This window comes from Myxococcales bacterium, assembly GCA_016717005.1.
Classification (GTDB): domain Bacteria; phylum Myxococcota_A; class Polyangia; order Haliangiales; family Haliangiaceae; genus UBA2376.
Genome location: JADJUF010000023.1, coordinates 1 through 112,800, shown reverse-complemented (window position 1 = coordinate 112,800; position 112,800 = coordinate 1). Strand labels below are relative to the sequence as shown.

The 112,800-nt window shown below is 74.9% G+C and carries 105 protein-coding genes and 3 pseudogenes (1 of these 108 only partly in view); 41 read left to right on the top strand and 67 right to left on the bottom strand.

The genetic code is table 11. The features are described from left to right. Positions 1-2,199, bottom strand: the 5' portion of a protein-coding gene (locus IPL61_20735) for a DUF839 domain-containing protein (protein ID MBK9033658.1). The gene continues 123 nt to the left of window position 1, outside the view; the window shows 2,199 of its 2,322 coding nt (coding positions 1-2,199); its start codon is at positions 2,197-2,199; its stop codon lies off the left edge, out of view. 213 nt (positions 2,200-2,412) lie between these two features. Between IPL61_20735 and IPL61_20730 the strand changes: the two genes are divergently transcribed. Next, positions 2,413-2,727: a hypothetical protein gene (locus IPL61_20730; GenBank protein MBK9033657.1), complete on the top strand. Its 315-nt coding sequence runs from the start codon at positions 2,413-2,415 to the stop codon at positions 2,725-2,727. Positions 2,728-2,997: 270 nt separating this feature from the next. Here IPL61_20730 and IPL61_20725 read toward each other — a convergent pair whose 3' ends face one another. Both IPL61_20725 and IPL61_20720 read right to left on the bottom strand, forming a co-directional pair. After that, positions 2,998-3,537: an inorganic diphosphatase gene (locus tag IPL61_20725; GenBank protein MBK9033656.1), complete on the bottom strand. Its 540-nt coding sequence runs from the start codon at positions 3,535-3,537 to the stop codon at positions 2,998-3,000. A 20-nt stretch (positions 3,538-3,557) separates the two neighbouring features. Then, a complete protein-coding gene (locus IPL61_20720; protein ID MBK9033655.1) occupies positions 3,558-4,190 on the bottom strand; it encodes a methyltransferase domain-containing protein in 633 nt (210 codons plus the stop codon). Between the two features lie 64 nt (positions 4,191-4,254). Between IPL61_20720 and IPL61_20715 the strand changes: the two genes are divergently transcribed. Together IPL61_20715 and IPL61_20710 are read left to right on the top strand one after the other, a co-directional pair. Beyond that, positions 4,255-4,425, top strand: coding sequence for a hypothetical protein (locus tag IPL61_20715; protein ID MBK9033654.1), 171 nt, complete (start codon positions 4,255-4,257; stop codon positions 4,423-4,425). Beyond that, a complete protein-coding gene (locus tag IPL61_20710) occupies positions 4,425-5,087 on the top strand; it encodes a sterol desaturase family protein (protein MBK9033653.1) in 663 nt (220 codons plus the stop codon). Before IPL61_20715 ends, IPL61_20710 begins: the two co-directional genes overlap by 1 nt. Here IPL61_20710 and IPL61_20705 read toward each other — a convergent pair. Then, positions 5,026-5,772, bottom strand: a complete 747-nt coding sequence (locus IPL61_20705) for a queuosine precursor transporter (GenBank protein ID MBK9033652.1) — start codon at positions 5,770-5,772, stop codon at positions 5,026-5,028. The two genes, IPL61_20710 and IPL61_20705, sit on opposite strands and share 62 nt — an antisense overlap. A gap of 79 nt (positions 5,773-5,851) precedes the next feature. Here IPL61_20705 and IPL61_20700 point away from each other — a divergent pair, with 79 nt between their 5' ends. Further along, on the top strand, positions 5,852-6,694 hold the full coding sequence (locus IPL61_20700; protein ID MBK9033651.1) for a DUF3105 domain-containing protein: 843 nt from the start codon (positions 5,852-5,854) through the stop codon (positions 6,692-6,694). A 246-nt stretch (positions 6,695-6,940) separates the two neighbouring features. On the opposite strand, the gene IPL61_20695 is transcribed toward IPL61_20700, so the two are convergent. After that, on the bottom strand, positions 6,941-7,645 hold the full coding sequence (locus IPL61_20695) for an SOS response-associated peptidase (protein MBK9033650.1): 705 nt from the start codon (positions 7,643-7,645) through the stop codon (positions 6,941-6,943). Positions 7,646-7,780: 135 nt separating this feature from the next. Between IPL61_20695 and IPL61_20690 the strand changes: the two genes are divergently transcribed. Then, on the top strand, positions 7,781-8,527 hold the full coding sequence (locus IPL61_20690) for a hypothetical protein (GenBank protein ID MBK9033649.1): 747 nt from the start codon (positions 7,781-7,783) through the stop codon (positions 8,525-8,527). Between the two features lie 83 nt (positions 8,528-8,610). Here the strand turns inward: IPL61_20690 and IPL61_20685 are convergent, their stop codons facing one another. After that, positions 8,611-9,393: a carbon-nitrogen hydrolase family protein gene (locus IPL61_20685; protein MBK9033648.1), complete on the bottom strand. Its 783-nt coding sequence runs from the start codon at positions 9,391-9,393 to the stop codon at positions 8,611-8,613. A gap of 703 nt (positions 9,394-10,096) precedes the next feature. Between IPL61_20685 and recA the strand changes: the two genes are divergently transcribed. The 3 genes from recA to IPL61_20670 all read left to right on the top strand — a co-directional run bounded on the left by recA (position 10,097) and on the right by IPL61_20670 (position 12,279). After that, a complete protein-coding gene (gene recA, locus IPL61_20680) occupies positions 10,097-11,122 on the top strand; it encodes a recombinase RecA (GenBank protein ID MBK9033647.1) in 1,026 nt (341 codons plus the stop codon). Further along, positions 11,109-11,486: a hypothetical protein gene (locus IPL61_20675; protein ID MBK9033646.1), complete on the top strand. Its 378-nt coding sequence runs from the start codon at positions 11,109-11,111 to the stop codon at positions 11,484-11,486. Before recA ends, IPL61_20675 begins: the two co-directional genes overlap by 14 nt. 205 nt (positions 11,487-11,691) lie before the next feature. After that, a complete protein-coding gene (locus IPL61_20670; protein ID MBK9033645.1) occupies positions 11,692-12,279 on the top strand; it encodes a Uma2 family endonuclease in 588 nt (195 codons plus the stop codon). Between the two features lie 4 nt (positions 12,280-12,283). On the opposite strand, the gene IPL61_20665 is transcribed toward IPL61_20670, so the two are convergent. Both IPL61_20665 and IPL61_20660 read right to left on the bottom strand, forming a co-directional pair. Beyond that, positions 12,284-13,054: a hypothetical protein gene (locus IPL61_20665; GenBank protein ID MBK9033644.1), complete on the bottom strand. Its 771-nt coding sequence runs from the start codon at positions 13,052-13,054 to the stop codon at positions 12,284-12,286. Positions 13,055-13,443: 389 nt separating this feature from the next. Next, the gene (locus IPL61_20660) at positions 13,444-13,857 is read right to left on the bottom strand and encodes a hypothetical protein (protein MBK9033643.1); all 414 of its coding nucleotides are present in this window, start codon (positions 13,855-13,857) and stop codon (positions 13,444-13,446) included. A 92-nt stretch (positions 13,858-13,949) separates the two neighbouring features. Here IPL61_20660 and IPL61_20655 point away from each other — a divergent pair, with 92 nt between their 5' ends. Continuing rightward, the gene (locus tag IPL61_20655; protein MBK9033642.1) at positions 13,950-14,543 is read left to right on the top strand and encodes a hypothetical protein; all 594 of its coding nucleotides are present in this window, start codon (positions 13,950-13,952) and stop codon (positions 14,541-14,543) included. Positions 14,544-14,606: 63 nt separating this feature from the next. After that, complete coding sequence (locus tag IPL61_20650; protein MBK9033641.1) at positions 14,607-15,212, top strand: 2OG-Fe(II) oxygenase; 606 nt, start codon at positions 14,607-14,609, stop codon at positions 15,210-15,212. Here IPL61_20650 and IPL61_20645 read toward each other — a convergent pair. Next, positions 15,190-15,597, bottom strand: coding sequence for a hypothetical protein (locus tag IPL61_20645; protein ID MBK9033640.1), 408 nt, complete (start codon positions 15,595-15,597; stop codon positions 15,190-15,192). The two genes, IPL61_20650 and IPL61_20645, sit on opposite strands and share 23 nt — an antisense overlap. Before the next feature lie 137 nt (positions 15,598-15,734). On the opposite strand from IPL61_20645, the gene IPL61_20640 reads away from it, so the two are divergent. After that, positions 15,735-17,159, top strand: coding sequence for a hypothetical protein (locus IPL61_20640; protein MBK9033639.1), 1,425 nt, complete (start codon positions 15,735-15,737; stop codon positions 17,157-17,159). 111 nt (positions 17,160-17,270) lie between these two features. Here IPL61_20640 and IPL61_20635 read toward each other — a convergent pair whose 3' ends face one another. Beyond that, positions 17,271-17,417, bottom strand: coding sequence for a hypothetical protein (locus IPL61_20635; protein MBK9033638.1), 147 nt, complete (start codon positions 17,415-17,417; stop codon positions 17,271-17,273). Here IPL61_20635 and IPL61_20630 point away from each other — a divergent pair. Next, a complete protein-coding gene (locus tag IPL61_20630) occupies positions 17,416-18,660 on the top strand; it encodes a beta-lactamase family protein (GenBank protein ID MBK9033637.1) in 1,245 nt (414 codons plus the stop codon). The two genes, IPL61_20635 and IPL61_20630, sit on opposite strands and share 2 nt — an antisense overlap. A 124-nt stretch (positions 18,661-18,784) precedes the next feature. Here the strand turns inward: IPL61_20630 and IPL61_20625 are convergent, their stop codons facing one another. From IPL61_20625 to IPL61_20590, 8 genes are all read right to left on the bottom strand, one after another. Beyond that, positions 18,785-19,489 carry a response regulator transcription factor gene (locus tag IPL61_20625; GenBank protein ID MBK9033636.1) on the bottom strand — a complete coding sequence of 235 codons (705 nt, stop codon included), beginning with the start codon at positions 19,487-19,489 and terminating at the stop codon, positions 18,785-18,787. Positions 19,490-19,533: 44 nt separating this feature from the next. Further along, a complete protein-coding gene (locus tag IPL61_20620) occupies positions 19,534-20,886 on the bottom strand; it encodes a hypothetical protein (protein MBK9033635.1) in 1,353 nt (450 codons plus the stop codon). A gap of 16 nt (positions 20,887-20,902) precedes the next feature. Next, positions 20,903-23,566 (bottom strand): TonB-dependent receptor, encoded by a 2,664-nt coding sequence (locus tag IPL61_20615; protein MBK9033634.1) that lies wholly within the window; start codon positions 23,564-23,566, stop codon positions 20,903-20,905. 653 nt (positions 23,567-24,219) lie between these two features. Further along, a complete protein-coding gene (locus IPL61_20610) occupies positions 24,220-24,663 on the bottom strand; it encodes a biopolymer transporter ExbD (GenBank protein ID MBK9033633.1) in 444 nt (147 codons plus the stop codon). Positions 24,664-24,666: 3 nt separating this feature from the next. Continuing rightward, complete coding sequence (locus tag IPL61_20605) at positions 24,667-25,050, bottom strand: biopolymer transporter ExbD (GenBank protein MBK9033632.1); 384 nt, start codon at positions 25,048-25,050, stop codon at positions 24,667-24,669. Between the two features lie 16 nt (positions 25,051-25,066). Continuing rightward, positions 25,067-25,816, bottom strand: coding sequence for a MotA/TolQ/ExbB proton channel family protein (locus IPL61_20600; GenBank protein ID MBK9033631.1), 750 nt, complete (start codon positions 25,814-25,816; stop codon positions 25,067-25,069). A 21-nt stretch (positions 25,817-25,837) separates the two neighbouring features. Beyond that, positions 25,838-26,581 (bottom strand): energy transducer TonB, encoded by a 744-nt coding sequence (locus tag IPL61_20595; protein ID MBK9033630.1) that lies wholly within the window; start codon positions 26,579-26,581, stop codon positions 25,838-25,840. Between the two features lie 225 nt (positions 26,582-26,806). Continuing rightward, complete coding sequence (locus tag IPL61_20590; protein ID MBK9033629.1) at positions 26,807-27,982, bottom strand: hypothetical protein; 1,176 nt, start codon at positions 27,980-27,982, stop codon at positions 26,807-26,809. Between the two features lie 72 nt (positions 27,983-28,054). Here IPL61_20590 and IPL61_20585 point away from each other — a divergent pair, with 72 nt between their 5' ends. Next, entirely contained in the window at positions 28,055-29,167 is a 1,113-nt protein-coding gene (locus IPL61_20585; GenBank protein MBK9033628.1) for a hypothetical protein, read from the top strand. Between the two features lie 31 nt (positions 29,168-29,198). Here IPL61_20585 and IPL61_20580 read toward each other — a convergent pair whose 3' ends face one another. Then, positions 29,199-30,197 (bottom strand): hypothetical protein, encoded by a 999-nt coding sequence (locus tag IPL61_20580; GenBank protein ID MBK9033627.1) that lies wholly within the window; start codon positions 30,195-30,197, stop codon positions 29,199-29,201. Between the two features lie 83 nt (positions 30,198-30,280). On the opposite strand from IPL61_20580, the gene IPL61_20575 reads away from it, so the two are divergent. Beyond that, a complete protein-coding gene (locus IPL61_20575) occupies positions 30,281-30,814 on the top strand; it encodes a non-canonical purine NTP pyrophosphatase (protein MBK9033626.1) in 534 nt (177 codons plus the stop codon). A gap of 16 nt (positions 30,815-30,830) precedes the next feature. Here the strand turns inward: IPL61_20575 and IPL61_20570 are convergent, their stop codons facing one another. Further along, the gene (locus tag IPL61_20570) at positions 30,831-31,352 is read right to left on the bottom strand and encodes a hypothetical protein (protein MBK9033625.1); all 522 of its coding nucleotides are present in this window, start codon (positions 31,350-31,352) and stop codon (positions 30,831-30,833) included. Positions 31,353-31,500: 148 nt separating this feature from the next. Between IPL61_20570 and serB the strand changes: the two genes are divergently transcribed. Then, positions 31,501-32,379: a phosphoserine phosphatase SerB gene (gene serB / locus IPL61_20565; GenBank protein MBK9033624.1), complete on the top strand. Its 879-nt coding sequence runs from the start codon at positions 31,501-31,503 to the stop codon at positions 32,377-32,379. A 54-nt stretch (positions 32,380-32,433) separates the two neighbouring features. On the opposite strand, the gene IPL61_20560 is transcribed toward serB, so the two are convergent. The 4 genes from IPL61_20560 to IPL61_20545 all read right to left on the bottom strand — a co-directional run bounded on the left by IPL61_20560 (position 32,434) and on the right by IPL61_20545 (position 35,535). Further along, a complete protein-coding gene (locus IPL61_20560) occupies positions 32,434-33,048 on the bottom strand; it encodes a hypothetical protein (protein MBK9033623.1) in 615 nt (204 codons plus the stop codon). 70 nt (positions 33,049-33,118) lie between these two features. Continuing rightward, the gene (locus IPL61_20555; protein ID MBK9033622.1) at positions 33,119-33,613 is read right to left on the bottom strand and encodes a PEGA domain-containing protein; all 495 of its coding nucleotides are present in this window, start codon (positions 33,611-33,613) and stop codon (positions 33,119-33,121) included. Positions 33,614-33,643: 30 nt separating this feature from the next. Continuing rightward, a complete protein-coding gene (locus IPL61_20550; GenBank protein ID MBK9033621.1) occupies positions 33,644-34,249 on the bottom strand; it encodes a hypothetical protein in 606 nt (201 codons plus the stop codon). 17 nt (positions 34,250-34,266) lie between these two features. Beyond that, the gene (locus IPL61_20545; GenBank protein ID MBK9033620.1) at positions 34,267-35,535 is read right to left on the bottom strand and encodes an ABC transporter permease; all 1,269 of its coding nucleotides are present in this window, start codon (positions 35,533-35,535) and stop codon (positions 34,267-34,269) included. Between the two features lie 171 nt (positions 35,536-35,706). Between IPL61_20545 and IPL61_20540 the strand changes: the two genes are divergently transcribed. Next, positions 35,707-36,549 carry a PhzF family phenazine biosynthesis protein gene (locus tag IPL61_20540; GenBank protein MBK9033619.1) on the top strand — a complete coding sequence of 281 codons (843 nt, stop codon included), beginning with the start codon at positions 35,707-35,709 and terminating at the stop codon, positions 36,547-36,549. 13 nt (positions 36,550-36,562) lie between these two features. Here the strand turns inward: IPL61_20540 and IPL61_20535 are convergent, their stop codons facing one another. The 4 genes from IPL61_20535 to IPL61_20520 all read right to left on the bottom strand — a co-directional run bounded on the left by IPL61_20535 (position 36,563) and on the right by IPL61_20520 (position 41,832). After that, a complete protein-coding gene (locus tag IPL61_20535; GenBank protein ID MBK9033618.1) occupies positions 36,563-37,543 on the bottom strand; it encodes an ATP-binding cassette domain-containing protein in 981 nt (326 codons plus the stop codon). After that, positions 37,540-38,526, bottom strand: a complete 987-nt coding sequence (locus tag IPL61_20530) for an aspartate carbamoyltransferase catalytic subunit (GenBank protein ID MBK9033617.1) — start codon at positions 38,524-38,526, stop codon at positions 37,540-37,542. Before IPL61_20530 ends, IPL61_20535 begins: the two co-directional genes overlap by 4 nt. Positions 38,527-38,696: 170 nt before the next feature. Next, positions 38,697-40,499 (bottom strand): peptidylprolyl isomerase, encoded by a 1,803-nt coding sequence (locus IPL61_20525; protein MBK9033616.1) that lies wholly within the window; start codon positions 40,497-40,499, stop codon positions 38,697-38,699. A 268-nt stretch (positions 40,500-40,767) separates the two neighbouring features. Next, positions 40,768-41,832 (bottom strand): lamin tail domain-containing protein, encoded by a 1,065-nt coding sequence (locus tag IPL61_20520; protein ID MBK9033615.1) that lies wholly within the window; start codon positions 41,830-41,832, stop codon positions 40,768-40,770. A 202-nt stretch (positions 41,833-42,034) separates the two neighbouring features. On the opposite strand from IPL61_20520, the gene IPL61_20515 reads away from it, so the two are divergent. Then, on the top strand, positions 42,035-42,712 hold the full coding sequence (locus IPL61_20515) for a hypothetical protein (protein ID MBK9033614.1): 678 nt from the start codon (positions 42,035-42,037) through the stop codon (positions 42,710-42,712). A gap of 36 nt (positions 42,713-42,748) precedes the next feature. Here IPL61_20515 and IPL61_20510 read toward each other — a convergent pair whose 3' ends face one another. Then, positions 42,749-43,249, bottom strand: a complete 501-nt coding sequence (locus tag IPL61_20510) for a hypothetical protein (GenBank protein ID MBK9033613.1) — start codon at positions 43,247-43,249, stop codon at positions 42,749-42,751. A 161-nt stretch (positions 43,250-43,410) separates the two neighbouring features. Here IPL61_20510 and IPL61_20505 point away from each other — a divergent pair, with 161 nt between their 5' ends. Continuing rightward, positions 43,411-45,273 (top strand): hypothetical protein, encoded by a 1,863-nt coding sequence (locus IPL61_20505; protein ID MBK9033612.1) that lies wholly within the window; start codon positions 43,411-43,413, stop codon positions 45,271-45,273. Here IPL61_20505 and IPL61_20500 read toward each other — a convergent pair. Continuing rightward, the gene (locus tag IPL61_20500) at positions 45,245-46,450 is read right to left on the bottom strand and encodes a hypothetical protein (protein ID MBK9033611.1); all 1,206 of its coding nucleotides are present in this window, start codon (positions 46,448-46,450) and stop codon (positions 45,245-45,247) included. The genes IPL61_20505 and IPL61_20500 overlap by 29 nt on opposite strands. A 33-nt stretch (positions 46,451-46,483) precedes the next feature. Continuing rightward, positions 46,484-46,978 carry a hypothetical protein gene (locus IPL61_20495; GenBank protein ID MBK9033610.1) on the bottom strand — a complete coding sequence of 165 codons (495 nt, stop codon included), beginning with the start codon at positions 46,976-46,978 and terminating at the stop codon, positions 46,484-46,486. 232 nt (positions 46,979-47,210) lie between these two features. Here IPL61_20495 and IPL61_20490 point away from each other — a divergent pair, with 232 nt between their 5' ends. Continuing rightward, positions 47,211-48,080 (top strand): serine/threonine protein kinase, encoded by an 870-nt coding sequence (locus IPL61_20490; protein MBK9033609.1) that lies wholly within the window; start codon positions 47,211-47,213, stop codon positions 48,078-48,080. A gap of 93 nt (positions 48,081-48,173) precedes the next feature. Here the strand turns inward: IPL61_20490 and IPL61_20485 are convergent, their stop codons facing one another. From IPL61_20485 to IPL61_20470, 4 genes are read right to left on the bottom strand one after another with little or no spacing between them, the layout of a single operon-like run. Next, positions 48,174-49,034: a class II aldolase/adducin family protein gene (locus IPL61_20485; GenBank protein MBK9033608.1), complete on the bottom strand. Its 861-nt coding sequence runs from the start codon at positions 49,032-49,034 to the stop codon at positions 48,174-48,176. Beyond that, positions 49,031-49,303, bottom strand: coding sequence for a EutN/CcmL family microcompartment protein (locus IPL61_20480; protein ID MBK9033607.1), 273 nt, complete (start codon positions 49,301-49,303; stop codon positions 49,031-49,033). The genes IPL61_20485 and IPL61_20480 overlap by 4 nt, the downstream gene beginning before the upstream one ends. Next, positions 49,300-49,695, bottom strand: a complete 396-nt coding sequence (locus tag IPL61_20475; protein ID MBK9033606.1) for a EutN/CcmL family microcompartment protein — start codon at positions 49,693-49,695, stop codon at positions 49,300-49,302. Before IPL61_20475 ends, IPL61_20480 begins: the two co-directional genes overlap by 4 nt. Before the next feature lie 34 nt (positions 49,696-49,729). Next, positions 49,730-50,665, bottom strand: coding sequence for an alpha/beta fold hydrolase (locus IPL61_20470; protein MBK9033605.1), 936 nt, complete (start codon positions 50,663-50,665; stop codon positions 49,730-49,732). A gap of 78 nt (positions 50,666-50,743) precedes the next feature. Between IPL61_20470 and IPL61_20465 the strand changes: the two genes are divergently transcribed. Next, a complete protein-coding gene (locus IPL61_20465) occupies positions 50,744-51,721 on the top strand; it encodes a LysR family transcriptional regulator (GenBank protein MBK9033604.1) in 978 nt (325 codons plus the stop codon). On the opposite strand, the gene IPL61_20460 is transcribed toward IPL61_20465, so the two are convergent. The 4 genes from IPL61_20460 to IPL61_20445 all read right to left on the bottom strand — a co-directional run bounded on the left by IPL61_20460 (position 51,714) and on the right by IPL61_20445 (position 61,796). Continuing rightward, on the bottom strand, positions 51,714-58,769 hold the full coding sequence (locus tag IPL61_20460; protein MBK9033603.1) for a tetratricopeptide repeat protein: 7,056 nt from the start codon (positions 58,767-58,769) through the stop codon (positions 51,714-51,716). The genes IPL61_20465 and IPL61_20460 overlap by 8 nt on opposite strands. Beyond that, the gene (locus IPL61_20455) at positions 58,684-59,982 is read right to left on the bottom strand and encodes a hypothetical protein (protein MBK9033602.1); all 1,299 of its coding nucleotides are present in this window, start codon (positions 59,980-59,982) and stop codon (positions 58,684-58,686) included. Before IPL61_20455 ends, IPL61_20460 begins: the two co-directional genes overlap by 86 nt. 152 nt (positions 59,983-60,134) lie before the next feature. Continuing rightward, entirely contained in the window at positions 60,135-61,052 is a 918-nt protein-coding gene (locus tag IPL61_20450) for an acyl-CoA desaturase (GenBank protein ID MBK9033601.1), read from the bottom strand. Between the two features lie 90 nt (positions 61,053-61,142). After that, positions 61,143-61,796 carry an HAD family hydrolase gene (locus tag IPL61_20445; GenBank protein ID MBK9033600.1) on the bottom strand — a complete coding sequence of 218 codons (654 nt, stop codon included), beginning with the start codon at positions 61,794-61,796 and terminating at the stop codon, positions 61,143-61,145. Between the two features lie 80 nt (positions 61,797-61,876). On the opposite strand from IPL61_20445, the gene IPL61_20440 reads away from it, so the two are divergent. Continuing rightward, on the top strand, positions 61,877-62,905 hold the full coding sequence (locus IPL61_20440) for an aldo/keto reductase (protein MBK9033599.1): 1,029 nt from the start codon (positions 61,877-61,879) through the stop codon (positions 62,903-62,905). After that, a complete protein-coding gene (locus IPL61_20435) occupies positions 62,899-63,570 on the top strand; it encodes an alpha/beta fold hydrolase (protein ID MBK9033598.1) in 672 nt (223 codons plus the stop codon). Before IPL61_20440 ends, IPL61_20435 begins: the two co-directional genes overlap by 7 nt. A gap of 35 nt (positions 63,571-63,605) precedes the next feature. Here IPL61_20435 and IPL61_20430 read toward each other — a convergent pair whose 3' ends face one another. Further along, on the bottom strand, positions 63,606-64,181 hold the full coding sequence (locus tag IPL61_20430) for a VOC family protein (protein MBK9033597.1): 576 nt from the start codon (positions 64,179-64,181) through the stop codon (positions 63,606-63,608). A 153-nt stretch (positions 64,182-64,334) separates the two neighbouring features. Between IPL61_20430 and IPL61_20425 the strand changes: the two genes are divergently transcribed. The 5 genes from IPL61_20425 to IPL61_20405 all read left to right on the top strand — a co-directional run bounded on the left by IPL61_20425 (position 64,335) and on the right by IPL61_20405 (position 68,988). Beyond that, positions 64,335-64,946, top strand: coding sequence for a sigma-70 family RNA polymerase sigma factor (locus tag IPL61_20425; protein ID MBK9033596.1), 612 nt, complete (start codon positions 64,335-64,337; stop codon positions 64,944-64,946). Then, complete coding sequence (locus IPL61_20420) at positions 64,939-66,204, top strand: FecR domain-containing protein (GenBank protein ID MBK9033595.1); 1,266 nt, start codon at positions 64,939-64,941, stop codon at positions 66,202-66,204. Before IPL61_20425 ends, IPL61_20420 begins: the two co-directional genes overlap by 8 nt. Before the next feature lie 525 nt (positions 66,205-66,729). Further along, entirely contained in the window at positions 66,730-67,173 is a 444-nt protein-coding gene (locus tag IPL61_20415; protein MBK9033594.1) for a hypothetical protein, read from the top strand. Continuing rightward, the gene (locus IPL61_20410) at positions 67,170-67,862 is read left to right on the top strand and encodes a hypothetical protein (protein ID MBK9033593.1); all 693 of its coding nucleotides are present in this window, start codon (positions 67,170-67,172) and stop codon (positions 67,860-67,862) included. Before IPL61_20415 ends, IPL61_20410 begins: the two co-directional genes overlap by 4 nt. 49 nt (positions 67,863-67,911) lie before the next feature. Further along, positions 67,912-68,988, top strand: coding sequence for a hypothetical protein (locus tag IPL61_20405; protein MBK9033592.1), 1,077 nt, complete (start codon positions 67,912-67,914; stop codon positions 68,986-68,988). 67 nt (positions 68,989-69,055) lie between these two features. Here IPL61_20405 and IPL61_20400 read toward each other — a convergent pair whose 3' ends face one another. Next, positions 69,056-69,652, bottom strand: a complete 597-nt coding sequence (locus tag IPL61_20400; protein MBK9033591.1) for a hypothetical protein — start codon at positions 69,650-69,652, stop codon at positions 69,056-69,058. Positions 69,653-69,753: 101 nt separating this feature from the next. Then, complete coding sequence (gene asnS / locus IPL61_20395; protein MBK9033590.1) at positions 69,754-71,151, bottom strand: asparagine--tRNA ligase; 1,398 nt, start codon at positions 71,149-71,151, stop codon at positions 69,754-69,756. 87 nt (positions 71,152-71,238) lie between these two features. Between asnS and IPL61_20390 the strand changes: the two genes are divergently transcribed. From IPL61_20390 to IPL61_20375, 4 genes are read left to right on the top strand one after another with little or no spacing between them, the layout of a single operon-like run. Continuing rightward, positions 71,239-73,359, top strand: a complete 2,121-nt coding sequence (locus IPL61_20390; GenBank protein ID MBK9033589.1) for a protein kinase — start codon at positions 71,239-71,241, stop codon at positions 73,357-73,359. A 37-nt stretch (positions 73,360-73,396) separates the two neighbouring features. Then, positions 73,397-74,821: a hypothetical protein gene (locus IPL61_20385; protein ID MBK9033588.1), complete on the top strand. Its 1,425-nt coding sequence runs from the start codon at positions 73,397-73,399 to the stop codon at positions 74,819-74,821. Beyond that, on the top strand, positions 74,818-76,008 hold the full coding sequence (locus tag IPL61_20380; protein ID MBK9033587.1) for an Hsp70 family protein: 1,191 nt from the start codon (positions 74,818-74,820) through the stop codon (positions 76,006-76,008). Before IPL61_20385 ends, IPL61_20380 begins: the two co-directional genes overlap by 4 nt. Next, positions 76,005-76,421 carry a thioredoxin family protein gene (locus tag IPL61_20375; protein MBK9033586.1) on the top strand — a complete coding sequence of 139 codons (417 nt, stop codon included), beginning with the start codon at positions 76,005-76,007 and terminating at the stop codon, positions 76,419-76,421. Before IPL61_20380 ends, IPL61_20375 begins: the two co-directional genes overlap by 4 nt. Before the next feature lie 9 nt (positions 76,422-76,430). Here the strand turns inward: IPL61_20375 and IPL61_20370 are convergent, their stop codons facing one another. From IPL61_20370 to IPL61_20350, 5 genes and pseudogenes are all read right to left on the bottom strand, one after another. After that, on the bottom strand, positions 76,431-77,597 hold the full coding sequence (locus IPL61_20370) for a CAP domain-containing protein (protein MBK9033585.1): 1,167 nt from the start codon (positions 77,595-77,597) through the stop codon (positions 76,431-76,433). Between the two features lie 59 nt (positions 77,598-77,656). Then, positions 77,657-78,697: an ROK family protein gene (locus IPL61_20365; protein ID MBK9033584.1), complete on the bottom strand. Its 1,041-nt coding sequence runs from the start codon at positions 78,695-78,697 to the stop codon at positions 77,657-77,659. Then, positions 78,616-79,985 (bottom strand): annotated as a pseudogene (locus IPL61_20360) (phosphomannomutase/phosphoglucomutase). The gene IPL61_20365 and the pseudogene IPL61_20360 overlap by 82 nt, the downstream one beginning before the upstream one ends. 12 nt (positions 79,986-79,997) lie before the next feature. After that, a complete protein-coding gene (locus IPL61_20355; protein MBK9033583.1) occupies positions 79,998-81,053 on the bottom strand; it encodes a mannose-1-phosphate guanylyltransferase in 1,056 nt (351 codons plus the stop codon). Between the two features lie 369 nt (positions 81,054-81,422). Next, complete coding sequence (locus IPL61_20350; GenBank protein ID MBK9033582.1) at positions 81,423-82,418, bottom strand: hypothetical protein; 996 nt, start codon at positions 82,416-82,418, stop codon at positions 81,423-81,425. Between the two features lie 225 nt (positions 82,419-82,643). Between IPL61_20350 and IPL61_20345 the strand changes: the two genes are divergently transcribed. Together IPL61_20345 and IPL61_20340 are read left to right on the top strand one after the other, a co-directional pair. Next, entirely contained in the window at positions 82,644-85,373 is a 2,730-nt protein-coding gene (locus IPL61_20345) for a carboxypeptidase regulatory-like domain-containing protein (protein ID MBK9033581.1), read from the top strand. 39 nt (positions 85,374-85,412) lie between these two features. After that, positions 85,413-85,763 carry a hypothetical protein gene (locus IPL61_20340; GenBank protein MBK9033580.1) on the top strand — a complete coding sequence of 117 codons (351 nt, stop codon included), beginning with the start codon at positions 85,413-85,415 and terminating at the stop codon, positions 85,761-85,763. Positions 85,764-85,812: 49 nt separating this feature from the next. Here the strand turns inward: IPL61_20340 and IPL61_20335 are convergent, their stop codons facing one another. The 3 genes from IPL61_20335 to IPL61_20325 form a co-directional block, all read right to left on the bottom strand. Then, positions 85,813-86,715 carry an enoyl-[acyl-carrier-protein] reductase gene (locus IPL61_20335; GenBank protein MBK9033579.1) on the bottom strand — a complete coding sequence of 301 codons (903 nt, stop codon included), beginning with the start codon at positions 86,713-86,715 and terminating at the stop codon, positions 85,813-85,815. A 49-nt stretch (positions 86,716-86,764) separates the two neighbouring features. Beyond that, positions 86,765-87,439, bottom strand: coding sequence for a hypothetical protein (locus IPL61_20330; protein MBK9033578.1), 675 nt, complete (start codon positions 87,437-87,439; stop codon positions 86,765-86,767). Between the two features lie 72 nt (positions 87,440-87,511). Then, positions 87,512-87,730, bottom strand: a complete 219-nt coding sequence (locus tag IPL61_20325) for a hypothetical protein (GenBank protein ID MBK9033577.1) — start codon at positions 87,728-87,730, stop codon at positions 87,512-87,514. Positions 87,731-88,096: 366 nt separating this feature from the next. Here IPL61_20325 and IPL61_20320 point away from each other — a divergent pair, with 366 nt between their 5' ends. Next, positions 88,097-88,774: a hypothetical protein gene (locus IPL61_20320; protein MBK9033576.1), complete on the top strand. Its 678-nt coding sequence runs from the start codon at positions 88,097-88,099 to the stop codon at positions 88,772-88,774. Between the two features lie 66 nt (positions 88,775-88,840). On the opposite strand, the gene bfr is transcribed toward IPL61_20320, so the two are convergent. Together bfr and IPL61_20310 are read right to left on the bottom strand one after the other, a co-directional pair. Beyond that, positions 88,841-89,308, bottom strand: a complete 468-nt coding sequence (gene bfr, locus IPL61_20315; GenBank protein MBK9033575.1) for a bacterioferritin — start codon at positions 89,306-89,308, stop codon at positions 88,841-88,843. Beyond that, positions 89,305-89,538 carry a (2Fe-2S)-binding protein gene (locus IPL61_20310; GenBank protein MBK9033574.1) on the bottom strand — a complete coding sequence of 78 codons (234 nt, stop codon included), beginning with the start codon at positions 89,536-89,538 and terminating at the stop codon, positions 89,305-89,307. The genes bfr and IPL61_20310 overlap by 4 nt, the downstream gene beginning before the upstream one ends. Positions 89,539-89,747: 209 nt before the next feature. Between IPL61_20310 and IPL61_20305 the strand changes: the two genes are divergently transcribed. Further along, the gene (locus tag IPL61_20305; protein ID MBK9033573.1) at positions 89,748-90,737 is read left to right on the top strand and encodes a hypothetical protein; all 990 of its coding nucleotides are present in this window, start codon (positions 89,748-89,750) and stop codon (positions 90,735-90,737) included. 85 nt (positions 90,738-90,822) lie between these two features. Further along, entirely contained in the window at positions 90,823-92,223 is a 1,401-nt protein-coding gene (locus IPL61_20300) for a phosphoenolpyruvate kinase (protein ID MBK9033572.1), read from the top strand. Positions 92,224-92,293: 70 nt separating this feature from the next. Here IPL61_20300 and IPL61_20295 read toward each other — a convergent pair whose 3' ends face one another. The 7 genes from IPL61_20295 to IPL61_20265 form a co-directional block, all read right to left on the bottom strand. Further along, entirely contained in the window at positions 92,294-92,893 is a 600-nt protein-coding gene (locus IPL61_20295; GenBank protein MBK9033571.1) for a hypothetical protein, read from the bottom strand. 50 nt (positions 92,894-92,943) lie between these two features. Further along, a complete protein-coding gene (locus IPL61_20290; protein ID MBK9033570.1) occupies positions 92,944-94,086 on the bottom strand; it encodes a hypothetical protein in 1,143 nt (380 codons plus the stop codon). After that, on the bottom strand, positions 94,083-94,403 hold the full coding sequence (locus IPL61_20285) for a hypothetical protein (protein ID MBK9033569.1): 321 nt from the start codon (positions 94,401-94,403) through the stop codon (positions 94,083-94,085). Before IPL61_20285 ends, IPL61_20290 begins: the two co-directional genes overlap by 4 nt. After that, positions 94,393-94,845: a hypothetical protein gene (locus IPL61_20280; GenBank protein MBK9033568.1), complete on the bottom strand. Its 453-nt coding sequence runs from the start codon at positions 94,843-94,845 to the stop codon at positions 94,393-94,395. Before IPL61_20280 ends, IPL61_20285 begins: the two co-directional genes overlap by 11 nt. Further along, positions 94,842-95,813, bottom strand: coding sequence for a hypothetical protein (locus IPL61_20275; protein MBK9033567.1), 972 nt, complete (start codon positions 95,811-95,813; stop codon positions 94,842-94,844). The genes IPL61_20280 and IPL61_20275 overlap by 4 nt, the downstream gene beginning before the upstream one ends. Continuing rightward, on the bottom strand, positions 95,810-97,642 hold the full coding sequence (locus IPL61_20270; protein MBK9033566.1) for a protein kinase: 1,833 nt from the start codon (positions 97,640-97,642) through the stop codon (positions 95,810-95,812). Before IPL61_20270 ends, IPL61_20275 begins: the two co-directional genes overlap by 4 nt. A 180-nt stretch (positions 97,643-97,822) precedes the next feature. Then, positions 97,823-98,554, bottom strand: coding sequence for a transposase (locus tag IPL61_20265; protein ID MBK9033565.1), 732 nt, complete (start codon positions 98,552-98,554; stop codon positions 97,823-97,825). A 115-nt stretch (positions 98,555-98,669) separates the two neighbouring features. Between IPL61_20265 and IPL61_20260 the strand changes: the two genes are divergently transcribed. The 3 genes from IPL61_20260 to IPL61_20250 all read left to right on the top strand — a co-directional run bounded on the left by IPL61_20260 (position 98,670) and on the right by IPL61_20250 (position 100,038). Continuing rightward, a complete protein-coding gene (locus IPL61_20260) occupies positions 98,670-99,005 on the top strand; it encodes a hypothetical protein (protein ID MBK9033564.1) in 336 nt (111 codons plus the stop codon). Between the two features lie 43 nt (positions 99,006-99,048). Continuing rightward, positions 99,049-99,693 carry a hypothetical protein gene (locus tag IPL61_20255; protein MBK9033563.1) on the top strand — a complete coding sequence of 215 codons (645 nt, stop codon included), beginning with the start codon at positions 99,049-99,051 and terminating at the stop codon, positions 99,691-99,693. A gap of 69 nt (positions 99,694-99,762) precedes the next feature. Beyond that, on the top strand, positions 99,763-100,038 hold the full coding sequence (locus IPL61_20250) for a transposase (protein ID MBK9033562.1): 276 nt from the start codon (positions 99,763-99,765) through the stop codon (positions 100,036-100,038). Between the two features lie 228 nt (positions 100,039-100,266). Here the strand turns inward: IPL61_20250 and uraH are convergent, their stop codons facing one another. Together uraH and alc are read right to left on the bottom strand one after the other, a co-directional pair. Further along, positions 100,267-100,599, bottom strand: a complete 333-nt coding sequence (uraH, locus tag IPL61_20245; protein MBK9033561.1) for a hydroxyisourate hydrolase — start codon at positions 100,597-100,599, stop codon at positions 100,267-100,269. Between the two features lie 74 nt (positions 100,600-100,673). Next, complete coding sequence (gene alc / locus IPL61_20240) at positions 100,674-102,137, bottom strand: allantoicase (GenBank protein MBK9033560.1); 1,464 nt, start codon at positions 102,135-102,137, stop codon at positions 100,674-100,676. 119 nt (positions 102,138-102,256) lie between these two features. Between alc and IPL61_20235 the strand changes: the two genes are divergently transcribed. Further along, a complete protein-coding gene (locus IPL61_20235) occupies positions 102,257-102,778 on the top strand; it encodes a hypothetical protein (protein MBK9033559.1) in 522 nt (173 codons plus the stop codon). A 106-nt stretch (positions 102,779-102,884) separates the two neighbouring features. Next, positions 102,885-103,418, top strand: coding sequence for a DUF4377 domain-containing protein (locus IPL61_20230; protein MBK9033558.1), 534 nt, complete (start codon positions 102,885-102,887; stop codon positions 103,416-103,418). A gap of 43 nt (positions 103,419-103,461) precedes the next feature. Here the strand turns inward: IPL61_20230 and IPL61_20225 are convergent, their stop codons facing one another. The 6 genes and pseudogenes from IPL61_20225 to IPL61_20200 form a co-directional block, all read right to left on the bottom strand. Then, complete coding sequence (locus IPL61_20225; protein MBK9033557.1) at positions 103,462-106,917, bottom strand: hypothetical protein; 3,456 nt, start codon at positions 106,915-106,917, stop codon at positions 103,462-103,464. A gap of 70 nt (positions 106,918-106,987) precedes the next feature. Beyond that, positions 106,988-108,335 (bottom strand): annotated as a pseudogene (gene allB / locus IPL61_20220) (allantoinase AllB). Beyond that, positions 108,332-109,528: a urate hydroxylase PuuD gene (locus IPL61_20215; GenBank protein ID MBK9033556.1), complete on the bottom strand. Its 1,197-nt coding sequence runs from the start codon at positions 109,526-109,528 to the stop codon at positions 108,332-108,334. The pseudogene allB and the gene IPL61_20215 overlap by 4 nt, the downstream one beginning before the upstream one ends. A gap of 24 nt (positions 109,529-109,552) precedes the next feature. Next, complete coding sequence (locus IPL61_20210) at positions 109,553-111,499, bottom strand: B12-binding domain-containing radical SAM protein (GenBank protein MBK9033555.1); 1,947 nt, start codon at positions 111,497-111,499, stop codon at positions 109,553-109,555. A gap of 273 nt (positions 111,500-111,772) precedes the next feature. Beyond that, positions 111,773-112,303 carry a DUF962 domain-containing protein gene (locus IPL61_20205; GenBank protein MBK9033554.1) on the bottom strand — a complete coding sequence of 177 codons (531 nt, stop codon included), beginning with the start codon at positions 112,301-112,303 and terminating at the stop codon, positions 111,773-111,775. Between the two features lie 121 nt (positions 112,304-112,424). After that, positions 112,425-112,583 (bottom strand): annotated as a pseudogene (locus tag IPL61_20200) (nitroreductase family protein). Positions 112,584-112,800: the final 217 nt, after the last annotated feature.

Genomic DNA, 112,800 nt, shown 5'->3' with positions numbered 1-112,800 from the left:
GCGGAACGCGCGGCCGAAGGTCGGCGTCGCGGTCGTCCGATGCGCGGGGTCGAGATCGAGGTAGTACAGCCCGTCGGCCGAGCGCCGCTGGCTGGTGCCGAAGTTGCCGTCGGTGCCGAACCACACCCCGCCGTCGCGGTCGATCACGATGTTGTCGGGGTTGGCCGCGTCCCACGGGCCGCCGCCGTCGGAGCCGGCGAACACCTGCCAGTAGCTGAAGGTCGCCGACGTCGCCGGCGCGCCGGGCGCGACCTCCTGGATCGCGAAGATGCCGCCGACCTTGTCGCCGCGGTTGGGCGAGTCGGCGGCGTGGGTCGCGGCCGGGAACACGCGCCCGGCCCCGTCGAGCGCGACCTGGCGATCGTGGTTGGTGAACGCGACGTACAGGCGCGGCGTGCCCGACAGATCGCGCGGGTTCCACTCGATGTCCTCGGGCCGGTTCAGCTCCATGACGCCGATCTTCAGCGCCGCGGTGAACAACGACTTGCGCAGGTCGGTGGCGGTGGCGTAGCCGCCCAGGCCGTTCCAGCTGGTGTCGGCCAGGGCCGCGCCGACCGTGCGGGTCGCGTCGCCCAAGGCGGCGGCGTTGGGCGCGAGGTCGGTCGAGGTCAGCGACAGCTCGATCCAGCGACCCGCGCCGGGCGCGGCCTCGGTCGGGGTCGCGCCCGACGCCAGGCGCCGCCCGTGCGCGTTGTCGAGGCCGGCGAAGTGCGCGACGTAGAGCGTGCCGTCGTCGAGCAGCGCCCGGGTCTGGGCCTTCGACATGCCGGCCGCGTAGGGCTGGCGCGACACGAACTTGAAGATCTGGCCGCCGCGGCGATCGTTGCCGGCGTAGAACACCACCGGCTGGCCGGGCACGAGCTTCCAGTCGGCGCCGACCGCGAAGGTCGCGTTCTCCCAGCTGGCGCGCCCGACGACGCCGAGCTTGCGGTGGCCGTCGCCCGCGGTGACCTTGCCGTAGTACTCGTCGGCGGCCAGGCCCGGGTCGATCTCGACCAGGAAGCCGGAGCCGTCGCGCGGGTGCGAGGCGTTGGCGTCGGGGCTGACGAAGTCGCCGGTGCTCGACGGCGCGGTCGTGTAGGTGATCGCCGCGCCGGGATCGAAGCCCTGGCCGGCGACGAAGCGCTGGCTCGAGGTCCACGCGGTCTCGAGGTCGCCGTAGCTCGACGCGACGTTCTCCTCGGCCGACAGGATCGTGCCCCACGGCGTCACCGCGCCCGAGCAGTTGCCCTGCATCCCGGCGACGACGTCCTCGGGCAGCGGCGCGCCGACGTCGTCGTGGTCGGCCGTGACGTCGAGGCCGGTGACCTTGACGAGCGTCGCGTCGGTCGCGTCGTAGCGCCGGGCCGACCGCGCGCGGTCGAGGCTCCAGGAGCCGGTCGCGGGGTCCTTGACGATGTGCATCCACGAACCGCCGACCTGCTTCTTGTACTCGTCGACGTACGCGATCAGATCCTGCGTCGACCAGGTGCTGGCCGTGGGCGCCCCGACGATCGCGCCCCAGTACGACAGGAAGCGCGCGAACACGAGGTGCTGACCGAGCGGCGCGGCCGAGGCCTTGGGCCGTGAGTTCGAGATGTACTCGTGGTTGACCCACAGCCACGCCGACGTGTCGCTGCCCTGCCAGTAGGGCGTGCCGGCGGCGGCCCAGCCGTCGCCGAGGTACGCGACGTAGTCGGCGTTGGCGCCGAACCGCGGCGTCACCGTCGCACCGGTCATGTTGTCCCAGGTCAGCGGGTCCATCCACTTGGCGACCACCTCGGGCACGAGGCCGCGGATCGCGCGGAGCGTGTCGGTCGAGGCCGCCGCCAGCGGGAACTCGAGATCGGCGGGCAGCGTCCCGTCCCCGGTGCGGCGCACCAGCGCCTTGACGTAGTCGGCGATGTTGGCGGCGCCGGTGTTCGCGGCGTCGCAGTAGCCGAGCGCGACCACCGCCGACAGCGGCGCCGCCGCCGGCACGCCCTCGATCGTCGTGGTCGAGGTGCCGCCGAGCGGACACGCCGGCCCGTTCATGCCGTCGGTGCCGGGCGTGCCGGGCGTGCCGGGCGTGCCGGGCGTGCCGGGCGTGCCGGGTGCGCCAGGCGTGCCGGGGGCGCCGGGCGTGCCGGGCGCGCCGGCGGGGCCCTCCTGGGAGTTGTCGCCACAACCGCCGGTCGAGGTGACCAGCGCCGCCATCATCAATACAGTTCCAGTTCGCATGGATGCTCCTTTGGTGCGCGCCACCATCGCCAGCGTCCGTGACCGCGCGATGCGCCGCGCGCAACGCTTCGGCCGCGCGCGTGTCGCGCCCACCGAGGCCGGTTCGATGTCATCGCCGCGTGACCAGCCCGAGCCTGACCCGCGACCGCGCCGCCACGCACGCGACGCTTGGTCACCTGGCGCCGGCCGGATCAACGACTACGTTGGCTGCGCATGGCCCAGATCGTCTACTGGCGGCGCGAGCTGCCACCCCTGTCACAGCAGATCGAGGGCGAGCACGAGGCGCTCGCGACCAGCGAGCAGGTCCACGCGTCGTGGGCCGACCGCGACGCCCTGTGGCACCGCTGCTACCTCAGCCTGGCCGCCGCGGCCGAGCGCCGGATCGCGCAGGAGGTGGTCCGGCTCGGCGGCAGCTGCGCGCACGTCGTCAGCGAGCAGGTCACGACCAAGCGCGACGACGCCAACGAGACGATGTGGCTGGTCGGGCTGTACCGGTTCGTGATGTACGTCGCCCCGCCCGCGCCGTGACCCGCGGCGTCCGCCGACGTGACCGGCACTGCGGGCCGTCGACCGGCCCGCGCCGTGGCCAGCGGCTGCGCGGCGTCAGCCCGCCCGCGCCGTGCCCGCGGCGTCCGCCGACGTGACCGGCACTGCGCGCCGTCGACCGGCCCGCGCCGTGGCCAGCGGCTGCGCGGCGTCAGCCCGCCCGCGCCGTGACCCGCGGCGTCCGCCCGACGTCCTGCCCGGCGCCAACCGGCCAGCGCCCTGCCCGGCGCCAGCGCCGCGCCGTGTCCGGCGTCAGCCCTTCTTCCACGCCGACCGGCCGCGGTACGCCGCCAGCGCCGCGCGCATGACGTCGAGCGCCTCGGCCCGGCTGTACGGGCGGTCGACCTCGGAGGTCTTGCCCTCGAGGATCTTGTAGTCGCGGAAGAACCGGTCGAGCTCGACCACGAGGTGCGGCGGCAGCTGCGACGCGTCGGTGTAGTGGTTGAACGCCGGGTCGTCGATCGCGACCGCGATGATCTTGTCGTCCTCGCCCTTGTCGTCGCGCATGCGCAGGCCGCCGATCGCGCGCGCCCGCACGATCGTCAGCGGCACCACCGGCTCCTGCATCAGCACGAGGATGTCGAGCGGGTCGCCGTCGTCGGCGTGCGACTGCGGGATGAAGCCGTAGTTCGCCGGGTAGTGCACCGACGAGTACAGCACGCGATCGAGCATGAGCATGCCGGTGGTCTTGTCGATCTCGTACTTGAGCTTGGAGCCCTTCGGGATCTCGATCACCCCCGGGACGAAGTCCTCGATCGCCGGCGGGACCATGATGTCGTGCAGGGGGTGCATGACCGAACTGTACCGCGGCGCTACGGCGCGACCGCGACGCCCTGGTAGGTGAACGACGTCAGCTGCCGGCCCTCGGGCGCGTGGCCGGTCTCGAGCGTCGTCAGCTCGAACCCGGCGGCCCGCAAGAGCGCGGCGATGTCGCGGTCGAGGTGGCAGTTGCCGCCGATCGTCCGCCACGCCGGGGTCAGGCGGCGCTGCCACTGCTGGGTGCCCGGCCGGTCCGAGCGGCCGTGCTCGACGAAGTAGAGCGGCGCGCCCGGGCGCAGCACCCGCCGGACCTCGGCCAGCGCCTGGGCCGGGTCGGCCACGCTGCACAGCGTGTACGACACCACCGCGCTGTCGAACCGGGCCGCGTCGAACGGCAGCCGCTCGGCCGCGGCCTCGACCAGCTCGACCGGGACCGGCGCGTCGGCGACCCGGGCGGCGGCCCGCGCCAGGAGCTTCACCGACGGATCGATCCCGACCAGCCGGGTCACGCGCGCCGGGTCGTAGAACGCCAGGTTCAGCCCCGAGCCGACGCCCAGCTCGAGCACCTCGCCCGCGGCCTGCGGCACCCAGCGCTTGCGCTCGGCCAGGATCGTCGTGCTGCGACACGCCTTCTCGACCAGCCACGGCAGCACGCGGTCATCCCAGGCTCGTCCGACGAAGCTCATGGCCGAGGTATGGCACGAGCGCGCCGGCTGGGAATGGCCCGCGCCGGTGGCGCGTTGGCGCAGGATGGCGAGTGACCCGGTCGAGCCCCCCGCGGGCCAGGCCCCCGAGCCCCCCAGCGCGATCGGCACCCTGCTGCGGGAGGCCATGCTGGCCGTCGTGGTCATGCTGGCCGTCGCGCTGATCCTCGTGGTCGGCGTCGGCGTCCTCGCTGGCTTCGGCGCGGACGACTACTGATGCGGCCGGCCACGTTCGTCGTGGCCTGGCTGGCGTGGCTGGCGCTGGGCACGCTGATCGGCCGCGGCCTCGAGGGCCGCGCGCCCTGGACCGGCGGCCTGGCCGGCGCGGCGCTGCTGCTCGGGGTCGACGCCGCGCTCATCCGGACGATCCACGCGCTGGTCCCGGTGGCGCCGGCGACCGGCGCGCTCCGCATCGTCGCGGCGGTGCTCGCGATCGAGCTCGCGCTCTACGCGGTCCACCGGGCCATGCACGCGAGCCCGTGGCTGTGGCGGTGGCACCGCCTGCACCACGCGCCGACGCCGCTGCGCTGGCACCGCGCCTGGCAGCTGCACCCGATCGACGCGGCGCTGTTCGCGCTGACGATCGCCGGCGCGACCTGGCTGGTCGGCGGCACGGTGTTCGCGGCCGCCGTGGTCGTCGCGCGCCGGCTGTGGACGGTCGTCCTCCACGCCGCCCGGCGCTGGCCCGCCAGCGCGGCCGATCGCTGGCTGGCGACGCCGGCGTTCCACCACCGCCACCACGACGAGGCCGCGCCCGCGGCCAACTTCGCCAGCACCCTGGCCGTGCTCGATCGCCTCGGCGGCACCTGGGCCCCGGCTACAGATCGCCCGAGGCGACCGACGCCGGCAGCGGCGCCACGTGCCAGACCCGCTCGATGAGCCCGTGCAGCGCGTAGATGATCGGCGTCACCAGCACCGCCACCGTCACCTTCACCACGTACGACGTGATGATGATCGTCGTGATCGTGTCGAACGACATCGGGCTGCGGTGCACGAACGGGAAGCCGGCGCCGTAGTCGAAGCCGAACGCGATCCAGACGATCAGCACCGTGTCGATCATCTGCGAGACCGCGGTCGAGCCGGTCGCGCGCAGCCACAGGAACCGATCGCCGGTCGCCCGCTTGACCAGGAAGAACACGCCGATGTCGACGTACTGCGCGGTCAGGAACGCGAACATCGACGCGATCTGGATCGTGACCGCGTTCATGAAGACGTTGTCGAACGCGAACGGCGTCATGTTCGACTTGCCCCAGTTGGGATCGGTGAAGGCCGGCGGGAACCACGCCGCCTGGTTGGCGAGCTGGATGATCAGCACGGTCAGGCCGATCATCGAGAAGCCCAGGAGCGTCACCCGGCGCGCGGTCTTGCGGCCGTAGAACTCGTTGATCAGGTCGGTGATGATGAAGGTCAGCGGGAACGGGATCTCGCCGACCGAGATGATCCAGTCGCGCCCGAACACGTGCACCTCGGTCAGCTTGCCGCCGATCAGGTTGCCGACGATCAGGCAGGTCAGGAACACCCCGACCAGCGTCATGAACATGGTCATCCGAGCGTCGAGCTTCATGCCGGGCGACTATCGCACGGGCCGGTCGCGCGGCGGGCAGGCCCCCGGGCGCGAGCGCGCGCTTGACTCGGACCGTCGGGTGGTCGAGCCTCCGGCGATGGCCTTCCGGACCTTGCTCGTCGGGATCGCGGGCGCCGCGGCGTGCGCGCTCGGAGCGTGCGGCGACAACCTGCACGAGCGCGCCGACGACCTCGACGCCGCCGGGGCCGACGCGACGGTGATCGACGGCGCGGCCATCGACGCCACGGCCGGCGACGCCACCGACGACGGGCCCGCGCCCGACGCGCCCGGCGACCTCGACGGCGGCAACCTCGACGGCGGCGACCTCGACGCGCCCGACGGCGGCGACCTCGACGGCGGCGACCTCGACGGCGGCGGGCCCGACGGCGGCGACCTCGACGGCGGCGCGCCCGACGGGCCCACGTGCACGACCTCCATCGCCAGCGCCGCGCTCGCGCCCGGGATCCACGTCGCGCAGTGCACGCCGATCACCTACGCCACCAACCCGCCGACCTCGGGCCCGCACTACCCGCTGTGGGCGCGCTTCAAGGCCTACGCCGATCGCGTGCCGCGCGGCTTCTGGGTCCACAGCATGGAGCACGGCGCCGTGGTCGTGACCTACAACTGCCCCGCCGGGTGCGCCGCCGAGCTGGCCGCCCTCGACGCGTTCCTGGCCGCGCGCCCCGCCGACCCGCTGTGCGTCCCGCCGCTGCGCAACCGCTTCATCGTCACGCCCGATCCGCTGCTCGACACCACGTTCGCCGCCAGCGCCTGGGGCTGGTCGCTGCGCTCCGACTGCTTCGACCTGCCCGCGCTCGGCGCGTTCATCGACGCGCACTACGGCCAGGCGCCCGAGGACTTCTGCAGCGACGGCTTCGATCCCACCGCGCCCGGCAGCGGCGTCCCCGCCGACTGTCCGTAACTCGGACCTGGCCGCGGCGCGTGCGGTGCGCGCGATCGATCCGCGCCGGCGCGTCCGGTGACGATCGCGTCGCGGGCCGCGGTCGCCGAGGTGCGCGATCAGTCCGCCGCCGCGCCGTGTTCGACGCGCGAGCTGTCGAGCCAGCGCGGCGCCGCGGTCGCCGAGGTGCGCGATCAGTCCGCCGCCGCGCCGTGCTCGACGCGCGAGCTGTTGAGCCAGGCGGCGCGCGGTCGCCGAGGTGCGCGATCAGTCCGCCGCCGCGCCGTGTTCGACGCGCGAGCTGTTGAGCCAGCGCGGCGCCGCGGTCGCGGTCCAGCCCGCCAGCGTCGACGGCGCCAGCAGGTCGGCGAGGCCGTCGAGCGGCGCGCCTGGATCGAGCCAGCGCGCGCGGTCGGCGGGCTCGATCACCGCCGGCTGGCGCTCGTGGATCGGCGCCACCAGCGCGCTGGCCGCGGTCGTGATGATCGCCAGCTCGGTGACCTCGACGCCGTCGCGCCGGGCGAGCCGCGCCACCGCGCCCAGCGTGATCGCCGGGCCGTCCTCGTCGGGCGCGATCCGCACCGGCGCGCGCCCGGCGCCGACGTCGCGCCACTCGTAGAAGCCGTCGGCCACCACCAGGCAGCGCGCGGTCGCCAGCGTCTTGCCGAACAGGCGGCTCGTCGCCAGGGTCTCGGCCCGGGCGTTGATCACCGGCGCCAGCGACGGCCCGCGCGGCGGCGCCAGCACGCCCCAGCGCGCCAGCGTCAGCCGCGGCGCGCCCTCGATCAGCACCACCGCGCGCACCGGCTGGGTCGGCGCCACGTTCCACCGCGGCGCCCACCACGACGTCAGCCCCGCCGGCATGCCCGGCGCCATCGCCAGCACCCCCGCCACCGTCGCGTCGTCCACCAGCGCCGCCTCGATCGCGTCGATCAATGGCGCCGCGCGCGTCGAGGGATACCGGCCGCACATGGTCGCCATGCTAGCTCCCGCGGCGGCGCGCGCCGGGAGTCGCGGGCAGATCTTCGGGCCGGGCGGATCGCGGCTGGCGCCCGCGGCGGCCACGCCGGTCAGATCATCGGCCGCGGTCGCGCGTCTGTTCGGTTCATGACGCCCGCCCTCCGCCGTTCGCTCCTCCTGGCCGCCCTGGCCACCGTGGCCGCCCTGGCCGCCGCACCGTCCACAGCCAGCGCCTGCGACTGCGCCGGCCCCAACACCGTCGCGTCGGCCCGGGGCCGCCTCGGCGTGGTCGCGCTCGGCCGCGCAGTTGAGGTGAAGTCGGCCGGCCGTGGGCGCGCCGCGATCACCTTCCATGTCACCCAGGCCTGGCAGGGCGCCACCGCTGGCGCCGACCTCGCGCTCGAGGTCGATGCCTCCGACTGCGGCTTCCAGCTGCTGCCCGGAGACGAGGCGCTGATCTACGTCCCGCTCAAGGGGCTGGTCGGCGGCTGTCGCGGCGACGACACCGCTCGCGTCGTCACGGGCGCCGCCATCGCGGCCGACCTGACGGCCCTCGGCCCGGCGTCGAGCGCGGCGATCGCGGGCGCCAGCGTGCCGCTGGTCGTCGCCGGCGACCTGATCATCGCCGAGGGCAAGGTCGACGTGGCGTTCGACGGCGGCCGGCCGTCCTTTCGCGTGCGCGTCGCCAAGGCCCAGCGGGGCACGCACGTCGGCGAGGTGCTCAACGTGACCACCGCGGTGGGGGCCTGCGGCCAGGCGCTGCCGGTGCGCATGACCGACCGCGTGACCGTCCGCGCCCGCCGCATCGGCCCCGCCGCCGCGCTGTCGCCGGTCATGATCTCCCCGTGCCTGCCCGACACCCTGGTCAAGGTGACGCCGCGCCGACGGCGATGAGCGTCAGGCGTCGAACGTGAACACGGCAAGCTCGACCGGCTCGTCGGGTGAGGGCCGTCGCGCGCAGCGGGCAGGCGCAGGTGTCAACTCTTGCAGCGGCTCGCGAGCAGGCCAGTGGCGAGCGCGAGGTCGAGGTCCGCGACCAGCAGCCCGGCCTGGCCGTAGGGCTGATGGGCGAGCAGCGTGCCGTCGGGGTTCGCGATCGCGGAGGTCGTCCCCGAGCCCTCGCTCGCGTAGTTGACGCTGGCGAAGTAGCACGTGTTCTCCGCCGCGCGGCACAGGACCGCCTTCTCGTGGAACGTGTTCGCCGGGTCGGCGAACGTCGACGGTCGATACCCGCCGGGCTCGGCCGGTTGATAGTGGGGATGGAACACGACCTGCGCGCCGCGCCGCGCCGCGAACCGCACGGTCTCGGGGTAGCGCCAGCCCTCGTGGCAGATCACGACGCCGAACGTCAGGTCGCCGGTCCGGAACACGTGACGCTCGCGGCCGGGCGTGTACACGCCCTCCTCGCTCGGATCGATCTGCACCTTGTCCTGGAAGCCGAGCCGGTCCCCGCGGTCGTCGATCACCAGCGCGGTCGCGACCACGGCACCGTCGACGACCCGCTCGGTGCCCAGCACCACCGCGACCCGCGCGGCGGCGGCGGCCCCGGCCAGCGCGCGCCACGCGCCCTCGAGGAACGCGCGGTCCGGCGCTGGCGGTGCGTGCCCGAGCCCGCGGTACCCCGGCACGTAGCACTCGGGAAAGCACACGACGCGCGCCCCCACGCGCCCCGCGCGCGCGACGGCGTCGACGGCGAGCTCGACCGACTGGTCCGGGGTGGCTGGATACGGCAGGTTGGCGAGGGCGATCCGCGTCGACATTGCCGGAGTCTATCGGGCGCGCGCCGGCACCGCCCGCGGGCGCCACAGCATCGACGGTCCGCTGACGATCGGGTGAGGTCCGGCGCCCGGCGGTCGCTGACGATCGGGTGAGGTGCGGCGCCCGGCGGCCGACGGTCGGGTGAGGTGCGGCGCCCGGCGGCCGCTGACGATCGGGTGAGGTGCGGCGCCCGGCGGCCGCTGACGATCGGGTGAGGTGCGGCGCCCGGCGGCCGCTGACGATCGGGTGAGGTGCGGCGCCCGGCGGCCGCTGACGATCGGGTGAGGTGCGGCGCCCGCGCCGGCGGCGGACGATCGGGTGAGGTGCGGCGCCCGGCGGCCGCTGGGCCGCTGACGATCGGGTGAGGTGCGGCGCCCGGCGGCCGCTGACGATCGGGTGAGGTGCGGCGCCCGGCCGGCGGCTGACGATCGGGTGAGGTGCGGCGCCCGGCGGCCGCTGACGATCGGGTGAGGTGCGGCGCCCGGCGGCCGCTGACGATCGGGTGAGGTGCGGCGCCCGGCGGCGCGGCGGCCTGACCGCGCGGCGGCGCGGCGGGCGGGCGAGTCGGACAGCGGGCGGCGTCCGATGTCCGGGCGGGAGTGGGCGGGGACCGGTCGCGGTGTCCGGATCCCGGACGGCGGGGACGGCGATCCGCGGGGTTGGCGCTGGCACGTGGCGTGCGATGGGGGCGCGGCGGAGGTAGGAATGTCGTCAGACAAGAAGCAGAAGGCGATCGCCGAGGCGATCAAGGTCATCCACAAGCAGTTCGGGTCGGGGTCGCTGATGCGTCTCGACGGCAGCGAGACGCAGGAGGTCGAGGTCATCCCGACCGGCTCGATCGCGCTCGACGTGGCGCTCGGCACCGGCGGGCTGCCGCGCGGGCGCATCATCGAGATCTACGGGCCGGAGTCGTCGGGCAAGACCACGCTCACGCTCCACGCCATCGCCGAGGCCCAGCGCGCGGGCGGCGTGTGCGCGTTCATCGACGCCGAGCACGCGCTCGACGTCGAGTACGCCCGGCGCCTGGGCGTGCAGCTCGACGACCTGCTGGTGTCGCAGCCCGACAACGGCGAGCAGGCGCTCGAGATCGTCGACACGCTCGTGCGCACCGGCGCGATCGATCTGATCGTCGTCGACTCGGTCGCGGCGCTCACGCCCAAGGCCGAGATCGAGGGCGAGATGGGCGACGCCCACATGGGCCTGCAGGCCCGGCTGATGAGCCAGGCCCTGCGCAAGCTGACCGCGATCATCAGCCGCACGCGGAGCGCCGTCATCTTCATCAATCAGCTCCGCCAGAAGATCGGCATCGTCTACGGCACCCCCGAGACCACGACCGGCGGCAACGCGCTCAAGTTCTACTGCTCGGTGCGGCTCGACATCCGCAAGAAGAAGGTCATCAAGCGCGGCGAGGAGTCGGTCGGCAGCGAGGTCAAGGTCAAGGTCGTCAAGAACAAGCTGGCGCCGCCGTTCCGCGAGGCCGAGTTCGAGATCCTCTACGGCGTGGGGATCAACAAGCCCGGCGAGCTGGTCGACACCGCCGAGAAGCTCGGCGTCGTCGAGAAGTCCGGCGCCTGGTACTCGTACGGCGGCCAGAAGCTGGGCCAGGGCAAGGACAAGGTCGCGGCCCACCTCGACGAGAATCCGGCCCTGGCCGACGCGCTGCGGGCGCAGCTGGTCAAGCAGGCCAAGCTCGCGGTCGCCAGCATCGGAGGCGCCCATGCCGCCGCGTGACGACGACGACCGCGGCACCACGCCGGGCTGGTCGGCGCCGCCACCGCCACCGCCGCCGCTCGCGCCCGACGCGCTCGGCCCGCTCGACGCGCTCGACGCGCCCGACGCGCTCGACGCCGCCGCCGGCCCGGCCGCGCCGGCCGCGCCGGTGTCGCCCCACGACCCGGGCCGCGGCGCTCGAGCCACGCTCTGGCGCCGCGCCGGCAAGCGCGTGCCGACGCCGCGGCCGCGCGGCCGGCCGGTGGCGCTGCTCGCGCTCGAGCCGCGCGCCGCGCTCGGCATCGCCGACTTCCACGAGCTCCGGCGCGAGGGCCTGTTCGCCGACGACGGCCGCAACCCACCGACGAGCTGGTGGGCCCGGTAACCCCAGGGCTCACCTGGGTTGATCTCGATCCGCACAGCATCTTGCGCGAGGTCGAGGCGCGGCGGAGGCGGTTACCGGGTGTACCCGGCGAGTACGCAACGAAGAGATCGCGCAAGAGGCGCAGCGCAGCGGGTCAACGCAGGTGAGCCCTGGGGTCCGGGCGATCGCCGTGGCCGAGCCCACGCGCGCGCGATACCGTGCGGCCATGAGCCAGCCGCCGCGCCGCGCGACCTACGCCGACCTGGTGGCCGCGCCCGAGGATCAGATCGCCGAGCTGATCGACGGCGTGTTGCACCTGAGCCCGCGCCCCCGCCCGCGCCACGCGCGCGCGGCGACCGTGCTCGGCGGCGATCTCATGGCCCCGTTCGATCGCGGCCGCGGCGGCCCGGGCGGCTGGATCGTCCTGTTCGGACCCGAGCTGCGCCTCGGAGATGACGTGCTCGTCCCGGACCTGGCCGCGTGGCGGCGCGAGCGCGTGCCGGTGCTGCCGGACACGGTCGGCATCGAGCTCGCGCCCGACTGGGTCTGCGAGGTGCTGTCACCCTCGACCGAGAAGCTCGACCGCCGCCGCGAGCTCGCGGTCTACGCCCGGGCCGGGGTCGGCCACGCGTGGCTGGTCGACCCGCTGGCGCGCACGGTCGAGGTGCTGCGCCGCACGCCCGAGGATCTGTGGCTGATCGTCGGGGTGTGGGGCGACGACGCGGTGGTCGCGCTCGAGCCGTTCGCGGCGATCGAGGTCGAACTCGCGGCGTGGTGGGCCGACGTCGAGCCGGCGCCGACCGCGGCGCCGTGACGGCTCACGGCATCGGGCGCGGGCCGCGGTGCACCACCGCGTGGCAGCTGACGCAGGTCGTCAGCAGCTCGCCGTAGAGCGCGACCCGGCTGGGCTGATCGCGCACGCTGTTGGCCTGGCTGGCCAGCGCCCGCACCCGCGCGAGCGCGGCCTTGACCGCCTCACCGTCGGCGCCGGTGGCCAGTCCGCCGGGATCGAGGCGCAGGGTCGCGAGTGTGTCGGCGCCGGTGCGCCACAGCTCGTCGGCGGGGCCGACCAGCCCCTCCCACAGCCGGGCCGCGGCCCACTGGTGGCGCTGCATCTGCCGCGCGAGCGCGGGCTCGTCGTCGGGCAGCGCGTCCCACGCGAACGCGACGATCACCCCGCGCTCGCTGTGGCAGGCGGCGCAGTCGGCGCCGAGCCGCGCGGTCGCCGCCGCGGCGGCGGGCAGATCCGGCGCGGCCACCACTTGCTCGGCGGCCGCGCGCAGGCGCGTGACCGCCGCGACCGCGTCGGTCATGGCCGCGTGCTCGGGATGGCTGACGACCCAGCGGGCCTCGTCGCGGGCGACCTCGAGCTGGCCGAGGACCACGGCGGCCTGCAGGCGCGAGACCCGGGCCAGGTGCTCGGCCATGTGCCGGGCCAGGGCGGTGCCGGCGTCGCGGGTCCCACCGTCGGTGGTCGCGGCGCCGACCGGACCGCCGTCGCGCCCGGTCGAGACGGTGGCGCGCGCGTCGGAGCGCGAGCCGCAGCCCGCGGCGACGCAGGCGAGCGCGGCGGCGAGGACGCAGGACATGCGCGGGGTCATGCCGATCGTCGCAGCATCTCTCGTGCCAGCCTGGACACCCCGGTTCGCGCAAGCCTCGCGTATCTGCGCGATCGCGCCCCTGGGTCCGCGCGCACCTTGCGCCGGGACCGCGGCCGTCACGCCCGTCGCGGCGTCACGGACATCGCGGCGCCGCCGCGTCACGGCCATCGCGCGCACCTTGCGCCGGGACCGCGGCCGTCACGCCGGTCGCGGCGTCACGGACATCGCGGCGCCGCCGCGTCACGGCCATCGCGGCGCCGCAGTGGTCACGGCCGTCGCGGCGCCGCCGCGTCACGGCCGTCGCGGCGCCACAGTGGTCACGGCCGTCGCGGCGCCACAGTGGTCGCGGCCGTCGCGGCGTCGCGGCGGTCGCCGCGTCACGGCGTCGCGTGGCAGCGATCGCACACGGTGCCCGCGGCGGTGACCACGGTGCGCGCACGCTCGACCTGAGCCCGGCAGCGGGCGCAGGCCACCATCACGACGCGCTCGATCTCGTCCTCGCTGTTGGCGATCGCGGCCTCGAGCCGGATGTCGAGCATGTCGCCGTCGAGCGCGCCGCTGTCCTTGAGCATCGTCGTGAGCACGCCGACCACGGCGCGCAGGGTCTTGAGCTGCCGGGTCTGGGCGGCGAGGCGCTGCTCGAGGCGCTCGGTCGCCAGCGTCGCGTCGAGCGCGTGCTCGTTGGCGACCGCCAGCGCGCGATCGGCGCGGGCGCCGGCGTCGATGAGCCGCCGCTCGTCATTCCACTCGGACTCCTCCTGCATGAGCTTCTCGAAGAACGAGATCGACATGTCGCGATGGTACCGCACGGCCGGGCGCGGACGTCGGGGCGGGTACCGCCGCGGTGACCGTAAGCGGCGCCGGCCCGCGACGTTGACAGGCCATGCGCATCGCGCTCGTGCTCCTCGCCCTCGCCGCCTGTGGCTCGCCCCCGTCGCCCGCGGAGGTCAGCCGCCACAACACCGGCGCCTACGACGCCGCGGTCGCCCGGGCCCAGGCCCGCTTCGGCGGCGCGCCGTTCCAGCCCGCGACCGTCGGCGTCGACGATCCCGATCGCTTCGGCGGCCACCCGCCGTCGCTCGAAGATCAACCGCCGCCGACGCCGGAGCCCCTGGCTGACCGCGCGACCGGCGCCGGCCCCGGCGACGCGCTCTTCCGTCTACCGAGCGGCACGCTCGCGTTCGCCGGCCCCACCTGCGCCGCCGGGGACTCGTGCGGCTGCGAGGTCGGCATCGGCTACGTCTACCTCCAGCGCCCCGACGGCCAGGTCGCCGTGGTGCGCCTGCAGCCGACGATCAAGACCTACACGCTCGAGGTCGACTCGTGCGGCTATGGCTGCGGCCAGCCGTCGCCGCCCGAGCCCAGGATCGCCGCCGATCTCGGCGTCACCGACGTCAGCGCGATCGAGGTGCTCGAGGAGCCGTTCCGGTTCGAGCGCGTGGTCGAGACCTGCGCCAACCCGATGCCGCGGCCGTGACCCCGGCGGCGACCGGCGGCGACCGACACTTGCTTCTATTATTGTACCAGTTACACTAACGGAATGCAGCTCGACATCCTGGTCCCCGGCTTCCCGCGGCCCTACCTCGACGGCGATCGCCTCGACGGCGGCGCGCCGCTGGTCGCGCGCATCGCCGAGTTCGCCAGCGCCGACGAGTGCGCGGCCCTGATCGCGCGGATCGAGGCGCTCGGCCCCGACGTCGCGCCGATCACGACCGGGCGCGGCTTCGAGATGCGCCCGGACGTGCGCAACAACGCGCGGGTCATGTTCGACGACGTCGAGCTGGCCGCGCGGCTCTACGCGCGCCTCGCGCCGCTGGTGCCGCCGACCTTGTGCGAGATGCACCCGGTCGGCCTCAACGAGCGGTTCCGCGGCTACCGCTACACGCCCGGCCAGCGGTTCGCGCCGCACTACGACGGCGCGTTCATCCGCGGCCCCGACGAGCGCAGCCAGCTGACGTTCCTCCTCTATCTCGACGAGGGTTGCGCCGGCGGCGCCACCAACTTCCTCGAGCATCGCGTCGAGGTCACGCCCGCGCGCGGCGCCGCGGTGTGGTTCCAGCACGCGCTCCTGCACGAGGGCGCGCCGGTCGAGGCCGGCGTCAAGTACGTGCTGCGCTCGGACGTCATGTACCGCGCGCCGTGGTGACCCGGGCGGCGGGGCGAACGCGCCGCTGAAGTTCCAGGGAGGCATGTCGCCAGGTCAGGCTGGTGCCGGGCACCAGTGCTCCGACCGGGTGATGGCGATCCGTCCACGGCGTCGAGGGGGCGACCAGGGTCTTGCCGGCGTGGCGCATGACGTGGAGCCGATCGATGCGCGCGGCCCGCTCCAGGGGCGAGGCGGACCCGCGCTCGCCCCGCAGGTGCGGCCGTTGCAGCTGCCATGTCGCGCTGCCGGTGACCTGGGGCAGCTGGGGCGCGTCCCAGGGCTGGAGCGGCGCCATCCAGTACGCGGTCTGCACCGGGCAGGTCAGGCCCCACGCCCTGCGGACCTGGACGGCGCTCTGGAGCCGCGCGCCGTCCAGCGTGGCCACGCTCCTCGACGCCATGGCCGTGACCCGATCTGGGCCGGCGCCGGCGGCCCGCCCCAATGAGCGGCCCGCGCCGAATCGCCGCGGGGCGATCGGCGGGTTGGTCCTGACAGGGCGCCCGGGAGTCGCTACGGTGCCGCATGCGCTGGTCCGTCGTCGCCGCTATCCTCGCCTGCTCCGTCGTCACCGCGGCCGCCGGGCCGATCTCGCACGACGACGTCGTGATCATCGGCCGGCCCCAGCCCGGCGACGCCGGCTACCGGCCCAACGTCTACAACGCGCAGGCCACCGACATCCTCTACCTCAACCGCTGCGCCACCGGCTGCGCGATCACCGCCGGCAGCCGGGCCAGCGACAGCTCGGCCAGCAACGTGTCGTCGATCGCGCGCCTGGACTCGACGGTGCCGCCGTTCATGCACGGCGACGCCACCTGGGACGCGGTCGTGGCCTGCGTCCGCGACACCTACCTGCCGTACGGCGTCGAGGTCGTGACCGAGCCGCCGGCGGCCGGCGTCGGCCACATCGAGATGGTCGTGGCCGGGCACGCCGCCGACATCGGCCTGGACGAGCCGCAGGGCGGCACGCTCCTCGGCATCGCGCCGGCGACCGGCGACTGCTCCCAGGGCGGGTTCTGGATCGGCTACGCGTTCGCCAACTCGCACGCCAACGACGTGATCGAGCTGTGCGCGACCGTGGCCCACGAGGCCGGGCACATCTACGGCCTCGAGCACGTGTTCGAGTGCTCCGATCCGATGACCTACATCTCGAACTGCGGGCAGAAGTTCTTCCGCAACCTGCCGATGCGGTGCGGCACCGACGCGGCGGTCCCGTGCCAGTGCGGCGGCGCGACCAGCAACACCCACCAGATCCTGCGCCGCAACGTCGGCACGGGCGCCGACGTGCCGCCGCCGATGGTCAGCATCACGCTGCCCGCGCCGGGCCCGGTGGCCGCGGGGTGGTCGCTGTTCGTCGAGGCCCTCGACCGCCGCGGCCTCAACTCGCTCGAGGTCTTCGTCAACGGCTGGTCGTGGCTCACGGCGCCGGGCGTGTTCAACAAGACCTCGCCGTACACGTTGAACCTGCCGGCCGAGGTCCCGCCGGGCGTGATGGACATCGAGGTCGAGGCCTGCGGCGACACCGGCGTGTGCGCGCGGGCCGCGGTGACGGTCACCGAGGGCGCGCCGTGCGCCAGCCCCGACGCCTGCCTGGTCGGCCAGCAGTGCGAGGCCGGCAAGTGCTTCTGGGCACCGCCGAGCGTGGCGCTGGGCGCGGCCTGCACCTACGACCAGGAGTGCCTGTCGCAGCTGTGCGAGGACGTCGACGGTCGCTCGTACTGCACGCAGTCGTGCTTCGGCCCGCCCAACGATCTGTGCCCCACCGGGCTCAGCTGCTCGGCCGGCGCCGGTCAGGAGGGCGTCTGCGTCCTCGACGACGCCGGCGGCGACGACGGCGGCGGCTGCTGCGCGGTCGACCGCGGCGGGCGCAGCCCCTGGCTCGGCTCGCTCGGGCTCGGCGCGGTCGTCGGCCTGCTGATCGCCCGCCGCCGCCGCCGCGCCGCGGCGTGATCGTCCGCGTCAGGCCCGCGCACACGAGGGGCGGGCTCGACGCGGCGGACGCGCGCCGGCGATGTTCGAGCAGACGGCGCAGGCCTGGCGACCGGCCCGCGGAGGCTCGGGTCAGGTCATGTGCTCGAACGTCTCGTCGAGACGCGGGTACCCGAGCGTGCGCGCGACCAGGGCCTGGCCCTCGTCCCGGGTCAGGAACCGCAGGCAGCGCCAGCGGCCCGCGCGCGTCGACCCGGCGCGCGCTACTGTCGCGAGCATGGAGCAGCTCGCCAACCCTGCGCCGGCGCCGTGCGGCGGCGGCTACGCCGACGGCTTCGCGCCGGTGGCCGAGCGCTTCGCGGCCCAGCTCGCCGACGGCTCGGAGCTCGGCGCGGGGTTCGCGGTCTACCACCGCGGCCGGTGCGTGGTCGATCTGTGGGGCGGCCGCGCCGACGTCGCGGGCGATCGCCCCTGGGCCCGCGACACGCGGACCGTGGTGTTCTCGGTGACCAAGGGCCTCGCGGCGATGGCCCTGACGATGCTCGCCGATCGCGGCGTGCTCGACTGGGACGCGCCGGTCGCGGCCGCCTGGCCCGGGTTCGCGGCCGCGGGCAAGGACGCGATCACGATCCGGACGCTCGTCGACCACCGCGCCGGGCTGCTCGGCCTCGATCAGCCGCTGACCCTGGACGACTGCGTTCGGCCCGAGCGCAAGGAGCGCGTGGTGCGCGCCCTCGAGCAGCAACGGCCGGCGTGGGCGCCGGGCACCCGCCAGGGCTACCACGCGATCACCTGGGGCATGTACGCGCGCGAGCTGTTCGAGCGCCTGACCGGCGACGACCTCGGCGGGTTCCTGCGCCGCGAGCTGTTCACGCCGCTCGGCGCCGACGTCGACCTGGGCACGCCGGCCGAGGTCGACGATCGGATCGCGACGCTGTACCCGCCGAGCAACGGCGCCCGTCTGGGCCACATGCTGCGGGCGGCGCTGGGGCGCTCGACCGAGGGCCGGCTCGCGCGCGCGGTGCTGCGCCCGGGCTCGTGGCCGCGCGCGGCGTTCCTCAACCCGAAGACCGGCCCGGCCGGGATCGCGGTCTACGACACCATCCCGGTGCGGCGCGCCGCGCTGGCGTGGGCGTCGGCGACCGCGAGCGCCCACGGCCTGGCCCGCGCCTACGTCCCGTTCGCGAGCGGCGGCGTCGGGTTCGGCCGGACGTACGTCGACGCCGCGACGCTCACGCCGCTGCGCGCGCGGGAGAGCTGGGCCGAGCGCGACCTCGTGCTGCAGCGGCCGATGGGCTGGACCCGCGGCTTCGTGAAGGAGGACGCCGGGGTGTTCTCGCCGCACGGCGAGGCGTTCGGCCACCCCGGCATGGGCGGCGCGCTCGGCTGGTGCGATCCGGTGCGCGAGCTGGCGATCGGCTACGTGATGAACCGGCTCGACTGGCGGGTGCGGTCGCCGCGCGCGCTGGCGCTGTGCCGCGCGCTGTACGCGTGCGCGCCGGTGGCCGCGCCGACGACGTGAGCGCCGCGGCGACGCGTGGAGCTGTGAGACGCGAGGATCCCGCCGCGTGGCGTCGGGGCTCGACCGCGCAGCGCGACGAGCGCGCCGCTCAGGTCGCGCGGGCCGCGCTGGTCGCAGCTCGCCGCTACTCGCCGTCGGGCTCGTCGATCGGACCGAGGCGGAAGCCGATGCCGCGCACGGTCTGGACCAGCTCGGGGCGGCCGACCTTCCGGCGCAGGCGCAGGACCACGTTGTCGACCGCGCGCTCGCCGACCTCGAGGCTGTCGCCGCCCCAGGCCTGATCGAGCAGCTCGGCCCGGCTGAGCACGCCGCCGCGGGCGCGCACCAGCGCGACCAGCATCGTGAACTCGGTCAGGGTCAACGCGACCGCGCGCCCGTCGAGCCACAGCTCGCAGCTGTCGGGATCGAGCACCAGGGTCCGGTGCGTGAGCCGCCGCGCCGCGCCGGCCGCGGCCTGGGCCGGCGCCCGCACCACGCGCCGGTGGACCGCGCGGATGCGCGCCGCCAGCTCGCGCGGCGAGCACCCGACGCCGACCGCGTCGTCGAACCCCGCCCGCAGCGCCGCCTCGGCCGCGGCGACGTCGCGGTCGGCGATGCCCGCGATCAACCCGGCCGGCGGCTGCACGCGGTGCCCCCACGCCACCAGCTCATCGAAGGTCAGGGCCCCGAGCCCGCTCGGCGCCCAGGCGACGAGCACGGCCCCGACCGCGGCCGGCTCGGCGAGCGCCGTCGCCAGCGACACGACCGCGACGTCGATCGACTCGCGGGCAAGCGTCGCGACCAGCTCGTCGAGCGCTGGCGGATCGCCCGGGCCCAGCGCGAGCGCCACGACGATCCGAGCGGGCCCCGACGACCGCGTCGCGGCGACCGAGGTCAGTTGGCGGGGAACGCCGTCCACCCGGTGGTCCAGTCGGTGGCGCCGACGGCACCGACGAAGGTGGCGGTCGCATCGAAGAACCCGTCGTTGGGCGGCGTCGCGGCGTTGGCCGGCACCAGCGCCGGCGAGCCGTCGCCGGGCTTGAAGGTCGGCGCGGTCTGGCTCCGCGCCATCGGCAGGAGCGGGTCGCTCTCGCGGTTGCTGGCCTCGTTGGTCACGAACAGATCGCGCTCGACCAGGCCGCCGTCGTTGTCGGTCGAGTCCTGCCAGGTCGCCTGGTTGCCGTTTCCGAAGAAGATGCTGTTCTTCACGAACAGCGCGCCGGCGGTCACCTGGGCCACGGTCGAGGCGCCGTCGATGTCGATCGGGAAGTCGGCCTCGGACATCACGATCGCGTTGGAGATGCGACCGGCGGTGCCGCGGCGCAGGTGCATGCCCTTCTGGACCTGCAGCGCGCCGCCGGGCGCCACGCCCGAGCCGATGATGCTGAGGTTGTAGATGGTCGGCGCCGAGCGCGGCAGCGCGTCGTTGGCGTTGCCGTTGTTGTCGGCCTCGAAGCCCTGGTTCGACCCGGTCGACTTCTGGATCACGACGAACTGGGCCTTGCCGATCCAGCCGTAGTCCCAGTCGAGGCCGTCGTCGAGGCCCTGGGTGATGACGAGGTGCTTGACGTTGACGCTGCCACCGAAGATCTCGATGCCGTCGTCCGAGCCCTTGTGGACCTGGACGTGGTCGACCACGGTGGCCGAGCCGCACGCGCCCAGCGTCAGGCCGTTGAGCTCGTTGTTGGGCGCCAGCTCGAAGCCGCCGAACTCGACGCGCAGGTAGTTGAGCTTGCCGCAGTCGTGGGCGGCGTTGGCGCCGCCGTAGTCGGTGCCCGACGTGCCGGCCGGGAAGCCCTCGATCTGGGCGGTGCCGCCGGTGACGTTGATCGGCGCGGTGCCGAGCAGCACCAGGCCGCCCCAGTCGCCGGGGTTGCGCGAGCCGACCGGCTGCGAGCTGGTCATCACGACCGGCGCCGTGGCCGAGCCGCGCACGTCGATCTTGCCGCCGTTGGTGATCACCAGCGACGAGCCGTTGTCGCCCTCGATCCGGGTGCCGGCCTCGATCGTGAGCGTGCCCCCGCGCACGAAGATGTGCGTCTTCAGGACGTAGATGTGGTCGGCGGTCCACGTGGTGTCCGCGGCGATCTCGCCGGTCACGTCGACCCGGGTCGGCAAGGGCGTGCCGTCGGTCGTCTCGGTGGCGTCGATGCCGACCGGCGCGTCGATCGTGGTGGACGAGTCGTCACCGCCGCAGGCGGCGAGGCCGACGGCGGCCGCGACAGAGAACCAGAGCTGCTTGGACATAACGAGATCCTTTCGGTTACGGCGACCACTCGAGGGCGGCGCTGACGGCGACGCCCGGGCGGTATTTCTGGACGGCGAACTCGCCCTGCTGGACGACCACGTCCTGATTCAGGAGGTTGGTGGCGGCGAACTTGAGCTTGAGGTGCTGCGGCAGCGCCTGGCTGGCCGACAGATCGAGGCGGTGGAACGGCTGCTCGTACACGTCGGGCAGACCCTCGACGCCAACTTCGGCGATGCGTTCGCCGAACACGTTGTAGAGGAGTGACACGTCGGTGCCAGTTGCCTTGCGCTCCCAACCCAGGTCGAGGTTGACCACGTAGCTCGACTGGCCCTGGAGCGGCCGCCGCTGGTTGGTCTGCGCCGCGGCCTCGGGCCCGAGCTCGATCTGCGAGTCGATCAACGTCAGGTTGCCCGTGGCCCGGAACGCCGCGAGGCTCGGGTGGAGCAGGTCCAGGCTGCCCCGGGCCTCGAGCTCGACGCCCTTGAGCGACGCGCCCGCGGCGTTGGCGAAGCTGAGGTCGCCCTGCGCGACGTTGACGATGACGCTCTCGATCGGATCGCGGAACTGCTTCACGAACGCGCTCGCGGCCAGCACCGAGCGCTCGGCCGGGAACCACTCCCAGCGCAGATCGCCGTTGTGGATGCGGGTGTCGACGAGGTCGACGTTGCCGGACACCGCGCGCCGCCGCGCGAAGTCGAAGAACAGGAACGGCGCCAGCTCGCGCAGCTGCGGCCGGGCGACGGTGAAGCTGTAGCCGGCGCGCAGGTTCATGCGGTCGGACACGGCGTAGATCACGTTCACGGCCGGCATGACGTGGCTGTCGGCGCGATCGATCCCGGGCTCGGGCTGCTGGGTGATGGCGTAGGGGCTGCCGGGCGTGAGCGCCAGCGTGCCGGTCTCGTAGCGGAGCCCGCCGACGATCCGCAGCGGCTCGAACCGCGTGACGTCGGCCATCGCGAAGCCCGCGAGCTGCGAGGTCGACGCGTCGTAGGTGTCGGCCTGGAGCGTGCGCTCCTCGATCCGGAAGTCGGGGCCGATGTGCTCGGCCGACAGCATCTGCTCGGGGTCGAGGAAGACCACCGACGGATCGGCGCTCCCGAGCAGGCCGAACCGGAAGCGCCGGGCCGCGAAGTGGCGCTTCGACCACTGCGCCAGCCCGCCGACCCGGAGCTCGACCGGGCCCAGCGGCACGGTCGCGGTCACCCCGCCGCCGCCGGTGGTGTCGTCGAGGTGCGAGAAGAAGTGCTCGGCGCTGCCCGGCCCGTTCTGGAACCGGCGGCGCCCGTCGTCGAGCAGGTCGTACTCGATGTCGCGCGTGTCGGGCTCGTCGCGATCGATCACCGCGACGTTGGCCTCCCAGTCGAGCGTCGAGCGGCGCAGGCTCGGCAGGGTGTGGCGCCCGGTGAGCTGCGTGAAGCTCATCGCGCGGGTCACGAACTGCATCCGACGCGCCAGCACCTCGCCGTCGTCGGCCTCGGAGAAGCCCGACACCTCCTGGGTGCGATCGTCGGCGGTGCGGGTGTAGAGCGTGAGCAGGTCGATCGCGTGATCGGGCGTCAGCTCGACCCCGGCGTTGAGCAGCCCGCCGAGCGAGGCCGTCGCGGTGCCGATCCGGCTGGCCAGGCGCTGGCGCACGCCGAGCGCGCCCTCGGAGATGCGCAGGGCCGCGACCTCGCCGTCCTGGATGCCCTGCTTGTAGCCGTAGTTGAACGTGGCCAGGTAGCCGTACTTCCGCTCGCAGCGGTCGGCGAAGCTGTCGCCCACCTGAGCGCCGAGGCCGAGGTTGGGCAGCACGCTCCGGGCCGACGTGTTCCAGACGTTCTGGAAGGTCTCGCCGACCCGCTCGGCGGTGGCGGCGTCGACGCCGTTGGTCCCGACGCGCAGCGGCCGGTCGGTCGGCACCAGCGACGGCAGCGCGCGGCCGCCGTCGTCGAACGCCAGGAAGTCGGTGCCGCCGCCGGCGTAGTCGAGCCGGTCGTTGCCGGTCGAGACGCTGTCACCGGACAGCGAGACCTTGGCCTTGACCTCGAAGTCCTGCGGATAGGTGTTGGTCTTGATCACCAGATCGCCGCCGGCGAACGCGCCCGGCAGGTCCGGCGTGTAGCTCTTCACGACGGTGAGGTTGGCGATCAGCGACGCCGGGAACAGATCGAGCGGCACCGCGGTCGAGTCGGGATCCGGGCTGGGCAAGACCACGCCGTTGAGCAGCGTGGTCGAGTAGCGCCCGCCGAGGCCGCGCACGAACACGTAGCGGCCGCCGACGACGGTGGCCGAGACCACGCGCTTGACCGCGTCGCCGGCGCTGGAGTCAGGGCTGCGGCTGATCTCCTGGGCGCTGACGGCGTCCTGGACCACCGCCGAGCGCTTGCGCTCTTGCAGGTTGGCGGCCTCGCTCTTGCGATCGGGCTCGGCCTCGATCACGACCTCCTCGACCGCGGCGTCGTCGAGCCGGAGCTTGAGGTCGAGCTGGGTGAGCCCGCCGCGGACCACGACGCCACGGATCCGGCGCACCTGGTACAGCTCGGCGCGGACCCGCAGCACGTAGGTCCCGCGCGGCAGCGGCAGCGTGAAGCGCCCGTCGTCGTCGGTGGTCGCGACCTGCCCGGCCCCGCCGACGACCGCGATGGTCACGCCCGGCAGCGGCGTGCCGGTCTCGGCGTCGATGGCCGTGCCGCGCACGCCGACGCTGGCCGCCGGGAGCTCGACGGGCTCGTCGAGCGTGGGGGCCGGGTCGGGCGCGGCGCCGGGATCGGGGAGCGGCGCCGGAGTCGTGTCGGGATCCGGAGCCGGAGCCGGAGCCGGAGGAGCGGTACCGGAGCCGGAGCCGGTACCGCGTCCGGAACTGGATCCGGAGTCGGAGCCGGAGTCGGAGCCGGTACCGCGTCCGGACCTGGATCCGGAGTCGGAGCCGGAACCGGAGGCGTGCGCGGAACCGGAGCCGGCGTCGGGGCCTGCGTCGCATCCGGGCCCGGCGTCGTGAGCGGCTGCGCCGACGCGACCGCCGCACCGCCGCCGAGCGCGGCGGCGAGCAGGAACACGCGCAGATGAGGACAGCGGGAGCGCATCGGCGAGTCAGGGCGCATGGTGAGGCCAGCTAATGGCAGACAGGTCGTGGCTCGGTGGCGCGCTCGCAACGAACGAGCAACCTCTCCGGGTCGCGGGATGAATGACGATCTCGATCTCGGCTTCGATCTCGATCTCGATCTCGGCCTCGATCTCGGTTCGGTTGCGACACGAAGCGAACGCCCGCGACGCGGGCGCCCGACGCGCCCCGACGCGCCCCGACGCCCCCCGACGCGCCCGGCGATCGCGCGCGCCACCGCGGCGACGGTTCAACGGACCGCGTCCGTGAGGACCGCGATGTTCGCCGCGCCGCCGCCCCGCGCGGCGTCGAGCACGCGCATCGCCTCGCCGTAGGGCACGGCGTCCTCGGCGTCGAAGAACACCAGCCGGTCGGTGCGCGCGGCGAAGATGCGCTGGAGCCGATCGCCGAGCGCGGCGATCTCGACCCGGTCCTTGTTGATCCACACCGAGCGGTCGGCGCGGACGGTGACGACCACCGGCACCGGGCCGTCGCTGGGCGCCTGCGCCTCGGGGTTGGTCGCCGCCTCCTTCTTGGGGACGTGCAACCAGAACTGCTTGACCATCATCGGCGCGATGACCATGAAGATGATCAACAGCACGAGCACGACGTCGACCAGCGGCGTCACGTTCATCGACGGGCGCACGTTGCTGCGCCGGCCCTTGCCGCCACCGACGTTGAGTTCGACGGCCATGGCTCAGCTCTCCCCGCTGCTCTTGTCGCCGACCTGCAGCGACACGCCGGGGAAGCCGATGCCCTGACACTCGCGGAACAGCGCGCGCATCGCGCCGTAGCTGACCGCGCGGTCGCCCTTGAGCACGAGCTTGCTCCGCGGCGACGCCGCGCGGGCCTGGCGCAAGAGCGGCATCAGCTCGTCGCGCGTGACGCCGCGCTTCTCGAGGTACAGGCCCCCGGCCGCGGTCATCGACAGCGTGATCGGCGGGTTCTTGAGATCGGTCTGCGCGTCGGGGTTGGCGGCGCCCGGCACGTTGACGGTGGCGCCCGCCTCCATCTGCGGGATCACGACCATGAAGATGATCAGCAGCACGAGGACGACGTCGACCAGCGGGGTGACGTTGATGTCGGGCTTCGGACCCTCAGGCCGACGCACTGGCGCGAGCCTCCACGGTGAGCGGCCGGTGGGCGTCGTCGGTGCGCGGCGCCCGCAGGCCGCCGCCGACGTCGGCGCTGCCCTGGTTCTCGAGGTAGTCGATGAACTCGCCGCGCGACTGGTCGAGCGCCAGCAGCAGGTTGTCGGCGCGGCTCGACAGCGAGTTGAACGCGAGCACCGACGGGATCGCCACGACCAGGCCGATCGCGGTGACGACGAGCGCCTCGGAGATGCCGGCCGAGACCGCGCCCAGGCCGCCCGAGCCCTCGGCGGCGATGCCCTGGAACGCGCCGATGATGCCGATGACCGTGCCGAGCAGGCCGACGAACGGCGCCACCGACCCGACCGAGGCCAGGATGCTCATGCCGCGTCGGACGTCGGCCGACACCGCGTCGGCCTGGCGGGTCAGCTCGCGCCGGGTCAGCTCGACCGGATCGAGCTCGCCGGGCTTGGCGAGCGCGCCGAGGTAGGTGCGGGTGCCGGCGGTGAGCATGGTCGCCAGGTGGCAGCCGTCGTACTGATCGGACAGCTTGATCAGCCCCGCCAGATCGCGGCGGTCGAGCGCGCCCGCGGCCGCGGCGCCGAAGCGCTTGGCCATGCGGCGCGACTTGAAGAACACCCAGATCCGCTCGACGAAGACCGACAGCGCGGCCATCGCCATGAGCAGCAGCACGGCGACGATCGCCATGGCGAAGGGCTGCATGTGCTTGAAGACATCTGCGAGGTTGAAGCTCATGATCGACTCCTGGGGCCTGGGCTAGCGGCGGATGCGGAATGGGATCTGGACGCGGCGGGTGAACGCGCTGGGCTTGCCGTCGATGAGGGCCGGGCGGTAGCGCCACGTCCGCACCGCCGCCATCGCGACCGAGGCGAACGGCTCGTCGCCGCGGATCAGCTGGACGTCGACGACCTCGCCGGTCGCGGAGATGCGCACCTTCAGGATGACGTCGCCCTGCAGGCCCTTCTTGCGCGCCTCCTCGGGGAACGCCGGCCGCGCGTTGCCGGTGAGCGGCACCGGCGCGACCACGACCTCGGCCTCGTCGACCGGGGGTGGCGGCGGCGGCGGCGGTGGCGGTGGCGGCGGCGGTGGCGGCGGTGGCGGCGGTGGCGTCCGCGGCTCACCGACCTCGCCGTCGCCGTCGCCGTACTCCTCGGCGGCGCCGGTCTCGATCGCGCCGGTCGGCGTGCCCTCGTCGGGGCGCGCGTCGGGGATGTCGACCGGGGCGCTCGGCGCGACCTTGCCGGGGCGCTTGACCTTGGGCCGGTTGGTCGGCGGCGGCGGCGGCGGCGGCGGCGCGTCGTCCTTGACCTCGGGCACGTCGGGCGCGGCGCGGAAGGTGACGTCGATCGGCGGCTCCTCCTTGGCCCGCGCCACGGTCTGCTTGGCGAGGATGACGAGGCCGATGCCGACGACGACGTAGACGCCCAGCGACGTGCCCGCCGAGGCGAACCAGCGCTTGCGGGCCTTGCCATCCTTGGCCTGTTCAAAGCCTCCGAACATCGAGGGCCACCATGGCGCCGCTCGGTGACGAAGCCCCGGCCGGTTCGTGCCGGGTTCGTGACATCACACGAGGTGATCGCTGCGACGTGACATCACGATGACGCCGCGCCGGCGATCGTGCCGCAAAGCCGTCACACGGCGCGGGGGCGGGCGCTCACCGCGCACGGCACCTCGAGCGCGAGCGGCGCCTGGGCCGCGGAAGTGCCAGCGCCACGGCGCCGGCCGTCACTCGATCGCGCGCAGCTGGTAGATCTCGACGCCGGTCGCGGCGCTGCTGCTGATGGCCCAGACCGAGCCGGCGGCGGTGAGCGCGCGCTGGAAGCCCGGCGGCGGCACGACCGGATCGGGTCGCCACGCGTTGGTGCCGGTGTCGTACAGGTACACGCCGGTGTCAGTGGCGGCGTAGAGCAGCGTCGGCGTGTACAGGCCGATGCCGCGGCCCGGGAACAGGTCGGCCGGCGCGTCGGCCAGCGCCTCCCAGGTCGAGGTGCCGAGCGTGTGGCGGAACAGGCGGCGCGCGCTATTGTCGCTGGCGAGCCCGCCCGCGACGTACAGGATCGAGCCGGTGGGCGTGACGTACGCGAGCGGCTCGCGGAGCTCGACCGCGGCCGCGCCCGCCTCGGCCGTGATCGCGCCGGCGGTCGTCAGCCGGATCGCCGAGCCCTGGTACGCGCCGGCGCCGTCGCGACCGCCGACGACGACGAACGTGCCCGTGGTGGGATCGAACGCGCCGCCGGCGTCGCCGCGACCGAGCTGACCGTCGTAGCTTGCCAGCGGCGTCCAGGCGTCGGCCGCCGGGTCGTAGCGGTTGCCCTGGTTGCCGAACATGAACAGCGCGGCGCCGTCGCTGACGATGACCTGGGCGAGCCCGCAGGCGCAGAACTCGCCCGGGGTCGCGCTCAGCGGGCCCGACAGCGCGTGCGTGACCGTGTCGAACGACCGGAACAGCGAGCTCGCGTCGTTGCCGTCGATCGCGAAGAACAGGCGCGCGCCGATCGCGGCGCTCAGCTGCTGGGAGCCGGCGTCGTAGGTGACGGCCGGGAACGCCGCCACGCGCTGCCACACCGGGTTGCAGTCGACGCCGTCGCCGACGAAGCCCGGCCGACACGCGCACGTCCGCGCGCCGTCGGTGTTGGCGCAGTCGGCGTCGACCGCGCAGCCGCCGTTGCCGGTCGCGCACTCGTCGATGTCGGCGCAGGCCTGGCCGTCACCCATGTAGCCGGCGCTGCAGACGCAGGCGCTGGCGACGCACTCGGCGTGGGCGCCGCAGGCCGGCGCGCACACGCTCGGCGCGTCGGCCTCGGTGGTGGCGTCGACGGCCGACGCGTCCGAGCCGCACGCCGCGGTCGCGCACGTCAGGACCACCACCGCCAGACCGGACACACACGCGAAGATCCTCATCGGCGCAGTGTACGTCGGCGCGTCGGGCCGAGGGTGTGGGCGCCACCACGGGCGACGTGGTACCAGCATCGGATGGACCACTCGCTCGTCGTCGCCGCCCGCGCGCTGGCCCCGACCCTCGCCGCGCACACCGACGCCCACGTCCGCGAGCGCCAGCTGGCGGCGCCGGTGGTCGCGGCGCTGCACGCGGGCGGGTTCCTGCGGTTGCTGCTGCCGGCCGCGCTCGACGGCGCCGCGGTGCCCCCCGCCACCTACGTCGACGTGCTGGCGGCGCTGGCCGAGGGTGACGCCGCGACCGCGTGGGTGGTGATGACCGCGTCGACCTCGACCTTGCTCGCCGGCTACCTCGAGGAGGCGACCGCGCGCGCGATCTGGCGCGGCCCGACGACGCCGCTCCTGGCCGGGGTGTTCGCGCCCAGCGGCCAGGCCGTCGTCGACGGCGACCACGTCCGCCTGCGCGGCCGCTGGCCCTACGCCTCGGGCTGCCGCCACGCCACCTGGGTCATGGTCGGCGCGCTGACCGGCACGCCGCCGGCGCACGTCGTGTGCGCGCTGCCGATCGACACCGCCGGGGTGAGCGTCGTCGACACCTGGGATCCGATGGGCCTGGCCGGCACCGGCAGCCACGATCTGGTGATCGACGACGCGCTCGTGCCGCGCGCGGCGATGACGTCGGTGTTCGGGCGCGCGCCGTGGCCCGATGAGCCGCTGGCGCGCGTGCCGCTGTTCGGGCTGCTCGCGCTGGGCATCGCCGGCGTCGGCCTGGGGCTCGCGCGCGCCGCGCTGGCCGCGGCCGCGACCCGGCTCACCGCGCCCCGCGGCGACGCCGGCCCGCCGTCGTCGGCGCTCGCGACCTACGCGACGCTGGTGGCGCGGCGCGACGCCGCCCACGCCTACGCGCGGTCCGCCGCCGACGCCGCGCTGGCCGCGGCCGCGGCCGGGACGATCGCCGACGCGACCCGGGGCGCGCTGCGCCTGGCCGCGGCCCACGCGGCGGCCGAGGCCGCCGCCGTCGTGCGCGGCGCCTTCCACCTCGTCGGCGGCGCCGCCACCGGCCGGACATCGCCGCTGGCCCGGGCGCTCGCTGACGTCGAGGTGCTGCTGACCCACCGCATGGTCGGCGACCGGGTCCTGCCGAGCACGGGCCGCGCGCTGCTCGGGCTCGGCGCGCCGCGCGACCTGTGACCCGCGGGCCGCGGGGAGCCGCGCGCCGCGATCAGCGCGCGACCACGACCGCCTCGTGCAGGACCGCGAGGTCCCAGCCGGCCTCGCCGCCGTCGTCGCGATAGATCGCGAACAGCCGGCGCGGCGGGCCGCCGGTCGCGGGCGCCGCCTCGACCGGCTCGGGCGCTGGCTCCGGCTCCGGCCTGCGCTTGCGCTTGCGGCCGCGGTCGCGATCGCGATCGTCGTCGCGGTCGTCGGGCTGCTCGATCTTGCTCGCGCTGGCGACCACCCAGACCAGCGCGCCGTCGGGCGACGCGCCGGCGACGACCTCCCCGACCGTCCAGCGCGGCGCGCGCTTCTTCCAGCGCTTGCCGATGGCCTTGCCGCCGAGGCTGACCTCGTCGGGCGACGGGCCGACGAACGCGGCGTCGTCGGACCTGCCGTACTGGCGCAGGCGATCGTCGAGGTCGTCGGCCGCCAGCGCGATCGCCTCGAGCATCTCGCGCGGCGCCTCGGCGTGGGCGGCGTCGTGATCGTCGGTGGGCCTCCACTTCGGCAGCGGGTCCGGCGCGACCGCGGTGTCGAGCTTGCGGCTGCTGATCGCGCGGGCCACCTCGATCGTGGTCAGCCGCCAGATGCCGTCGACCTCGGCCGCCACCGCGGTGACCGCGAACGCCACGCCGTCGTACTCGAGCTGATCGAACGCGTAGGCGGTGCGGCCGTCGGGACCGGCGAACAGCTCGAGGCCGAACGACTTGAGCTTGTGCTTCTTGCGATCGTCGACCAGCCCGCCGGCGAGCTCGAGCACCGCCGCGCGGTCGAGACCGACGTCGGCCGGCCCGGGACCGACGAAGAACAGATCGGGCGCCAGGAGGCCCATCATGTCGGTGGGCGTACCGCTGCGCATGACCCGGTAGGCCTCGTCGATCAGCCCGCGGGCCTCGTCCTTGGCCTCCTTGGCGCTCCGACGCGGCGCCTCCGGCGCGGGCGGCCGCGACGAGCCGCACGCGGCGAGCCCCCAGGCGAGGGCCACGATCAGGGTGCGCTGCATGCGGCCGATCATCGTCCGCCGTCGCGGCGATGTAAACCGCGGCGGCGCGTGCAGCCCGACGGCGCCCGTGCGACCATGCGCCCGTGATCGCGCACTTCATCGACGGCACCGACCTCCGCGCAGCCGAGGTCCGCCGCGCGGCACCCGAACTTCAGTTCGAGCTCGCGGGCCTGCCGGCCGGCTACTCGACCAGCGCGCCCGATCCCGAGCGGCGCGCCCACGACATGGTGATGGCGGTCGAGCACGGCTTCCCGTGCTTCGCCGAGGCGACCGACCTGCTGACCATGGAGGGCCAGAGCCTCCGCCTCGAGCTCGACTCCGAGAACGAGAACCGCTTCTGTCGCTGGTGGCGCGAGAAGCCGGTGCGGCTGGTGCTGTGCGTCGCGCTCCGGCGCAGCGCCGACGCCGCGGTCGAGCTGTTCCACGGCACGTGCGACGGCCGCATCGCCGACAAGCCGGCGGGCCCCCGCGCGCTGGGCTGGGATCGCCTGTTCGTGCCCGAGGGCTTCGACGCCACGCTCGCCGAGCTGGTGGCCGACCCCGACGCCGGCGACGACACCGTCGGCCTCCGCGCCGCCCCCTACCAGGCGCTGGCGGCCGCGCTCGCGTCGGCGTGAGCGCGCCCGGCGACGATCACAGCGCGTCCTCGCACGTCGCCCGCTGCTGCTCGGCCATCTCGATCAGCGCGTCGACCGCGGCCTGATCGGCGCGATCGCCCTCCCAGTGGGCGTGGTACCAGCACTGCGCCAGCTCCTCGCCATCGGGGGTCGCGGCCCGGGCGCGCACCAGGCACACGCCCGGCTGGGTCAGCTCGACCTCGGCCAGGCAGTCGCGGCCGTCGCAGCGCGCCGCGCGGGTCAGCCGACAGGCCGAGCCCTCGACGATCTCGATCGAGCCCAGGGTGATCGCGTCGTCGACCTCGCCGCCGTCGACCGCGCGCAGGATGTCGAGCTTGATCGTCAGGCGTGACGGGTACGCGACGGCCGCGGGCGCGGTGACGCTGGCGCTGCCGCCCGTGACCGACCAGGCCAGCTCGTCGCGCGGGAGCTCGACCGAGCCGTCGGCGGCGGCCAGGCGCAGGGTGCGATCGGTGGTGTCCGTGACGCACGCGGTGGTGAGCGGGGCGATGAGGGCGACGAGCAGGAGCGACTTCATGTCCCCGGGTAGAGCAATGGCCGGACCAGCCGCCTTGTCATTGGATTATAGATAGTTACCTGGATTCCTGGCGTTCAAACGTCGACAGCGACTCGACACCTGCTCACACCTACACGTCGCCGCGCCCGCTCCTATATATATGGGCGACGTGACCGGGTACCAGCTCATCGCCGTCGCCGACCGGCCCATCGATCTCGCCACCGCGCGCGCGCTCGAGGCCGCGGCCGGGTCGGTCGCGCAGCTCGATCCGTTCACGATCGATCAGCAGCACGGGCTCGTGCTGACCTGCCGCGCCTCAGCGGCCGATCGCGCTGGCGCGGTGGCGCTGCGCCACGCGGTCGCCACCGCGGTCGCCGCGCCCGGCCTCGACCTCGCGGTGCGCGTGCTGCCGGTCGTGGCGCCGGCGCTGGTCGTGATGGACATGGACTCGACGATCCTGGCGATCGAGGTGATCGACGAGCTGGCCCGCCGCCACGGCGTCGGCGATCAGGTCGCGGCGGTGACCGAGCGCGCGATGCGCGGCGAGCTCGACTTCGAGGCCAGCCTGCGGTCGCGCGTCCGCGCGCTGGCGGGGCTGTCGGCCCACGCGCTCGACGAGCTGGCCGCGCACCTGCCGCTGTCGCCGGGCCTGGTCGCGATGATGGCCGCGCTGCGGGCCGACGGCGCCGTGTTCGCGATCGCCTCGGGCGGGTTCACGTTCGCCGCCGACGCGCTGGCCGCACAGCTCGGCTTCGCTCACGCGTTCGCGAACACCCTCGAGATCCGCGCGGGCGAGCTCACCGGCGAGGTGCTCGGGCCGGTCGTGACCGCGGCGCGCAAGGCCCTCGTGGTGGCCGAGCTGACCGCGCGCTACCAGCTCACGCCGGCGCAGACCGTCGCCATCGGCGACGGCGCCAACGATCGGCCGATGCTGGCGCAGGCTGGGTTCGGCGTCGCCTACCGCGCCAAGCCGGCGCTGACCGCGGTCGCCGACGGCGCGATCGTCCACGGCGACCTCGCCCGGGTCCGCGCGTTCGTCCGCGCGTGATCGGCGCCGCGACGGCCGCGCGCACGCGTCAACGGTGGGCGGAGCGCCGCGCCGTCACGGGCAGTAGCCGGGCGGCCCGACGCTGCTGCAGTCAAAGCTGTCGCCGCCGATCGCCGGCGGCTCGGTGCACACCGGCGGCGCGCTGGTCACGTCGCACTGGAGCGCGTACGCGACCGCGACCACCGGGACGTCGTCGCGCTGGTAGCTGACCGTGAACCACAGCTCGCCGGGCGCGGCCCCGGCGGTCGCGACCGTGCCGATGCGCTCGTCGGAGCGATCGGCCTGACACAGGAACCCGGGCCCCAGGTAGGTCGCGCGCGCGATCCGCACCGCGAGCGCGCACGACGCCGCCGCGGGCGCGGCGCGGTCGTCGACCCGCACCAGCGCCAGCTCGGCCGCGCCGACCGGTGTGGTCGCCAGGGTGACCACCGCGAAGCGCTTCGGCGCCGGCGCCCAGGCCGCGACCGCGGCCTTGAGCGACGGGTACGGCCCCGCGAGCGGGCGCGCGACCACCGGCGGCGGCGGGGCGGCGTCGACCGGACGCGCCACCGGCGGCGCGACATCCGCGGGCCCGGCGTCGCGCGGCCCCGCGGACGTGGTCGAGGTGCTCGGCCCGCCGCCGCTGCCGCAGGCCGCGGCGATCGCGAGCACGGGGAGCCAGGCGCGCATGGCCACCACCGTGCACGACCGGGGACCGCGCCGCAACCCACCGACGACCGTCACGATCCCGCGACGCGGCTCAGCTCAGGATGAACCCGCGCCCGGTCTTCTTGGTGCTGATGCCGCGCACGCGCTTGGTCGCGACCAGCGCGACGTCGAGGGTGACGTCGGCCTCAGGCCGGAGCTCCACCACCTTGGTGGCGTAGCCCGCGTGCTCGACCCGCACCGCCACCGACTCGTCCGAGCGAGGGAGCTGGGCCATCATCGGGGTGACGCCCAGGAGCGTCTCGCCGAGGTAGACCTTGGCGCCGGCCGGCGTCGATGAGATCTGGACCGCGACCACCACGGGCGCGGCCGGCTCGACCGGCTCGACCTCGGCGACCGGCTCGACCTCGGCGACCGGCTCGAGCGGCGGCGCGGGCTCGGCCGGGGGCTCGGTCGGCGGCGCGTCGGCCACCGCCGGCGCCGGGGTGGTCGGGGCCGTGGATCGGGTGCAGCCGCTCGAGCCGAGCATCGCGCCGGCCGACACCACGGTGCTCCAGATGATCGCCGTCGTAGATCGTGCGCTCGCCATGCCCGACGGTACCCGTCGCCCGGCGCGATGTCACCCGCCGTCGCGCCGGGCCGGCCCGGGCTCACTCGGTGGGGCGTCGCGCTCGGCCAGGTACCGCTGGTACGCGGCCTCGCCGCCCTCGGCGCTGCCGCCGGGTCCGGACCAGGTGCGGTAGCACGCGCAGCCTTCGGCCGGGCACACCATCCAGCCCTCGATCGGCGGCTGGCCGTAGCCGCGCAGCTGGTGCTTGCCGAAATCGTGGCCGCACTTCACGCACGGCTCCGACGCCGGCGGCGCCAGCGCGGCGACGGCCTCGCTCAGGCGCGCGAGCTCGGCGGTGTAGTCGGCGGCGCAGCGACGACCGTAGTCGTCCTGGGCCTGCTCGAAGTGATCGAGCTGGCGGCGCGCGACCACGGCCGCCTTGGTCGCGAGCGCGTGGGCGCGCGCGCGGTCGAGCCGGCCGAGCGTCGGCGACGCGGCGACGTAGCCGATCTCGTTGTCGTGATCGCGCGTGTAGCAGAACCACGCGCCGCACGCGCCGCACCGACGCAGCTCGCCGTAGGGGTCCGAGCACGGGTTGTCCGACCCGCCGACGACCTCGAGCTGATCGACCTGGTCGGCGTCGAGGTCAGCGCAGCGCGCGCACGGCTCGGCCATGGCCTCCCGCTCCTCGCTCAATGCCGCACCCAGCGCCACAGCTCGCGCAGGCTCGGGCGCTTGCCGTACATCAGGATCCCGACCCGATAGATCCGCGCGGCGACGATCGCGACCAGCCAGGTCGACGCCGCCAGCACCGCCATCGAGGTGATCAGCTCGGCGCCGGTGGCGCCGCCGAGCAGCCAGCGCATCGGCATCAGCACCGGCGCGCTGAACGGCACCATCGTCAGCACCTGGGCCGCGGTGCCGCGGGGATCGCCGGCCACCAGCTGCACGCACAAGACCGGCACGACCAGGAGCATCGCGACCGGCGTCTGGACCTGCTGCGCCTCCTGATCGTTGCTGACCATCGCGCCGAGCGCGGCGTAGAGGGCGGCGTAGAAGAAGTAGCCGAGGACGAAGTACACGAGCACGACGACGACGTCGACCGCGCGCAGCGGCGGCACGCTCCAGCCGCCGGCCTCGACCCCGACCACGCCCAGGAGCTGGCCGCGGAACTTCATCGACAGCACCGCCATCGCGACCCAGATCGACACCTGCACCAGCCCGACCGCGCCGACGCCGAGGATCTTGCCCAGCATGAGCGCGCGCGGCTTGGCGGCCGCGACCATGATCTCGACCACGCGGTTGGTCTTCTCCTGCACGACGCTGCGCAGGACGTTGACCGCGTACAGGATGATCGCCATGTACAGCACGAACATGACCGCGTAGCCGACGATCATCGCGGCCAGGCCCGACGAACCGCCGGCCTCGCCGGTGGTGTGGGTGGCGCTGAACGGCACCGGCGCGAGCACCGCGGCGAGCTGATCGTCGGGCAGGCCGGCGGCGCGCGCGCGCAGCGCCTGGGTCACCTGGGTCACGACCTGCTGCAGCACCGCCATCGCGACCGCGTTGGCGGCGTTGCGCCCCTGGTACACGACCCGCCCGCCGGCGGGCGCCTCGGGCGGGATGATCAAGAAGCCGTCGATCCGGTCGTCGCGGATGCGGCCCAGCAGCTCGGCCTCGTCGGTCGCGCCCGGCACGACCTCGGCCTTCCAGGTCAGCGCGCCGAGCGCCGCCGCGACCGCGGGCCCGACGTCGCGGTGCGCGCTGCGATCGACCACCTGGACCCGGGCGCTGTTGTCGACCGCGCGGCTCAGCACGGCCGGCAGGACGATGCTCGCCACCATCAGCACCGGGCCCAGCAGGGTCACGACGATGAACCACCGCGAGCGCACGCGCTCGAGGAACTCGCGGCGCGCGATCACCAGCCAGTCGGGGCGGCCCGCGCGCCGCACGCCGCTCACGGGCGCGCCTCGCCGGCGGCGCGCGCGCGGGCGTGCGCGCAGCTCGGGTCGCGGACGATCGACAGCGCGGACATCGGCGGGACTGTACACGCCCGCCGCGGCGTCGGTGTCCCGGCCGACCCGCGGTCGGCTGTGCCGCCCCCTGCGGCCCGGAGCCGGTACAGTCGCCCCATGAAGCAAGCGTTCCGCATCATCAACGTGTTCACGCTCGATGGCGACCGGCTGTCCGGCAACCCGCTGGCGGTGTTCGAGGACGCGCGCGGGCTCGACGATCGCACGATGCAGGCGCTGGCCCGTCAGCTCAACCTGTCCGAGACCACCTTCGTCTTGCCGAGCGAGCGCGCCGACGCGCGGGTGCGGATCTTCACGCCCGGCTTCGAGATGCCGTTCGCGGGCCACCCGACCCTGGGCACCGCGAGCGTGGTGGCCGCCGGGCGCGACGGCGTCGTGCTCGAGATGGCGGCCGGGCTGGTGCCGGTCACCCGCGGCGCCGACGGCACCTGGACCCTGCGCGCCGCGCAGGCGCCGGTGACCCGCCCGGTCGAGGCCAGCCGCGCCGAGCTGGCGGCGATGGTCGGCCTGCCGGCCGAGGCGATCGTCGCCGAGCCGCTGTGGGTGTCGACCGGCGTCGAGCAGCTGGTCATCCCGATCGGCGCCGCCGAGCAGGTGCGCGCGGCCCGGCCAGTGCCGGCGCTGCTCGAGCGCTGGGGCTACTCGACGGCGCGCGACGAGGCCATGGCGTACCTGTGGGCGCCGGGCACGCCGACCTGGACCGTGCGGTTCTTCTTCACCAGCAACGGCGCGGTGCTCGAGGACCCGGCCACCGGCTCGGCGTGCGCCAACCTCGGCGGCTGGTGGCTGGCGACCGGCGGGGCGCTGCCGCTGACCGCGGTGCTGCGCCAGGGCGACGCCGCCGGGCGGCCGTCGCGGCTGGGCCTCGACGTCGACGCGGGCGGCGCGATCTACGTGACCGGCGGCGCGATCGAGCTGGGCCGCGGCACGCTCGACGTGTGACCGCGGCCGCAGGTCAGGCGGCGCCGTCGACGCGCACGGCCACCTCGGCGGCGGCGCGCCCGACCCGGTCGACGAAGATGTCGTGCAGCGACGGCGTCACCACCTCGAACCGGCGCAGCGCGGCGTCGACCCCGACCAGCGCGGCCAGCAGGCGCTGGGCGCCGACCTCGGCCGCCAGCTCGACCTCGAGGGCGAGCGCGTCGGGCTCGTCGGGGCCGCGGACCCGGGCCAGCGCCGCGTCGGCCAGCACCGCGGCCGCGCGCGCGCGATCGGCGGGCGTCGCGAACTCGAGCGCGACCCGGCGCTCCTCGGCGGCGGCCCGCTTGATGTCGGCCAGCCTGCCCTCGAGGACGGTGCGGCCGCGCGCGATGATGAAGATGTGCTCGCAGATCTTCTCGGCCTGCTCCATCAGGTGGGTCGAGAACAGCACGGTCTTGCCGGCGTCGCGCAGCTCGTGCACGACCTCGCGCAGCACGTCGGCGTTGATCGGATCGAGCCCGCTCCACGGCTCGTCGAGGATCACCAGCTCGGGCTCGTGGATCAGCGCGGCCGCGAACTGCACCTTCTGCTGCATGCCCTTGCTGAGATCCTCGACCTTGTTCTTGTCCCACTGCGCCAGGCCGAGGCGCTCGAGCCAGGCGCCGGCCCGGGCCCGGGCGTCGCGCGCGGTCAGCCCGCGCAGCTCCCCGAAGAACGCGATCATCTCGCCGACCGGCATGCGCGGGTACAGGCCGCGCTCCTCGGGCAGGAACCCGACCCGCGCCGCCGCGTCGCCGCCGGGCCGCAGGCCGCCGAGCAGCTCGATCGTGCCGGCGTCGGGCGCGATGATGTCGTTCATCATGCGCAGCGTGGTCGACTTGCCGGCGCCGTTGGGCCCGAGCACGCCGTAGATGACGCCGGTCGGGACGTCGAACGAGACGTCGTCGACCGCGGTGTGGTTGCCGAAGCGCTTGCTGACCCCGCGGACCCGGACGGCGTAGGCCGGCGCGCTCACGCCGCGGCGGCCCCGGCCGCGGCGCCGACCAGGAGCTCGAGCACGGCCATGCGGACGGCCACGCCCCAGCTCACCTGCTCGAGGATGACCGCGCGGCCGCTGTCGGCGACGTCGGGCGCGAGCTCGACCCCGCGGTTGATCGGCCCCGGGTGCATGACGATCGCGTCCGGCTTGGCGAACGCGAGCGTGCGCGCCGACAGGCCGTAGGTGCGCGAGAACTCGCGCGGGTTGGCGAACCGCGGCGCCTCGCCGGCGGTGCGCTCGTGCTGGACCCGCAGCATCATCACGACGTCGGCGCCGTCGAGCGCATCCTCGAGCCGCGCGGTCACGCGGCTGCGCGTGCGGGTCAGCTCGCCGCCCAGCTCGGTCAGCCCCGGCGGGATCAGCGTCCACGGCGCGCACAGGCGCACGCGCGCGCCCAGCTTGGTCAGGCACAGGAGGTTCGAGCGCACGACCCGCGAGTGCGCGAGGTCGCCGACGATCGCCACCTCGAGCCCCTCGACCGCGCCCTTGTGCCGGCGCATGGTCGCGGCGTCGAGCAGCGCCTGGGTCGGGTGCTCGTGCTGGCCGTCGCCGGCGTTGACGACCGCGCACCGCAGCGCCTTGGCCAGCAGGTGCGGCGCGCCGCCCATCGCGTGGCGGACCACGACCACGTCGGGGCCCATCGCGTCGAGGTTCTTGGCGGTGTCGAGCAAGGTCTCGCCCTTGCTGGCCGAGCTCGACGACGGCGTGATGTTGACCGCGTCGGCGCTGAGCCGCTTGGCCGCGATCTCGAACGACGTCCGCGTCCGGGTCGAGTTCTCGAAGAACAGGTTGATGACGGTCTTGCCGCGCAAGGTGGCCAGCTTCTTCACCGGCTCGGCCGCCACCGTCTGGTAGCGATCGGCCAGATCGAGGACGGCGCCGATGTCGGCGGCGTCGAGCTCGGCGATGCCGACCAGGTGGCGGTGCGGGAAGCGGGACGACCGGGCCACGTCGACCAAGTAGCGTGGGTGGGCGGCGCCGGTCAAGCGGCGGGATCGCCGGCCCGGCGGCGCCGATCGAGCGGCGGCCGCGCCGGCCGGCGGGGCGATCGAGCGGCGGGATCGCCGGCCCGGCGGCGCCGGTCAAGCGGCCGGATCGCCGGCCCGGCGGCGGCGATCGAGCGGCGGCGCTACTGCACGCGCTTGACGATGTGGATGCCGAAGCCGGTCTTGACCACGCCGACCTCGCCGACCTTGAGCCGCAGGCCGAGGTCCTTGAACGGCCCCACCAGGCCGGCGTCGGGGGTGACGTCGTAGCTCTCGCCGCTGGCGGCGCTGCCCACGTCCTCGGACAGCTCCGCCATCAACGTCTCGAAGACGGCGCCGGCGCCGAGCCGCGCTACCGTGCGCGCGACCAGCTGGTCGAGCTGCGCGCGCGTGCGCTTGGTGGCGCGGGCGTCGCCGGCGTTGACCGCGTCCCAGCCCAGCAGGATGTGCTTGACCTTGGCCGAGGCGGCCACCGGCGCGCGTTCGAGGATCACCGTCGACTCGAGCGGGTCCGGCGGCGGCGGCGGCACGCGCTTGATCACGTGCCAGCCGAAATCGGTCTTGACCAGGCCGGCCTCGCCGACCTTGAGCCGCAGCGCCAGGTCCTTGAACGGCGCGACGAAGGCCGTGGCCTCGGTGGCCTCGTAGGCCTTGCCGGTGCCCGACGAGCCAGGGTCCTCGGAGTGTCGCTTCATGAGCGCCGCCATGTCGCCGCCGGCCTTGACCTTGGCCAGGATCGCCACGGCCAGCGTGTCGGCCTGGGCCTTGGTCCGCCCCTGGGCGCGCCGATCGAGCGGACGATGGCGGGCGGCCGGCACGTCCTTCCACGCGATCAGCACGTGCTGCACCCACACGTGCGCGCCCGGCGGCAGCGGCCGCGCCAGGATCGCCGCCGAATCGAGCGGATCGAGCGGCGGCGGCGCGATCCGCTCGACGACGTGGTAGCCGAACTTCGTGCGCACGAGCCCGACCTCGCGCTCGGCCAGGCGCAGCGCCAGCGCCTTGAACTCGGGCACGAACTTCGCGTCAGTGGTGATCGTGTAGGGCTCGCCGGTGAGCGAGCCTGGGTCCTCGGACCGCTGGGCGATCAGCGTGTCGATCAGGTCGGGGTCGGCGCGGAGCTGCTGCGCGAGGTCCTGCGCCATCGCCGCCGCCTGGGCGTTGGTGCGCAGCTTGGCCCGCAGATCCATCCGGCTGGCGTAGACCGGCTCGAGCGCGTCCCACCCGAGGAGCACGTGCTTGACCAGCACCGGCCCGGCGCCGGCGGGGCGCGCGAGGATGTCGTGCGAGTCGAGGTCGACGTCGACCGCGACCGCGAGCGCCGGCAGCGTGATCCGCTCGCCGCACGACGGGGTCAGCGTGCCGGTGGCGCCGAGCCGAGCGGTGCACGCGGCCGCGCGATCGCCGACCGCGATCTCGACGCACGCCGGGGCGCCGGCGCCGCCGCACGCGAGCAGCTGGTAGCGCTGCCAGCGGTCGGTGACCCGCGGCCTGGGGCGCGCGCCGTCGTCGGACGTGCGCTGGTAGGCCAGCGTCAGCTCGAGCGCCGCCGCGGGCGCGCCGGCGACCTTGATCGCGCGCAGCTTCGGCGTCTGCTTGACGATCCGGTCGCACGGCCCAGCGCCGCAGTCAGCGCGGGCCAGCTCGAGCGGCGCCGAGCGCCAGGTCTGGCCGGCCGCGACCACGACCACGGCGTAGCGGACGACGTCGTCGGTGGTGACCGCGTAGGCCTCGGCCGCCCCGAGGCCCGCGACCTTGGCCCGGGCCACGCGCGCGCACGGCGCCTCGGCGTCAGCGACGCCGCGCAACGTCGTGCACACGTCGTCGACGCTCGGGACCGCGACCATCGCCGCCACCGCCGCCGGCGGCAGGTCGGCCCGCGCCCGCGGCGGCGCGAGCGCGGCGACAGCGATCAGGGTCAGGACGACGACGAGCGAGCGACACATCCCCCGAGGATGCCACGGCTCGGCCCGCCCGGGCCCTGGGCGCACGAGGCGTTTCGGAAGCTCCTCCGGACGGTGCCGCAAGGGCTCTCGCAACTTCGGCAGCGCGGTGAGGCTGTCGGGGGAGGGTTTGCTGGTCGGAGCGCACGCGGGACGACGGTAGCGGCTCCGGTACCGCCGCCAACCATGCCGACAACGCCAGCAACGACAGCGGCGCGGCCTATTGCTTCTTCTAGGACCGTCGCCGCCTCTGACGGCCCCACGCAGCTTGCTACGGAGTCAGCGCGGCTGCAGGAACACCCGGCGTGCCGGCGGTGTAGCCGGTCGCGACGGCCTGCGAATCCCAGGTGACGCGGACCGCCTCGGAGCTCTCGTCGTCGCCGGTGATGCCGTTCCCTCCGGTGTGCACCTCGTTCACGTCCTCGAACGCGATCCGCTTGTAGGTGGTCCCGACGGGCGTGTCGGTCTCCATGTCAAACAGCGCGTTCGGAGTGTCGATCGCGTAGGCGGTCGCCGTGGTGTCGGCGTCGGGGCCATCGACGTCGGTCTTGGCGAGGAAGGTGTTGGTCGCGCTCGGTGCGTTGCCGGCGAGCACGATGTCGACATCCTTCACGTTGTCGGAGGCGCCATCCCAGTAGAACAGGACGACGATCTCGCCGCCGTTCGTGAGGCCAGGGTTCGGGGTGCCCGTGCCGATCCAGACCACTTCGGTCGGCGTCGCGTTGCCAGCCTCCTGCACGGCGTAGGTCGGCGCTGCAGCGTACGATGCCTCGAATCCGACGGCATCCATCGCGACCGTGATGGTCTGGCGAGGCGCGATCGTAGCCCCCACTGGGAACCGGACGAGGAAGTCCGAAGCGTCAGTGGTGACCGTGGTGTTGCCGGCGACGACGCCTGGCAGCTGGAAGTAGCGCTGGTGATCCGTCAAGTAGTAGTCGCGGAGGTCGATCGTCTGATCGGTCGGGTTGTAGATCTCGACGAACTCATCGTTGTCGGTCGTGTCGATCTCGGTGACGAGCAGGTGCGGCGCCAGGGGTGGCAGCGCGTCAATCGAACCGGCGTCGACATCGGTGGCGTCGATCGACGCGGCGTCGACGTCTGCAGCATCGGGGCTAGCCGCGTCGGTGTCGGCCGCGTCGATGTCGGCCGCGTCGGGGGTGGCCGCATCGATGTCGGCCGCGTCGATGTCGGCCGCGTCGATGGCTGCGGCGTCGGCGACGCGCGCGTCGATCGGCGGGTTGTTGTTGCCGTCATCGCCACAAGCGGCCAGCGCGAGGGCACCGGCGAGCGCGACGATGAGGATCGACCAGCGACGGGTTGATTCGGGGCTACGCATGGTCGGGTTTTACCTGATCCCCTCGCCACGGCGAGGGCCCGCGTCAGATGGTCGCGACGCCGCCATGGGTCCTACATGATCTCAGTCGGTTGCGTCCCCCGGAATTGGACAGCGGCGGCCGCCGCGGCCGAGAGGCTGGACCAGCCGGCCCGCCCCACCGCGCTCAGCGGCCGCCGGGCGATCGGTGATAGCGTGGCGGTTAATGCGCGCTGTTCGCCTGTCGGTCGCCCTCGCCCTCACCCTGTTCGCCGCCGCGTGCGGTGGCGACGACGCGCCAGCCGCCGTCGACGCCCCGGTCGCCGTCGACGCCGCGATCGACGCGGAGATCGACGCGCCGGTGTGCGCGGGCATGGTCTGCGACAGCGTCTGCGTCGACACGGCGACCGACGAGGACCACTGCGGCGACTGCACCACGGTCTGCGCCGCGACCCAGGTGTGCCTGGGCAGCGTGTGCGGCTGCCCGACCATCGACGTGCCGCCGGCGCCGAGCCTGCTGCAGTCGGGCACCCGGGTCATGGGCGCGAGCACGATCGGGTTCGGCGGCATCCTCGGCAACACCATCGACGCGCTGATCGCCGGCTACCCCACCGACACGGTCCAGCTCAACACGCCGTACACGCTGACCGGCGCTCCGACCCCGCCGTTCGTCGGCTACGGCTACGAGCTCGACCTGACGACCCAGACGCCGAAGCTCGCGTACTTCGCGTCGGCCGGCGTCGTGACCTTCACCAAGATCTGCCCGGCCGGCTTCTCGGGCACGCTGACCAACGCGACCTTCAATCAGGTCATGGGCCTGATGAACCCGGCGCCGGTGGTCGGTGGCTGCGCGTTCCAGGTCGCGAGCCTGACGTTCGAGTTCGGCGACGTCAGCTGCCCGTGACCGCGGCGCGCCCCGCGGGCGTCATCGGGCGCCCGGTCACAGCGCGTCGGGCACGCAGTCGGGGATGACCACCACGGTCAAATCCGAGCCGCTCGCGCAGTCGGGCGCGCAGATCGAGATCTCGTAGCTGTCCCAGGTGCCCTCGTCACCTGGCTCGGTGTCGCGCAGGACGATGATCCAGTCGCCGACCGCGTTCTGGCCGTTGAAGTCCGACGACAGGTCGGCGACGTAGGGGTTCTCGCCCGACAGCGAGAAGTAGCCGGTGACGTCGCCGTGGCGCAGCTCGCCCGCCACCTGCCACGGGCTGGCGTGGGTGACCGCGTTGATGAGCGTCACCGCCTCGACCGTCGCGTCGGTCGGGTAGTTCACGCCGCGGCCGACCTCTTCCGCGGTGCAGGTGGGCAAGACGTCGTCGTCGTCGCCGCCGCCGCCGAGCCCGTCGACCAGGGCGCAGCCGCTCGCGCCGAGCGCCCCGGCCACCGCCAGCCCGCCCAGAACCAGGCCACCTCGCTGTTGCCGTCCCGATGAGCCGATCATCCGGCCGACGGTATCATGACGCCGGCGGCGGGTTTGCGGGTCCGACCACGGCCAGCGCGTCACTGTGACGCGGCGTGACGCGGCGCTGTGACGCGGTCCACTGCGCCCCGGTCGCCACGATCAGTCTCGCTGGCGCCGCGGCGCTCCTATATGATCGCGGCATGAGGGAAGCCCTGTCGCGCGCGCGCGTCGCGCTGTTCGTGTGTCTGGCGGTCGCCGCGTGCGGCCCGTCGAGCAGCAACCCGCCGGGCGACGGCGATGGCGGCATCGACAGCGGCGGCGGGATCGACGCGCCGCAGCCGCACACGCTGGTCGGCATCGCCGTGACGCCGACCAACCCGCTGCTCGAGGTCGACCTCAACGTCTCGGGCACGACCCAGGCGTTCGTCGCGATGGGCCAGTACCTCGACGGCGTGCCCGAGGACCTGACCACCCAGGTCACCTGGGCGGTCGCCAATCCGGCGGTCGGCGCGATGACCGGCGCGACCCTGGCGATCCCGCCGTTCACGATGGCCACCGCCGAGGTGTCGCGCATCACCGCGACCCTGGGCACGGTCGTCGGCGAGGCCCAGATCACCGTCGTCGCGTATCGCCGCAGCGGCCCGACCCAGGACTTCTTCTTCATCCTGCCGTACCAGGACCCGACCGGGAACGCGATGCGCCCGCTCGACTTCTCGACCCGCATCCCCGCGCTCGACGTGTTCTTCCTGATGGACACGACCGGCTCGATGTTCGGCTCGATCACCAACCTGCAGAGCGCGCTGTCGTCGACGGTGGTGCCGGGCATCCGGGCCGAGGTCGCCGACAGCCAGTTCGGTGTCGGCGCTTACGAGGACTTCCCCGTGTTGCCGTTCGGCTCGCTCCATGGATCTGATTGTGGCCGGGGCGGCCTCTCGAGTCCCGACCAGCCCTTCCACCTGTTCCAGAGCGTCACTGCCGATGTCACCTCCGTGCAGGCTGGCGTCGGCATGTTGCGCACCGCGACCGGGCCCATTGGCTGCGGGCAGGACTGGCCCGAGGGTGGCATCGAGGCGCTGTACCAGGCCGCGACCGGCGACGGCCTGACCGGTCCCGCGCCGACCAGCGTGCCCGCCAACCACACCGGCGTCGGCGGCGTCGCGTTCCGACCGGATTCGATGCCGGTGATCGTCCAGATCTCGGATGCCCAGCACCACGGCCCCGGGGAAACGGGGACGTGCCCCACCACCGGCGAGAGCGCGAACTACACCGGCACCGTGGCGGCGGTGGCGCACTCGCGCGCAGACCAAGACGGCCCTCGGCAACATCTGTGGCCGAGTCGTGGGCGTCGCCGCGATCCAGCCGACGCTCGCCGCGCAGTGCTCGAGCCAGGCCGACCTGGAGGACTTCGCCACCTCGACCGGCGCGCTCGTGCCCCCGGCCGCGTGGGACGTGGGCGTCCGCCCCGCGGGCTGCGCGGCTGGCCAGTGCTGCACCGGCGCCAACGGCGTCGGCCGCGCGCCCAACGCCCAGGGCCTGTGCCCGGTGGTGTTCCTCGCCTCGCCCGACGGCAGCGGCCTCGGCGCCAACATCGTGACCGGCATCCGCATGCTGACGCGGTTCGCGACGTTCGACGTCGAGAGCGCGCGCCTCGGCGTCACCACCGACGTCGCCGGCACCCCGCTGCCGGGCACCCACACCACCGCCGACTTCCTCCGCGCGATCACGCCGACCGCGTTCGTGCTGCCGCCGCCGCCGCCGGCGCTGCCCAACCCGACCTTCGACGCCACCGCGTTCCACGGCGTCACGCCCGGGACCCAGGTGTCGTTCAACGTCGAGGCGTTCAACGACTTCGTCCCGGCCACGTCGGAGGCCCAGATCTTCCGCGCCAACATCCAGGTCCTCGCCGGCGGCTGCACGCCGCTCGATCAGCGCGAGGTGCTGATCCTCGTGCCGCCGATGCCGATCGAGATCCAGTAGCGCGGCGCGCCGCTGACGTCGCCTGCTGGCGTCGTCCCCGGGACCGCCGCGGGCGGCTCAGGGCTTGGGCGCGATCGTCAGCGTGACCGGGCCGTCGCCGGCGGGCAGCGTCACCGGCTGGTTGGGGCTGACCGGCTGGCCGCCGAGCGTGACGGCGACGTCGACGCCGGTGGGCACGACGATCATGGCGCGGGGCGGCGCGGCCTTGGGCTTGCCGCGCGACGCGAACCACAAGGTCACCATCACCGCCAGGGTCGCCAGCAGCGCCGCGGTCACCGCCCACATCGCGGTGCTGGCGAGCGGGCGGCCGGCCCGGGCCTCCTTGCCGCGGTCCTCGACGCGCTCCTCCTTCTCGGTGGAGGTGAAGATGTGCAGCGAGCGGGCGCCGCCCTTGCCGCGCGCCGTCGCCAGCTCCATGTCGAACAGCGCGATGACCTCGGTCGACGAGCCGGCCTCGAGGTTGAAGATGAGCTTGGACGCCGAGCGCAGCACCGACACCAGGCCGAGCCCGGCGCCGCCGGCCTTGCGCTCGATCTCCGGGCCGGCCTTGGCGCGCTTGAGGTAGTCGAGCAGCTTGGCGCGGCTGAGCGAGCCGCCGGCGTCGCGCACCGAGATGCCGAAGTAGCGGCCGCTGTGGCCGTACTGCACGCGGATCGTGCTGACCTCCTCGAGCTTGGTCAGCTCCTTGAGGGTCTTGCCGGCGTGGAGCTCCTTGCCCGCGGCGTCGGTGGGCGCGTGGTAGAGCGCGTTCATCATCAGCTCGTCGCACACGACCTGCAGGCGATCGCGGACGCCGCCGCGGCACCCGGCCAGCGTCGCGTACTCGAGCAGCACCTCGATGGCGCGGGCCTTCTCGTCGTAGTTCTTCACCAGGATCGAGTAGGTGGTGACGCCCCACGGGAAGTACTTCTGCAGCCCGAACACGTTGCCGCGCAGCGCCTTGGTCGCGGTCGCGATGAACTCGTCGTCGTCGAAGCGCTCGTCGTGACAGAACAGGCTGGTGATGCGCGGGTCCTCGAGCATCGCCACCTTCTGCACGAGGTGGTCCGAGTCGACGATGTAGATGACGCGGGCCTCGGGCGACAGCCCGGCGATGAACCCCTTGGGCGGCTCGTGCTCGCGGGCGTCGAAGATCACGACGTGGGGCGGACGCTCGGCGCTGATCTGCGCGACGTCGGGCACGAAGTCGGCGTCGGCGCCGGTCGAGGTCGAGACGCGCTTGATCGCGCGCCGCAGGCCGGCGTCGGCCGTGACCACTGTCATTTGATAGCGGAGCATCTCGGCGCGCGCGGCGGGCTACTTGGCGCCCGACGGCTTGGGCTTCTCGGCCAGCTTCTCGGCGAGGATGAGGTTCGCCTTGACCGCGGTCGTCTCCTTGTGGTCGGCCTCGAGCGACGCGATCTTGTCCTTGCGGGTCGCGATCTCCTTCTCGAAGTCGGCGATCTCCTTGCGGAGCCCGTCGACGTTGCCCTCGATGCCCTTCAGCTTGCGATCGGCGTCGGAGATGATCGTCGCGAGCTTGATGTTCATCGCCTGGAGCGTGGTCTTGACGACCGTGACGACCAGCTCCTTGTTGTCCTGCGGCAGCTGGCGCATCAGCTCGATGGCCTTGTTGATGCCGAAGTCCGCCTCGGGGTCGGGCGCGGGCGGCCTGGGCGGCGCGGCCGGCGCTGGTGCCGGCGTCGCCGTCGCGACCGGCGTGCCCCCCGGCGGGGTCCGCGCAGCGGTCAGGCTGATCTCCTCGACGGGAGAGCCGAAGTCGTCCTTCTTCTTCTTGTCGAACAAGCCCATGGTCGTGCTCCCCTGCGGTGCAGGTCCCCGCGTTACGATGGTATCGCCGAACACCGCGCGGAGTCGAGCGCCGCCCCGACGGATCGACGCGGTGGTCGTCGAGCCGCGGTCGTGTGCCGCACCCGCGGACCGCCCGGCATGCATGACGAGATCGCACGAGCCGCCGGGGGCAGGTGCGTGACCATCGCACCGCGCGGGCGGCCGACCGACGACTGGTGTATCCTCGAGCACGATGGCGCCGGCCGATCGCTCCGGAACCGTGATCGAGGGCCGCTACCGCCTCGAGAAGCTGATCGGCCGCGGCGCGATGGCCGACGTGTACCGGGCGCGCGACGACGAGGCCGGCGTGACGGTGGCGGTGAAGATCTTGCGCGGCCAGCTCACCCGCGACACCGAGGCGGTGGCCCGGTTCCAGCGCGAGGCCGAGGTCCAGGGCAAGATCGAGCACCGCAACGTCGCGGCCCTGTACGGCAGCGGCGTCACCGAGATCGGCGAGCCGTACCTCGTCGTCGAGCTGCTGCGCGGTCACTCGTTACGCGCGGTGCTCAAGCAACAGGGCGCGGTCGGCCCGGCCCGGGCGCTGTCGTACGCGTGGCAGGCGCTGCAGGGGCTCGCCGCGGTGCACGCCCAGGGCGTGCTGCACCGCGATCTCAAGCCGGCCAACCTGATGCTCGAGCCGTCACCGGGACCGGTCGAGCGGGTGATCGTGATCGACTTCGGCTTCGCCGCGCTCGAGGGCGGCTCGAAGCTGACCGCCCGCGGCCACGTGGTCGGCAGCCTGACCTACCTGGCGCCCGAGCGCCTCAAGGGCAAGCCCGCCGATCCCCGCAGCGACCTGTACGCGATCGGCGTCATCCTGTTCGAGCTGATCGCGGGCCGCGCGCCGTTCATCGGCGCCGACGACTACGAGCTGATCAGCGCGCACCTCCACGACGACCCGCCGCCGCTCGACGCGCTGGCGCCGGTCCCGATCCCCGAGCCGGTCGTGCGGCTGGTGAACCAGGCGCTGGCCAAGGAGCCCACGCACCGGTTCGCCAGCGCGCTGGCCATGGCCGGGGCGATCGAGGACGCGTCGCGCTCGGTCGCGGTCTCCAGCGTGTGAGCCACCAGCGTCGATGGCGCGGTCGAGCGGGCGCGCGCGGTCTGTTGCAGCGCTCGTCGTCGCGGTGAGCCGGGGCGCCGGTCCGGATGGCGCTCAGCGCCCGTCGCGCAGCGCGCGGACGATCTCCTCGCGCACCACCGCCGCGAGCTCGACACCGCCGCCGCCGCCGCTGCGCCCGCCGCCGGGCGGGATCGTCGGGACCGCGCTGTGCGGCGCCGGCGCGCACGCCACGACCGGCTTCTGGCTCGGCCCGTCGGGCGGCCGCGCGACCAGATCCGCGGCGAGCTTGACCGCGGCGTCGGCGGCGCGGCCGAGGCCGGCCTTGGCGCGCGCGGCCAGCAGCGGGGCCATCGCCTCGTCGGCCAGGGCCCGCACGCCGCCGAGCGGGATCGCCGCCAGCGCGATCCGCGCGAGGTGCTCGACCAGCTCGAGCCGCAGGTACGCCTGCTCGAGATCGGCGCCCCAGGCCAGGACGCCGTGGCCGCCGAGCAGCACCGCGTCGACGGTCTCGCACCACGGCGCCAGCGCGCGCACCGCGGCGTCGCCGGGCGGCGCGAACGCGACCCGCGGGATGATCGGGCCGAGCGACACCACCGCCTCGGCGATGAACGGCCGCGCGATCGCGTGATCGGCCACGCCGCCGGCGGCGCACGCGATCGCGGTCGCGCTGGCCGGGTGGGCGTGGATGACCGCGCCGACGTCGGGGCGGCGCTGGTAGACCGCGAGGTGCAGGCCGATCTCGCCGAACACCTTGCCCTGCCCGACCACCTTGCCGGCGGCGTCGAGCGTGAGCACGTCGCGCTCGCCGATGCCCCGCTTCGAGGTCGCGGTCGGCGTGGCGACGAAGCCGCGATCGTCGCGGGCGCTGACGTTGCCGTCGTGGTTGGCGACCCAACCGCGCGCGTGCAGCTCGCGCGCGAACGCGGCGATGGGCGCGCGGCGGCCGCCGGTCACGAGACCTCGACCGCGTCGACGATGCCGACGACGAGCGAGCGGATCGGCACCTGCTCGCCGAGCTTGAGGATCTGGCGCACGCCGGTGCCCTCGGTCATGACCAGCACCCGGTCGCCGGGCCCGGCCTGGGCGTCGTCGACCGCGATGAAGCTGTCGCCGACGTCGACGCCAGCCGGATCGATCGGCTGCACGATCAAGAGCGTGCGCCCGGCGTAGGCCGGGTGCTTCGCGGCCGCGGTGATGTTGCCGAGCACGCGGCACAGCCTCATCGCTTGGCTCCGGGCTCGGGCTTGCGGGTCGCCTGGGGCCGCTTGCGCGGGCGCGCGTCGTCGGCGTCGTTGGCGACCGTGGGATCGTCGTCGACCGGCTCGGGCGCGGCCTCGGCCACGGCCCGCTCGGGCGCGTGGACGGCGTCGACGATGCCGACGATCGCGGCGTCGACCGGCACGAACCACGGCGTCAGCGCCAGCGCGGCCTCGCGCGAGCCGACCAGGTAGACGTGGTCGCCGACGCCGGCGGCGACGGTGTCGACCGCCACCTGGACGTCGCCGGTCGAGCGCCCAGTGTCGTCGACCGGCTGCACGAGCATCAGCTTCTGGCCGGCGAGGCCGACGGCCTTGCGCTCGGCCACGACGGTCCCGGTGACGACCCCGAGGTACATTGGACGTCGACGGTAGCGGCCCGCCGAGCCGGGGTCAACGGCGCGGGGCGGCGGCGGTCGCCAGGACCGGGGCGATCACGCGGTCCCACAGCGGCGCGTGCTCGGCCCGGAACCAGCCGAAATGCCCGAGCCGGTCCCGGTCGACGTCGGTCGGCGCCAGCCGCACGTGGGTCTGCGGCGCGCTCGCGAAGGCGGCGTGGAGGTCGGCGATGCTGCGGTCCGACATCATCTCGTCGTCGGTGAACGACACCGCGGTGATCGGCGTGGTGACGCGCCGGAACAGCTCGGCGACCGCGGCCCCCTCGGCCCCGACCGCGTAGCCGGGGTCGAGGCACCAGCGCCGCCACTGCCGGATCACGCCTCGGGGCAGATCGCCGACCATGCCCAGGGCCCGGCCCGGGAAGTAGCCAAACATCGGCGTGGCCAGCGGCGCCGCGAGGTACCAGAGCAGCCACACCTTGCGTCGCAGCGCCGGGCTGTTGTGGCGCCAGTAGCCGCTGCCGGCGGCGATCGTGATGATCTGCGCCAGCTCGCGGTGGTCGGGCACGAACGGCACCAGCTGGCCGCCGAGGCTGTGGCCGACCCAGGTCAGCGGCAGCGCGGGCGCCAGATCCTGCAGGTGTCGGAGCGCGGCGGTGGCGTCGCGCCGGGCCCAGGTCATCAGGTCGGCGTCGACCGCGCGCAGCGGGCCGCGCCGCGATCGGCCCATGCCGCGGTAGTCGAACGTCAGGGCGTGGAAGCCGCGCGCGGCCAGCCAGGTCGCGAACGGGTGGTAGTAGCGCTGCGCGACGCCCATCGCCGGCGCGATCATGACGGCGCCGCGGGCCGGGCCGGTCGGCGCGACGTGGGTGGCGGCGAGCGGCTCGCCGTCGACCGCGGCCAGCGTCAGGTCGACGCTGACGGCGGTGGGCGGCGCCGGCAGCGGCGGCGGTGGAGCGATGGGCGGGGTGAACGTTGGAACGGCGACCATGGAGCCTCCTGGGTTCGCCCACCATGACTGTTCAACATCTCGCTACAAAGGTGCCGCGAATCAAGACACTATTGCGTCATGCGCAAAACTGTCGCGCGGGTCCGACGGCCGGTGTTCGACGAGCTGGCCGCGGCCGAGGTGTACCTGCAGGTGGTCCGGACCCGCAGCTTCACGCTGGCCGCGCGCGCGCTCGGCAAGAGCACGTCGAGCCTGTCGCGGGCGGTCGCGCAGCTCGAGCGCCACCTGGGCGCGCAGCTCCTGGCGCGCACGACCCGCCGGCTGAGCCTGACCGAGGCCGGCGCGCTCTACGCCGATCACGCCGAGCGGTTGCTGACCGCCCAGCGCGCGGCGCGCGACGCGATCGCCGAGCTGACCGGCGGTACGCCGCGCGGGCACCTGCGCGTGTCGATGCCGGTGTCGGTGGGCGAGCGCCTGCTGGGCCCGCACCTGCCGGCGCTGCGGCGCCGCTACCCCGAGCTGCGGTTCGAGATCGATCTGTCGGATCGCAACGTGCCGCTGGTGCAGGGCGGGTTCGATCTGGCGATCCGGCTGGGTCGCCAGGCCGACTCGTCGCTGCGGGCCCAGCTGCTCGGGCGGGTGCCGGTGCGGCTGGTGGCCAGCCCGCAGTACCTGGCGCGGCGCGGCCACCCGGCGCGACCGCTCGAGCTGCGCGACCACGACTGCCTGACCGTCGCGCAGGTGGCGGGGCCGGTCGAGTGGGCGTTCTACCATCGCCGGGTCCGGACCCGCAGCGAGCGCCTCGAGGTCGCCGGCGTCGTCCACACCACCAGCCCGCTCCTGGCCGGCCAGCTGGCGCGGCGCGGGCTCGGCGTCCTGCGCGTGGTCGAGTGGGTCGTGCGCGACGAGCTCGCGCGCGGCGAGCTGGTCGAGGTCCTGCCCGACTGGTCCTGCCACGCGGTCGCCGACGGCGGCCTGCCGGTGTTCGTGGTCTACGCCCAGGGCGCCGGCGCCGAGCCGCCGCTCAAGTCGCGCCGGTTCGTCGAGCTGGTCAAGGAGATCCTCGCGACCGAGGTCCAGCGCCCGCGCGTCAGGTGACCGCGAGCCCGAGCTTCGCGCGCAGCGGCACGTAGTCGGGGTGGGCGACGGTGCGGACCACCGCGGCGACGCCGCCGGTGGGCTTGACCAGCGCGGCGGCGCAGTCGCCCGAGACCAGGAGGCCCGCGCGCTCGGCCACCCGCTGGACCGCGGCCCGGTGGCGACCGAGCTCGATCGCCGTCGGCGGCAGATCGGCGAACAGCTGCTCGAACCGCTGGCGCACCTTGACCGAGAGCGCGCCGCGCACCATCTCGTCGCGCGCGCGCTGGACGTCGGGATCCGCGATCAGCCGCGCGACCGCGCCGTGGCTGGCCGGCGGCGCGAACGAGCGCACCAGCGCCGCCAGCAGCGTCGCGACCTCGACGTCGGGCAGGCCCGCGACGACGGCGCGCTCGGGCCGGGTCAGCTCGGCGATCCGCCCGAGCGCGAACCGACGCGCGCCGTCGACCGTGTCGCCGAGGCGCGGGCCGAAGACCACGATCGGCGTGCCGGCGCAGACCAGCTGCAGATCGGGCGCGTCGGCGTCGTCGCGGGCGTAGACCGAGGCCGGACCGCAGCCCAGCGCCGCGGCGATCCGCACGAACGCCAGCGCCGGCGGCGTCGACGCGCCGGCGATGCGCCGGGCCCCGCGCACGCCCGCGCGCGCGAGCGCCTCGTCGGGATCCGGCCACAGCTGCCCGGCGACCTCGGCCAGGGTCGCGAACACCGGGCCCAGGGCGCCCTCGTCGACGTCATGCAGGAAGCGCGCGCGCGCGTCGGCGTCGACCGCGCCCTTGTACGACTCGTCGGCCGGCATGACCCGGGTCGGGTGCACCGCCCGGAACGCGGTCTGGTGCAGGTCGGCCGTTGCGCCGAGCGCCAGCGCCAGATCGAGCGCGGCCGCGGCCGCGTCGGTGCGCTCGGCCCGCCGCAGCTCGTCGGCCCAGGCCGCGACGTCGGCGGCGGCGGTGCTGGCCTCGGCCAGCGCGCGGCGGACCTCGATCAGCTCGCCGCGGCGCGCCGGCTCGGCCGCCAGCACCGGCACCAGCAGGCGCCGGGCGGCGGTCGCGGCCGCCGAGCGCGGCGCGACCGCGATCGCGCGCTCGAACGCGCCGTGGGCGCTCCTGGCGTCGCCGCGCTCGCGCCGGGTCTCGCCCAGCCGCAGCCACAGCGCCGCGCGCCGGTCGCGGTCGCTCGCGGCGCCGTCGTCCTTGCCCGACAGGAACCGGCCGAGCATGTCGGCGGCGGCCTCGACGTCCTGGGCCGCGAGCGCCAGCTCGCTGGCCAGCTCGACCGCGTCGAGGCTGTAGGGATCAGCGGCGACCGCCCGGGCCGCGACCGCGCGCGCGTGGTCGGCCTCGCCGGCGACCAGGTAGTCGCGGGCGGCGCGATCGAGGCGGGCCGCGCGGTCGGCGGCGGTGGCGCCGAACGCCGCCATCAGCTCGGCGGTGCGCGCGGCGCCGGCGTGATCGCCGGCCAGGTCCTGACGCTCGAGCAGCTTCTCGAGCAGCGCCACGTGCTTGGCGTCGAGCGGGTTGGCCGCCGCGACCGCCGCCTCGAAGCACACGCGGGCCTTGTCCTCGTCGGACAGCATCATCAGCGCCATGTCGCCGAGGGCCTCGAACAGCCGCAGCCGCTCGCTGGGCTCGTCGGTCGCGACCGCCTGCCGCGTCAACAGCTCGTACGCGCGCGCGGGATCGTTGGCCTCGAGCGCGAGCTCGGCCATGGCCGACAGCGCCGGCCCGTAGTTGGGCCGCAGCTCGAGCGCGCGCGCATACAGCGGCGGGGCCTTCTCGGGACGCAGGCTGCGGATCTCGGCCAGCGCCGCGTGGTACAGGCCCTGCGCGACCTCGGTGGCGTAGCGGCTGACCTCGTCGTGGCTGGCCAGCGCCGACAGGTGCAGCGCCGCCTCGCGCCAGCGCTTGGCCTTGTAGCGGTTCTCGCCGAGCGCCAGCTTGACCAGGACGTGGCCGCGGTGGAGCCGGTCGGCGGTGAGCAAGGTCTCGTACGCGGCGTCGTCGCGGCCGAGCTGCTCGTAGCACTCGGCCAGGCGCCGGTGCAGATCGGCGGTGATGATCGGCGCGGCGCCAGGCACGCCCTCGGCCAGGGCGCCGCGCAGGAACAGCTCGAGGTCGTCCCAGCGCGCGGCGTCGCCGTACAGATCGGCCAGCGCGATCACCGCGGGCACGCAGCCCGGGTCGGCGGCGAGCGCCTCGATCAGCCGGCGCTCGGCCACCAGCTCGATGCCGCCGATGCGCGCCAACGCCGCGAGCTGCGTCAAGACGCGCGCGCGCTCGGCCGGCGCCAGCTCGACGTCGACGAGGCGCTGCTCGAGCAGGCGGGCCGCGGTCTCGGCGTCGCCGCCCTGCTCGACCAGCCCCGCCAGCGCCCAGACGCCGTCGGCGTGGTACGGGCGGATCGCGACGAGCCGCTCGAACGCCGCGCGGGCGCCGTCGGCGTCGCCGACCCGATCGCGCAGCGCGACGCCGGCGTCGTACAGCGCCGCCACCCGGGCCTCGTCGTCGGTCGCGGCCTCGGCCTCGCGCAGCTTGGCGTCGGCGAAGATCCGCGGATCGTCGTCGGCGTCGGCCAGCTTGGCCAGCATCGCGAGCGCGGTCGGGTGGCTGGGCACCAGCGCCAGCGCCTCGGCCACGGCCGCGCGCGCGCCGACCGGATCGCGCAGGCCGTCCTGGCGGATCTGCGCCAGCCGCAGGTGCAGGGCCGCGCGATCGCCGGCGGCGGCGTCGGCGTCGAGCGACTCGATCCGGCCCTCGACCACGGCCGCGGCCTCGCGCTGGCGATCGGCGGCGACCAGCGCGCCGATCAGCTGCTCGGTGAGCGCCGGATCACCCGGCAGGATCGTGCGCGCGTGGCGCAGCGCCGCCGCCGCCTCCTCCGGCGCGCCCAGCCAGTCCTGCAGGATCGCCGCGCGCCGCGCCAGCAGGCTGGCCCGCTCGGCCGGCGCCACCGCCAGGGTCGCGCGCCGGCGCAGCACGTCGGCCAGATCGCTCCAGCGCGCGCCCGCCAGGCACAGGCGATCGAGCGCGGCCAGGGCGTCGACGTCGTCGGGCCACTGCGCGACCAGCTGCTGGTAGACGTCGATCGCGCGCTCGGGCAGCTCGAGCTCGAGCTCGTAGACCGCGGCGACCTTGCGCAGGGCGTCGCGCGCGTCGGCCGAGCCCTCGGCCAGCTCGACGATCTTGCCGTGGGCCTCGATCACCTTGCTCCAGCGGCCGACCTTGCCGTAGAGCCCGCCGAGCTCGCGCATGACCGCGACGTCGGTCGGCGCGAGCTGGCGCAGCCGCTCGAGCGTGTCGATCGCGTCGTGCGGGTGGCCGAGGTGGGCGTCGTAGATCGCGGCCAGCTCGCGCAAGAGCGCCGGCCGCTCGGCCTCGGGCGCCGCGGTGCCGAGCCGCGGATCGGTGCGCTCCTCGAGCGACGCCGCCAGCTCGACCCAGCGCTGGCCGGTGCGGTACAGCGCCTCGAGCTTGTTGCGCGCGACGCTGTCGTCGGGGCGCATGCCGAGGATCCGGCGGTACTGGGCCTCGGCCCGGGGCTGCGCGCCCTGGCGCTCGCGGATCGACGCGACCTCGAGCAGCAGCTCGACCGCCGCCTCGGGCGTGTGCGTGTCCTCGGCCAGCGCCTCGTACAGATCGGCCAGGCGATCCCAGGCGCCGTGGTCGCTCGCGAGCCGGTGCAGCCGGGCCCGGGCCTCGCCGTCGCCGCCGGCCACGCGCCGCGCCAGCCCGAGCGCGCGCGCCAGCGTGTCGAAGGCCCGGCTCACGTCCTTGGCGCCGTTCTCCCACGCGTCGGCGGCGCGGTAGAGCCAGCGGATCTTGGCGTCGGCGTCGCCGGCCGGCAGCAGATCGTAGGCCGCGGCCAGCTCCTCCCACGGCGACTCGAACGCGCGGTGCGGCAGCTGCGGCAGCGGCGGGCGCCGCACCGAGGCCTGGGCCTTCCGCGGCGCCGGCGGGGGGCCGGGCGGACCGCCGCCGAGGCGCGGCTCGATCCGCGGCGGGCGCGGCGGGGGCGGCGGCAGCCGCGGCTTGCCCGGCGGCGTGGCGGGGGGCCGGCCGGCCGCGCGGCTCGGCGGCATCAGCTCGTCGATGTCGATCGGCTGGGTCGAGTCGCCGACCGCGAGGTTGGCCTCGGCCTCGGCCAGGGGATCGTCGTCGAGCTCCTCGACCTCGGGCAGCACCAGCTCCTCGGTCGGCAGCTCGCGCCGCGCCGGCAGCTCGAGATCGCGGTCGAGCGCGACCGGGGCCGCCGGCGGCTCGGGCCGGGGCGAGCGATCGGCGTCGCGGTACTTGCCGATGGCCTTGGCCAGGCGCCAGAGGTTGGCGAGGGTGTCGGTGTCCTCGGGCGCGAGCATGAAGGCGACCAGGTGCCCGCGGTACGCGCGCGGCAGATCCTTCTGGTGCTCCTCGATCACCTGGGCCCGCCGCCGCAGCGCCGCCAGGCGATCAGCGCCCGCGGCGCGCTCGGCCAGCGCGGTCTCGACCGCGATCACGTCGGCCCAGGTCCGGCTCGTGCCGGCCAGCCGGTACAGCGCCGCGCGCACGTCCTCGCGCTCGGGCCCCCACGAGAACGCCGCCAGCAGCTCGGTCGCGGCGGCCTTGGCGTCGCCGAGGCGCTCGTCGAGGATGCGGGCCTTGCGCGCGTGCAGGTCGGCCCGGGCCCCGCCGCCGATCGCGCGCAGCGCCACGTCGTGGCTGTCGAGCGCCTGCTTCCAGAGCGTGCGCTGATCGCCCTCGGCCGCGAGCCGCTCGATCTCGGTCAGCAGGTCGCCGTCGCGCGGCGCCGCGGCCAACGCCTCGCACAGGGCCGCCATCGCGCGCGGGCGATCGGACAGGCGCCGCTCGCACACGCTCGCGAGCTCGCGGCCGACCGCGACGTACGCGGCCACGTCGACCGGCGTGCCGCCGCTGGTCAGGCGCTTGCGCTCGGCGTCGTAGACCTCGGCCAGCTCGCGCCACAGCCCGTAGGCCTCGGCCGCGCGGCGCAGCTCGGCCAGCGTCGACGCGTCGGGCGCCTCGTCGTGGGCCCGGCGCCACGCCTTCATGCCGCCCTTGTGATCGCCGAGCTTCTCGGCGGTGATCGCGGCGATGCGCTGGTGCAGCGCGCGCCGGGCGCGCCGATCCTCGGCCCGGGTCAGGCGCCGCTCGAGGACGCGCACGCACGCCTTGAGGTCGCCCAGCCGCTCGTGCAGATCGGCGGCGGCGGCCAGCGCCTCGTCGTGGTGCGGATCGATCGCCAGCACGCGCTCGTAGGCCTGGAGCGCGCGGGCTGGATCGCCGATGCGATCGCGGCAGGTGACGCCGATGTCGAGCGCGCGGGCGATCTTCGCGGCCGGCTCCGACAGCAGGTACAGCTCGCGCTCGGCCACGCGCACCGCCGACTGGAAGTCGCCGCGGGCCTCGTACAGGCGCCGCAGGATCGAGTGCGCGTCGAGGTCGGTGGGATCGAGCTCGGCGACGAGCCGCTCGAGCTGCTTGCACGCGTCGTCGGTGGCGCCCAGGCGATCCGCGAGCACGGCCGCGCGCTCGCGCGCCGCCGCGGTGGCCCGGGGCAGATCGTCGACGGCGTAGACCTCGGCGTGGACCGCGAGCAGATCGGCGAGCTCGCGGTAGCGCGCGGCGCCGCGGTACAGACGGGCCAGGGCCTCGAGCGCGGCCCGATCGCGCGGCGTGACGTCGCGCAGGCGCTCCCACGCCTTGATCGCGCGCTGGCCGTCGCCGAGCTTGTCATCGACGATCGCGGCGTAACGGGTCAGATCCCGGGCCCGCAGGGCCGCGGCGGCCGAGCCCGGCTCGGGCGGGGCCCCGGCCGCGGGATAGCGCGCGGCGTCGAGGCGCTCGAGCACCGCCGCCAGCTCGCCCCAGCGCTGGGCCGCCTCGTACAGATCGGCGACCGCGGCCAGGGCCTCCTCGTCGGTCGGCGCCGCGCGCAGCGTCTGCTCCCAGCGCTCGAGGGCGCGGGCGTCGTCGCCGTCGTCGGTGGCCATCCGCGCCAGCCGGCGCAGGATCTTCGCGCGCTCGGCCGGGCCGGTCGCGGCGGCGGCGTGGTACTCGAGCGTCTGCGTCAGGCGCTTCTTGTCGCCGGCCTGCTCGAGCGCCCGGGCCATGCGATCGAGCGCGTCGCGATCGCCGGGCAGGATCTCGAGCACGCCCGACGCCGCGTAGACCACGCCGTCGACGTCGCCGAGCCGGGTCTCGCACATCGTCGCGAGCTTGCGCAGCGCGGTCAGGCGCTCGACCCGCTTGCCGATCGGCCACTCCTTGGGCGCGCCCGACCGCGCCGCGGGATCGGCGTCGAGCCGCCGCGCGTCGAGCTCGAGCTGGCGCCGCAGCGTCCGCGCCAGGCCCGCGTCGTCGCCCTCGCGCTCGTACATCTCGACCAGGGCCTTGAGCGCGCCGTCGTCGTCGGGCCGGAGCTCGACCACCTCCTCGTACAGCGCGATCGCGCGCCGGGGCTCGACCTGGCGCTCGCGGTAGGTGTTGGCGATCCGGCGCAGCGTGTCGGCGCGCTCGCCGCCCGACTGCGCCGCCGCGGCCTCGCCCTCGAGCACCGCGACCAGCTGCTCCCACATCTTGGCGCGCGACGACAGCCGCCGCACCGCCTCCTTGGCCTTGGGGCTGCCGGGCTCGTGCTCCTCGATCCGGCGCCAGGCGTCGAGCGCGCGCGGCACGTCGCCGAGGCGCAGCTCGCAGATCTGGGCGATCTCCTCGAGCCGCCGCACCAGCTCGCCGACCGGGGCCCCGGCCTCGCGGGCGTTGTCGAGCGAGAACTCGTACAGGTCGCACAGGCCGCGGAAGTCCCGGCGCTCGCGGAAGTGCTCGACGTAGCGGGCCAGCGCGTCGTCGTTCGATGGATCGACCGACAGCGCCTGGTGCAGCAGCTCGGCGGCGCGGTCCTTGTCGTTGAGGTGGTCGCGCACCAGGCCGGCCAGCTCGAGCAGCTCGCCCACCTGGGCCTTGGGATCGTCAGCCAGCGCCGCCAGCTCGCGCTCGTGCAGCGCCGCCAGCTCGGTCCAGCGCTGGTCCTCGCGCAGGAGCGTGCGCAGGCGCACCGCGGCGTCGCTGCCGGGCGGCTCGAGCGCCGCCAGCTCGGTCAGCGCCGTGACCAGCTGTCCGCGATCCGGACGCTCGCGATCGTGGAGCGCGACGCGCTCGATCAGCAGCCGGCGCGCGCTCGTCGTCGTCGCCGGTGTACGCCGCCAGGGTCGCGCGCTGGGCCAGCAGCCGCTCGAGCTCGTCCCAGCGGGCCTCGCCGCGCAGCGCCTGCTCGAGCGCCGACGCGGCCGCCGCGTGGTACGGGTCGGCGCCGACGGCGCGGCGCAGGAAGCCGATGCCGGCCGCGGGGTCGCCGGCGGCGAAGGCCGAGCGCCCGAGCTCGATGTAGAGCTCGCACGCGCGCCGGGCACCGATCGCGGGGTCGTCGGTGGTCTTGGCCCACGCCGGCGAGCCGTAGATCTCGGCCAGGGTCTCGCGGGCCTCGGTCGACTCGCCGTCGACCTTGACCGCGCGATCGCACGCGGTGGCCGCGGCCTGGCCGTCGCCGCGCCGCAGCTCGACCCGCGCCAGCGCCAGCCACAGCTGCGCGCGCCCCAGCGGCGGCGCCTTCTCGCCGAGCACGTCGAGCTCGGCCCGGTACAGCTTGGCGACCATGGCGTCGTCGCCGAGCGACCCGTACAGCGCGCGGGCCGCGGCCAGCGCGTCGGTGCGCTCGGGCTCGAGCCGCCACGCCGCCTGCCAGTGGGCCAGCGCGCGATCGATGCGGCCGAGGTGCTGGTCCCACAGCCCGGCCGCGATGCGGTGGCGCGCGGCCCTCCGGACGGTGCCCGGGCGATCGCCCTTGGCCCGGGCCGGCGCGGCGTCGGCGCGGCGGGTCAGCTCGTCGAGCTCGGCCTCGAGGATGTCGCCGGCCTCGGCCGGGCGGCCGCTGGTGAGCAGCATCTCGACCAGGCGGCTGGTGGCCTGCTCGTGGGCCGGATCGAGGGCGCACGCGCCGCGCAGGTCGCGCTCCGACAGCGCGGCGTGGCCCAGCACCGCCCGGGCCTCGCCGGCCTCGGCCCACAGATCGGCGGCCTTGGCTGGCGTCGCCTCGAACGGCGCGCGCAGCTCGCACACCTCGGCCAGGAGCTCGCCCTGGCCGCCGGCCTTGAGCGCCTGGCGCAGCGCCGTGAACCGCGCGCCGTCCCGCGGGTCCTTGCGGAACCCGTCGAGATCGGCGGCCGCGATCGGGGTCGGCCGGGTCGGCGTTTCGTCCTGGCGCTGGGTCATCGCGACCGCAGGTCCGCTGCGGTGATCGCGACGGTATCACGAGCGCGCGGGCGTCGCGCCGGGCCGGGCTGGCGGATCCACGCCCTCAGGCGGCGCCGCGGTCGGCGGCGGCGGCGACCCGGTCACCGCCGTCGCGCCGGGCCGCGATCCCGTCAGGCGGCGACGCGGTCGGCGGCGGCGGCGACCCGGTCACCGCTGGCGGCGGCGGGCCCGGCCGCGGTCGGCTTGCGCGTCCCGGCGCGGACGTGCTCGGGCACGCCGTGGAGGTCACGCACGATGCCGAGCACCGCCAGCACGCGCAGCACGTAGAAGGTCAGGTCGATCTCCCACCAGAAGAAGCCCTGGCGCGCCGCCACCTGGTAGTGGTGGTGGTTGTTGTGCCAGCCCTCGCCGAGCGTGAGGATCGCCAGCACCGGGTTGTTGCGCGAGTCATCGCCCGACGGGTAGCGCCGGCCGCCCCACAGGTGCGACAGCGAGTTGATCGTGAACGTGCCGTGCCAGCACAGCACCTGCGAGACCGCGAAGGCCCAGACCAGGCCGAACCAGCCGCCGACCAGGAACGCCGCGACCCCGGTGGAGAGCTGCGGCACCATCCAGTAGCGATCGAGCCAGCGCAGCTCGGGGTAGCGCGCGAAGTCCTTGATCGCCGCGTGATCGGTGTCGTCGAAGTCGCCCGCCAGGATCCAGCCCATGTGCGACCACCAGAAGCCGCCGTGGTACGGCGAGTGGAGATCCTCGGCGGTGTCGGACCCGCGGTGGTGACGGCGGTGGTGCGCGGCCCACCACAGCACGCCCTTCTGCCCGGTGGCGGTCGCGCCCAGCGCGAGCACGAACTGGAACCAGCGCGAGGTCTTGTAGCTGCGGTGCGCGAAGTAGCGGTGGTACCCGCCGGTCACGAAGAACAGCCGCACCGCATAGAGCCCCATCGCCCACGCCAGCCCGCCCCACGACCAGCCCATGAGCGCGACGCCGACGATGGCGCCGACGTGGATCAGCCAGTACGGGATCGTCTCCACGTTGAAGTAGATGCTGCGCCATCCCCGTGCCTGCGTGTGCGCCGCCGTCTGCATCCTTCCGGTCTACCGCGCGCCCTCGTCACCGTCGGGGACATCTCCGTCACGGTTCGGTCACGGGCCGGTCGGGCCCACCGGTGACGCAGCTCAGGCGTCGACGAGGATCGCCGCGGCCAACGCCGCGGGCGCGTCGATCAGCGCGTCGGGCGCCGCGGCCTCGAGCTCGGCGCGCGGCCGGAAGCCCCAGCTCACGCCGACCGCGCGCATCGCCGCGGCCCGGCCGGTGGCGACGTCGATCGCCGAGTCGCCGATGAACGCGCACCGCCCGGGCGCGACGCCCAGCTCGTCGGCGCAGCACAGCGCCTGGGTCGGGTCGGGCTTGAGCGGCAGCTCGGGTCGGGCGCCGTAGATCGCCGCGAACGGCCAGTCCGCGAACAGGCGCTCCGCCAGGTGGCGGGTCAGCTCGTGGGGCTTGTTCGACACGATCGCGAAGGTCAGCCCGGCCGCGGTCAGCTCGTCGAGCGCGGCCGCGACGCCGTCGTAGAGGCAGGTGTCGCCGATCGGGCGCGCGCGGTAGGCGTCGCGGAAGGCCGCCAGCACGGCCGTCGGATCGGCGCGGTCGGCGACGGCCCGCTCGACCAGCACGCGGGCGCCCTCGCCGATCATCTGCCGGAGCGCGGCGTCGGTCGGCGCCGGCAGGCCGTGGTGGGCCAGCGCCGCGGTCAGCGCCGCGCCGATGTCGCCGAGGCTGTCGACCAGCGTGCCGTCGAGATCGAAGATCGCCGCCCGGATGCGTCCCATGGATCACCACCATACCAGCGCGGCGCGGGCCGCCGCGGGCGCGCCGGCCGGCGGCCGATCCCTGCGCTAGAGTGCCGGCCATGGAGTACCGCAACCTCGGAGCGGCCGGCGTGAAGGTCTCGACCCTGTGCCTGGGCGCGATGACCTTCGGCGAGGCCGACGACCAGTCGTTCATGCACCAGGTCGGCTGCGACGACGCCACCAGCCACGCCATCCTCGACCGCGCGCTCGAGCTGGGCGTGAACTTCGTCGACACCGCCGACGTCTACGGCCAGGACGGCCTGTCCGAGCGCGTGCTCGGCGCGTGGTTCGCGGCGCGGCCGACGGCCCGCGATCAGATCGTCCTGGCCACCAAGTTCCGCTTCACGATGGGCGCCGGCCCCAACAAGAGCGGCGCGTCGCGCTACCGCATCGTCCGCTGCGCCGAGGACTCGCTGCGCCGCCTCGGCACCGATCGCCTCGACCTCTACCAGATCCACGCCCAGGATCTGGCGGTCGCCGAGGACGAGACCCTGCGCGCGCTCGACGATCTGGTGCGCGCCGGCAAGGTGCTCTACACCGGCTGCTCGAACTACGCCGCCTACCGCCTCGTCGACAGCCTGTGGCGCGCGCAGACCGGCGGGCGCGAGAAGTTCGTGACGCTCCAGGCCCAGTACAGCCTGATCGAGCGCGGCCTCGAGCGCGAGCACGTGCCGCTGTGCGCGCAGTGGGGGCTGGGCATCCTGCCGTGGTCGCCGCTGGCCGGCGGCTTCCTGTCGGGCAAGTACGTCAAGGACGCGCCGCCGCCGACCGGGACCCGGCTCGACAAGTGGAAGGACCGCTGGGGTCGCTACGACCGCCCGCGGAACTGGACGATCCTCGACGCGGTCACCGCGCTCGCGCGCGCGCACGAGGCGACGCCGGCGCAGGTCGCGCTCGCGTGGCTCCTGCACAAGCCGACCGTGACCAGCGTGATCTTCGGCGCGCGCACGGTGGCGCAGCTCGAGGACAACGTCGCCGCCGCCGCGGTCAAGCTGACGCCGGCGGAGGTCCAGGCCCTCGACGACGCCAGCGCGTACGACGTCGGGTACCCGTACGACTTCCTGGCGCGCATCAACGGCGCCTGGTGACCGCGCCCGTGCCGACCCGGTGTCTGTACCTGCACGGGTTCGCGTCGGGGCCCGGCTCGACCAAGGGCGTGGCGTTCGCCGAGGCGTTCGCGCGCCACGGCGTCGACGTCGAGCGCCTCGACCTGCGCGTGCCGTCGCTCGAGCGGCTGCGGCTCTCCGAGATGATCGCCCACGTGGTCGCGGCGATCGGCGAGCGCGGGCCGGTGGTGCTGATCGGCTCGAGCCTGGGCGGCCTGACCGCGGCGCGCGTGGCCGAGCGGGTGCCGGCGGTGCAGGCGCTGGTGTTGATGGCGCCGGCGTTCCGCATGGCCGAGCGCTGGGCCGAGCGGCTGGGCGCGGCCGCGACCGCGGCCTGGCGCCGCGACGGCTGGCTCGAGATCTACGACCACGCCGAGCGCCGCCCGGCCCGCGTCGACGTCGGGTTCCTCGACGACGCGGCCGAGGCGGATCGCGCCGGCGACGGCTGGCCGACCGTGACGGTGCCGACCTGGATCGCCCACGGCACCCGCGACGACGTGGTCGACGTGGCGCTGTCGCGGGCGTGGTGCGCGCGCACGCCGGGCGCGGCGCTGACCGAGCTCGACGACGACCACCAGCTGATCGCGTCGCTGCCGACGCTGCTCGAGCGCGGGTGGCAGCACCTGCGCCCGTGGCTCGCGGCCTGACCTGCCCCCCTCGGGCCTGCCCCGTCGCCCCGGGGTTACTTCTTGCCGGCCTTCTTCTTGGGCGCGGCCTTCTTGGGCGCGGCCTTCTTGGGCGCGGCCTTCTTGGGCGCGGCCTTCTTGGGCGCGGCCTTCTTGGGCGCGGCCTTCTTGGCGGGCGCCTTCTTGGCCAGCGCCTTCTTGGCGGGCGCCTTCTTGGCCAGCACGGCCTGCGTGGCCGGGGCCTTCCGGGCCGGGGCTCGCTTCGGCGGCGGCGGCGGCGGCGCCGCTGACTGCCAGATGCCGATGACGGCGCCCTGCGGATCGGCGAGGACCGCGAGCCAGCCCATCCCGGGCACCTCCATCTTCGGCATCAGGATGGTCGCGCCCGCGGCGGCGGCGCGGGCCACGGTCTGATCGACGTCGGCGACGTCGACGTACGCGGTCCACGCGGTCGGCTGCTCGGGGCTCTGCTTGGGTCCCATGCCGCCGCCGACGCCGCCGCCCACGTCGATGCCGGTCCAGTTCATCGCCGGGAAGTCCTGGAACTTCCAGCCGAAGATCGCGCCGTAGAACGCCTTGGCCGCGGCGACATCACCCGTCGTCAGGTCGAGATGAACGAATGGATTCCCCATGGTCGAGAGTGTACGCCCACGCCGGCCGCGGTCGCGCGCCGAACGCGAACCCCGGTGGCGGGAGCTGGCGTAGGATCGCGGCGCGCCCCCGCCGTGTCGCGGCCCACGTTTCCGTGAGCCGTTTCAGTCGGCTGGGGGCTCCAGTCGATGACCGTGTCTGCGATCGCCCTCCGCCCAGCATCGACCCCCGGCCCGCGCGTCGTCGACGTGACCGGCGCGGTGGCGATCACCGACGCCGAGCTGGTGGCCCGGGCCCGGGCCCGGGACGCGTGGGCCGAGGAGATGATCTACCGGCGCCACGCGCCCCAGGTCGCGAGCACCGCGCGCCGCCTGCTGCGCGACCCGGTCGAGGCCGCCGACGTGGTCCAGGAGACCTTCTTGATCGCGTTCCAGAAGCTCGAGGCCCTGGCCGAGCCGGCCGCGCTGCGGGGCTGGCTGGCGCGGATCGCGGTGTCGCGCGTGCACCGGCGCTGGCGCTGGCGGCGCGTGCGGTTCTGGTCGGCGATGGTCGACGACGAGTCGCTGGCGGAGGTCGCCGACGGCGGGGTCGCGCCCGATCGCCGGACCGAGCTGGCGCTGATCGACGGCGCGCTCCGGGCGATGCCGGTCAAGCTGCGCGTGCCGTGGGTGCTCCGCCACGTCATCGGCTACTCGCTCGACGAGGTCGCCACCGCCTGCGACTGTTCGCTGGCCAGCGTCAAGCGCTACCTCGGCCGCGCCGAGGCGGCGGTCGCGGCCCACACCCACGAGGTCGACCATGGCTGAGCGCCCGATCGAGGCCGAGCTCCAGCCCGCGCTCGACGAGGCCGAGCTGGCGCAGGTGTGGCGGCGCGTGCGCGACGCCCAGGCCGAGCGCCGGGTCGCGCCCCGGCGCTGGCGCTACGCGATCGCCACCGGCGTCGCGATCGCGACCGCGGCGGTCCTGCTGGTGGCGTGGCCCCGCGGCGGGCGCCCCGCGCCCGGCGCGCTCGGGGCGGACGTCGCCCTCGCACCGGGCGTCCAGCTCGACGCGCCGTCGGCGCGGACGGTCGCGATGGACGACGGCTCGAAGGTCGCGCTGGCCGCCGACGCGCAGCTCGAGGTGCTGGCCAACGAGGGCGACAAGTTCGTGACCGCGGTGCGCCGCGGCAAGGTCGGCTTCGACGTCCGCCCCGGCGGCCCGCGCCGGTGGGTCATCGAGACCGATCTGGCCACCGTCGAGGTGGTCGGCACCGCGTTCGCGGTCGAGCGCAGCGCGGTCGAGCTCGCGGTCACCGTCGAGCGCGGGGTGGTGCTGGTGCGCGGCGAGCGCGTGCCCGGCCGCGTGGTCCGCCTGACCGCGGGCCAGCGGATCGCGGTGTCGGCGACGGTGGCCGCGGCGCCCGCGGCGCCCGCGCCCGAGGACGACCAGCCGCCGACGGTCGCGCGCGCGCCGTCGCCGCCGAGCCGGCCCGCGCCCGCGATCACCACGGCGCCACCCGCGTCCGCGATCACCACGGCCCCGCCCGCGTCCGCGATCACCACGACCCCGCCCGCGTCCGCGATCACCGCGCCCGCGTCCGCGATCACCGCGCCCGCGCCCGCGATCACGCCCCCACCGCCCGCGCCCGCGATCACCACTGCGCCGCCAGCCGACATCACGCCCCCACCGCCCGCGCCCGCGATCACCACTGCGCCGCCGGCCGACATCATCGCGCGCGCGGACGAGCTGGTCGCCGCCGGTCGTGCCGGGCGCGCCGCCGACGAGCTGACGGCGTACCTCGCCGACGCCCGCGCCGACGCCACCGCCGGGCTCGCGGCGTTCTTGCTCGGCCGGCTCGCGCAAGATCAGCTCGGCCAGGCCGCGCGCGCCGCCGACGCCTTCGCCCGGGTGCGCGCGATCGGCAGTCCGCGCGCGATCCAGGAGGAGGCCCTGGCCCGGCAGGCCCTCGCGCTGGCCCGCGCCGCGCGCCCCGACGACGCCCGCGCCGCGGCGCGCACCTACCTGGCCCAGTACCCCGACGGCGCCCGCGCCGGCGAGATGACCGCCCTGGCCGGTCGGTGATGCGCGCGCACGTCGCGCTGGTGGTCGTCCTCACGCCGGTCGCGCAGGCCTGGGCGCAGCCGACCGTGACCCTCGACGCCTGCGCGTTCGGCAGCGCGGCGCTCGATCGCGCGCTGGCGCAGGAGGGCGCGACCGCCACCACCGTCGTGGTGGCCTGTCGCCCCGACGGGACCGCCACCCTGACGATCACCACCGACGCCGGCGTCCGCACGCGCGAGGTCGATCTGCGCGACGTGCCCCCGCCGCTGGCGCCGCGGGTGGTCGCGCTGGTCGCGACCGCGCTCGAGCTCGAGCGCCCGGTGCCGGCGCCGCTCCCGCCTGCCCCGCCGCCAGACGCGCAGCCGCCCGCGCCGGTGGAGACGACGACGCCGACGCTGCCGACGATGCCGGCGCTGCCGGGTGACGCGCGCGACGCCAGGGGCCCCGGCGCCACCGCGGCCGAGCGGCCGGGGCTGCCCCACGGACGCGCGTCGGTGCTCGAGGGCCGCGGCGCTCGCCGCCCTCGCGTTGATCGGGCGCGCGCTCGTGCGCAGCTACGACGGCGTGCCGCTGTGGGGCGCCGGCGTCGGCGTCGGGCGCGGCCCGCTCGCGCTCGGCGTCCACGCCGCGGCGACCTCGGTGACCCACCGCATCGGGCAGGCGACGCCGTGGCTGGTCGGCGTCGACCTCGCGGTCACGGTCGCGTGCGCCCAGGGCCGACCGATCACCTGCGTCGGCGCGCGCGTCGACGTGTCGCGGCAGACCGTCGCGGCCACTAGCTCGGATCCGGCGGTGATGGCCACGTCGATCGCCACGACCGCGGTCCACGGCGCCGCCGAGCTGTCGTTCACGCTGCCGATCGCGCGGGCCGAGGTCACCGCGACCGTCGCGGTCGGCGGCGGCTCGGGCCTGGTCGCCCGCGCCAACTCGACCCCGCTGGTGTCGCTGGCCGGCTGGACCGTCGGCGGCGCGGTCGAGGTGCGGCGATGATCCGCGCGGCGGTGGTGGTCGTGGTGCTCGCGCTGGGCGCGTGCGTCACCGAGGACGCCGACGTCCTCACCGACGGCACGCCGCTGACCTCGTGCGCCGACGTCCCCGGCCGCACCAGCGACACCCAGGCGTGCGTCTTCAGCGGCGTGTGCGCGCTGCCCGATCGCACCGACCCGGCCTGCTGCCAGACGATCGCCACCTGCGCCGGGGGCACGCTGGCGCTGACGCCCTACTGCGAGCCCGGCTGCGCCACCTGCACCGATGATCGCGCGTGCGCGCCGGGCGTGCAGCTGTGCGAAGGCGACCAGTGCGTCGCCTGTCCCGACCCGTCGATGTGCCCGCCGTGCCCGAGCGGGCTCGCGCCGCTGGTGCGCAACGGCTGCCCGACCTGCACGTGCGCGCCCGCCAGCGAGTGCGGCAGCGATCCCACCCAGTGCCCCGGTGAGGAGTGCTACCCGGGCATCGTCTGCGCGCCGGGGTGCATGCCCGGCGACCCGAGCTGCTGCGCCAACGTGTGCGCGGCGCCCGGATGCCCGAGCCCGGCGCCGCTCGGCTGCGACACGAGCTGCGCGCCGGCCGAGACGTGCATGACCTGCGTCACCGGCGCGTGCGACTGTGTGATGGGGCAATGGCAGTGCACCGCGGTCTGCGGCGACCGCACCGGCGTGTGTTTTCAGCCGACCCCGTGAGCTGTTTTCTGGTGGTGGCGGCTCTCCCCACCATCACCCAGGAGGTTCCATGTTCGCTCGGTCAAGACTTCGCTTCGCGCTCGCCCTGGTGGTCGGCGCTGGTCTCGCAGGATGTTCGATGTACGCCGACGGCTCGTCGGACCACCTGCTCGGCGATCCCGACGCCACCGGCCAGTGCGTCCACGACACGATCGCCGAGTGCTACCTGAACCAGCTCCCCGCTGACGTCTGCGCTGATCTGGTCCTGACCCGGTGCGACCTGGGCGGCCCCGGGCCCTCGGACCCGACCTGCTACGACGAGGTCATGCGCGCCTGCCTCGACAGCGGCGGCGATCCGATGCTCTGCGACCTGCGCGCCAGCGAGTCGTGCGACGGCCCCGGCCCCGGCCCCGATCCCGACTGCTTCGATCGGGTCTTCAACGAGTGCGTCGGGATGAACGGCGACGACCAGCAGTGCGCGGCCTACGCCGATCAGGTCTGCTACGGCACGCCGTGCGACCCCAGCGATCCGATGTGCACGCCGAGCTGCGTGCCCGGCGATCCGTCGTGTGGACCAGGCGACCCCGACTGCTTCGATCGGGTGTTCGCCGAGTGCGTCGCCTCCGGCCGCGACCCGATGACCTGCGCCGACGCCGCCGCCCAGACGTGCGGCTCGACGCCGTGCGATCCGAACACCGACCCGAGCTGCGGCGGCCCGTCGTGCCACGACCAGGTGCTGCGCGACTGTCTCCAGGCCGGCGGCGATCCGATGTCGTGCGAGCTGCGCGCGACCTCGGTCTGCGAGCCGCCGCCGCCGTGCGATCCGGCGACCGACCCGACCTGCGGCCCGTGGCCGTGCCCGGCCGGCGATCCGATGTGCCCGCCGCCGCCGTGCGATCCGGCGACCGACCCGACCTGCGGCGGACCGTCGTGCCACGATCAGGTGCTGCGCGACTGCCTGATCCAGGGCCTCGATCCGATGACCTGCGAGCAGCTCGCGACCGACGCCTGCAACGAGCCGCCGCCGCCGTGTTCCCCCGGCGATCCGATGTGCACCCCGTGGCCGTGCCCGGCCGGCGATCCGATGTGCACCCCGCCGCCGCCGCCGCCGTGCCACCCCGGCGATCCGATGTGCACCTACCCCTGAGCACGCCCGCGCGCTGATCGCCCGGCCCGACGCCACCCGCGCCGGGCCGCGCGCCTTTCGGCGCGCCTCAGGCGCCGCCGATCACCAGCAGCGTGATCTCGTCGAGCGTGCGGCCGTCGACCAGGCCGGCCGCGACCGCGCCCAGCGTGGCGTGGGCGACCAGATCGTCGACGGCGCCGGCGGTGTAGACCACCGCGGCCGCCACCAGCGCCGGCGCCAGCACGACGGCGCGATCGAGCGCCGTCACGAGCGTGCCGTCGCGGATCCACGCCCGCTCGATCGCCACCGGCCCGCGCGCGACCACGACGTCGCACGCGCACGCCTCGGTCAGCGACGCGCCCCGCCCGCCGACCGCGAGCGCGGTGCGCGCCGCCACGACCGGATCGCCGTCGAACACGCGCAGCTCGCGCGGCGCCGCGTAGGCGCGCTGGGTCGCGACCACCGCCGGCGCGAGGTCGCGCAGGCCGACCAGCCCCATCGTCCGCGGCGTGCCGACCGCGAGGAACTTGGCCGCGAGCCCGGCCAGCCCGGCCAGCTCGGCGCCCGGCTCGAGCGGCGCCTCGGCCGGGCGCCCCAGCGCCAGCGCGCCCTGGCGTCGCTCGACGGCGTCGAGCCACCCGCGCGCACGGTCGGGATCGATCATCGGCGGCAGCGAGGACTCCATGCGCAGCTAGCTTTCCTCCGCCGGGGCGGACGTGGACGGGTCCGGATCACGCCGGCGCTCGACGGCACCCGCGGCCGCGCGCGCGACGGCGCCGGACGGAATCAGTACTCGGCCTGGCGCGGCGCCCGCGGGAACGGGATCACGTCGCGGATGTTCTCGACGCCGGTCGCGTACTGGATCGCGCGCTCGAACCCGAGCCCGAAGCCGGCGTGGGGCACGGTGCCATAGCGGCGCAGGTCGCGGTACCAGCCGTAGTCGTCCTTGGGCAGGCCCATCGCGTCCATGCGAGCGTCGAGCACGTCGAGCCGCTCCTCGCGCTGGCTGCCGCCGATGATCTCGCCGATGCCGGGCGCCAGCACGTCCATGGCCGCGACGGTCTTCCCGTCGTCGTTCATGCGCATGTAGAACGCCTTGATGTCCTTCGGATAGTTCAGCACCGCGAGCGGGCCCCTGACGACCTCGTCGGTGAGGAACCGCTCGTGCTCGGCCTGCAGGTCCATGCCCCAGCTGACCGGGAACTCGAACTTCTTGCCGGAGCGCTCGAGCTCCTTGATCGCGTCGCCGTAGTCCATGCGCGTGAAGGTCGAGTCGACCAGCGCGGTCAGGCGCGCGCGGCAGGTCGGGTCGACGAACTTCTCGAAGAACGCGAGGTCGTCGGCGCGCTCGACCAGGAGCGTCTTGTAGATCGACTTCAGGAACGCCTCGGCCAGGTCGGCGTCGGCCGCCAGGTCGGCGAACGCCAGCTCCGGCTCGATCATCCAGAACTCGGCCAGGTGGCGCCGGGTGTTGGAGTTCTCGGCCCGGAAGGTCGGCCCGAACGTGTAGACCCGGCTCATGGCCATGCAGTAGGTCTCGACGTTGAGCTGGCCCGACACCGTCAGGTGGGCCTGCTTGCCGAAGAAGTCCTTGTCCCAGTCGACGCCGCCGGCGGCGGTGCGCGGCGGGTTGGCGGCGTCGAGCGTCGACACCCGGAACATCTGGCCGGCGCCCTCGGCGTCCGACGCGGTGATGATCGGCGTGTGGATCCAGAAGAAGCCGTGCTCGTCGAAGAAGCGGTGCACCGCCATCGCCAGCGAGTGCCGGACCCGGGTCACGGCGCCGATGATGTTGGTGCGCGGGCGCAGGTGCGCGACCTCGCGCAGGTACTCCATCGTGTGGCGCTTGGGCTGCATCGGGTAGGTGTCGGGGTCGTCGACCCAGCCGACCACCTCGATCGCCGTGGCCCGCACCTCGACCGCCTGGCCCTTGCCCTGCGACGCGATCAGCTCGCCGGTGGCCCGGACCGCGCAGCCGGTCGTGAGCTTGCCGACGGTCTCGGCGAAGTCGGGCAGCTCGGCCGGCGCGACCACCTGCAGCGGGTCGAAGCACGAGCCGTCGTGGACGGCGATGAACGACACGCCGGCCTTGGAGTCGCGGCGGGTGCGGACCCAGCCCTCGACCACGACGTGGGTGCCGACCGGGACCTGACCCGAGAAGATCGACGCGATCCGGTGCTTCATGAGGCCCGGCAGATACCACGATTCGCCGCGCGATTCTCGCGTCGCCGGAGCGCGCGCCAGCGACGCCGCGGCGGTATAGTCACGCCCGTGGTACGTCCCGCCGGGCAACGGTCCCTCGCCGGTTTCACCGTCGGCGATCTGCTCGCCCGTCAGGTGTACGGCGACCTCTATCGCGCCAGCGGCGAAGGCCGCCGCGAGGTGCGCCTGCTGGTGGTCGACGCGCCCCTGGCCGCCGATCCGCGCTTCGGCGACGCGCTCGCGGCCGGGTCCGCGTCGCTGCTGGGCGCGTTCCACCACCGCGCGGTCGTCGGCACCGTCGTCGTCGCCAAGGACGGCAAGGATCTGGTGATCGTCACCGAGGCGGTGCGCGGCGCCCGCACGCTCGACGACATCCTCGACGGCGCCGGCGGGCGCGGCCTGCCGCCGCGGGTGGCCGCGGCGATCGCGCGCTCGGTGATCGACGGCGTCGCCACCGCCCACGCGGTCGGCATCACCCACGGCGCGCTGCACCCGCGCAGCATCCTGATCGACGACGACGGCGCGGTGCGCGTGACCGACTTCGCGGTCGGGCACGCGGCGATGGCGGCGGCGGCGGCCGGCTCCGAGGCCATGTCGCTGCGCGGGTTCGGCGGGTACCTCGCGCCCGAGGTCGCGCTCGGCGACGTCCCGGGTCCGGTCGCCGACGTCTACGCGATGGGCGCGCTCTTGTTCACGCTGCTGTCGGGCGCGACCCCGCCCGGGACGATCAACACGACGCCGGCGGTCGAGCGCCTGGTGCAGCGCGCGCTCGACACCGATCTCCATCGGCGCTTCGCCAACGCGATCGAGCTGCAGGAGAACTTCTCCGAGGCGCTCGAGGACGACCGCTGGGATGTGGCCACGCCGGCGGAGGTCCACCGCGCGCTCGCCGACCTGGGCCCGGCCCCGGCGCCCGACGGCGACGACGGCATCGAGGACCTGCTGGCGAGCCTGCCCGGCACGGTCGAGGTCACCCGCCCGACCGCCACCGGCGCCCCCGCCGCGCCGCCGACGCCCCCGCCCGAGGCCACGCTCGACGCGCCGATCGCGCGGCGGGCGTCCCGCGGCGGCGGTGGCCTCGACGCGCTGCTCGACGATCTCGACGAGAGCGCCGACGACGCGCTGACCCACGTCGACGACGGCCCCGGCCAGGCCGCGCGCGATCCGATCTCCGAGCTGATCGCGATGACCCCGGCGCCGGCGCCCGAGCTCGACCCGCCCGCCCGGGCCCGGCGGGCGCCCGTGCTGGCGGCGCCGGAGCCGACCGGCGAGACCCTCGCCGCCGCGCCCGATCCATCGGGCGAGACCGTCGCGCCCGCGCCTGTACCTGAGCCCGCGCCCGCGCCGCCGAAGCCGCGGCGGGTCGCGACGCCGATGACCGAGGTCGTGCCCGAGCTCGCGCCGCCGCGGCTGACCAGCCCGTGGAAGTCGTGGGTGATCGGCGGGATCTCGGTGGCCGTGCTGGCCGGGGGAGGCTACGTCCTCGTGACCGGGATGAACCGGCAGGGCAAGGAGATCGAGGAGGGCAAGGCCGAGGCGGCGCGCAAGCGGGCCGAGACCGAGGCCGCGAACCGCGAGCTCGAGCAGCGCCTGCGCGACAACAAGGCCAAGCCCGGCAACATCACGGTGCGCTCGACGCCCGATCTCGCGACGGTGTGGTTGCTGCTCGGCCGCGCGCCGTTCGAGTCGATCCAGCTCGCGACCACCACCATCTGGGAGCTGCGGGTCGAGCTCGAGGGCTACCAGCCCCAGGATCTCCACGTGGTCGGGAGCCAGTGGAGCGGCACCGACGACGCGCTCCGCGCCTCGATCACCGTGAAGCTGGCGCCGCTGGCCGGCGACGCCAAGCCGCTGCCGGCGATGCCGGCGGCGCCGACCGCGCGTGAGCAGCCGGGCCCCCCCAAGGGCAAGGGCCGGCTGTCGGTGACGACCGACCCGCCCGGCGCCGCGGTCTACCTGCTGGTCGGGCAGACCAACACGATGGAGCTAGCCGGCGTCGAGGCCGCCCGCGACTACGAGTTCAAGCTGACCCGCGACGGCTCGGTCCCCGGCTTCGTCCGGGTCGCCGCCGAGGACTGGCGCAACGGCGGCGATCCCAACGTGCCGCTGCGCGGCGCCCCGCTGCACGGCTCGATCGAGCGATCGGTCGAGCTGGTGCCAGCCCCGACCAGGCCAGGCAAGCCGCGATGACGGGCCCGCGGCGGGTCGGCCGGATGGACCCGGCGCGATGACGCCGCCGCGCCTGTTGCGGGTGCGGTGCGCGCGGTGGGATCAGGTCGACGCGTTCCTGCGCAAGAAGCTCCGGCCCGACGGTCGGCTGTCGATGAAGGTGCCGTTCAGCGCCGAGGTCGGCGCGCCGGTGACGCTGGCGATCGAGCTGCCCAACCAGATCGTCGTCTCGCTCGACGGCGCGGTCGGCGCGCCCGACCAGCGCGACCGGGCCGACGCCGCGGTCGTGATCCTCGCGGGCGCGCGCGCCGCGATCGAGCGCCTCCAGGCCATGCTGGCCGACGCGCGCGCGGGCGGCGACGACGGCGACCTCTCGACGACGCTGGCGGCCCGCGAGTCGCACCTGCGCAAGCTGCGGCAGCAGGCCGCGCACGAGGTCCTCGGCTGCAGCCGCGGGCCCACGCTCGAGGAGCTGCGCGCGGCGTGGCGGCAGCGGCTCCGGCGCGAGCACCCCGACGCGGTCGCCCGCCACCGCAGCGCGGCCCTGCGGCTGACCGCCGAGGAGGCGATGATCCACATCACGCGCGCCTACGAGCGCATGCGGGCCACCGTCTGCGCCGACCACCGCGCGGTGATCGCGGGCACGGGCGTGCGCACCGTCGGCTCGCTCGAGATCGAGGCCGCGGCCAGCGACAGCTTCGACGTCGAGCCGCTGACGCCGCCAGTCCACGACACGGTCGAGGTCAACACCGGCCGTGGTCCACGCGTCGCCGCCCCGGGCCGCGCCACCACCCCGCCGCCGGGCCGCGCCACCACCCCGCCGCCGGGCCGGACCACCGCGCCGCCGCCGGTCCGGACCACCGCGCCGCCGCCGATCCGCGCCACCGCGCCGCCGCCGATCCGCGCCACCGCGCCGCCGCCGGTCCGGACCACCGCGCCGCCGCCGATCCGCGCCACCGCGCCGCCGCCGGTCCGGACCACCGCGCCGCCGCCGAGCGGGCCGCCGCTGATCGATCTCGACGGCAACCTCGAGCTGCCGCTGCCCGCGCCGCCGACGCCGATGGCGCTCGAGCTCGACCTGCCCGCGCCGCCGCGCGCGTCCGCGACCTCACCGCCGCCGGCGCGCGCCGCGTCCGCCGCCACCGCCACCGTCGAGCAGTCGCTGCGCCAGGCGCGCTCGGGGCCGGGCGATCGGTTCGTGCGCGCGATCCGCGAGCGCCTGGTCGCCGGCGACCACGACGGCGCCGCGCAGCTGGCGTCGGCCGCCAGCCAGGTGTACCCGCGCGATCGCCGCCTCGCGGCCCTGGTCGAGGTCGCCGCGGCCCAGGCCGCGTGCGGGCGCGGCGATCGCGACCAGGCGGTCGCCGCGGTGCGCGCGGCGCTGACGCTCGATCCCGACGGCGACGAGGCCCGGCGCGTGCTGGCCGCGCTCCAGCAAGGCGCGCCGCTCGACGCGACCCTGATCGGCGAGGCGTACCGATGACCCACGCGCTCGGCCTCGACCTCGGCACCACCTGGCTGCGCGCCGCGACGCTGGTCGACGATCGCGTCGAGCTGGCGGTGACCCTGCCGGCCGCGATCGGCTTCGCCGACGGCGCCGCGCGCACCGGCGCCGACCTCGACCTGTGCCGCGCCGGGCAGCAGCTCGACGCGATCGTGCCGTGGCTGGCGCGGGCCGCGTCCGACGGCGTCGCCGGCGTCGCGTGGCCGGTCGTCGATGGCCGCCGGCGCTCGCCGGTCGAGCTGGTCGCGCACCTGGTCCGGGCCGTCGTCGTCGCGACCGAGGCGAAGTTCGGCCCCGTGCGCGGCGCGGTCGTCGCCGTCCCGGTCGCGCTCGGCGCGCTCGAGCGCCGGGTCCTGCGCGACGCGGTCATCGCCGCGGGCGTGCCGGCCGTGCGCCTGCTGGCGGCGCCGGCGGCCGCCGCGCTGGCCGTGGCCGACGATCGCCCCGCCCGCGTGCTGGTGATCGACGTCGGGACCGCCGCGGTGCGCGCCGCCGTGGTCGAGCACGTCGACGGCGTGATCGACGTGCTGGCGCACGCCCGGGTGCCGGTCGGGCCGACCGCGATCGCCGACGCCTGCGCCCGGGCGCTGGCCGCGGCCGCGGTCACGGCCGACGGGCTGTCCGACGCGATCGTGATCGGCGGCGGCGCGCTCGACGCGGCGCTGGTCGCGCGCACGCTGGCCGGCTTCCCGCACGCCGGCCGACCGATCGAGCGGCCCGAGACCGCGCTGGCCTGCGGCGCCGCCCGGGCCGCGCGCATGTTCCTCGACGAGCCCGCGGCGGTGTGCGTCGACGTGATCGAGCCCGGCTTCTCGCTCGGCGCCGGCAGCGCGCTGACCTCGATGATCCCGACCGGCGCGATCGCGCCGACCCGCGAGGTCCGGCTGATCGCGCGCGATCGACCCGATCGGGCCGCGATCGACCTCGAGCTGTGGGAGGACACCGTGCCGCCGCGGCCGTACGGTCGCTACCAGATCGGCGGCCTGCCGCTCGGCACCGGCGCCATCGCCGCGTGCGAGGTCACGGTCGACGTCGACCGCATCCCGCGCATCGAGGCCAGCGATCTGGTCAACGGCGGCGCGCTCGACGTCACGCCGGTGGTCGAGGTCGGCCTCGGCCCCGACGACCTCGCCGCGCTCCGCGCCGTCGTCACGGGTGGATCGTGAGGGGGCGGATCGCGGTCGTCGTCGCGGTGGCCGCGCTCGGGTGCCGCCCGCGCCCGGTCGCGCCGGCGCCGCCGCCGCAGTTCCTGGCGATCAACGCGCCGGGCGAGCTGGTCGACGTCGAGGCCGCGCTCGTGCCGGGCCTGGTCACCGTCGTCGACTTCCGCGCCGACTGGTGCGGCGCGTGCGAGGTGGTCGACGCCAACCTGCGCGAGGCGATCACCGGTGACGCGCGCATCGTCGTACGCACGGTCGACGTCGGCGACGGCGCGACCCCGATCGCCGGCGCCTACGGCATCCGCGGCCTGCCGCACGTGCTGATCGTCGATCGCGCCGGGGCGCTGCGCTACCGCCTGGTCGGCAACGACGCGCTGACCGTCGGCGCGCTGGCCCGGCAGGTCGCCGACGAGCCCTGACGGCCACGGTCACAGCGGCTCGAACAGGAGCTGCGTGACGTAGAAGGTGCCGGGCGCTCGCGGCGCCGGGGCCAGGCCGACCGCGCCCTGCCGCGCGCGCTCGGCGAGCAGGTTGTGGCGGTGCCCGGGGCTGGCCATGAACGCGACGTGGACCCGCGCGGGCCCGTCGGCCAGGCCGACGTTCTCGAAGGTCTCGCGCGCCGGCAGCCCCGCGCGCGCCACCCGGTCGGCCAGGGTCTCGCCGTCCGGCGCGACGTGGCCGAGGAACCCCAGCGCGGCCATCCGCCCGGCGTGACGCCGCGCCAGGGCGTGGGCCTGGGGATCCCAGATCACCGCCACCAGCCCCGCGGCGACCCGCTCGCGGTTGAGCAGTTCGAACAGCCGCTCCTCGATCTCGACCGCGGTGGCGGCCGGCGGCCCCAGCTCGACCGCGCCCGCCGCCAGCGGCGTCAGCGGTCCGCAGACGTTGACCACGCGCGCGACCAGGCGCTCGCCGGCGTCGAGCTCGATCGCGCGGGTGCCGCCGCCGGCGCAGTCGACCTCGAGGCGCGCCTCGCCCATGGCGGCGGTCACCGGGACCCGGCGCGTGGTCGTGGTGGTGACGTCGAAGGCGTGCGGCGGCGCCGCCCAGGTCCACGGCACGACCACCCGCGCGATCGCGCCGTGCTGCTCGATCGCGATCGGCTGGCTCGGCGGCGGCATCGCGACCACGGCGACGACCCGGTCGGCGCCGACGCCGGCCTCGGCCACGCCGACCGTCGCGACCCCCGCCTGCGCCCGCAGCTCGGCCAGCGCCGGCACCAGCTGCGCCCGCACGGTCAGGTCGTCGCCGCGGGCGGTGAGGACGTGCGGGTCCAGGCCCGAGCGCACCTGCGCGGCCATCGCCTCGCGCAGCTCGGTCGCGCCGACCACGTAGGTCGCGCTGGCGGTCATCGCCGCGACCCGAGCGACCTCGTCGAGGGCCGGGTCGAGGCGCGGCACCGCCCGCTCGACCTGCCCGCGCGCGGTCGCCGCGGCGCGGACCTCGTCGAGCACCGGCGCGACCGGCGGGCCGGCGCGATCCGCCGGCGCGCCCCGGGGCCCGGCCTCGCTCGGCGCGGGCGCGACCGGCGCGGGCGCGACCGGCGCACCGGCGCACGCGGCCAGGACGATCACGACCGCGGCGCGACGCACCATGCCCACCAGCATGCCACCGCCGCCGACGGCCGCCGCACCGAAGTCGCCGGCGCGCGCGGCTACGCGCCGAACGTCGACACGCCGTCGCGGGCCAGCAGCGCCGCGCCGACCAGCCCGGCGTCGTCGCCGAGCGCGGCGTCGACGATCGTCAGCGGCCGCAGCACCGCGATCGGCGCCACCGCCGGCAGCTCGGCCACGAGCCGCGCGCGCAACCGCGGCGACCGCCCCAGCACGCCGCCGCCGAGCACCAGCCGGTCGGGGTTGAGCACCGTCACCGCGTTGCCGATCGCCAGCGCCAGCCACCGCCCGCACTCGTCCAGGAGCGCCCGGGCCCAGGGGTCGACGTCGGCCAGCGCGTCGACGTGCCCGGGGTGGGCGGCGTCGGCGCCGCCGGCCGCGGCCGCCACCGCCGGGCTGGCCCCGGCCGCCAGCTCGCGCCGGATGCGGGCCTGCAGCGCCGCGCCGCCGACGTAGGCCTCGACGCAGCCGCGCGCGCCGCACCCGCACGGCGCCGCGTCGGCGCCGCTGGCCACCTTGACGTGCCCGAGCTCGCCGGCGCAGTTGCTGGCGCCCTCGGCCAGCGTGCCGTTGACGACCAGCCCGGCGCCGAGGCCCGTGCCGACGAACACCGCCAGCAGATCGCGCGCGCCGCGGCCGGCCCCGGCCGCGAACTCGCCGTACGCGATCGCGTTGACGTCGTTGTAGACGCCGAGCGGGTGGCGCGGGCCTAGCCGGGCCGCGAGCTGCGCGCCGAAGTCGACGTCACGCCAGCCGAGGTTGGGCGCGTTGACCACCGTGCCGCGGCGATCGCCCAGCATCGCCGCGACCCCGACGCCGACCGGCGCCGACGCCGCGCCCGCCGGCGCCACCTCGGCCACCGCGGCGGCGATCGCGTCGACGACCTCGGCCACCGACCGGCGCTCGCCCAGCACCCGGCGGACGCTGGCGGTGATCGCGCCGTCGACCACCGCGGCGACCCGCAGGTTGGTGCCGCCCAGATCGACCCCGACGACGGCGGTCACGCCGCGACCGCCGCGGCGATCGCGTCCTCGATGATGGTCCGGATCTCGGACAGCCGGGCGGCGGTGGTGGCCTCGCAGCGCAGCACCAGCGCCGGCTGGGTGTTCGAGGCCCGGCACAGCCCCCAGCCGTCGGCGAACCGCGCGCGCACGCCGTCGAGATCGATCACCTCGAGCACGTCGGCGCGGGCCCGCATCGCCGCGGTCGTCGCCGCCACCACCGCGAACTTGCGATCGTCGGGGCACTCGACCCGCACCTCCGGCGTCGTGAACGTCACTGGCAGCCGGCGGGCGATCGCGGTCAGCGTCTCGTCGCCGCGGGTCAGCACCTCGAGCAGCCGAGCCCCGGCGTAGATCGCGTCGTCGAACCCGAACCAGCGGTGCGCGAAGAACAGGTGCCCGCTCATCTCGCCCGCCAGCGCCGCCCCGATCGCCTTCATCCGCGCCTTGATCAGCGAGTGGCCGACCTTCCACATCTCGGCGACGCCGCCGGCGCGGGTCAGCTCGTCGAACATCACCTGCGAGCACTTGACCTCGCCGACGAAGCGCGCGCCCGGCACCTCGGCCAGCAGCGCCTGCCCGAGGATGATCATGAGCTGGTCCCCCACAGGATCCGGCCGTCGCCGGTGACCGCGCCCAGCCGATCGGCGTCGCCGTCGAGCGCCAGGCCCAGCTCGGCGCCCTCGGCCGCGACCGTCGCGATCAGATCGGCCAGGTTGGCCGGCACGGTCGGGTCGGGGTGGTGGTGCGGGAAGCGGCCGTCGAGCTCGCAGTAGAGCGGCACCACGTCGAAGCCGAGCCGCCGGTACAGCGCCAGCGCGGTCGGCCCGCCGGCGCCGTTGCCCGCGTCGAGCACCAGCCTCGGCCGGCGCGGGCCCAGCCGGAGGCCGGCCACGGCCGCGTCGAGGTACGCCGGCGTGACGTCGTGCTCGACCACGGTGCCGATCGCGGGGCCGGCCGGCGGCGCCGCCTCGATCCACCGCCGCAGCCCGGCGATCTCGTCGCCGAAAAGCGAGGCGCGCCCGCACAGCAGCTTGAAGCCGTTGTCCTCGGCCGGGTTGTGGCTGCCGGTGATCATCGCGGCGCCGTCGACGTCGAGCGTGTGGGCCGCGAAGTACAGGACCGGCGTCGGCACGCCGCCGACATCGACCACGTCGGCGCCGCAGGTGAGGCCCGCGACCAGCGCGTCGCGCAGCCGCGGCGAGGTCAGCCGGCAGTCGCGCCCGACCGCGACCCGTGGCCGCCGCCCGCCGGTGGTGGCCGCGACCCGCGCCGCCAGCGCCCGACCGAGCGCGTGGGCCAGCGGATCATCGAGATCGCGCGCGGCCACGCCGCGGATGTCGTACTCACGGAAGATGCGCGCGTTCATGGAGCGCGCATCCTACAAGAAGCGCGCGAGCCCGGCCGCGCCCAGCGCGTCGACGGCGGCCCGGACCTCCTGCGCCCGCGCCACCGGCACCACCAGCACCGCGTCGCCGGCGCGGATGACCGCGAGCCCGCTGACCCCGACCAGCGCGACCACCGCGTCGGGATCCGCGACGACCAGGTTGTCGTGGCCGTCGACGACCACCGCCGCGCCGATCGTGGCGTTGCCGCGCCCGTCGTGGGCCGCGAGCTCGGCGACCGTCGTCCACGAGCCGACGTCGCTCCACCCGAACGCGCCGGGCACCGCCACGACGCCGGCGGTCCGCTCCATGACGCCGACGTCGATCGACACCGACGGCAGGCCCGGGTAGTGGGCCGCGGTCGCGGCCGCGCCGTCCTCGCCCGCGGCCAGCGCCGCGGCGATCGCCCGCATCGCGGCCCCGGTCGCCGGCAGCCAGCGATCGAGCTCGTCGAGCAGCCGGGCCGCGCGCACGAAGAACATGCCGCCGTTCCACAGGTGCCGGCCGCTGGCCAGGTACGCGGCCGCGCGCGCGGCGTCGGGCTTCTCGACGAACCGCGCCACCGGCCGCACGCCCGGCGCGACCTCGCCGTCGCCCAGCTCCAGGTAGCCGAAGCCGGTGTCGGGCCGGGTCGGGGCGATCCCCACGGTGGCGATCACGTCGGTCCGCTCGGCGATCGCGAACGCGCGCTCGATCGCGACGCCGAACGCGACCGGATCGCCGATGTGATGGTCGGCCGGGAACGCGCCGATCACCGCGTCGGGATCGCGCGCCAGCGCGTGGACCGCGGCCAGCCCCAGCGCCGCGGCGGTGTTGCGCGCGGCCGGCTCGGCCACGATCTCGACGTCGGTCACCGCGCCCGCGACCAGGGCCGCCTGCTCGGCCGCGGTGACCACGAGCACCCGCGTCGCCGCCGCCCGGGCCCGGGCCACGGTCGCGCCGATCAGCGTGTCGCCGCCCGTGAGCGCCAGGAACTGCTTGGGCAGCGCGCGCCGGCTCGCCGGCCACAGCCGGGTCCCGCTGCCGCCGGCGAGGATGACCGCACATCGCATGGCGGCATCGTCGGAGAGCCCCCGCCACCGCGCAAGCGCCGCCCACCGATTCCGGAACCGGAGCCGGAACCGGAACCGGAGCCGGAACCGGAACCGGAGTCGGAACCGGAACCGGAGTCGGAACCGGAACCGGAACCGGAGCCCGAGCCGGAACCGGAACCGGAACCGGAACCGAGCCAGAACCGGAGCCGGCGTCGGCGCCGGACCCGGCGTCGGAGCCGGAACCGGAACCGGAACCGGTGTCGGAGCCGGACCGGCGTCGGAGTTAGCGCGCGAGCCGAAAACGACGATGGGCGCCCTGCGGCGCCCACCCCCTGGCCTGGTCTCAGGGAGACCTGCCAGTCACTCCGCTGAGATCCTCCGCTCAGATCACTGCGGGACGGTGAACGTGCCCTTGGTGGCGAGGACGCCGATGCCGAGCGAGACGGCGTCGTTGGTGCCGTCCTTGTTGACGTCGATGTCGGTGGTCAGCAGGCTGTTGAGCGTCGAGGTGACCTCGGCCAGCGAGACCACGCAGTCGCGCGGCATCGCGGTGTCCAGGAAGCCGAGCACGCTCGCGCCGGTCGAGCCGCTCGGGCAGCCGCACATCGGCGGGGTCCGGGTCCCGACGCAGTCGCGATCGACGAGGTCGGTGACGATGCCCTGGATCGCCGGGTGGATCTTGCTCTCGATGTCGGTCTGCAGGATCGCGCCGCCGAGCTTGCTGCCGGCGCCGAAGCCGTTGGCCGACACGTTGATCTCGGCCTTGGCCAGCGTGAGCGGCAGGTCGAGCGGCGGGCTGCCGGCGTTGAGCGACAGCTGCAGGTTGATCGTGCCGGGGCCGCCGGAGAACTTGCCGGCCATGATCCGGCCCGCGAGCTTGGCGTCGGTCTGGGTGCCGGCCTCGATGGTGAACATGCCGGTGCCGTCGAGGTGGTGGCGGCAGACCGTGTCGTTGGCGTCGGTGCACGCCGCGGGGGTCGCGGTGGTGCCGTCGCCGATGTAGACCCACATGCCCGCGCCGTTGGCGTTGGTCAGGTCGGTCGCCTTGACGTTGGCGAGCAGCAGGACCGAGGCGGTGTCGACCGACTCGTCGAGCGAGGTCTGGAGGTCGAGGCCGGGCGCGATGCCGCGGAGCGAGCCCAGGAAGGTGCCGAGCTGGTTGTCGATGCCGTTGTTCGAATCGCCGGCCACATCGTCGATGTCGAGGCCGAGCATGGTCGCCTCGTTGGCGCTGGCCGGCAGCTGCACCTTGCTGACCACGAAGGTGTTGTCGGTGCCGGTGATGACGTCGTCGCCACCGCCGTCGTCGCCGCCGCAGGCGACGAGGCCAGCCGAGACGATCGAGCCAAGGAACAGAACGGACGTGCGATTGACTAGTCTCATCGAGAATTCTCCCCAGTGAACAGCGGTGAAAGTTCCGGCTGTTCTATCGCGGGTGAACGCCCCACACAAGAACAGAGCGCCAGCGTCGCAGGGATCGTGACGGGTCCCATGGAAGCACCGCGTCGAACCCAGGGCTTACCGCGCCTTACCGGATGCCAGTAGGGTCACGTTCTCGGCCATCTGCGAGAAACCCCCGCGCCGCGACGTCTGTCATAGTGCGCACCGATGAAGCCTCGCTCGCTCGCCGCCGTCGCGGCCATCCTCGTCGCCGTCGCCGCCGTCTGGTTCTTCGCGCTCCGCAAGGGGCCGGGCAAGGCCACGCCGAAGCCGTCCACGCCCGGCGTCGCCGCCGGCACCGGCGCCGGCTCGACGCGTCCGCCCGGGCCCGATCGCCCGGACCGCGGCGGCGACCGCGACACGCCGATCCTGATCGACGACGATCCCGCCGGCGAGCTGCGGCTCGAGGGCCTCGTGCTCGACGCCAACGACAAGCCGGTCGCCGACGCCACGGTCGTGGTCTCGACCAACCCGTCGCGCCAGGCCACGACCGACACCGACGGCAGCTTCGCCTTCGACAAGCTGGTCGGCCGCCCCTACACGCTGGTCGCGCGCGCGCCGGGCGGCGTCGGTGGCCCCACCACCGCCAAGCTGACCGCGACCAGCGATCCGGTCGTGCTGCACCTGCGGCCGGCCGGGTCGGTCAAGGTCACCGTGGTCGAGAAGAAGGACGCGCCGGTCGCGGGCGCCACGGTCGAGCTGCGCGGCCTCGATCAGCAGACGATGCAGACCGGCGCCGACGGCGTCGCCACGTTCCCGGTCGTGGCGGCCGGCGGCTACGAGGTCGTGGCCGCGGCGCCTGGGTTCGCGCCCAGCCGCCAGTTCACGCGGATCGCGGCCGTGCCCGAGGAGCTGACGCTGGCGCTCGTGGCCGGCGCGGCGGTCGCGGGCCGGGTCGTCGACGACACCGGCGCGGCCGTGGCCGGCGCCCGGGTCGCGTACTCGGGCGCGTCCGACTGGAGCGTCCAGGCCGACGAGCGCAAGGACGGCGTGGTCACCGACGCCACCGGCCGCTTCACGTTCGCGGCGCTGCCGGCCGGCAGCTTCCGCTTCGTCGCGCGCCACGAGCGCTTCGCCCCCGGCACCAGCGCGATCGTCACGCTCGACGGCAGCCACGCCACCGACGGCGTCGAGATCAAGCTCACCGGCGGGGCGACGATCGCCGGCAAGGTCGTCGACGACCACGGCGGGCCGGTCGCGAGCGCGCAGGTCCGGATCGCGGTCGCCAGCCGCGGCATGATCGGCAGCGAGCCGCGCCAGGTGTTCTCCGACAGCGACGGCCGGTTCGTCATCGCCGGCCTGCCCAAGAAGCCGCTCGACGCGGTCGCGATCGCCGAGTCCGGCTCGTCCAAGAACGTCGCGGTCGACGCGTCGGGCGGCGACGTCGGCGACGTCGTCCTGACGATCGATCAGACCGGCACGATCGCCGGCGTCGTCGTCGACAAGGCCGGCGAGCCGATCGCGGGCGCGCAGGTGTCGGCGTTCCCGGACTTCCGATCGGGCACCAGCGGCGACCCCGGCCAGTTCCGGCTGCGCGGCTTCCCGCAGGAGCTGACCAACGCCGGCGGCGAGTTCAAGCTGGTCGGCCTCGCGCCCGGCGCGTACATGGTCCGGGCCAGCCGCAACCCGACCGCGCGGGGCCGCGTGGTCGGCTTCGAGGGCGAGAAGGCCGAGACCGGCACCACCGGCCTGCGCATCGTGCTGCCGCTCGAGGGCGGCATCAAGGGCAAGGTCGCGTTCGCCGACGGCACCGTCCCGACCCCGTTCACCGTCGGCGTCGGCTTCGCCAGCGAGCCGGTCGCCAGCAAGGACGGCCGGTTCGAGCTGCACGATCTGCCGCCGCAGAAGTACCAGCTCACGATCCGCGGCGGCGAGTTCGATCCCCGGACCGTCGAGGTCACCGTCGAGGAGGGCCAGATCGCCGACGCCGGCGACATCGTCGTCAAGAAGGGCCGCGTCATCGCCGGCCGGGTCACGATGCGGGGCCAGCCGGTGGTCGGCGCGATGGTCTACGCCGGCGGCCAGATCTTCGGCACCGGCAGCTCGAACACCGCGGCGATGGGCGGCCCGCCCGGCCGCGGCGGCAGCCGCGAGGCCACGACCGACGAGGAGGGCAAGTTCCGGATCTCGGGCCTGGGCCCGGCGCCGCTGGCGGTGGTGGCCGAGCACCCCGACCTCGGCCGCTCGGCGGCGGTGCGCCTCGTGCGCGGCGCGCCCAACGAACAGGCGCTCGAGCTGACCCTGGCCGGCTGGGGCGTGCTGACCGGCAAGGTCATCGACGACGCCGGCCCGGCCGAGAACACGATCATCACCGCGCAGTCGGCCAACGTGCCCAACGCGATGTACTCGGTCGCCAGCGGCGACGACGGCACCTTCCGCTTCGACAAGCTCGCGCCCGACACCTACAAGGTGTCGGCGATGCTCGGCAACCCGATGCGCGGCATGGCGTTCTACTCCAAGCAGGTCGTGGTCGGGCCCGACCAGCCGGCCACGGTCGACCTCGCGGTCGAGACCGGCTCGGTCTCGGTCGCGCTCAAGGTCACCGCGAGCAACGGGGACGTCCAGGGCGGCGTCGGCTGGCTGATCAGCGGCGTCGTCGCCGCGACCAACGTCGACGAGCTCAACCTGATCGCCGGCCAGCAACAGGCCGGGACGACCAAGTTCGGGCTGCTCATGGGCGGGCGCCCGGCCTCGTTCGAGGGCGTGCGGCCCGGCAGCTACACGGCGTGCACCGCGGTGCTCCCGGCCGGCCTCCAGCCGATGCAGGGCATGCAGTACTTCCAGAACCACGCGACCGATCTGCCGGTGCTGTGCAAGGCGGCGCAGGTCACCGCCGCCCCGGCGACGCAGACGATCGAGCTCGCCACCACGCTGCCGGCGCTGGTGCCCGACCCGTGATTTCTTGACTCGCCGGGCCCCGCCCTCGATAACCGACCCGTGCGCGCCTCGATCGTCCTCGCCTGTGTCCTGGCCGTGGCCGCGTGCAAGCGGCCGCCCGCCGGCGAGCGCACCTGCGCCCAGGTCGGCGCGCGCTTCTACGCCATCGCCCACGCCCAGGTCGACCAGTCCCAGGAGCTGACCAAGGGCGAGCGCGCCGGCGTGATCAGCATGCTGGCGCCGATGCGCGACTCGATGGTGCGGGCGTGCACCGACGATCACTGGGCGGCGCTGGCCCGGGCCTGCTTCACCGACGCCGCCGACCAGGCGGCGTTCTACGCGTGCGAGGGCCAGCTGTCGCCCGAGCAGCGGGCGCTCCTGGCCAAGCACGCCGCCGGCGCCAGCAAGTAGCCGCCGCCGGCTTGGGGTCAGGCCGGCTTCGGGTCAGGCCGGCTTCGGGTCAGGCCGGCTTGGCGCCCTCGCGATCGACCGCGAGGCCCATCGCGTGGAAGCCCATGTCGACGTACAGCGTCGTGCCCGTGATGCCCTCGGCCAGCGGCGACGCCAGGAACGCGGCGCTGGCGCCGACGTGCGCCGCGGTGATCGGCCGGGCGATCGGCGCGTTGCGCGTGGCGTAGTCGACCATCTGGTCGATGAAGCCGATGGCCGAGGCCGCACGCGACGCGAACGGGCCAGCCGAGATCACGTTGACCCGGTGGCCGTGGGCGCGCCCGACCTCGTACGCGAGCGTGCGGGTGTCGCTCTCGAGCGCGGCCTTGGCCGACGCCATGCCGCCGCCGTAGCCGGGCACGACCCGCTGGCTGGCCATGTACGACAGCGACAGGAACGATCCGCCGGCCGGCATGATCGGCGCGAACGCCTGGACCATCGACACGAACGAGTAGGCCGAGGCCGAGATCGCGGCCAGGTAGCCCTTGCGGCTGGTCTCCGACAGCGGCTTCTTGACCTCGGGGCCGTTGGCGAGGCTGTGGACCACGATGTCGACGCCGCCGAAGTCGGCCTGGACCTGGGCGGCGACGCCGCCGATCGTGAAGTCGCCGCAGTCGCGGTAGCGCCGCGACTCGCGGACCTCGGCCGGCACCTCGTCGAGGCGATCGTACTCGGCGTCGAGCGGGTAGATCTTCGCGAACTCCATCTTGGCGCCGTCGGCCAAGGCCAGCGACGCGTCGAACTTGCCGCGCGCGAGCATGGTCTGGAAGATGGTCAGCGCCGGCGGCCAGGTGCCGACGCACACGGTCGCGCCAGCCTCGACCAGGGCCTTGGCGATCGCGAAGCCGAAACCGCCGTCGTCGGCGACGCCGGCCACCAGGGCACGCTTGCCGGTGAGATCGATACGGAGCATGGCGAGGTCATCGCCCGGCCCGGCCCGCGCTGTCAATTCGCCGCGGGTCTCACACGCCGCCGTCGCCGCCGTCGGGCAGCGCCGCGCACGTCCCGGGCTGGTAGTCGGCGGCGCACTGGCACGGGCAGTCCCAGGCCGGGTCGACGCCCTCGCAGCTCGGCACGATCGTCACCGAGGTCATGGCCTGGCGGCCGTCGTCGTCGACGCTCAGCTCGAGCAGCCACGGCTGATCGAACAGGTCCCGGGTCGCGGCCGCGGCCGGACACACCGCGAGGTTGGCCATCGAGAAGAAGTGCGCCTCGACCGGCACGCCCCAGCCGTCGACGCCGACGCGCAGCTGCGCCGGTCGGGACTCCAGGCCGACGACCTGGTTGGTGCCCGGATCCCGCAGCGCCGCGGTGAGCTGGACCGCGCAGCCGTCGACGTTCTTCGCCCGCACGCCGACCAGCAAGATGATGCCGCCCTGGGGCGGCGCGATCATCCGGACCACCGCGCCGTCGGTGAGCACCGTGCCGTCGGGGCCGGCCGCGGAGATCGGCGCCAGCTCGATCGGCGCGGTCCGATCGCCGATCACCGGATCGCACATGAACGGATCGGGCCCGTCGCCGTCGTCGCGGTCACGGCCACCGCCGTCGAGCGGCCCGTCGCCGCCGCCGCCACACGCGGCCATCGCGGTGAGCGCGGCCAGCGCGGCCTGCGCGGCGAGACGGACGAGCCCAGCCATGACCGACGATCGCCGGTCGCCGCTGGCGACGCCACCGGGGCCCGCGCGATTCGCGCCCTGGTGCGACCCGGATCACCGATGGACCAGCACCAGCACCCGCCGGAGCCGGTCGGACCAGGACACCAGCAGATCGAGGAACTCGCCTGGCCGGGCGTCGCGCCAGATCGCGGGCACGTCCTCGAGGGCGGCCGGCTCGCCGTCGATCGCCAGCACGCGCTCGCCAGGCTCCAGGCCGAGCAGCTCGAGGATCCGGTCGCCGGCGGCGGCCCGGTCCACGTCGATCAGGGCCACCGGTGACGCGTCGACCTCCGGCGGCGCGCGGCGGCGCCTCCCGGGGGCGCGCCAGCAGCAGCACCATGGCGCCGAGCAACCCGATCACCAGACTGCGGTAGACGGTGCCGACCATGCCGAGGAGCTCATCAAGTTCGGGACCAGCCCCGCCGCGGCGCGAACCCCGCGCAGCCACAGCGCCCGCCGCCCGCCGCCCGCCGCCGCGGCACGCCCGCCGCGCCGGCCGCGCCAACCTGGCACCGCGATCGATCGCCGCGTCTGGCCACACCCGTCGCGAAATCCCGCGGCGGCCGTGACCGCGGGTTCACGGCCCGCGAACCGATCCTGACGATCGCGCGCGGCCCGGCGGTTGCTGTCGCACACCTCATGCGCCTGCACCTCGCCGCCTGCCTCGCCGCCACCACCGCCCTGACCGCGACCGCCGTCGCCGATCAGCCGACCGAGGCCGCGCCCGGCGCGCGCCCGGCCTCGCCGCTCACCGTCGGCGCCCGGGTCGGCGGCTACGGCTTCCGCAACCCCGCGTCGGTCGACGGCACCGGCCACGTCGCCTGGGACCAGTGCCGCATGAACGGCCTCGGCGTGTTCGCGCGGCGGCCGCTGGGCCGGTTCTTCGCCGAGGGCGGCGCCGACGTCTACTTCACCGAGTCGTTCCCCACCGGCGGCGCCGACGTGCCCGCCGGCGAGCCCCGCAGCCGGCTGTCGGGGCTGGTGACCGTCGCCGCCGGCGCCAACGTGGTCGAGACCAAGCGCTTCGTCGCCTACGCTCAGCTCGGCGCCGGCGTCGAGGTCACCCAGTTCCGCTTCACCAGCGGCATGGACACGCTCGAGGACCGCCGGGCCCTGCCGCTCGGCTTCGTCGGCGTCGGCGGCGAGCTCCGGTTCGGGCGCACCAGCCTCGGCGCCAGCCTGCGCGCCCACGTCATGGGCAACTACAGCGCGGTCTACCAGGCCGACCGCGACACCTGGGATCCCGAGAGCAACCACCTCGAGGTCACCGCCGAGGCCGCGGCCCAGGGCCAGTTCTACGTCGGCTACGCGCTGTGAACGCGCGGGCCGCGTGCGCCGTCGGCGCGCCGAGGTCGACCGACGCCGCCCGCCCGGGCCCGGCCTTCAGCCCAGCTGCTGCGCGAGGTAGTGCGCGGCGCCGATCTGCTTGATGGTCTCGAGCTGGGTCTCGAGCCAGTCGGTGTGCTCCTCCTCGCCGACCAGGATCTTGGTCAGCAGGTCCTCGCTGCCGTGATCGCCCAGGCGCCGGCAGGTGTCGATCCAGGCGTTGAGCTTCGCGATCGCGGCGTGCTCGAGCGCCAGATCGGCCTCGAACTGCTCGGGCACGGTCTCGCCGATCCGCAGGCGCCCGAGCCGCTGCAGGTTGGGCACGCCCTCGAGGAACAGGATCCGCGAGATGACCTGGTCGGCGTGCTTCATCTCGTCGATGGACTCGGCCCGCACCTTGGCCCCGAGCTTCTGGTAGCCCCAGTTCTCGCACATCTTGGCGTGGATGAAGTACTGGTTGATCGCGGTGAGCTCGTTGGTGAGCAGCTCGTTGAGGAGGTCGATGACCTCGGCGTGGCCCTTCATGGTGCAGCGTCCCTCGCTTCGGTGAGGCGCGACCGTACCGAGCCGAGCGCGCGCGGGCAATCGCCGCAGCCGTTACCGTGCGCGAGGCGATCCTCGACGTCGGGGATGCACGCGCCGCAGCCGGTGCCGGCGCCGCAGGCGCGCCCGACCTCCTCGACCGTGGCCGCGCCACCGGCGATCGCCTGGTCGAGGTCGCGATCGCGGACGGCGTGGCAGAGGCAGACGATCATCTGGTTGGCTCCGGACGTTTTCGAATTTGATAATGCTTTTCATTGCCAAGTTCGTCAAGGCCGATCGCGAATCAGAGCCGCAAGATGCTTGGATCATTTAGCTTGCGACGGTGCGGCACGTCGCCTCACCCGCCCCGCGCACACCTCGCGGGCGCCCGGGCACGCGATCGATCCGGGGGTGGCGCCGCGGCCGTGGTAGGACCGCGGCGATGAAGAACATCGCGCTGGGGCTGACCGTGATCGCCGCCATGGGGCTCGCCGCCTGCGAGAAGGACAGCGGCAAGATGCCGGCCGCCAAGGGCTCCGGCAAGCTGACCGCCGACGAGGCCGAGCTGCTCGCCCGGCTGCCGGCCGGCGGCAACGTCGTGTTCGGCGGCAACTACTTCGGGCTGCAGCAGTGGCTCGCGAACTCGCCGATGGCGCGGATGTCGGCCGAGATGGACCCGGTGATGGGGGCGTGGAACGCGTGCCTGACCCGCGTCGACTTCGCGATGGCCGGCGCCGGTGGGTTCGACGACGGCGTCCTGCGCATGGCGATGTTCATGAAGGGCCTGCCCATGGCCAAGGTCCGGCAGTGCGCGACCGACAGCGGCCTGCCGGTCCAGGACGACCCCGACGGCAAGTTCCTGTCGGTCGAGCTCGAGACCCGCGACGGGATGCCCCTCGCGATGCCGTACCTCGAGGTCGACGGCGGCCTGTACACGGTGGTCAGCATGAAGATCGAGACCGCCGGCGGGATCAAGCCGGTGGCGCTGCGGATCGATCGCGCCACCCTCGAGCGCGATCAGGCCGGGCTGGCGAACGCCACCCTCGCCACCGACCCGCGCATGGGCGCGTGGCTGGCCAAGGTCGATCGGACCCGCACGTTCTTCTTCGCCGGCTCGGGCGCGGGCTCGCCGATCGCCGACAAGGTCGGCCTGGTCTACGGCGGCATCAGCATCAAGGACGGCCTGGCGATCGACGTGACCGCCGAGCTGCTCGAGCCGGGCGCGGCCAGCGAGGTCGTCCGGCAGTGGCAGCGCGCGCGGTCCGAGCTCGATCGCATCCCGGCGTCGATGCAGGTGCTCAAGGACATCATCCGCGCGGTCAAGCTCGGCCGCACCGGCGACGGCGTCCGCGTGGTCGCGCGCGTCACCGACGCCCAGCTCGAGGAGCTGGTCAAGGCGCTGGGCCCGATGATGGCGGGCCTGCGGCCGTGACGCGCTGACCGTGCGGCAGGTGGCCGCGCCGCCTGCGGGCCGCGCCGCGGCGAGGCCCGGGTGGCAGCGTGCTATACCCGGCCCGATGACCACGCCCCGCACCTCGCTGTCCGCCAAGCGCCTGGCCAAGGCCCTGGCGCGCGTCAACGCCGCGCAAGACCGGGTCGCCGCCCGGTACCTCGGCGACTCGGGCGCGCGCCAGCCGGTCCACACGGTCTACGGCGGCGCCCACCTGTTCACCGCGGACACCGCCGCCAAGCTCGGCGCGCTGGCGCGACGCGCGCTCGAGACCTACGGCGCCGATCCGCAGGCGTTCGCGGCCGCGGTCGGCGCGCCGGCCCACCTCGCGACGACGGTCCACGAGCGGGTCGCGGCCAAGCTCGCGCGCGAGGCGGTCGAGGACTTCCGGATCGACTTCGAGGACGGCTACGGCATCCGGACCGACGCCGAGGAGGACGGCCACGCGGTCGCCGCCGCGCTCGAGGTCGCCAAGGGCCTCGCCGCCGGCACGCTGCCCCCGTTCCTCGGCATCCGGATCAAGCCGTTCTCGCGCGAGCTGGCGCCGCGCTCGGTCCGGACGCTCGACGTGTTCCTGACCGAGCTGGTCGGCGCCACCGGCGGCGCGATGCCGGCCAACTTCGTCGTGACCCTGCCCAAGATCACCAGCGTCGCCGACGTCGAGACGCTGGTGTGGCTGTTCGGCGAGCTCGAGGAGAAGCTCGACCTCGCGGCCGGCACGCTCAAGCTCGAGATCATGGTCGAGACGACCCACTGCATCATGGATCCGAAGGGGCGGTCGATGCTGCCGCGGCTGCTCGACGCGGCCGCCGGCCGGATGACCGGCGCGCACTTCGGGACCTACGACTACACGGCCAACTGCGACATCACCGCCGCGCACCAGAAGATGAGCGCGTCGGCGTGCGACTTCGCCAAGCACATGATGAAGGTGTCGTTCGCGCAGACCGGCGTGGCGCTGTCCGACGGCGCCACGGTGATCATGCCGGTCGCGCCGCACCGCGCCGCGGCCGGTGCCGTGCTCACCGACGCGCAGGTCGCGGCCAACCGCGACGCGATCCACGCGGCCTGGCGCCTGCACACCGCCGACGTCCGCCACTCGCTCGAGACCGGCTTCTACCAGGGCTGGGACCTGCACCCGGCCCAGCTGCCGAGCCGCTACGGCGCGGTCTACGGGTTCTTCCTCGAGGGCGCCGCGGCCGCGTCGCTGCGGCTCAAGAACTTCGTCGACAAGGCCGCCCAGGCGACGCTGGTCGGCGACGTCTTCGACGACGCCGCCACCGGCCAGGGCCTGCTCAACTACTTCCTGCGCGGCATCTCGTGCGGCGCGGTCACCGAGGACGAGGCCCTGGCGACCGGGCTGTCGCTCGAGGAGATCCGCGGCCGCTCGTTCGTGAAGATCCTCGAGGGCCGCAAGGCCCGCGCCGCGGCCGAGGCCGAGCAGGCCGCGACGGGCCCCGCCGCGGAGTAGGCGGCGTCGTTCGGATTCGGCGCTCGCTCCGATCGAGCACCGGTCCACGTGTCGACCGGCCCGCTGAAGCTCACAGCCCCGTGACGGTCGCCTTGCAGGCGGCCTCGAACGCGGCGAGCGCCGGCTGCGCCTCCTTGTCGAGCGAGGCGCGGCAGGTGACGTAGCGCTTGGCGCCGGTCTTCCACCAGGCCATCGCCAGCTCCTTGCGATCGCCCATGGCGACGACGACCGTGCGGGTGCCCTCGCCCTGCTCGTCGCGCTCGACCGTGCCAGCCGCGATCAGCTGTGCGAACTCGACCTTGTCGGCCACCGCGGCCCAGTCCTTGGCCTCGCAGCTGCCGTCGCAGTTGGTGCCGACGCTGTACTTGGTCATGAAGCCGAGGTTGGCGTCCTCGGGCGGCTTGACGAGCCCCGGGATCATCCCCTCCTTCCAGCCCTTGGGCCGGACGTACGCGACCTTGTCCTTGTCGTCGCGCGCGGCCTCGAACTCGAGCTTGCCCTTGAGCTCGGCCGGCACCGCCGCGTTGGCGGCCGCCGGGTCCGCGGCCTTGGCGTGGCCACCGCCGCCACCACCGCCACCACCGCCACCGCCGCCGCCGCCGCCCTCTTTCTTGCCGCCGCAGCTGACGAGCGCCACCGCCACGATCGCGATCCCGAGCATCTTGGTCATGGCCGGCATTGCAGCGCGGATGCGCCGTGGCGGTCAAGCCGCGCCATCGGTCAGAACGGGCCGGCGATGCCGAGGTGGAGCGCCAGCTCGTCGTCGAAGTCCGAGAAGTCGTAGGCCTCGATCGAGGACTTCACGCGCAGGCCGCCGCGGACCCGGACCGCGGCGCCGAGCGTGTAGCGCAGGACCGCGCTCTCCGATCGCAGCGCGCTGGTGGCGGCGACGTTGCCCTTGCGGCGCAGGCCGTCCCAGCGGCCGATCAGCTCGACCCGGCCCAGCGAGTGCTCGGCCTCGAGGTAGAAGCCGTCGCGGACGGTGAAGTCGGCGTAACGACCGTCGGCGCCGGGCCCGTACTTGAAGCGCCCGGCCGGATCATCGCCGAGCGCGAGCTGGGTCCAGCGGATCAGGTACTCGGCGCGCACGAACGTGCGATCGCGGCGGAACACCAGATCGGCGCCGGCGATCGCGAACCCGAGCCGGGCCTCGGGATCGTAGCGCCCCGCCATGCCCGAGGCGCCGGCGGTCACGGTCGCGGTGTCCGACAGCTCCATCGTCGCGCCCAGGCGCGCGCCCACCGACGGCTGCGAGTTGTTGTCGAGGTAGTAGCGCTCGCCGGAGCGCGACAGCGTGTAGTCGAAGTCGAACGCGTCGGTCGTGCCCTTGGGGCCGCTCACGGCGTAGACCGCGTAGTCGACCTGGCCGTCGGCGACGAAGTGGGTGCCGCTCAGCTCGATGCCGTTGTCGACCCACGGCGCCGGCAGGACGCCCTCGTTCCAGTCGCGCAGGTGGACCATGCGGCCCATGTCGTAGGGCAGCGGCTTGTCGCTGGTGCGGTGGTTGGCGGGATCGTGGCGCAACGGGAAGCTGCCGAACGCGGGCGTGAACCGCCCGACCCGCAGGTTGACCTCGTCCCTCCAGCGCAGATCGAAGTAGGCCATGCCGACCTCGAGCCCGTGGCACGCCACGCACACCTTGACGTTCGACGTGACGTCGTGGCCGAAGTCCTGGGTCAGCTTGAGCGACAGCTCGACGGTGGCGCCGTCGAAGGCCTGGCCTCGGCCCGGGCCCTCGGTCGGCACCGCCAGGTAGTCGATCTGCACCGACCCGGCGAAGTTGCGGCCGTCGTCGGCGACCGCGACCGCGGCCAGCGTCGAGGCCACGGCCACGATCAGCGCGGTCAGCGCCCGCGTGCTCACGGCGCCACCTCGCCCGCGGCGACCACGCCGAAGCTGCGGTACTGCAGGCACGCGACGATCGCGCGCTCGTCGATCGCGCTGATCGCGCTGCCTGGCGTCAGGCGCATCCTGCGCACGTAGCGGACCCAGTCTGCGGGCCCGTCGGGGTCCAGCGCCAGGACCCGGTCGAGCGAGTGGCAGCGGGTGCAGCGCTCGTCGGCCAGGTGGCACGCGGTCCGGACGTCCGCGGGGTCGTCGCGCCGGACCAGGGTCGCGCCGTCGACCACGCCGCACCCGAGCAGCATCGTCAGCGCCACCGCGATCAGCTCAATCGGCATGGGCGCCCTCCGCGATCCAGTCGTGAATCAGCGCGACGTCGGCGGCGGTGAGGAACGGCGGCCCGTCGAGCGGCATGCGCGCGCCGAACGGCGGGCCCGCGACGACCTTGCGGTAGAGCGCGCTCGCGCACGGGCGGCCGGCGATGACCGCGTCGGCGCCGGCCCCGACCCCGCCGCGCCGGAGGCCGTCGTAGCTGCCGAGGTCGAGCCCGCCGACGATCAACCCGAGCGGCGTCGCGCCGGTGGCGGTGTGGCAGCGGTCGCACTGGTAGCCGTCGCTGCGGAAGATGCCGTCGACCAGATCGCGCTGGTACGACACCGCGGTGTCAGGATCGCTGTCGGCGTCGACGCACGCGGCCACGGCCAGCGGGCCGACGTCGGGCTCGACCGCGTCGAGGCACCCGGCGGCGAGCACCAGCGCCAGCGCTGCGGCGCGGTTCACAGGCCACCGACCTGGCGCTGGACCACGCAGTTGCGGAGGTCGTCGGTGGCACGGAAGCTGATCACCGTCCCGACCACCGGGCCCGGCGCGAACAGCTGCGTCGCCGTGCGCAGGTCGGCCATCGTGTCGTCGCCGCTGGTGTCGATCGAGCCGGTCGTGACCGGCACCACGACCTCGACCGTGCGGCACAGCGGCGAGGTCAGCGCGCTGGCCGGATCGACGTCGAGGATGTCGTTCGAGTCGACGGTGTCGCCGTCGCCGGTCATGTCGACGCCGCGCACCGGCTCGGACAGCGGCTCGCCGCCCTCGCGCCGCAGCCGGTAGCGCGCGACCTCGGGGACGGCGACGCGGTCGAGCAGCGGCAGCAGGCCGAAGTCGAAGTACGGCACGGTGCGGCCGCGCACGTTGAACTCGCCGTTGGGCAGCGCCGGCGGCGCGCCGCCGCCGACCTCGAGCGTCACGTCGGCGGCGACCGTCGGGCAGTTGACCGCGACCGGCTGCGCCTCGGGCGGCTCGATCAGCCCGCGCGCGAGCGCGTCGTCGAGCGCGGCCACCGACGGGATGACCTCGCCCTGCCAGCGATCGGTGACGTAGACCAGGTACAGGCTCCAGTACGGCGAGTAGCCGCGGTCGCCCGGCAGGGTCTCGACCAGCGTGTTGTGCGCGACCCGCTCGAACCCGTCGGCGGTGCGGCGCACCGGCACGAACACCGGCGCCGCGAACGTCGGCGTCGGGCCGAAGTCCCAGCCGTGGTACGGCGCGCCGGCGGCGAACCCGCCGAGCAGCGGCACGACGCCGTCGACGCCGTCGTGCGTCGCCACCTGCGCGGCCAGCACCGGATCGTCGGCGACCCGCGGCAGCACGGTGCCGGCCGGCAGGACACGATCGCCGCCGACGGCGGTGTCGTCGACCAGCGGGTCGAGACAGCCGGCGAGCGCGAGGGGCAGCGCGGCCAGGACGAGCTTCACGGCGACTCCGGGTGGTAGGTGACGGTGAACGACACCCTGACGGTGCCGACGTCGGGCGACGCGATCGCGCGCAGCGTGCCCACGGCCGCGCCCACGCAGGCGGCCAGGCCCGGCAGCGCGCCGCCGCTGGCGCGGGCGTCGCGGACCCCGCCGTCCTCGTCGATCGTGAACTGGGCCCGCACGACCGACGCCGGCGACCGACCGGCGCGGGTCGCGGCCGGCAGGTAGCAGGCGGCCAGCGCGCCGGTCAGGCGATCGATCGCGCGCCGCACCTGGCCGCTCGACAGCGAGCCCTTCACGTCGAGACCGCCGACGGACGCCCGCGCGTCGACGACCCGCGGCGGCGGCGGCGCGGCGTCGACCCGCACGCGCGGCGGTGGCGGCGGCGCGGCATCGACCTGCGCGAGCGGCGGCGGCGTGGTCCCAGCGTCGATCGGCGGGCGCGGCGGCGGCGCGGCGTCAACCGACGCTCCCGGTGGGACGACCGCGCGCGCCCCCGCGTCGATCGACGGCTCCGCACGCGGCGGTCGGCGCGGCCCGTCCGGCGCTGGCACCGCTGACGCCGCCTGCGCCGCCGCGGCGTCGGGCGGCTCGAGGGTGACGGCCTCGACCGACGCGTCGGGCGTGAGCGGGTCGAGCGCGACGGCCCGGTCGGGGACGTCAGCCTGCGCGACCGCGATCGCGGCGTCGAGTGGCGCCGGCGAGGTGGCGGCGACGCGCCGGCCACCACCGCGCGTGACGACCACGGCGGCGATCGCGACCGCGACCGCGCCGACCGCGATGACCCACGGCCACGGCCGCGCCGGCCGCGCCGGCGCCGGCTGCGCGTCGGCGATCGGGGCCGGGGTCGGCGCGGTCGGCGTGTCGTCGTCACCGCTGGCAGCGACGTCGGCGGGCGCCTCGGGCGCCTCGAGCGCGTCGAGCGCCGCGATCACGGCGCGCGCGCTGGCGTAGCGATCAGCCGGCTTGCGCGCCATCAGCCGCCGCACGATCGCCTCGAGCCGCGGCGGCACCGTCACCGCGGGCGCCCGGGTCGCGATCGGCGGCGGCGTGCTGGTGGCGTTCTGGTAGATCAGCTCGGCGATGTTGCCGGCGTAGGGCAGCGTCCCGGCCAGCATCTCGTACAGGGTCACGCCCAGCGCGAACAGGTCGGCGCGGTGATCGAGCGCGCCGCCCGCCGCCTGCTCGGGCGCGGCGTAGGCCGGGGTGCCGACCGCGGCGCCGACGCTGGTCAGCCGCGCCGCGTCGCCGTCGGGGTCGCTGGCGATCGCCAGGCCGAAGTCGACGATCCGCGGCACGCCGTCGGCCAGGATGACGTTGTCGGGCTTGAAGTCGCGGTGGACCAGGCCGCGATCGTGGGCGTGGGCCAGGCCCTCGCACAGGCCGCGCGCGAGCGCGATCGCCTCGGCCGCCGGGATCGGGCCCTGGTCGATCCGATCGGCCAGCGCGATGCCCTCGACGTAGTCCATGACGATGAACAGGAGCCCCGACTCGGATCGCGCGAAGTCGGTGACCCGCACGACGTTGGGGTGGTCGAGCGCGCTCGCGGCCTCGGCCTCCTGCGAGAACCGCAGCCGCATCGCCAGCGTGCTGGCCAGGTCGCCCAGGAGCACCTTGACCGCGAACGTGCGCCGCTGCAGCCGGGCGTGGCGGGCCCGGTAGACCCGGCCCATCGCCCCCTCACCGACGCACGCCTCGATCACGTAGTGCTCGCCCAGCGTCGTGCCGATCAGCGGATCGCCCTCGTGCTCGTCGATCAGCGCGCCGTCGGTGGGACACCGGATGAAGTCGCTCCGGTAGATCGCGCGGCACCGCGAGCAACAGCGCACGCGCGCGGGCGGCGACGCGGAGGCCTCGGGTCCCACCTGACGACTACGTCACAGGCGCGGGCCCGGTTACAGCGCTCCGACGGATATTCGGTCGTGCGCCGGCGGCGAATGAAGCGTGCGGCCTCCGGAGCTCACAGCCTGAGCAAGAATCGCCCGGCGGCGTAGGTCCGGCCCCCGGGGTCACGGCGCGGGCCCCGGGATGTCGTCGATGTCGATGAGGCCGCCGCCGCGGCGCCAGCCGACGGAGAGCAGCCAGGTGTGTGGCGCGGCGGTCGGGCAGCCGTCCTTGGCCAGCGCGCGGAGCCACGGGGCGTCGGTGCGGATCGCGGTCTTCCAGCCGTCGAACCAGAGCGCGCTGGAGTACGGATCGACCCAGCCACGCGCGAGGGCCTGGCCGCGGTCGGCGGCGTGGTGCCTGCCGTTGAGCAAGACGTAGCGGACGGCGTTGCGGACCTCGCGCGGCGTGCGCAATGGGCGGGCGTGGTAGCGCTGGGCGAGGAGGCGCCCGCGGCGGCCGAGCCGCGCGTTGAGGCGGCGGGCGAGGCGGATGGTGAGGCCCTGCATGCCGCGGGCGAGGGCGGCGGCGCCGGCGGCCTCGACGACGAGGTGGATGTGGTCGCCGAGCACGTTGTAGTGGACGACGCGGAAGTCGCCGCGGTGGCCGCCGGCGGCGATGGCGGCGCGGACGACGCGCATGATGGCGGCCCGGCGGAACGACGGCAGGCCGGCGGCGATCTTGAGCGTGACGTGGATCGGCACCGACGCCGGGAACCGCGGCCGGGCCTGGTGGGAGCAGGTGGCGCGGCCCTTGGGCCGGCCGGCACCCGGGCGCCAGCCGCCGTGCCCGGTGGGGCGGCGCGCCTGATCCAGCGTGAGCTGGATCGGCGTGCGGCGGTGGCGAGGCGGGCGCATTTGAATACGGCATATATAACCATGACGACCCGATCCGTCAAGCCTCGACCGGACGACCATCGAAGAAAAACGTGGGGTCGGGAGACCGATCGCCTGGCGGACGCGTTGCCAGCGGATGACCGATCGCGCCTCCACCCCGGCGTTCGAGCAGCCCGTTCTGTTCCCGGCGGACGCGCCCGACCTTGCGGTGACGGTGCTCGGCCCGCGCCGGCGACGCGCGGCGGCCGGCGCCAAGCACGGTGCCCGGGTCCGCACGCCCCGCCGTGATCAGCAGGTCTGGGCGCGCATCGACCTCGACGCCGCCGTCGCCGCGGACGATCCGGTGCGCAGCATCACGCGAGCGTCAGCGAGCGTGCTCTGGGAGGACCACGACCGCGGCGCCCCTCGCCCCGCGCGCATCCTGACGTGCCCATGGTCGAACCGCAGCGCACGCTCGCTGGCGCTCGCGTGACGCGACCAGCGAGGGCGAAGGCAGCGCGCGGGAACTCGCCCGACTGACCGAGGTCCACGCGAGCTACCGCTGGCTGTGTGGTGGCGTCGCGGTCGGCTACCACACGCTGTCCGACTTCCGCAGCCGACGCGGCGACGACTTCGATGCGCTGCTCACGCAGGTGCTGGCGATGCTGATGCGGCAAGGCCTGGTCGATCTGCACAGCGTCGCGCAGGACGGGACGCGGGTGCGCGCGAGCGCCGGCGCCTCGTCGTTCCGCCGGACCGCGACGCTCGCGACCTTGATGCAGGAGGCGCGCGCCCACCTCGACGCGGTGACGCGCGCTGCGGCCGATCCCGCGATCAGCGCGCGCCGCGCTGCCGCGCGGTGCCGCGGCGCCGCCGATCGGCTCGCCCGCATCGAGGCGGCGCTGGCGCAGGTCGCCGAGGTCGAAGCGACCAAGCAGCGCAGCCGCGCCAAGGATCCCACCGTGCGGGTCTCGACGACCGATCCCGACGCCCGCGTCATGAAGATGGGCGACGGCGGCTTCCGCCCGGCGTTCAACTTGCAGTTCGCCACCACCACCGACGCCGCCCGCGTCATCGTCGGCGTCACCGCGATCAACCGCGGCAGCGACATGGGCCAGAGCACCCCCATGCTCGCCCAGGTCGTGGCCCGCACCGGCGTGTACCCGCAGCACGCTCGCTGACGCTCGCCTGACACCCAGCACGACGCTATCGACGCGGCAGCCGCGCAGCAGGTCACCGTGCTCGCGCCCGTGCCCAGGCCACGTCTCGGCGACACCCGCGATCCGCACGTGGCGCGTGACGGTGACAGCGACGCCGTCGCCCGATGGCGGGTCCGCATGGGCACCGACGACGCCAAGCAGCGTTACAAGCAGCGCGCCGCCACGGCCGAGACCGTCAACGCCGACGCCAAGACCCACCGCGGCCTCGACCACCTGCCCCTGCGCGGCGTCGCCAAGGCGCTCGGCTGCGCCACCCTGTTCGCCTTGACCTACGACGTCCTGCGGTTCATCACCCTGTGCGGCTGAGCGACACGCCGACCGCCGAGACCGCCGAGACCGCTGAGACCGCCGAAGGGCGACGGTCGCCGGCCCGACCCCGTCGCCGTGCGGTCACCGCTGCGCATCGCCGGCCGTCCCGCGCGGCGTGCCCAGGCCGGCGCCGCACGGCGTCGCCGACCGACCCTGCCGTTGCGGCCGCCCCTGCCGGAGCGCATTCGCGCGTCCGCGGTGGGCCGTCGATTCCTGCTCCGGCTCTCAGCTGCCGCGGTAGGTCGAGTATCCGTACGGGCTCAGCAGCAGCGGCACGTGGTAGTGCGCAGCGCCGTCGACGACGACGAACTGGATCTCCACCGACGGGAAGAACCCGGTCGCGCCGTGGGCGTCGAAGTAGGCCTGGGTGTCGAAGCTGATCCGGTAGCGGCCCGGGGCGACCGGCCCGGCCGGGGTCAGGGTGCGCAGGCGGCCGTCGTCGTCGGTGGTGCCGGCGCCGAGCGCGCGCCAGCCGTCACCCTCGTGCAGCTCGAGGTGGATCGGGACGCCGCGCGCCGGCCGTCCGAGCGCGGTGTCGAGGACGTGCGTGGTGATCATCGGACGCCGATGCTACCCCCGCGGCGCGCCCAGGTTGAAGCCATCCAGTCGCCGAGCGCCGCGGCCGCGGACGCTCACGCGCCCGTCAGCAGCTTGCGCAGGCGCAGCCGCGTGATCTTGGCCTGCTCCTCGGCCGCGGTCCGGATCTCGCTGGCGCGGTCGCGGCCCAGGCGCGCGCGCAGATCGGCCAGCATCTCGTCGGCGCTGCGCCCGGTGGCGCAGACGATGTAGATGAAGCCGTGCTTGTCCGCGTACGCGGCGTTGGCCTCGGCCAGGGCCGCGCGAGTCGCGTCGTCGGCCGCGGCGGCGCCGCGCTGCTCACCGGCGGCCCAGGCGCCGTGCTCGGCGGCGGGGCGCGCGCCGATCCGCGGGTGGGCCGCGAACGCCTCGAGCCAGTCGGCCTCGGCCAGCGACCACCAGCTCCGCTCGGCGATGCGCTCGAGCGCGGCCTGGTCCTCGAACGGGCGGTGCGCCGCCATCCGCCGGGCCCACGCGGTCGAGCCGCACGCGGTCAGGAGCGCGGCCTCGGCGCTGGCCGGGTCGAGCACGTCGAACGTAACCAGCGCCGCGCTCGCGGCGGCGAGCTGGCCCCACACCCGCATGCGGGCGATGCCGCCGTCGGGGAACACGCTCAGGCGCACGTGGCTGATCGCGCCGACCCGACGCAGCTCGTCGGCGAACACGTGGCGGGTGTGCGGCTGCAGCGGCGTGTCGAGCAGGACCCGCCAGTCGTCGGGGCGGCCGGGCGCGTGGCCCTCGACCAGGCACCGGCCCGGGGCGTTGCCCTTGAAGTGCGAGGTGTCGAGCTCGAGCCGGTCGACCAGGCCCGGGGCCGCCAGCCGGACCAGCGCCCAGTCGTGGCCGGGGCCGCGCCGCCGCCGGGTCTCCCAGCCGTCGGCCATCGTCCGCGACGGCCCGGGCTTGATCAGGTTGTTGCGTGAGCCGAAGAACATGTCGCTGCACGCCTCGACCCAGCCACCGTTGGTCAGCGCCGCCAGATCGATCGTGCCGACCAGCTGCGCCGGCCGCGGCGTGACCACGCCGTGGACGCGCAGGCGCGCGACGCCGCCGTCGGGGAAGATGTTGAGGCGCAGGTGCGTGACCCGGCCGCGGTGCCCGATCGCGAACTGGTTCTTGCGATCGCCGCCCAGCTCGGCCCGCGGCAGGAGCTCGGTCCAGGTCGCGGTCGCGAGCGCCCGCAGGTCGAGCGGATCGTCGAGCTCGCAGCCCTCGAGCGAGGCCTCGGCCGGGTAGTTGCCGCGGAACCACGCGGTGTCGATCACGACCCCGTGGATCACGCCCGGCATGCCCAGGCGGATCACGCACCAGTCGTAGCCGGGCTCGCGCCGGCGCCGGGTCTCCCAGCCGTCCATCCACTTGCCCCGATCGGTGTAGACGTGGTCCTTCCACACCGCGGCGTCGGGCTTGAGCAGGTTCTCCTTCTCGGCGAAGAACTCGTCGTTGCACGAGAGCGCGGCGCCGCCGACCTCGTCGAGCGCGAGGTCGGGCAGATCCAGGAACGCGGGGTCGGTCGTCATGCGCGGCCCACGCTACCGCGACCGGCCCCCGCGCGGCCACCGTGACGGCGACCACGCGCCGCCCGGTAGACCATGGCAGCACGCTTGCTCGGTCGCGGGGCCCCGGCGACAGTGTTCCCATGAGACGTGAGCGATGGCTCGGCCTCCTGGCGGTGACGGCGCTGGTCGGCTGCAGCGACCCGCAGCACATCGGCACGATCGCCTGGTACCGCACCCCGTGCGAGGCGATCACGGCACACCTGTGCACCGTCATGCTCGACGAGGCCGGCGCCGCGACGCCGTTCTACAACCCGCTCGAGGGCTACACGCCGACCTGGGGCGTCGAGGCCGACGTCCGCTACACCGTCGACGACGCGTCGGGCATCCCTGACGCGGTCGGCGCCTACGTGGTCGACCACGTCGACGCGACCCGCGTGGTCCCCGCCGGCGCGCCGGCGGTGTGGCACCTGTCGCCGACCTGGAAATGGTTCACCGCCGACGGCGACCACGTGCTGTTGCTCGGGGTGCCGGTGGCGTGCGCGTCGGAGGTGTGCGCCGAGCTGGTCGCGCGCGACGACGCCGGCGTGCGGTTCGAGGTCGAGGTCGAGGCCACCGGCGATCCGGCGACGCCGGTCCGCGCGGTGGCCGTCCGCGCGCCGTGACCGCGCGCCGGTGGGCGTCGGCGCCGGCGGACCGCGAGGCCGTGACGGTCGGCACGCGGTGTCCACGCGCCTTGACGGTCGGGCCACCCGTCGCGAAGCTGGACTCATGCAGAACATGATCCTGGGCGGACTGGTCGGGGTGGCGCTGGTGAGCGGGTGCGGCGACGACACGATCGAGACCACCGTGCTGCCCTACGCCGCCCCGTGCGTCGGGCTCACCAACCAGCTGTGCCTGGCGATGATGAGCGACGGCGGCGCGGTCGACTATGCCTACGAGGGGATCCGCGGCTTCACCCACACCTGGGGCGTCACGACGCGGCTGCGCTACCACGTCGAGCAGGTCGACGATCCGCCGGCCGACGGCAGCGCGAAGACCCTCGTCCTCGACGAGATCCTCGAGGTCACGCCGGCCGAGGCCGGGCGCGCGTTCGACCTCGCCTTCGCCCACGCCCCGCAGCCATGGTTCGCGACCGTCGGCGATCACCTCCGCCTCGTCGACCGCGTCGACGTCGCGTGCGCGGCCGACGTGTGCGCGGCGATCACCGCGCTCGACGTGCCCGACGGCACCTACGCCGTCGACCTCGAGTTCACCGGCGACCCGGCGGCGCCGGCGCGGGCCCTGGCGGTCGCGCCGCGGTAGCTCCGACAGCGCGCCGCCGTGACGCCGGTCGCGGCCGGGCGCTTCAGAAGTACGAGTCGCGCGGCGCGCAGGACGGGCTCGACGCCGTGACCGGGGCCGGCGTGGACAGCGGCGGCAGCGGCGGCACGCCGTCTCGGAACAGCGCCGCGCCGCGCGCGGCGATCACGTCCTCCTGGCGCTCCAGTTCGGCGCGCTCGTCCGGAGTGAGCGCGAGGGTCGGCGGCGGGAGCGTCGCGGCGACCGCGGCCGCCCCGTCGCGCGCGACCCGCGCCAGCGTCGGATCGAGCTCGTCGGACACGCGCGCCAGCGCCCAGCTCAGGCGCGCCCGCCGATCGCTGGGCAGCTCCGGCACGCCCGCGGCCCACCGCACCCACCGCGACGACGACCGCGGGTAGCCGCGCGCTACCAGCGCACGATCGAGCTCGTCCGCGAGCACGCGCGCGACCACGGTCTCGGGCGCGGCCGCCTCGTCGAGCGCCCACAGCGCCCACGCCCGGTAGTCGGCGCAGGGCGAGGCCGCCCCGGCGATCGGCGGCGCGAGCGCGGACAGCGTCAGCGGCTGGCCGTGCGCGCGCGCGAGGTCGTCCCAGCTCGCGGACGCGGCGGCGTCGCCCCGGGCTCGGCGCCGATCGTCATCGGGCACCGCGATGCCAGCGGCGTCGATCGCGGCCCACACCGCGAACGTCTCGACCTTGGCCCGCGCCCACTCACGGCACTCGTCGGCGGCGACCAGGCGCACGCGCCAGAACGGATGGGCGAGCAAGCGCGCGCGCTCGGCCGCGGTCACCAGCCCGGCGCGGAGCAGCACCTTGGCCGCGTCGACCGCGAGCCCGGGCGTGTCGACCAGGCGCTTGACCTGGGTCGCCGAGCCGAGGTCGCTCGCCGCCAGGCACTCGATGAGGTTGACCATCGTCGACGGCTCGGCGGCCTCGGCCAGCTCGAGCAGCGCGGTCGGCGCCGCGTCGGGGCCAGGCAGGCGCGCCAGCGCGCGCTGGGCGTCGCGCCGCCAGCGCACGCGCTCACCGGGGCGCCCGCGATCGGCCCGCAGGCGCGCCACGATCGCGGCGCGCGCCAGGTCGGCGTGGGCGGTGGCGCGGGTGACCAGCTCGAACGCGCTGGCCGTGCGCGCCCCCCCGCGGTCGCCGTCGGGCGCGGCCAGCTCGTCGACGCACGCCGCGAACAGCGGCGGCATCGACGCCACCGCCGCGAGCAGATCGGTCAGGCGACCGGGGTTCTCCCATGGCACCTCGAACGCCACCTGCCAGCACCTCGTCAGCGCGGCGGCGCCGTCGTCCGAGTCACCCACGTACGGGAACACGCCCTCGGCGATGCGGCTGATGGGATAGCCAGCGTGCAGCGTCTCCAGGCCGGCGAGCAGGCGCTGTCCGACCCGGGCTCGATCGCACGCGAGCAACCGATCGCGGAGCGCGTTGCCGCGCGCGTAGCTGTCCATGCTCGCGATCCCGCGCGCCAGGCCCGCCCGCGCGACCAGCGCCGGCGGCACCGTCACCTCGCGCGCCATGACCGAGAGCAGCTCATCGATGACCTCGTCCGCGAGGTCGCCGGCCCCGGGCGCCGCCGGCGCCGCGATGGCGCTCGGCGCCGGCAGCGGCGAGCCCGCGCTCGACGACGACGTCACGGCCGCGGCCGGCGCGGTGCCCGGCGCCGACGACGTGGCCGCGATCGGTGGCGGCGCCGGCGCCAGCGGATCGATCAGCCGCACCTCGGCCGGCGCCGCGATGGCCGCGCCGACCTCGGCGGCGACGTCGAGCGCGCCCGCCCGCAGCACCGCGAGGACCGCCTCCTCCTCGGCCACGAGCGCGCGCTCGCTGGCCTCGTCGAGGCGCGGCCACGGCCGCGGCACCCGGGCCGCGTGCTCGGCGACGCCGTCGACCACGATCGGGTCGAGCGCCGGCCACCACGTCTGCGGCGGCACCGCGCCGTCGCCGCCGCGATCGATCCACGCCAGGCGCTGGTCGAGCGGAGCCCGGCGCAGCGCGCGCGGCACGACGTCGAGCCCCGAGCGCACCAGCACGACCTCGTCGAACCGCTGCCGGACCGCGACGTCGAGCGCGTCCGCCACGACCAGGCAGCGCAGGTGGCTCGGGCCGAGCGCCTCGATGGCGCGCACCGCGTCGTCGCGCACGCGCCCGCTGCGGTGGAGCACCCGCGCCGGCAGATCGACCTCGAGCTCGGGCGGGACCTCGTCACCGCGGGCCGCCAGGGCCTCGCGCGCGCGCCGTGCCAGCCACGCGTCGGGCGCGTCGGCCAGCAGCCGCAGCGCGGGCCCGACCGCGGCGCCGCCGATCATCGTCAGCACCTCGATCAGATCGAGGTCGCCGCCAGCCGCCAGCGCGCTCGCGATCGGCTCGACCCGCGCGGGGGCGCGCTGCGCCAGCGTCCGCAGCGCCGCGATCCGGTGCCGCTCCCAGTTGGGGCCGGTGCCGAGGTCGAGCAGCAGGGTCGGCACCGCCGCCGGCACCGCCGCCAGGGCCAGCCCCTCGTGGATGCCGGGGTAGGTGTGGTAGCGCAGATCGGTCGACAGCGGCGTCCCGCGCAGCCGCCGCGCCGCCTCGACCAGCGCCCGGATCGCGCTCGGCGTGCGCGCGCGCCCGAGCATGTGCGCGGCGTGCTCGGCCCGGCGATGCACCAGCTCGGTCGCGCTGGGGTCGTCGAGCGAGGCCGCGAGATCCGCGCGCATCTGCCCCTCGACCTCGGCGTCCGCCGCGACCTGGTCGCGGAACCGGTCGGGCAGCGCGAGATCGCCGTACCAGTAGATCCCGCGCGGGTGGCGCCAGATCGTCAGGAAGCGGACGACGAAGGCCGGGGTCACGTCCCCCGCCGCCATGCCCTCGAGCGCCCGCGTCACCACGCCCCAGCCGTCGCTGTCGCGCGTGGCCTCGGCGTAGACGTCGAGGCCGGCCTTGGCGACCGTGCGCGCCGAGGTCTCGGCCAGGCGCGCCAGCACGCGCGCGCGGTCCGGGTGCTCGCGCGGCCAGTCGGCGAGCGTCGTGAGCGCCGCGCGGACGACCGAGCGATCGCCGTCGGCGCCGGCGAGCCAGTCGACCAGCTCGGCCGGCACTGGCGCGAACCGGGGCGGGAGCCAGGCCCCTGGCGCCTGCCACTGGGTCCGGTCGCGCTCACCGAGGTCGACCAGCGCCGCCGGCCGCCCGCTGGTCGTGGCCTGGCCGGCCGGCGTCAGGCCGAGCGCGCCGAAGTCGTCGACCAGCCGGAGCTCGACGCCGGCGACCACGGTCGCCAGCTCGTTGAGCACGCGGCACAGCCGCTCCAGATCCTCGGTGTCCTCGGTCAACGGCAGCTTCTGCCAGCCATCGCCGATGACGCGGTCGGCGCGCCCCTCGCGCGTCACCGCGAGCCCGAAGCCCTCCCCCTCCCACGACGGCTTGTTGCTGCGCGCGATGAAGTCGTCGAGCGCGGTCAGCTCGTCGTCGTCGAGCGGTCGATCGCGCAGGATCTGGTAGCTGGCGGTCCATCCCATCGGGTCCTCCTGGTTCCATGCGCCAACCCGGCGCGTCCCCTACCTATCGACCGGCCGCGCGCGCGGTTGCTTACAACAGCGCGCCGCCGACGCCGTCGACGTCGGTGCCGTCGAAGATCTTGCGGCCGCGCAGGTAGGTGGCGTGGACGCGGCCGACCAGGCGCACGCCGGCGTAGGGCGTGACCTGGTGGCGATGGCGGATCAGCGCGGGGTCGACGCAGAACGCCTCGGCGTCGGCCAGCACGCACAGGTCGGCGTCGGCGCCGACGGCGATCACGCCCTTGCGCCCCGCGAGCCCGGCCAGGGCCGCCGGCGCCTCGCACATCCACCGGACCAGGTCGACGAGCGTGTGGCCGCGGGCCCGGGCCGCGGTCCACACGGCGGGCAGCGCCACCTGCAGCCCGGCGATGCCGCCCCACGCCGCCACGAAGTCGCCGGCGTCGAGGCGCTTGAGCGCCGGCGTGCACGGCGAGTGATCGGACGCGACCAGCGACAGCACGCCCTCGGCCAGCGCCGCCCACAGCGCGTCGCGGTTGGCGCGCTCGCGGATCGGCGGCGCGCACTTCCACGGCGTCGCGCCGTCGTCGATGTCCTCGGCCGCGAACGTCAGGTAGTGCGGGCAGGTCTCGGCGGTGAGCGGCAGGCCGTCGGCGCGGGCCCCGCGCAGGAGCGGCAGCGCCGACGCCGCCGAGTGGTGGACGATGTGCGTGCGCGCGCGCGTGGCCCGGCACAGCCGCACCACCAGGGCGATCGCCTGCTCCTCGGCGGCCGGCGGCCGGCTGGCCAGGTAGGTCGCGTACGCGCGCGGGGTCGGCGCCGGCCAGGCCGGCCGCGGCCGCGTCGATCGGGCCGGCCACCTCGGCGTGGACCAGCAGCGGCGCCGCCAGCCGCGCCAGCTCGGCCATCGCCGGCGCCAGCGCCGCCTCGTCGACCCAGCCGAACTCCTCGACGCCGCTGTCGACCAGGAAGCACTTGAAGCCGCGGATCCCGTCGGCGACCATGCCGGCGAGCTCGCCCGTGTTGCCGGGCACGACCCCGCCCCAGAAGCCGACGTCGACCGCGCACTGCCCGGTCGCGGCGGCGCGCTTGGCGGCGAGCGCCGCCCGGGTCGTGGTCGGCGGGATCGAGTTGAGCGGCATGTCGACCAGGGTCGTCGCGCCGCCGGCGGCCGCGGCCCGGGTCGCGGTCTCGAAGCCCTCCCACTCGGTGCGGCCGGGCTCGTTGAGGTGGACGTGGGTGTCGACCACGCCGGGCAGCACCGCCAGGTCGTCGACGTCGTCGAGCGCGGCCCCGGCCGGGACGTCGGCCCACGGCGCCACCGCGACGATGCGCGCGCCGGCGATGTAGATCGCGGCCGGGCCGATCGCGCCGCCGGTGACCACGCGCCGCGACCGCACGACCCGATCGACCCGCGTCACTTGAGCTGCGCTCCCTGATCGACCCAGGCGGCCAGCTCGGCCCGCTCCTGCTCGGTGATCTGGGTCTTGTTGAGGAACGGCATGGTCTTGTTGACGTAGACGCGGTCCTTGATGCGCGCCGCCATCGCCTGGACCCGCTCGGCGGTGTCGAACATGACGTTGACCGGCGCCACCTGGAACTGATCGTCGGTCGGGCTGGCGCTGTGGCACTGCACGCACCGCGCCTGGATGATCTCCTGGACCCGCGCGAACGACACCTGGTCGGTCACGGTCACGGCCGGCGCCTCGCGGATGCGGGTCAGCAGCACCAGGCCGGCCAACGCCACCGCCGCCATGCCCACGCCCGGCGTCGCCCACGTCATCCACGGCCGGCCGTCGTAGCGCGCGTTCATGAAGTGGCGGACGCCGGCGCCGCCCACCATCACCGCGGCCAGCACGAACCAGCGCAGGTGGTGGCCGTAGGTCGACGGGAAGTGGTTCGAGATCATGATGAACAGCAGCGGGAACGTCAGGTAGTTGTTGTGGATCGACCGCTGCTTGGCGCGCAGCGACAGGGTCGCGTCCTGCTCCTCCCCGGCCTTGGTCGCGGCGATCAGCGACCGCTGCGACGGCATGATCCGCATCCACACGTTGCCGGTCATGACCGTGCCGATCATCACGCCGGTCTGCAGGTACGCGGCCCGGCCGCTGAACAGGAGCGTGAACGCGTAGGCGGCGCCGAACAGCATCACGAACGACAGCACGGTCGCCGCCGCCGGCGCCTTCTTGCCCAGCGTCATCCACAGGCCGTCGTAGATCGCCCACGCCGCCACCAGCGCGCCGACCGACCACCCGATCGCCTCGCCCTGCCCCATCGCCCGCACCGACGGGTCGATCAGGAACGCGGCGCCGTTCATGTAGTAGACGACCACCAGGAGCGCGATGCCCGTCGCCCAGGTCGAGAAGTTCTGCCACTTGAACCAGTGGAGCTGATCGGGCAGCTCGCCCGGCGCCAGGAGCTTCTTCTCGACCTCGTAGAACGCGCCCGAGTGGACCATGTAGATCTTGCCCTGCGACAGCTTGCTGGCGTCAGGGCCGGGCGCGACCAGGTTGCGATCGAGCCAGTTGAACAGCATCGAGTTCCCGATCCACATGATCCCGGCGATCAGGTGGGCCCATCGGAACACCACGTCGAGCAGCTCGTTCCCGTGCATTCGGGCCAGTATATATACGCGCGGTCAGCGCGAGAGCGCGCGCTCCACCAGATCGCGCGGGACCTTGGCGGCGGGCACCTTGCGGCCGCGGCCGCCGTCGTCGAACCAGCGCCGGACGTCGACGTCGAGGCCGAGGCCGTGCATGTAGTTGTAGAGCGCCTTGCGCAGGCCGACGCCGAGGCGGTCGTGATCGACGCCGGTCGGATCGGTGAACGGCACCTCGTTCTCGGCGAACGTGACCGCGCGCGCCCGGGTCAGGCGGATGCCGAACAGGTCAGGCGCCTGGCCGATCGGGCTGTGGGTCGTGGCCGCGAACCGGTGCCAGAACGCCGACTGCACGCACCCGGCGGCGAACAGCTGGCGCACGCGCTCGAGGCTGTCGATCGTCTCCTGCTCGGTCTCGGTCGGGAACCCGTACATCAGGTAGGCGTGGACCATGATCCCGGCGTCGGTGAACGCCCGGGTCACGCGCGCGACCTGCTCGACCGTGACGCCCTTCTTCATGCGCTCGAGCAGGCGATCGGACGCGACCTCGAGCCCGCCCGACACCGCGACGCAGCCCGCCCGGGCCAGCAGCTGCGCCAGCTCGGGCGTGAAGGTCTTCTCGAACCGGATGTTGCCCCACCAGGTGATCGTCACGCCGCGCGCGAGCAGGCGCTCGGCCAGGGCCTTGAGCCCGCCCGGCGGCGCGGCCTCGTCGACCAGGTGGAACCCGGTCTGGCCGGTCTCGGCGACGATCGCCTCGATCCGATCGACCAGCAGGTCGGCGGTCACCGGATCGTAGCGGCCGATGTAGTCGAGCGTGACGTCGCAGAAGCTGCACTTCTTCCAGTAGCAGCCGTGGGCGACGGTGAGCTTGTTCCAGCGCCCGTCGGACCACAGCCGGTGCATCGGGTTGAGCATCTCGACCACCGACAGGTAGCGATCGAGCGGCAGCCCGGCGTAGGTCGGCGTGCCGGCCTGGGCCAGCGGCACGTCGTGGAGCGCGTCGGTCGTCCGCTGCTCGACCTCGCCGTCGACGCGCACGAACGTGCGCAGGAGCGGCCGGGCCGGGTCGCGCAGGTGCTCGAGCAGCGCCAGCAGCGGCGCCTCGCCGTCGTCGAGGGTGACGTAGTCGACCAGGTCGAACAGGCGCGGCTCGCGCAGGCCGCGCAGCTCGGTGTTGACGTAGCCGCCGCCCATCACGATCCGCGTCGCCGGGGCGTGGGCGCGCACGGCCTGGGCCATGCGCAGCGCGCCGTAGACGTTGCCGGGGAACGGCACGGTCAGGCCCAGGAGGTCGGGTCGGTGGCGGTCGACCAGCGCGCGCGTCAGCTCGGCCAGGTGGTCGTCGACCAGGGTCGGCGGCGCCGCCAGGGCCGCGGCCAGGCCGTCGAAGCTGGGCGCGCTGGCCGCGAGCTTCTCGCCGTAGCGCGACAGCCCGAAGTGCGCGTCCTCGCCGCGCGCGATCACGTCGGCCAGGTCGTCGACGTACAGGCTCGCGAGGTACTTCGCGCGATCGTGGATGCCGAGCTCGCCGAACGCCCACGCCAGCGGATCGCCGCCGGGCTCGGCCGCGAGCGCGTCATCGATCGCCGCGAACCGCGGGCCCTCGGGCAGCCACTCGCGCCCGGCGATGCGCAGCGCCAGCGACGGGTCGCGCCCCTGCAGGAAGCGCACGACCGCGTCGACGGTGTCGGCGTAGCGCCCGGGCTCGGCCAGGAAGTGCCCGACCGAGGCGTCGAGCCCGCCGTCGCGGCGCGCCTTCTTGCCGCCGCCGCGGTCGCCGACCCGCGCCGCGATCCGCGCGGCCAGCGCGGTGACGCCCGCCCGCGAGTACAGCCGCAAGAACAGCTCGAGCGCCGGATCGGCCTGCACCACCTCGAGCCCGAGCCGGGCGGCGTGCTGCGCCAGGAACCCGCACAGGTACGCCGTCGCCGGGTACGGCGTGTTGAGCTGGGTCATCGGCGGCGTGACCAGGAGGATGCGCATCGCGACGGCGCGCACCCTACCGCGTCCGCGCCGCGCCGGCAGCTCGTCGCGCGGCCTGTCAGGGCAGCGCCGGGGCCGCGGCCGGACTGCGCCGCGCCGCACGACCGCAGGTCGCGCCCACGACGGTGACGGCGGCCCGCGCGATCGCGGGCCCGGCGGTCACGCCGCCGCGGTCGCCAGCTCGGTCGCGTCGACGCTGCCCCAGCGCGATCGGGGGTCACGCCGCCGCGGTCGCCAGCTCGGTCGCGTCGACGTTCCGAGCGCGATCGGCGGTCACGCCGCCGCGGTCGCCAGCTCGGTCGCGTCGACGCTGCCCCAGCGCGTCGGGCCTGCGCGCCGCTCGACCTCGGCGCGCAGCTCCGGCGACAACCCGAGGGCGAACGCGACCTCGGCCACCAGGAACAGCGGACCGTCGAGCAACCCGCGCAGATCGTCGAGGAACGCCGGCTTGCGGCCCTCGAACGCGTGCCCGACGAACTGGATCGCCCAGCCGCCGACCAGTAGCCCGCCGGTCGCGCCCGCCCACAGCGGCGTCGGCAGCGCGGCGATGGCCGTGCCCATCGCGCAGGTCGTGCCCAGCACCACGCCCATGGCGTTGCCGTACGCGGGATCGATCGCCCGGTAGTAGCGCGTCGCCAGGCCGGTCGCCGCCACCGCCGCGTTGACCGGGCCCAGGCCGATCTTCGCGAGCGCGGCCTGCGTGCCGACCAGGATCATCGGGATCCCGACGAAGTGCGTCGCGATGTTGCGTTTGTCGCGGTGATAGCCGGCGTAGGAGGCGAGGCGGTCGACGAGGGACATCATCGCCACAGCCTACGCCCTCGCGCGACCGCGTGGCCCGGAACCGGCCGTGACCACGCGCGGCGGGTTGGCGGATCGCCGTCATCGAGGGCGCGGCGCGCCGCTGGCCGTCGTCACCCGCCGATCACCTCCGGACCAGCACGTCCGCCAGCGGCTTGCGGTGCAGGTCGGGCACCTGGGCCCCGGCGGCGGGGTAGCCGACCGGGATCACGACGAAGGCCCGCTCGTGGGCCGGGCGGCCGAGCACCTCGCGCAGGAAGCCCATCGGGCTGGGCGTGTGGGTCTTCCTGACCCGCACCCGGTCCGCGCCGTACGCGTAGCGCTCGCCGTCGTCGACGGGCCCGCCGGCGCGCTCGACGGTCACGGCCTCGGTCAGGCAGCCGCGCCAGCTCCAGGCCATCCGGCGCAGGTGCGCCAGCGCCACCATGTTGCCCGCGGCGTCGAACATCGCCGCCGGATCCACCACCGGCACTCCATTGACATCGAGCGCCGCGGTCGAC

Coding starts and splice junctions, on each gene's coding strand:
- IPL61_20260 (MBK9033564.1), top strand. CDS start 98,670: ATGACCGATCGCGCCTCCACCCCGGCGTTCGAGCAGCCCGTTCTGTTC.
- IPL61_20310 (MBK9033574.1), bottom strand. CDS start 89,538: ATGATCGTCTGCCTCTGCCACGCCGTCCGCGATCGCGACCTCGACCAG.
- IPL61_20385 (MBK9033588.1), top strand. CDS start 73,397: ATGACGCCGCCGCGCCTGTTGCGGGTGCGGTGCGCGCGGTGGGATCAG.
- IPL61_20355 (MBK9033583.1), bottom strand. CDS start 81,053: ATGCGATGTGCGGTCATCCTCGCCGGCGGCAGCGGGACCCGGCTGTGG.
- recA (MBK9033647.1), top strand. CDS start 10,097: ATGTCGTCAGACAAGAAGCAGAAGGCGATCGCCGAGGCGATCAAGGTC.
- IPL61_20675 (MBK9033646.1), top strand. CDS start 11,109: ATGCCGCCGCGTGACGACGACGACCGCGGCACCACGCCGGGCTGGTCG.
- uraH (MBK9033561.1), bottom strand. CDS start 100,599: ATGATCACCACGCACGTCCTCGACACCGCGCTCGGACGGCCGGCGCGC.
- IPL61_20710 (MBK9033653.1), top strand. CDS start 4,425: ATGCGGCCGGCCACGTTCGTCGTGGCCTGGCTGGCGTGGCTGGCGCTG.
- IPL61_20665 (MBK9033644.1), bottom strand. CDS start 13,054: ATGTCCTGCGTCCTCGCCGCCGCGCTCGCCTGCGTCGCCGCGGGCTGC.
- IPL61_20215 (MBK9033556.1), bottom strand. CDS start 109,528: ATGCACGGGAACGAGCTGCTCGACGTGGTGTTCCGATGGGCCCACCTG.
- IPL61_20570 (MBK9033625.1), bottom strand. CDS start 31,352: ATGAAGTCGCTCCTGCTCGTCGCCCTCATCGCCCCGCTCACCACCGCG.
- IPL61_20630 (MBK9033637.1), top strand. CDS start 17,416: ATGGAGCAGCTCGCCAACCCTGCGCCGGCGCCGTGCGGCGGCGGCTAC.
- IPL61_20600 (MBK9033631.1), bottom strand. CDS start 25,816: ATGAGCTTCAACCTCGCAGATGTCTTCAAGCACATGCAGCCCTTCGCC.
- IPL61_20695 (MBK9033650.1), bottom strand. CDS start 7,645: ATGTGCGGCCGGTATCCCTCGACGCGCGCGGCGCCATTGATCGACGCG.
- IPL61_20335 (MBK9033579.1), bottom strand. CDS start 86,715: ATGCTCCGTATCGATCTCACCGGCAAGCGTGCCCTGGTGGCCGGCGTC.
- IPL61_20350 (MBK9033582.1), bottom strand. CDS start 82,418: ATGAGACTAGTCAATCGCACGTCCGTTCTGTTCCTTGGCTCGATCGTC.
- IPL61_20510 (MBK9033613.1), bottom strand. CDS start 43,249: ATGATCGGCTCATCGGGACGGCAACAGCGAGGTGGCCTGGTTCTGGGC.
- IPL61_20225 (MBK9033557.1), bottom strand. CDS start 106,917: ATGGGATGGACCGCCAGCTACCAGATCCTGCGCGATCGACCGCTCGAC.
- IPL61_20655 (MBK9033642.1), top strand. CDS start 13,950: ATGCGCATCGCGCTCGTGCTCCTCGCCCTCGCCGCCTGTGGCTCGCCC.
- IPL61_20345 (MBK9033581.1), top strand. CDS start 82,644: ATGAAGCCTCGCTCGCTCGCCGCCGTCGCGGCCATCCTCGTCGCCGTC.
- IPL61_20455 (MBK9033602.1), bottom strand. CDS start 59,982: ATGACCCAGCGCCAGGACGAAACGCCGACCCGGCCGACCCCGATCGCG.
- IPL61_20470 (MBK9033605.1), bottom strand. CDS start 50,665: ATGGTCGCCGTTCCAACGTTCACCCCGCCCATCGCTCCACCGCCGCCG.
- IPL61_20295 (MBK9033571.1), bottom strand. CDS start 92,893: ATGACCAAGATGCTCGGGATCGCGATCGTGGCGGTGGCGCTCGTCAGC.
- IPL61_20515 (MBK9033614.1), top strand. CDS start 42,035: ATGCGCGCTGTTCGCCTGTCGGTCGCCCTCGCCCTCACCCTGTTCGCC.
- IPL61_20580 (MBK9033627.1), bottom strand. CDS start 30,197: ATGCAGCGCACCCTGATCGTGGCCCTCGCCTGGGGGCTCGCCGCGTGC.
- IPL61_20450 (MBK9033601.1), bottom strand. CDS start 61,052: ATGCAGACGGCGGCGCACACGCAGGCACGGGGATGGCGCAGCATCTAC.
- IPL61_20405 (MBK9033592.1), top strand. CDS start 67,912: ATGTTCGCTCGGTCAAGACTTCGCTTCGCGCTCGCCCTGGTGGTCGGC.
- IPL61_20445 (MBK9033600.1), bottom strand. CDS start 61,796: ATGGGACGCATCCGGGCGGCGATCTTCGATCTCGACGGCACGCTGGTC.
- IPL61_20330 (MBK9033578.1), bottom strand. CDS start 87,439: ATGGCTGGGCTCGTCCGTCTCGCCGCGCAGGCCGCGCTGGCCGCGCTC.
- IPL61_20300 (MBK9033572.1), top strand. CDS start 90,823: ATGACCACGCCCCGCACCTCGCTGTCCGCCAAGCGCCTGGCCAAGGCC.
- IPL61_20555 (MBK9033622.1), bottom strand. CDS start 33,613: ATGGCGAGCGCACGATCTACGACGGCGATCATCTGGAGCACCGTGGTG.
- IPL61_20550 (MBK9033621.1), bottom strand. CDS start 34,249: ATGGCCGAGCCGTGCGCGCGCTGCGCTGACCTCGACGCCGACCAGGTC.
- IPL61_20560 (MBK9033623.1), bottom strand. CDS start 33,048: ATGCGCGCCTGGCTCCCCGTGCTCGCGATCGCCGCGGCCTGCGGCAGC.
- IPL61_20420 (MBK9033595.1), top strand. CDS start 64,939: ATGGCTGAGCGCCCGATCGAGGCCGAGCTCCAGCCCGCGCTCGACGAG.
- IPL61_20265 (MBK9033565.1), bottom strand. CDS start 98,554: ATGCGCCCGCCTCGCCACCGCCGCACGCCGATCCAGCTCACGCTGGAT.
- IPL61_20410 (MBK9033593.1), top strand. CDS start 67,170: ATGATCCGCGCGGCGGTGGTGGTCGTGGTGCTCGCGCTGGGCGCGTGC.
- IPL61_20730 (MBK9033657.1), top strand. CDS start 2,413: ATGGCCCAGATCGTCTACTGGCGGCGCGAGCTGCCACCCCTGTCACAG.
- IPL61_20490 (MBK9033609.1), top strand. CDS start 47,211: ATGGCGCCGGCCGATCGCTCCGGAACCGTGATCGAGGGCCGCTACCGC.
- IPL61_20285 (MBK9033569.1), bottom strand. CDS start 94,403: ATGCCGATTGAGCTGATCGCGGTGGCGCTGACGATGCTGCTCGGGTGC.
- alc (MBK9033560.1), bottom strand. CDS start 102,137: ATGACGACCGACCCCGCGTTCCTGGATCTGCCCGACCTCGCGCTCGAC.
- IPL61_20505 (MBK9033612.1), top strand. CDS start 43,411: ATGAGGGAAGCCCTGTCGCGCGCGCGCGTCGCGCTGTTCGTGTGTCTG.
- IPL61_20400 (MBK9033591.1), bottom strand. CDS start 69,652: ATGGAGTCCTCGCTGCCGCCGATGATCGATCCCGACCGTGCGCGCGGG.
- IPL61_20230 (MBK9033558.1), top strand. CDS start 102,885: ATGCAGAACATGATCCTGGGCGGACTGGTCGGGGTGGCGCTGGTGAGC.
- IPL61_20540 (MBK9033619.1), top strand. CDS start 35,707: ATGAAGCAAGCGTTCCGCATCATCAACGTGTTCACGCTCGATGGCGAC.
- IPL61_20685 (MBK9033648.1), bottom strand. CDS start 9,393: ATGTCGACGCGGATCGCCCTCGCCAACCTGCCGTATCCAGCCACCCCG.
- IPL61_20370 (MBK9033585.1), bottom strand. CDS start 77,597: ATGGTGCGTCGCGCCGCGGTCGTGATCGTCCTGGCCGCGTGCGCCGGT.
- IPL61_20475 (MBK9033606.1), bottom strand. CDS start 49,695: ATGTACCTCGGGGTCGTCACCGGGACCGTCGTGGCCGAGCGCAAGGCC.
- IPL61_20465 (MBK9033604.1), top strand. CDS start 50,744: ATGCGCAAAACTGTCGCGCGGGTCCGACGGCCGGTGTTCGACGAGCTG.
- IPL61_20620 (MBK9033635.1), bottom strand. CDS start 20,886: ATGTCCAAGCAGCTCTGGTTCTCTGTCGCGGCCGCCGTCGGCCTCGCC.
- IPL61_20725 (MBK9033656.1), bottom strand. CDS start 3,537: ATGCACCCCCTGCACGACATCATGGTCCCGCCGGCGATCGAGGACTTC.
- IPL61_20635 (MBK9033638.1), bottom strand. CDS start 17,417: ATGCTCGCGACAGTAGCGCGCGCCGGGTCGACGCGCGCGGGCCGCTGG.
- IPL61_20705 (MBK9033652.1), bottom strand. CDS start 5,772: ATGAAGCTCGACGCTCGGATGACCATGTTCATGACGCTGGTCGGGGTG.
- IPL61_20690 (MBK9033649.1), top strand. CDS start 7,781: ATGACGCCCGCCCTCCGCCGTTCGCTCCTCCTGGCCGCCCTGGCCACC.
- IPL61_20380 (MBK9033587.1), top strand. CDS start 74,818: ATGACCCACGCGCTCGGCCTCGACCTCGGCACCACCTGGCTGCGCGCC.
- IPL61_20440 (MBK9033599.1), top strand. CDS start 61,877: ATGGAGTACCGCAACCTCGGAGCGGCCGGCGTGAAGGTCTCGACCCTG.
- IPL61_20235 (MBK9033559.1), top strand. CDS start 102,257: ATGAGACGTGAGCGATGGCTCGGCCTCCTGGCGGTGACGGCGCTGGTC.
- IPL61_20610 (MBK9033633.1), bottom strand. CDS start 24,663: ATGGCCGTCGAACTCAACGTCGGTGGCGGCAAGGGCCGGCGCAGCAAC.
- IPL61_20520 (MBK9033615.1), bottom strand. CDS start 41,832: ATGCGTAGCCCCGAATCAACCCGTCGCTGGTCGATCCTCATCGTCGCG.
- IPL61_20525 (MBK9033616.1), bottom strand. CDS start 40,499: ATGTGTCGCTCGCTCGTCGTCGTCCTGACCCTGATCGCTGTCGCCGCG.
- IPL61_20210 (MBK9033555.1), bottom strand. CDS start 111,499: ATGCGCATCCTCCTGGTCACGCCGCCGATGACCCAGCTCAACACGCCG.
- IPL61_20495 (MBK9033610.1), bottom strand. CDS start 46,978: ATGGGCTTGTTCGACAAGAAGAAGAAGGACGACTTCGGCTCTCCCGTC.
- IPL61_20590 (MBK9033629.1), bottom strand. CDS start 27,982: ATGAGGATCTTCGCGTGTGTGTCCGGTCTGGCGGTGGTGGTCCTGACG.
- IPL61_20715 (MBK9033654.1), top strand. CDS start 4,255: ATGGCGAGTGACCCGGTCGAGCCCCCCGCGGGCCAGGCCCCCGAGCCC.
- IPL61_20670 (MBK9033645.1), top strand. CDS start 11,692: ATGAGCCAGCCGCCGCGCCGCGCGACCTACGCCGACCTGGTGGCCGCG.
- IPL61_20720 (MBK9033655.1), bottom strand. CDS start 4,190: ATGAGCTTCGTCGGACGAGCCTGGGATGACCGCGTGCTGCCGTGGCTG.
- IPL61_20430 (MBK9033597.1), bottom strand. CDS start 64,181: ATGGGGAATCCATTCGTTCATCTCGACCTGACGACGGGTGATGTCGCC.
- IPL61_20480 (MBK9033607.1), bottom strand. CDS start 49,303: ATGAGGCTGTGCCGCGTGCTCGGCAACATCACCGCGGCCGCGAAGCAC.
- IPL61_20205 (MBK9033554.1), bottom strand. CDS start 112,303: ATGATGTCCCTCGTCGACCGCCTCGCCTCCTACGCCGGCTATCACCGC.
- IPL61_20660 (MBK9033643.1), bottom strand. CDS start 13,857: ATGTCGATCTCGTTCTTCGAGAAGCTCATGCAGGAGGAGTCCGAGTGG.
- IPL61_20320 (MBK9033576.1), top strand. CDS start 88,097: ATGCGCCTGCACCTCGCCGCCTGCCTCGCCGCCACCACCGCCCTGACC.
- IPL61_20640 (MBK9033639.1), top strand. CDS start 15,735: ATGCGCTGGTCCGTCGTCGCCGCTATCCTCGCCTGCTCCGTCGTCACC.
- IPL61_20650 (MBK9033641.1), top strand. CDS start 14,607: ATGCAGCTCGACATCCTGGTCCCCGGCTTCCCGCGGCCCTACCTCGAC.
- bfr (MBK9033575.1), bottom strand. CDS start 89,308: ATGAAGGGCCACGCCGAGGTCATCGACCTCCTCAACGAGCTGCTCACC.
- IPL61_20585 (MBK9033628.1), top strand. CDS start 28,055: ATGGACCACTCGCTCGTCGTCGCCGCCCGCGCGCTGGCCCCGACCCTC.
- asnS (MBK9033590.1), bottom strand. CDS start 71,151: ATGAAGCACCGGATCGCGTCGATCTTCTCGGGTCAGGTCCCGGTCGGC.
- IPL61_20595 (MBK9033630.1), bottom strand. CDS start 26,581: ATGTTCGGAGGCTTTGAACAGGCCAAGGATGGCAAGGCCCGCAAGCGC.
- IPL61_20500 (MBK9033611.1), bottom strand. CDS start 46,450: ATGACAGTGGTCACGGCCGACGCCGGCCTGCGGCGCGCGATCAAGCGC.
- IPL61_20305 (MBK9033573.1), top strand. CDS start 89,748: ATGAAGAACATCGCGCTGGGGCTGACCGTGATCGCCGCCATGGGGCTC.